We start from the raw sequence: 114,482 nt of genomic DNA, 5'->3' as shown, positions 1-114,482 counted from the left end.
CACGCCAGCGTCCCCAGCGGGGCGTCCCGCCGAGACTGTGTTCCCAGTCCCAGGAGAATCGGCTGAACCCGGCCGGTCGCTGCCAGCGGCGGGCATGGTAGTGAAGCGCGGCGGTGATGCAGCCGAGGGTGTAAAAGTCGGTGGAACTCACGGTGTTCTCGTCCGGTTCGGCACCCGGCACCATCTCGAAATGGACGACGTGCCGTTCGGTGCCCTCGTGCTCGACAGCCACCACGCGGCGTCCGTCCCGGGCCGGGATCACCTTCGGCACGGTGACGTCGCTGTCACGGTGCAGCGCGTCCAGCCACATCAGCTCCGACTCGATCTGGTCGACGCGGTGGTAGTCCTGCCGGTGCACCCGCAGGATGGACCGGTGCCCGCTGCCGGGCTCCTCGACCGCGTAGGTCGCGTTCTCGGACAGGTTGAGCAGCCGCAGCGCCGAGCCCGCAGGCAGGTCGAACGCCTCCAGAGCCTTCTCGGCGACGGCCTGGTCGTCAGTGAAGTCTGAGCTCAATGGTCACGCCCTTCGATCCCTCCCAGCACCTCGGTGATGCGGTCGCGCGCCACGACGACATCCTTGGTGCTGCCACTGATGTAGAGCCTGCCTGCCGCACCGATCATCTGCACGTCGACCAGCGTCAGACCGGGCGCGGCCCGCTCCGCCTCGTTGGCCGCAACCGCCGCGAACAGCGCCGGTGTCATCTCGTACACCAGCAGAGACTGGCCGGGCAGCACCATCGACGCCTGCCGGTTGCGGTTGAGGATCACCGCGTGCTGATCGGTGATGTCCTCGATGACGTCGTGGTAGAGCACCCGCGGACGGAGCTGATCGGTGGCCGAGCTCTGGGTCCCGGTCAGGATGGCCTCACCGGCACGCCGCACGTCGTCGAGGTCGCTCGAATGGATCTCCAGCACGCCGAACTGTCGTTCCACGTACAGGATTCCGGGTTGGATGCCGGGCACCTCCCGCAGCGCGAGGTCGATGACCCGCTCGATCGCCAGCGCCGGCGACACCTCGACGATGAGCGCGTGCTCACCGGCGTACGGCGGGTAGCCGCGCGCTCGGGTCGGGGTGCCGAGGTAGGCGGCGAACTGCTGCTGCAGATCCTCGACGAGGAGGTAGACGCGGATGTCGGTCCGCGTCGGTGCGTCCGTTACGACCATCTTCAGCAGACTACTGCGCGGCGACGGAGAAGTGCGCACCCAGTTCGCTGTGCGGGCGCGGGATCACGTGCACGCTGACGAGTTCGCCAACCTGCGAGGCGGATTCGGCGCCGGCCTCGGTGGCCGCCTTGACGGCGCCGACCTCTCCGGTGACGATGACGGCCACCAGGCCGTCGCCGACCTGCTGGCGGTCGGTGATCGTCACGTTGGCCGCCTTGACCATCGCGTCGGCAGCCGCGAGTGCGGCGACGTAACCCTTGGTCTCGATCATTCCGATCGCGTTGCTGGCCATGGTGTTTCTCCTTTGTGTCGGGTTATCTGACGTTGGGGCCGGTAACCGGGATGGCTAGCCGGTGGGATCGATGGAGCCGATGATCAGTGCGTCGACCGGAGGCGGGGTGCCGGTGAACCAACTCGCCGCCACCGAGCCCTGGGTGACCAGCACGTGCTCGCCGACTCCGCTGCCGAGCACGTCGAACGCGATCAGCCGCGACCCGGAGCCGTCGACCTCGACTTCCAGGAAAGCGCCGGCGGGGATGCCGTCGATGCGGCGGGTCGACCAGACCTGCCCGATGACCGTGCCACTGATCATGTTCGCTCCTTGTGGATCGTCACGCCCAGTGCGCGGGCGCGCTCGCGGGCCAGCGGGGTCAGCACGGCCCGGGGGCCGAGGACCAGGGATGCGCCGGAAGCGGCGATGTCGGAGATCTGGCGTTCGGTGACCGCGCCGCGCTCGATGCGTTTGGTGCTGCCCGGGCCGTGGCGGTCGGTGCCTGCCAGCCGGAAGGACAGCCGGCCGTGCCGCAGGTCGGCGCGGGTCTTCGGATTCTCGAACAGCCGCAGCAGGTTTCGTACGAACACATCGAGGTCGCGGTCGTTGGTGATGCGCACGGTGTCGACGCGCGAGCGTTCGTCGGCGGCCAGCGGTCCGGTGGCCACGGGGCCGTCGGGCGCCGGGGCTGCCGGGGGAGGCGGGGCTGCCGGTGCGGGAGTCCGCACGTTCGCGGGCCGGGCCGCCGTGAGGTCACCGACGGTTTCGCGGATCACCTCGCGGACCAGCTGCCGCAGCACGTCGCGGTCGATGCTCACCGCACACTCCGCGCGAGGGCCTCTTCGGCCGCGGCCGCGGCCTGGCGGACGTCGGATTCGCTGCCCGACAGGTACACCCGGCCGGTCGCGCCGATCATCCGGAAGTCCACGACCTTCACGTCGGCGGCCTTCTCGGCCTCGTTGGTGGCCAGGATCGCGTATGACGCGGGGGACACTTCCAGCACGTAGAGAGTCTCGCCGGCCAGCACCATCGACCCGATCTTGTTGCGGTTGATCAGGAATGCGTGCTGCTGGTCGATGCTGGAGATGATCCGGGAGGCCAGGATCTGTGGCGGCGTCGCGGAGGCGGCATCGCGTCCCAGCTCGGCCAGTGCGGCGTCGGCGGCGGCTTCGACGTTGGCGGTGTCACCGTGGAACTCCAGGTAGCCGAACTGCCGCTCCACCACCAGCACCCCGGCCTGCACCTCGGCGTGCTTGAGGGCGACGTCGGTGACGCCCTCGATGTCCAGGCCCGGCGCCACCTCGATGATCTGCGCGGCGACACCGGCGCGCGGCAGCGCACCCTTGATCCAGGTGCCCAGATACGACATCGTCTGCGGCTGAAGCCGGTCGATGAAGATGAACGAACGCAGTTCAGCCACGGGTCACCTCTTGATCAGTTGTGCGAGTTCTTCGGCCACCAGCGCGCGAAGCTCGGCGCGCAGCGCCTCGATGCCGGGATCGGCGGCGCGGCGGGGGGCGGGCCGGCTGACGGGTGCCACGGGCGCGGCGGCGGCGGACGGGTCGTTGGAGGCACGGGGATACGCCGGCACCGGCCCGGCCGGTGAGCGCCACGGCGACAACCCGGCGAAGTTGGGCATCGACACCCCGGCGTCGGCGTTGTAGGCGATCCGGGCCCAGTTCAGCAGATTCTCGGGCTGCAGGTTCTCCCCGATGGAGCTGCGCCCGACGAAGCCGGTGCCGATCGTCATCGACGGCGCGAGGTTGGTCTCCAGCCCGGAGCTGCCGGTGCTGTTGCCGACGTTGACCGAAACCCGCAGCACCGGTACCTGGGCGGCGAATTCGGTGATGACGGCGGGGTCCTCGCTGTGGATGGCAGCCGAATGACCGGCACCGGCGATGCGGACCACTGCGCGGGCGGCGCGGATGCCGCGCCGCGCGTCGGCGACCGTGGTCATGCCGAGCACCGGGCAGAGCTTCTCGTGGGTGAGCACCTCTTCGCCGATGACGTCGGTGAACGGCGCGATCAGGACCCGGGTCTTGGGGGTGACGCGCAGCCCGATCCGCTCGGCGATCCACGCGGCGTCCCGGCCGACGACCTCGGTGTTCAGTGCGCCGTCGGGGAACATGTACTCGCGCAACCGGATCGCCGCATCCGGATCGAGAATGTGCGCACCGTGCCGCGTCAGCGCGGTGCTGAGCCTGCCGGCCACGGCGTCCTCGACGATCAGCACCGACTCATTGGTGCACAGCACCGAATTGTCGAAGGCCTTGCTGTCGACGATGCGCCGCGCGGCCGCCTCGAGGTCGGCGGTCGCGTCGACGAGCACCGGGACGTTGCCGGGGCCGACTCCGAGCGCCGGGTTGCCCGACGAGTAGGCCGCGCGCACCACACCGGTGCCGCCGGTGGCGACGATGACGTCGGTGCGCTCGTCGGACATCAGCGCCTCGACCAGCGGCAGCGAGGGTTCGTCGATGACCTGCACGATGCCGTCCGGGGCGCCGGCGGCCACGGCCGCCTCGCCGAGCAGCCGCGCCGCGTCCGCCGAGCACTGCTTGGCTCTGGGGTGCGGCGCCACGACCACGGCGTTGCGGGTCATCAACGCCAGGATCACTTTGAAGTACACGGTCGCAACGGGATTGGTCGTCGGGGTCAGAGCCAGGACCACGCCCGCAGGCCGGGGGATCTCGACGATCTTGCGGGCAGTGTCCACCCGCGGCGTCACGTAATCCTGGTCCCGGTAGAACTCGACGAGGCCCCGCGAGCAGGCCCGGTTCTTGACCACCTTGTCGTCGACAACACCCATCTGGGTCTCGGCGACAGCGGCCGCGGCGAAGCGTTCGGCATTGCGGTAGCCGGCTTCGGCGACCGCGTCGACGATCCGCGCCACCGACGCCTGGTCGTAGTCGGCGTAGGCGGCCGCGGCGAAGTGCGCCCGCTCGAGTAGTTGACCTGCGTGGGGTACTGGATGTGCACCGGTCACGGCTTCCTCCGTCCGGTCGCGGCCAGCTTCGCCCGTCCGATGGCGACCTCGGTGCGGTCGAGGACGTCCTCACAGAGGTCACGGTTGAGCAGCAGGCCCGGTTTGAATTGCAGGACACGGGGATCCAGCGTGGAGAAGATCGCCCACACCCCGTTCTGGTACAGCTCGCGCATCACGAACTTGGCGCCCTCGGGGTGGTCGAATTCCAGCCCGATCACCACGCCGTTCTGCCGGATACCGACGAACCAGTCCGGGTGGTCGGCCTGGATGCGGGTCAGGCCCTGGGCGAAGATGTCGGCGATGTAGTGCACCGAGGAGCGCACCTCGGGCCGGCTGGTGATCTCCAGGGTCTTCAGCGCGGCGACGCAACCGAGCTCGGCGCCGCCAAAGGTGGAGATGTGCCCGAAGCCGTCCTGTTCGAGCCATTGCGCGGCGCGGTCACTGAGCAGGGCCGCGGTGATCGGGTACATCCCGCCCGAGAGGCCCTTCCCGCTGACCATGATGTCCGGCTCGATGCCGTGCTTGGTGATGCCCCACATCTCACCGGTGCGCATCAGCCCCGTCTGCACCTCGTCGGCGATGTAGAGCGCGTCGTAGCGTTCGCACAGCTGCTTGACCGCTTCCAGATAGCCGAGGGGCGGCAACGGAAATCCGTAGGTGGCCGGGATGGTTTCCATGATCACCGCGGCGACGTCGCGTCCGCGCAGCGCCTGTTCCATCGCGTCGGTGTCACCGAACGGGACCTGGACGAACTCGTCGGGCCGGTCGGCGAGGAACAGTTTGGCGAATCGGTCATCACCGGTGGCAACCGCGAGACCGGTGTGGCCGTGGTAGGCCTTCACGATCGAGACGATCTTGCGGCGCTGGGTGGCGTGCCGGGCGCTCTTGAGCGCGATGTCGATGGCCTCACCGCCGCCGGACCCGAACGCCACCTTACTCAGGGAAGCCGGCGCGGATTCGATCAGCTTCTGCGCCAACGCCGTTCGCGCCACCGAAGGGAAATGGTGGTTGCCGACGTCGAAGTGCTGCATGCCGTCGGTGATCGCCTGCATCACTTCGGGATTGCGGTGCCCGAGGTTGTAGGTGCCACCGTTGAGGTGCATGTCGATCAGGCGACGGCCGCTCATGTCCCACAGGAAGTAGTCCTGCCGGCGGTCGATCACCAGGTCGACGCCGGTGTCGGTCCAGAATTTGGTTTTGTCCGGGTTCCAGAACTCCTTGGCACGTTCCAGCACCTGGGCTTTGGAATCGAACGAGAACGTGCCGTAGTCGTACACGGGACTCCCTGTCGTGCGGTCGGCCGGGGGTGTGACCAAAAACTAAACGGTCCGACCATTTATGTCAACACGGCGTTCCCAGGGGTTGCACAGCTGAATTGGTAGTGCCAATATGTCTGAGGTTCGGCATTGTGGTCTAGACCACAGTGATGCCAGAACGCGACCTGAACTGCTTTCCGCCCTTCGCCCTGGAAGGTCTCTGCTTATGACAGAAGACGTCGTTCCCCGTGAAACAACCACCACAGACTCGGTCCAACGGCTCAAACGCAACGCCGTCGGCACCTTCGGCGTCATCTTCATGGCGGTCGCGACCGCCGCGCCGATCACCGCGATGGTCGGCAACGTCCCGATCGCCGTCGGCTTCGGAAATGGTTCGCACGCCCCGGCCGGCTATCTGGTGGCCACCATCGTGCTGGGCCTGTTCGCGATCGGGTACGCCACGATGGCCAAGCACATCACCGCGACCGGCGCGTTCTACGGCTTCATCTCCCACGGCCTCGGTCGCGTGATGGGTATGGCCAGCGGTCTGATCATCACGCTGGCCTACATCGTGTTCGAGGCGTCGCTGATCGGCATCTTCGCGTTCTTCTTCCAGAACTTCCTGTCTTCGCAGCTCGGCATCACCATCCACTGGCTGGTGCCGGCGCTGCTGATGCTGGTGCTGAACTGCATCCTGACCTACTTCGACGTGAACCTGACCGCCAAGGTTCTCGGCGTCTTCCTGATCACCGAGATCTTCATGCTGGCCCTCGGTGCCATTGCGGTGGCCGTCAAGGGCGGCGGGCCCGACGGCTTCGCGATCGCCGAGACTCTCAACCCGGTCGGGGCATTCCAGCCCGCGGCGATCGCCGGCGCCAGCGCCGGCCTCGGTCTGTTCTTCGCGTTCTGGTCATGGGTCGGTTTCGAGTCGACGGCGATGTACGGCGAGGAGTCCAAGGACCCCAAGCGAATCATCCCGCGCGCCACCATGATCGCCGTGCTCGGTGTCGGCATCTTCTACGTCTTCGTGTCCTGGATGGCGATCGCCGGCACCGGACCCCAGCAGGCCGTCGAGCTGGCGCAGAGCGCCGACACCTCGTCGGAGATCTTCTTCGCCCCGGTCCGCGACACCTACGGCGAGTGGGCCATCACCCTGTTCAACATCCTGCTGGTGACGGGATCGTTCGCGTGCGGCATGGCGTTCCACAACTGCGCGTCGCGCTACCTGTACGCCCTGGGCCGGGAGGGCCTGTCGAGCGGGCTGCAGAAAACGCTTGGCGCGACGCACAAGACGCACGGGTCGCCCTACATAGCGTCGTTCGTCCAGAGCGGCATCGCGCTGGTGCTGGTGCTGGCGTTCTTCTTCGCCGGCATGGATCCCTACATCCACATGTACACACTGCTGGCGATCCTCGGCACGATGGCGATCCTGATCGTGCAGTCGCTGTGCGCGTTCTCGGTGGTGGCCTACTTCCACTTCCACAAGAACCACCCGTCCAGCGCGCACTGGTTCAAGACGTTCCTGGCCCCGCTGACCGGCGGCATCGGCATGCTCTACGTGGTGTATCTGCTGTGGGAGCACAAGGAATCCGCGGCGGGCGCGGCGTCGGGCACCTTGCTGTTCAAGCTGACACCATGGATCGTGATCGGGGTGTTCGTGTTCGGTGCGGCCATGGCGCTGTACTTCAAGTTCAAGGACAAGCGGCGCTACGAGCTGATCGGCCGGATCGTCTACGACGACAGCGAAGTTCGCGACTAGAAAGGGTTCTTCAGTGGCTGACGAGTTGGGCAGGTTCCGGGTTCTGGACTCGAAACCTGTCAACCTCGACGGGTTCAGCGTCCCGGACGCCGCACTCGGGCTGATTGCGATGAGCAGCCCACATGACCCCTCACCCTCGCTGAAGATTCGTGGGGGTGAGGTAGTCGAACTCGACGCCAAAGACGTCGTCGAGTTCGACGTCATCGACGAGTTCATCGCCCGCTACGGCATCGACCTCACGGTCGCCGAAGAGGCCATGGCTCTCGATGACGAGACGCTGGCGCGCATGGTGGTCGACATCAACGTGCCGAGGGCGGAGGTGGTGCGGCTGATCGGCGGCACCACCCCCGCCAAGCTCGCCCGCGTCGTCGCCCTGCTGTCGCCGGTGGAGATGCAGATGGCGATGGCCAAGATGCGGGCCCGTCGCACGCCGAGCAACCAGGCGCACGTCACCAACCAGCTCGACGACCCGCTGCTGATCGCCGCCGACGCGGCCAGTGCGGTCGCCTACGGCTTCCGTGAGGTGGAGACGACGGTGCCGGTGCTCGGCGATGCGCCGTCCAACGCCGTCGCGCTGCTCATCGGGTCGCAGGTCGGCACGCCCGGGGCGATGGCGCAGTGCTCGATCGAGGAAGCACTCGAATTGCGGCTGGGCCTACGCGGTCTGACGTCCTACGCCGAGACCATTTCGATCTACGGCACCGAGCAGGTGTTCGTCGACGGTGACGACACCCCGTTCAGCAAGGCGATTCTCACCTCGGCCTACGCGTCGCGTGGCCTGAAGATGCGGGTCACCAGCGGGGGCGGCGCCGAGGTGCTGATGGGCGCGGCGCAGATGTGCTCGATCCTGTACCTGGAGTCGCGGTGCGTGTCGCTGGCGCGCGCGCTCGGATCGCAGGGCGTGCAGAACGGCGGCATCGACGGGGTCGGCGTGGTGGCCTCGGTGCCCGAGGGCATGAAAGAACTGCTCGCCGAGAACCTGATGGTGATGATGCGCGATCTGGAGTCGTGCGCAGGCAACGACAACCTGATCTCCGAGTCCGACATCCGCCGCAGCGCGCACACATTGCCGGTGCTCCTTGCCGGAGCGGATTTCATCTTCTCCGGGTTCGGCTCGATCCCGCGCTACGACAACGCGTTCGCGTTGTCGAACTTCAACTCCGACGACATGGACGACTTCCTGGTGCTGCAGCGGGACTGGGGTGCCGACGGTGGGCTGCGCACCGTGTCCCCGGAGCATCTCTTTACGGTGCGCCGACGGGCGGCGCAGGCCGTGCAGGCGGTGTACCGCGACCTGGGACTCGCGGATTACGACGACGACCGTGTCGAGGAAGTGGTGGCCGCCAACGGATCCCGTGACCTGCCCGCCGGGCACCCGAAGATGGTGGCCGAGGCGGCGGCGTCGATCGAGGCGAGGCAGCTGACGGTCTTCGATGTCATCGCCTCGCTGCACCGCACCGGCTTCACCGACGAGGCCGAGGCGATCACGACGTTGACCCGGGAGCGGCTGTGCGGTGACCAGCTGCAGACCTCGGCGATCTTCGACGAGAAGTTCCGGGTGCTGTCCAAGCTGACCGACCCCAACGACTACCGGGGTCCGGCCACGGGGTACGCGCCGAGCGACGAACGCCGGGCCGAGATCGACGCGGTCCGGCAGGCGCGCAGCAGCGCCGAGTTGACCGCCGACCAGGAGCACCATCGCGGACACCTCGTCGTCACCGACGTCGAGCCGGCCCAGCAGGGCAGCGACCCCCGCGAGGTCTGCATCGGACTGTCGCCGGCCTGGGGGCGCAGCGTCTGGCTCACACTGTGCGGACTGCCGATCGGGGAGGTGCTGCGTCAGATCTCGGCGGGCCTGGAGGAGGAGGGCTGCATCGCCCGCACGGTGCGGGTCCGCTCCACCATCGACGCCGGGCTGATCGGGCTGACCGCGGCGCGGCTGTCCGGTTCGGGAATCGGAATCGGCTTGCAGGGCAAGGGCACCGCGTTGATCCACCGCCGTGACCTGGCGCCGCTGGCCAACCTGGAGCTGTTCAGCGTCGCACCGCTGTTGACGGCGAAGATGTACCGCGAACTCGGCAGGAACGCCGCACGCCACGCCAAGGGCATGGCACCCGTGCCGATCTTCACCGGTGGCACCGACGAGTCCATTTCGGCGCGCTACCACGCCAGAGCCGTCGCCCTCGTCGCCCTGGAGCGAGAAGCCTGCGAGCCCGGCCTGCCACCCGTCACCGTGAAGGTTGAAACACCATGAGCGAGATGACCGCGGCGGGCCGCGAAGACATCACCGTCCAGAACGCGGTGGACGGCAAGCTGGGCCTCGGTGATCTGCGGATGGATCCGGCCGTGCTCGCCCACCAGGCCGCCGTCGCCGAAGCTGGCGGTAACCCGCAGCTGGCCGAGAACTTCCGCCGCGCAGCCGAACTCGCGACCGTCGATGATGAGCAGGTGATGGCGCTGTACGAGGCGCTGCGCCCGCACCGGTCGACGGCCGCCGAACTCGACGAGCTGCGCACGTCGCTGATCGCGCGCGGTGCGCCGCGGTGCGCCGCGCTGGTGGAGCAAGCCGCCGCCGTCTATGCCCGCCGCGGCCTCCTGCGTTGACCACACGGGCGGTGCGCACGGTCGCCGGCATCGACGTCGGCAATCACACCACCGAGATCCTGCTCGCGCAGGTGCATGACGGCGCCGTCACGACCGTCGCGCACGGGCAGGCCCCCACGAGGGGCCGCAAGGGCAGTGCCGAGTCGCTGCGCGGGGCCGCGGCGTTGTTGCACCGGGTCGAGGTCGACTCCGGTCACTGCGCGGACGAACTGCTGCTGGCGGCGCTGCGTCCGGTCGACACCGCGACCGCGCCGATACCGCCGGCATATTCACCGTCGGCCCCGGTCCGCAGTCTGCGCCACCCGGACGCGTCGACCCCGGCGGGCTCGGGACACGCTGTCGGGCAGCATGTTCCGTTGTACGCGCTGGATGCCGCGCCGATCCCCGGACCGGTGGTGATCTCCGTCGACGACGCCACCGATTTCGAGGTGGCCGCCCGCGAGATCACCGCGGCGGTGGAACGCGGGTGGCAGGTGGTCGGCGTGGTGGTTGCCCAGGACGACGCGGTGTTGATCCGCAACCGGATCCCGGTGGATGTGCCCGTCGTCGACGAGGCCGATGTCGCCGGTCTGGCGCCGGGTGCGCTGGTGGCGGTGGAGGTGGTCGGGGAAGGCAGCGCCTACCGTGCGTTCGCCGACCCCATCGCGCTGTCGGCCGCACTCCGGCTGCCCACCGCGGGGCTGGTGGAGATCGCCGAATTCTGCCGCGAGCTGGCCGATTCCGCGGCCATCGCCGTCACCGCGCGGACCGAGGAGCCGTCTCCGCCCGCCGCCGACGACGACTACGTCGACATCCTCGTCGACGGAGCGCCGGTGCGGTACACGCCCGGACAGGCGCACGCGGTGCTGCGGCGCTCGGCGCCGGGGCGCGTGCGCGCGGTCCGGTTGCGGTCGGTGCCGACCGCGGCGGACGGGCTGGCCGTACACGACGCGTTCTTCACCGATCTGGCGACGATCGACAACGGTGCGTGGCTTCGCAGGGGTGTCGCCGACGCCCAGGGCACCGTGGTCGCGCTGTTGGCAGCCGAGGAGGCCGGTGACGCCGCCGCCACCCTGAGCGAACTGACCGGACGACCCGCGCGCACCCTGGGCTCCGAGCCGGAGGCCGCGGCATGGGGTGCCCGTACCACGCCGGGACTCCCACCCGGATCGATGGTGTGTGACATCGGCGGTGGCACAGTGGATCTCATCGCCGGTGGCGCGACGGTGGTCGCCGCGGGCGCAGGTGAGTCGATCACCGTCGCGGTGGCGCGGGTGCTGGGTATCCCGCGGGCGCTGGCCGAGACCGTCAAACGCACGCCCGCGGTCCGGGTCGAGGGGCCGCACGTCGCGCATGAGGAGGACGGGCGTCGCGTCTTCCTGGACTCCCCGGCATCCGCGGATGCGATCGGCCGGCTGTGCACGCGCGGCAGTGCGGGTCTGGTGCCGTTCTCGAACCGGTTGGCCGCCGAGGAGTGGCGCAGCCTGCGGTTGGCGATCAAGCAGGAGACCGTGGCGGCGAACATCGCCCGGTGCCTCACCGCGTTCGACGAGCCGCCGGTCGCGCTGGTGCTGGCCGGCGGCGGTGCGCTTGACGACGAGCTGATGCGCACGGTCGGGGAGGCATTGCGCGGCGCCCGGATCGTGGTGGGGCGCGCCGACATCGACGGTGTGCACGGGCCGCGGTTCGCGGTGGCGCGCGGCCTGGTCGCTATGTACGCGCAGCGGTAGGCAGGCTCGCGATCGCGTGGGCGATGTGTCCACGCCACGAGCCGGGATCGATGCGGTGTACCGCTGAATCTCCCTGGAACGCACTGGAGATCACGAAGTCCGGCAGGATGTCGGCCAGTACGCGCAGACTATCGGCGATGGTGCCTGCGTCTTCCGGTTGATGGAAGCCCTCGATGTAGCCCGCGTGCCAGCCGCCGTCGGTGCCGCGGAACAAGGTGTCCCCGGTGAACAGATACCGGCCCTGTGCGCCCGGCACCAGATAGCAGACGCTGCCGGGGGAGTGGCCAGGGGTCGGGATGATCTCGATGCCGTTGTAATCGACGTAGCGGCCCTTCACCGGCACGTCGACGTGAGCGTGCCGGGTGATGTCCGGGAGGTCGGCCGCCGTCGCGTGCAGGGTCGAGTCGAAGCGCTCGGCGATGCGCGCGAGTATCGGGCCCGCCTCGTCGCGGTGCGACAGGTACTGGTCGTTGACGCCGCCGAGGTCGGCGAGGTCGTCAAACTCGGCGTCGGTCGCGGGCGAGTAGAACAGGATGCCGGCCGGCGTCCACAGGTATGCGTGGGTGGTCAGGCCGGGAAACGGTGAGTCGGTTCGGGTTTCCCACAGATCACTGAGTACGTGTTTCATGCCACCCAGACTGCAACCTCAACCATTGTTAAGGTCAAGAGATCTGGCGAGCAGACACAAAATCGCGTGATTCAGGCTCGCTGCGTGCGAGTTTGCGTCTGCTCGCGCAGAGATCTGCCGGAGAACGTCAGCCTAATTCGGCCAGCTGCTTCACCGCGGGCGCAATGCTGTCGATCCACTTCGCCGGGGCACCGTCGTCGGGCATCACGATCGCGGTGTCGATACCGAGGGCGGCATAGCCCGCCATACTCTGTACGAACTCGTCGCGGGTGGCAGGTGCCGGGGAGGGACCGTGGACCGTCACGGTCTTGCGGATGTTGTCGTAATCCCGTCCCACCGCGTCACAGTGCCCCCGCAGCACGTCGAGCTTGCGCGCCACCTCGTCCGTCGTGGTCGCGAACAGGTTGCACGCGTCTCCGTACTGAGCCACCAGCCTCAGCGTCTTGCGTTCTCCGCCTCCACCGATCAGCACTTTGGGCTTGTTGATCGGCTGTGGCGAGCACAGAGTCTCCTGCAGCTGATAGTGCTTGCCCACGAACGGACCGTTGTTGTCCGGATCCCACATCTGGTTGCAGATCTGCAGGGCTTCCTCGAGGCGTTCGAAGCGCTCGGCGATCGGCGGGTACGGCACACCCAGGCCGTGGTGCTCGCGCTCGAACCACGCCGCCCCGATGCCCAGCGCCGCGCGACCGCCCGACAGCACGTCCACGGTCGTCACGATCTTGGCGAGCAGCCCGGGATGCCGGTAGGTCACCCCGGTGACCAGCAGACCGAGGCTCACCGTGGACGTATGGGCGGCCAGGTAACCCAAGGTGGTGTAGCCCTCCAGCATGTTCGCTTCGGCCGGCAGTCCGGTCGGCTCGATCTGGAAGAAGTGGTCCATGAACGACAGCCAGGTCGCACCTGCTGCTTCCGCGGCGGCGCCCACGCGGGCGAGTTCGGGAGCGATCGCGGCGGTGCCACCGTCGGTGTCAAAAATCGGCACGTGTATTCCAAGGTCCATGCCCGCTACAAGGCAGGGCCCGGGTGGGTGATTCCCCGATGGCAGCAATTCAGGTCCGTGGCGCAGGACCGCCAAGACCCGGCACGATGTCGTCGAGGCTGAAGGTCACCGGTCGGTCGAGCTGCTCATAGGTACACGAGCGGGGATCGCGGTCGGGCCGCCACCGGTTGAATTGTGCTGTGTGCCGGAACCTTCGGCCTTCCATGTGGTCGTACCGGACCTCGACCACGCGCTCGGGCCGTAGCGGCACGAACGACAGATCCTTGCCCGCGTTCCACCGTGAGCCGCCGCCGTAGCGGCGCACCACGTCCGGGTCGACGTGCGCAGCCCAGTTCCACGGGTGCTCGTCGAAGGTGGTCACCAGCGGCTGCAGCTCGGTGAACAACTCACGGCGCCGCGCCATCGGGAACGCCCCGATCACGCCTACCGAGGCCAGCGCCCCGTCGTCCTGGTAGAGCCCCAGCAGCAGCGAGCCGACTGCGTCGTCGCCCGACTTGTGCAGACGGTATCCGGCCACCACGCAGTCCGCGGTCCGCTGGTGCTTGATCTTGAACATCGTGCGCTTGTCCGGCAGATACGGCCCGTCGAGCGGCTTGGCGATGACCCCGTCGAGTCCCGCGCCTTCGAACTCGTCGAACCATCGTCGCGCGGTATCGATGTCCAGTGTGGCGGGCGTGACGTGGATGCTCGGCCCGGTTGCGGCGAGCGCCTCCACGAGCGCCGCGCGCCGCTCGCTGAACGGACGCGAGGTGAAGTCGGTGTCGTCCAGGGCCAGCAGATCGAACGCGATAAACGACGCCGGCGTCTTCTCCGCCAGCATCCTGACTCGCGACGCCGCCGGGTGCAGCCGCAGCTGCAGCGCCTCGAAATCGAGGCCGTCCGCGGTGGCGATCACGATCTCGCCGTCGATCACACAACGCTGCGGCAGTTCGGCCAACGCCGCGGCGACCAGCTCGGGAAAGTACCGGGTCATCGGCCGCTCGTTGCGGCTACCGAGTTCGACGTCGTCACGGTCGCGGAACACGATGGATCGGAACCCGTCCCACTTCGGTTCGTAGGAGGCGCCGGCGGGGATCTCCTGCACCGACTTCGACAGCATCGGCGAGACCGGGGGCATCACAGGGAGTCGCATCATCGCCATTGTCCCTGCCGGATGGCGACAGTCGGCGTTGTGGCCGTGGCGGAGGGTTATCCCCAATCTGGTTTTCATCCACAGCTTGGGGTTTCGGTCGGGCGGTATGGCCTCTCGAATAGGAAGATAGAACACATGTTCGATCGACTGTTTGCGGGGGTGGAGGAGCCCGCCCTGCTTGCTGCGATCGAACAGTGCGCCCGTGAGGAGGCCCAGGCCGGGGCGCGGAAAGCCGCGGCGATCGCCGAGTTGGTGTATTCCACGGTGGACAGGGATGACGAGCACGACGACTGGGTGTATGACTGCTGGGCCCAGACCGCCTCTGAGCTGGGCGCGGTGCTCAATCTCGGGCACAGGCGGGCCTCGGGGCAGATGCGGATCGCGATGGCGTTGCGCGATCGGTTGCCTGGGCTGGCCGAGCGGTATCTGCAGGGCCGGGTCAGTGCCCAGGTGGTGTCCAAGATTTGTTGGCGCACCCGCCTGGTCGTGGATGCGCAGGTGTGGGCGCTGCTCGACGAGCAGTTGGCGACCCACGCCCCGCAGTGGGGGTCGTTGTCGGAAGAGGCGTTGGTGCGGGCCATTGATGCGGTGATCGACCGGTATGACCCGGACGCGCTGATCCGGTCCAAGGAGGTCATCGCGGGCCGCGATTTTCATATCGGGGCCCACGAGGATCCCGATGAGTGGGTGTTGGTGTGGGGTCAGATCCTGGGCTGTGATGCCGTGCTGCTGGCGGCCCGGATCGCTGAGTTGCTCAAGAACGTGTGTGCCGATGATCCGCGCGACATGGGGGAGCGGCGGTCGTGTGCGGTGGGGGCGATCATCCGAGGCCAGGACCATCTGCCGTGCCGGTGCGGCAAAGCGGACTGCCCGGGCGCTGCGCCGGTGGCTCCGGGCAGCTCGAATGTGGTGATCTCCGTGCTCGCCGATCCCGCCGCGCTCGACGCCGCCTACCAGCTGATCACCGACCAAGACCAGCAACAACAGAACCAACCCCAACCGCAGCCTGCGGAGGAGCTCGAATTCGAGCGTGAGCCGGCGCCGGAGCCTGAGCTGGAGCCTGTGGACAAGCCCGGGCCTGACCCTGAGCCCGGCTCCGTAGATGAGTCCGACTCAGCGCCCGAGCCGAATCCTGCACGGTGTGTGAAGTATTCGGGGTTGGCGTTATTGCCCGGGGTGAAGGTGCTGCCGATAGTGGCGTTGGCCGAGGCGATCCGCGGGGGAGCGGCGATCAAACAGCTGTTGTTGCCCGGCCCGGATCCCGAACCGCACTACCGTCCGTCGGCCAAGCTGGCGGCGTTCGTGCGCGCTCGGGACCTGTTCTGCCGCTTCCCGGGCTGCACGGTGCCGGCCGAACGCTGCGATCTCGACCATGTTCTGCCCTGGCCCTTCGGGCCGACCCATCCGTCGAACCTGAACTGCAAATGCCGCACCCATCATCTGGCCAAGACCTTTTGGGACGGTTGGCGCGACGAACAACTTCCTGATGGCACGGTGATCTGGGCGACCCCGTCCGGGCTGCGCTACACCACGGTGCCCGCCAGTCGGGTGTTGTTCCCCGGCTGGAACACCACCACCGCGAAACTACCGCCGAGGACCTGGCCGCCCCCAGATCCCGGCCGTAGTGCCAGGATGCCCAAACGACGCCGCACCCGCGCCGCCGAGGACGCCGCGCGGATCACGGCCGAACGCGAACACAACGCTGTTCAACGCGCCCGCGACCGAGAACGTGCTGATGCTGCCGACCGAAACCGGCGGGCCGGTCCGCCACCTCCACCACATCCCGACGGCGACGACCCACCGCCCTTCTGAAAGCGTGGGCTACCAGCCATCGGCGTAGCAGTCGAAAGATGGTCCGGAGTGCGCGGGGTGTCGCACGCACTCAGGCTGCGATGACATTGTCGGGGTACCCCGGTCTACGTGAGTATGGAGACCATGCCCTCAGACCTGCCGGTGAGCCCCCCGCTGGAGCCGATGTTGGCCAAGGCGCAGACCAAGGTGCCCGACGATCCCGGAGTCTGGTCCTATGAGCCGAAATGGGACGGCTTCCGCGCGCTGGTGTTTCGCGACGGCGACAGCGTCGTGCTGCTGTCGCGTAGCGGCAAGGATCTGGCCCGCTACTTCCCCGAAGTGCTCGATGCGGTGCGTGACGAGCTCGAACCCCGCTGCGTTCTCGACGGTGAGATCGTCGTGCCCCGGGAGATCGCCGGACGCATCAGGTTGGACTGGGAGTCCCTGAGCCAGCGCATCCATCCCGCCGCCAGCCGGATCAAGATGCTGTCGGAGCAGACACCGGCGCACTTCATCGGCTTCGATGCGTTGGCCCTCGGGGATACCTCGCTGATGAAGGAGCCGTTCCGCACCCGTCGCGAAGCCCTCCTCGAAGCAGTCAACGAGAAACAGTGGTGTCACGTCACGCGCACCACCGAGGACCCCGCTCTCGGCACGCAATGGTTGGACGAATTCGAGGGCGCCGGCCTGGACGGGGTCATTGCCAAGCGTCTCGACGGGCCATATCTGCCCGGCAAGCGGGAGATGGTGAAGGTCAAACACCACCGCGACGCCGACTGCGTGGCCATCGGCTACCGGATCCACAAGAGCGGCGAAGGCATCGGCTCGATTCTCCTCGGCCTGTACCGCGACGACGGCGAACTGCAGATGGTCGGCGGCGCCGCGTCGTTCACCGCCAAGGCACGGTTGACGCTGCTGGCCGACCTCGAACCCCTGCGCATCGGCGACGACATGCGTGACGGTGAACCGAGTCGGTGGAATTCGGCCGCCGACAAACGCTGGATCCCGGTACGCCCCGAGCGGGTATGCGAAGTCGCCTACGACCAGATGGAAGGCAACACCGACAGCGGCCGGCGCTTCCGGCACGCGGTGAAGTTCCTCCGCTGGCGGCCCGACCGGGACCCCGCCAGTTGCACTTTCGATCAGCTCGACGTTCCCCTGAACTACGACCTCTACGACGTGCTGGAGACCTCCTGATGGCAAGCGCCGCAACCGAAATCGACGTCGACGGGATCAAGGTCCGACTGACCAACCCGGACAAGCCGTACTTCCCGAAGCTCGGCAAGGACGGCACCAAGGGCAAGCTCGTCGACTACTACCTGTCGGTGGCCGACCGGATGGTCGCGCTGCTGCGCGACCGGCCCGTGCATCTGCAGCGGTTCCCCGACGGCATCGACGGCGAGGAGATCTACCAGAAACGCGTGCCACAGAAGCACCCCGACTACCTCGAAACCTGCACCGTCACTTTCCCGTCCGGCCGCACCGCAGACGCGCTGAAGGTCACCCACCCCTCGGCGATCGCCTGGGCGGCGCAGATGGGCACCGTCACCTTGCACCCCTGGCAGGTGCGCTGCCCGGACACCGAACATCCCGACGAGCTGCGCATCGACCTGGACCCCCAACCCGGCACCGGTTTCAAAGAGGCCCGAGCGGTGGCCGTCGACGTTCTCAAGCCGCTTCTCGATGAACTCGGCCTGGTCGGGTACCCCAAGACCTCCGGCGGCCGCGGCGTGCACGTCTTTCTCCGGATCAAAACCGACTGGGATTTCATCGCGGTCCGTCGTGCCGGTATCGCGCTGGCGCGGGAGGTCGAACGTCGCGCCCCCGATGCGGTGACGACGTCCTGGTGGAAGGAGGAGCGGGGCGAGCGGCTCTTCATCGACTACAACCAGAACGCCCGCGACCGCACATTCGCGTCGGCGTACTCGGCTCGCCGGACCCCGATCGCGACAGTGTCCACGCCACTGACGTGGGACGAACTACGCGACGCCGAACCCGACGACTACACGATCCTGACGGTGCCGGACTTCGTCGCCGGCCGGCCCGACCCGTGGGCCGACATCGACAAGAAGGCACAGTCGATCGACACGCTGCTGGACATGGTGAAGGCCGACGAGGACCGCGGTCTCGGAGACCTGCCGTACCCGCCGAGCTACCCGAAGATGCCGGGCGAACCGCCGCGGGTGCAGCCCAGCAAGAAGGTCGCCGCGCACTGGGATGAAGACGGCAACCGCGTCGGTGACTAGTCCGGCCCGATACCCTGCTGTGCATGCCGATCGCCACCCTCCGGAAGTTGCTCGCCGCACTGGCGATCGTCGGGCTACTCGTCAGCGGTATCGGCGTGGCGACGATGATGATCTTCGGCAGCCGCGGTTCCCAGCAGGAAGTCGCCGCCCCGGAGCGCAGGCCCCCGACCCCGCCGCCGCCGTCGGTACCCACCGACAAGGAGTTCCTGATCGGCGTCGTGGTGACCGCGCAGAACTGCGATCCGGCCGGGCCCTGTACGTATACATACACGATCGACCCCAAATACGTTGGGCTGCATCCATTCCCGGAATCCCCGTTCACAGTGGAGTACGAGGTGCTGGGCGGGCACCAACCGCAGCCCGGCCAGTTCACCGTGTCCGGCGACCAGGCCCAGATCCTCAAAGACGTCGTCGTCGAGGGTCCGCCGGGCGCACAGCTGTCGGCGCGGGTGGTGCGGGTCTTCGAGGTGCCGCCGGCCGCCCCCGAACCGCCACCGGCCCCCGCCGCCGGCGAGCCGGTGCCTGCGCCATGACCCCACCGCTTCCGCGCAGCCGCTGGATGCGCAACTTCCATCCGTCGCCGACGGCTCGAATCCGCCTGGTGTGCTTCCCGCACGCCGGCGGTTCGGCGAGCTACTACTTTCCGATGTCGTCGGCGCTGTCGCCTGAATTCGACGTCTACGGCGTGCAGTACCCCGGCCGTCAGGACCGGTACAGCGAGCCCTTCATCGAGACCATCGACGACCTCGCCGACCAGGCCTATGCCGCGCTCAGCGCGGTGCCCGACGCGCCGCTGGCGTTCTTCGGGCACAGCATGGGCGCGGTGCTCGCCTTCGAGGTGGCGCGGCGCTGTGAGGCAGCGGGAAACCGGCAGGTGGTGACGGTGTTCGCGTCCGGGTCGCGGGCGCCGAGCCGTTACGGCGACGAACGCCAGGCCAAGACCGACACCGACCTCGTCGGCGTGATGCGCGAACTCGGCGGCACAGATCCGCGCGTCCTGGCCAACCCCGAGCTGCTGGACACGTTCCTACCCGCGTTCCGCAACGACTACCGCGCGCTGCAGGACTACCACCGCAGCCCCGACGTCGGGATCCACGCACCGGTGGTGGTGATGACCGCGACCGACGACCCGAAGACCAGCGAGGCTGACGCCCGCGCGTGGCACCAGCACACCACCGGCGGCGGCCAGGTGCACACGTTCGCCGGCGGTCATTTCTACCTGGAGAAACAACCGCACAAAGTTGTCGAGATCGTCGTCAGGACCCTGCGCGACATCAGTTGACGCCCGGCCGCTGAGTCAGGCCCCGGCCGGAACCACCCCGCGCGGCATCGGCAGTGGCAGATCGTTATAGGTCGCGATGCCCGGCGCTGCCGCGACGACGGCCGGGATCGCGTGGATCGGCGGCATCGCGGTCATGATGTGGCCGAGCACGAAGAAGTCCTCGATGGTCTTGGCGTTCTCGATCATGTCCGGCGGGGGCAGGAAGCCGACCGCCATGTTGACCGTGGGCCGGCCCTCGATCGTGATCTTCCAGCCGTCGCCGTCGAGCTGCCAGTCCGGTTCGAGGGTCTGGCCTTTCTTCCAGCGGACGTTGATGTCGATGACGGTCCGTCCCTGGTAGATGCCCTGCCAGCTGGCATACACGCCGGCCACATGACCGGCGGGGATCGTCCACGACGCCATCACGAGGTCCTCGGTGGTCTGCGCGTACTCCGGCAGGCACGTGATCTCGTCGAGCTCGATGCCGAGCGCGTCGGCGACCAACTGCACCGCTTCGGCGAACACGGCCGTGCCCTTGGAGGCCATCGGTTGCAGATCCGGGTCGTCGATCGCGGTGCCGAAACCGACGGGCCGCTCGGTGTCGGGGGAGTCGTAGAGCGTGGTGTCGGCCGACTCGGCGATCGTGACCTTGTCGATGCGGTCGCACGCGGTGCCGGCGACGATGGCGAGCAGTTCGGCGAAACCGGGGCTGACCCCGGACCCGAACAGTGTCGACCCGCCGCGCTGGCAGGCGTTGGCCAGCCGGTCCCGGTCGGCGCCGAGGTTGCGCCCGGTGATGAATGACGCGGAGGCCACGACGTTGATTCCGGCTTCGAGGATCTGCACCAGCTCGTCGACGTCGATCCACATCGGGTTGTAGACCACGACGTCCGGTTTCAGCGCCAGCAGCGCGTCGACGTCGTTGGTGGCGGCGATGCCCAGCGGCTCGATGCCCGCCAGCTCGCCCGCGTCACGGCCGACCTTGTCCTCAGACCATGCATAGAGGCCGACCAGTTCGAGATTGGGATTGCCGGCGATCGCGGCCACCGAGGACTTTCCTACGTTTCCCGTCGTCCACTGAACGACCCGATACGACACATTGTTGGGCACTCGCTCAGCATAGGTTCGGCCCAGCCGCCCCCGGCCGGGATTCGGCGAAATCAGACGACGGGTGTCAGGACCGCCTTGCCGGTGCGGGTCTGGCCCGACCGGTCGATCCACGTCAGGTCCAGCACGTCGCCCACGTAGTGGCGATCCAGCACGGACGTCAAGGTGTTGGTCGAGTCGAGCTGGACGCCGTCGAGCACGACGATGACGTCGCCGGGCATCAGTCCGGCCAGCTGGGCCGGACCGCCGTTCATCACTTCCTGGATCAGCACGCCCGGCGTGTCCCGCGGAGCGGTCCGGACCCCGACGCCGAGGAGGACGGGCGGGCCGATGTGCACGGTGTCGGACGGCACCCCGGCCTGGATCTGGCGTGCGACGGTCATGGCGTCGTTGATCGGGATCGCGAAGCCCTTGCCGCCGGGACCCATGCGGAAGTTCACCGACGCCGCAGTCGTGATGCCCACGACACGGCCCGCGCCGTCGACCACCGGGCCTCCGGAATCGCCGGCGCGCACGGGCGCGGCGAACTCGAACAGCCCGGTCAGCTCGTCCTTGGTACCGGTGAGCGTGTCCTCGGCCTGCACGGTGCGGCCGAATGCGGTCAGGGTGCCGACCTCGCGGGTCAGCGGCGCGTCGGTGCCCATCGCGTTGCCGAGCGCGATGACGGGCTGACCAGGGGCCAGCACGTAGGCGTCCCCGATGGGCGCCGCCGGCAGCCCGGCGGCGCCGAGCAGTTGCAGCACCGCGATGTCGCGTCCCCGGTCGTATCCGACGATCTGGGCGGGGTAGGCGCGTCCGCCGACGGTGCCGGTGATGCGGTCGGCGCCCTGCACGACGTGGAAGTTCGTCAGCACCTGCCCGCCCGGGTCGAGCACGACGCCGGTGCCGAGGCCGATGACGCCCTGGTAGTCGACCTCGGTGTCGATGCGTACGACGGAGGGTTCGACTTGGGCCGCCGCGGCGACCGGATCACCGGGCGCGGCGGCGGCGGGGGTCACCGGAGCCGCGAGAGCCAGGATCGCGGCCAGCGCGATCATCAGTGTCCGGTGTCGGCGAATCAGGCCCATACCCATCAATAGTGGCGGCGACGCCGGCTGCTGTCGACGTGGGCCGGTTTTCTCAGTCCTCGACGGCGACGCCGCCGCGGGTACGTTTGCGCCGACCGGGCACCGTTGCCTTGCCGGTCGGTCGGCGATTCCGCAGTTTGCCGTCGGACTCGTCCCCAGCCTCCGAGGCCGATTCGGAAGCAGGTTCGGCCAGGTCTTCGTCCTCGGACTCCTCCTGGGCCTCGACCGTCTCGGCCTCGGATTCGTCGCTGGTCTCGACCGTCTCAGCCGCGGATTCGTCGCCGGTGTCGGCGACAGTGTCCTTGCCGCGGCGGCTCTTGCGCTCCTTGGCCTTGAGCGGCTTCGGCGGCGGAGGGGGAAGCTCGGCGGCGAACGCCAGGTAGAACGCGAGCACACCCAGCAGAGCGAGCGCGGCGGCCGCACCGTAGATACCGAAGAACCACTGGCCGGCCGAGTCGAGCGACACCCAGATCTCGGTGACCGCGACCCCGATGATCAGCGCCGCGGCCAGCACGTGCAGCGCGATCGACGTGGTCCGCAGGTTCAGCGCCAGCTGCGGTGTGCCGAACTCGGGCCGACGGGTGCGCAGCAGCGTGAACACCACGGGCAGCGCCGCCAGCCCGATCAGCGCTCCGACCACGATGCGCAGCACCGTGCCCAGCGTGTGCGAAGTGTCGCCCAGCAGCTCGGGCATGCGGGGCAGGACGAAGAAGAAGTAAAGGACCCCGGCAGCGATGGAGAACGACGTGTGCCAGATCACCGCGACGGTGCGGCCCATACTCCTCCTCGATCGTGTTGCCCGAGGTGCGACCGGCGAGTCGACAGCCGGTCGCACCTCGGGCGAGTGCGGAGGATGCGGGATTTGAACCCGCGAGGGCTATTAACCCAACCCGCGTTCCAGGCGAGCGCCATAGGCCACTAGGCGAATCCTCCGTCGGCAATGGTAACCGACCCGCTCGCCGGTCCCACAAATCCGCCCGCGAGCTCCTCGTAGGCGCGGCACGAACCCGGCGTACTACACTCGCCGTGGACCCCGCGCGGCGTCCATCCTGTGAACTCCCCCAGGGCCGGAAGGCAGCAAGGGTCAACGGGCTCTGGCGGGTGCGCGGGGTCCCCTTACGTTCATCCGCAAGACGGTGAAAGGCGAGCGGTGTCGTTTCATTCGCTGGGCCGCGACGACCTGCGTGCACAGCACGAACTGCAGCAGCGCAACTACGCGGACCTGCAGGCCAAGAATCTCCGCCTCGACCTGACCCGCGGGAAGCCCTCCCCGGACCAACTCGACCTGTCGAACGGGCTGCTGGGGCTGCCGGGGAATGACCGCGGCGCATACCTGGACCGGGAGGGCACCGACAGCCGAAACTACGGAGGCCTGCACGGGCTGCCCGAGCTGCGCGCGATCTTCGGCGAGCTGCTCGGAATCCCGGTGCCCAACCTGATCGCGGGCAACAACGCCAGCCTGGAGTTCATGCACGACGCGGTGGTCTTCTCACTGCTGCACGGCGGCGTCGACTCGCCCCTGCCGTGGATCGACGAGCTGCGTGGCGGTGCCGGCGTGAAGTTCCTGTGCCCGGCCCCTGGCTACGACCGCCACTTCGCGATCACCGAGAGCCTCGGCATCGAGATGATCACGGTGCCGCTGCGCGAGGACGGCCCCGACCTCGACATGGTCGAGGAGCTCGTCGCCGCGGACCCGGCGATCAAGGGCATGTGGTCCGTGCCGGTCTACTCGAACCCCACCGGCACCACCTACTCCGACGACGCGGTCCGCCGGCTCGTCCAGATGAAAACGGCGGCAACGGATTTCCGCTTGATGTGGGACAACGCCTACGCCGTGCACACTCTCACCGACGACTTCGTCGACCCGGTGGACATCCTCGGACTGGCCGCGGCTGCCGGCCACCCCGACCGCCCGCTGGTGTTCGCGTCGACGTCGAAGATCACCTTCGCCGGCGCGGGTGTCAGCTTTTTCGGGGGCTCGTCGGACACCATCGCCTGGTATCTGAAGCACGCCGGCAAGAAGTCGATCGGCCCCGACAAGGTGAACCAGTTGCGGCACGCCCGGTTCTTCGGCGACGCCGATGGGGTCCGGTCGCACATGCGGCGCCACCGTGAGCTGCTCGCACCGAAGTTCGCGCTCGCGCTGGAGATCCTTGCGGACCGGTTCGGCGACTCCAAGATCGCGTCCTGGACCGAGCCGAAGGGCGGCTACTTCATCAGCCTCGACGTGCTGCCCGGCACCGCCAAACGCACGGTCGCGCTGGCCAAGGACGCGGGCATCGCGGTCACCGAGGCGGGTGCGTCTTTCCCGTACCGAAAAGACCCGGACGACAAGAACATCCGCATCGCACCGACGTTCCCCGCGCTGTCGGACCTGCGCGAGGCCATCGACGGGCTGGCCACGTGCGCGCTGCTGTCTGCGACCGAGCAGCTGCTGGCGCTGCCCCCCGAGAAGTAGTCGGACCGGGTCGGTAGCCTGCTTCCGTGGCTCTCTACCGCAAGTACCGACCGGCGACGTTTGCAGAGGTCGTCGGCCAGGAACACGTCACCGAGCCGCTGTCGACGGCGCTCAACTCCGGCCGCATCAACCACGCCTATCTGTTCTCGGGTCCGCGCGGCTGCGGCAAGACCTCGTCGGCGCGCATCCTCGCCCGCTCCCTCAACTGCGCCGAGGGGCCGACAGCCACACCGTGCGGAGTGTGCGACTCGTGCGTGGCGCTGGCCCCCAACGGGCCCGGCAACATGGACGTCACCGAACTCGACGCGGCCAGCCACGGCGGCGTCGACGACACCAGGGAGCTCCGCGACCGCGCGTTCTACGCCCCCGCCCAGTCGCGCTACCGCATCTTCATCGTCGACGAGGCGCACATGGTCACCACGGCCGGCTTCAACGCGCTGCTCAAGATCGTCGAGGAGCCACCCGAGCACCTGATCTTCGTGTTCGCCACCACCGAGCCCGAGAAGGTGCTGCCGACCATCCGGTCGCGCACCCACCACTATCCGTTCCGGCTGCTGGCGCCGCGCACCATGCGCACGCTGATCGAGAAGATCGTCGCCTCCGAGAGCGTGCAGGTCGACGATGCGGTGTACCCGCTGGTCATCCGCGCCGGCGGCGGTTCCCCCCGCGACACCCTGAGCGTGCTGGATCAGCTGCTGGCCGGCGCCGACGGTAATCACGTCGCCTACCAGCGCGCGCTGGCCCTGCTCGGCGCCACCGACGTCGCGCTGATCGACGACGCCATCGACGCGCTGGCGGCCGGTGACGCCGCCGCGCTGTTCGGCGCGGTCGAGGGTGTCGTCGACGCCGGCCACGATCCGCGCCGCTTCGCCAGCGATCTGCTCGAGCGATTCCGCGACCTGATCGTGCTGCAGGGCGTGCCCGACGCAGTGGCCCGCGGCGTGGTCGACGGCCCCGAGGACGAGCTGGAGCGCATGCGCGATCAGGCCGCCCGGCTCGGCACCGCCACACTGACCCGCTACGCCGAAGTCATGCACGCCGGGCTCGGCGAGATGCGCGGCGCCACGGCGCCGCGGCTGCTGCTGGAGGTGGCATGCGCGCGGCTGCTGTTGCCGTCTGCCAGCGACACCGAGGCCGCGCTGCTGCAGCGGGTCGAGCGGATCGAGACCCGGCTGGACATGTCGATTCCGGCCAGCGACGAGATCGACGCCGCGCCGGCTGTGCCGCGCAAACAGTTCGTCCGCAAGAGCGAGACCGCCCCCTCCGCGGCTCCTCCGGCACCCCCTCAGCCGCCCACTCCGCCGGCGGCGCCGGTGCCACCCCGGCCGGAGCCTGAAGCCGTTGCGCCCGAGCCCGTTCCGGTGCCGCCCCCGGTGCGGCCGCCTGCCGCGCCGGCCGTGCAGGCGCCGCCGACCACCCCGGCGGCGGCCGTCGCCGCGGGTGAACCGGGCGCGGCCGCGGTGCGCAGCATGTGGACCACGGTGCGGGAGAAGGTGCGTGAACGCAGCCGGACCACCGAGGTGATGCTCGCCGGTGCGATCGTGCGTGCCGTCGAAGGTGACACCCTGATCCTGAGCCACGAATCGGCGCCGCTGGCCAGACGGCTGTGCGAACAGCGCAACGCCGACGTGATCCGGGAGGCGCTCAAGGATGCGCTCGGGGTGAATTGGAAAGTGGTCTGTGAGACCGGCGCCCCGGCCGCAGCCGCCGCGCCACCCGCGCGGGAGCAGCGGGCCCCGTCCGAGGCCCCGCCGCCGCCCGACATGGACGACGAGGAGAGCATGCTGGCCGAGGCCGGCAACTCCGACCCGGCCGCCCCGCGCCGCGATCCGGAGGAGGCGGCGCTGGAACTGCTGCAGAACGAGCTCGGCGCCCGCCGCATCGACGGTTAGCGGTCAGGCGCGCTACGCGCTCCACCACGGCCGTAACGGCAATCCGCCGTCGCCGCCCCGTTCGTCCAGCTTGACCGCGAGCACCTGGTGCAGCTGAATGGCGTTCTGCTCGAACCCGACCCGCGAGGCAGCGATATACAGCCCCCACACCTTGGCGGTGGGCAGACCGACCTCGGCCACCGCGTCGTCCCAGTGCTCCACCAGGTTGCGGCTCCAGTCCCGCAGCGTCATCGCGTAGTGGTGGCGCAGATTCTCCTCGTGCACCACCTCCAGGCCGACGTCCTGCACCTCGGTGATGATCCGGCCCGAGCCGGTCAGCTCCCCGTCGGGGAACACGTACCGGTCGATGAAGCCGCCCGCCGTGGCGTGGCTGCGGTTGTTGTTGCGGGTGATGCAGTGATTGAGCAGCAGGCCGCCGGGGCGCAGCTTGGACTTCAGGAACCGGAAGTACGACGGGTAATTGGCGACGCCGATGTGCTCGGTGAGCCCGATCGAGGACACCGCGTCGAAATGGGACTCGCGCACGTCGCGATAGTCACCGTGGCGGACCTCGGCCAGGTCACCGAGGCCGTCCCGCTCGATCGCGGCCGCGGCCCACTGGGCCTGCTCCCTCGACAACGTCACCCCGACCGCCCTGACGCCGTGCCGGGCCGCGTAGCGCACCATCCCGCCCCAGCCGCAGCCGACGTCGAGCAACCGGTCGCCCGGCTTGAGCCGCAGCTTCTCGAACACCAACCGGTACTTGTTCTCCTGCGCCTCCTCCAGGGTGGCGTCGGGGTGCGGATAGCACGCACAGGTGTAGGTCATCGACGGCCCGAGCACCCACTCGTAGAAAATGTTCGAGACGTCGTAGTGGTGCTGGATCGCTTCGGCGTCACGGGTCTTGCTGTGCCGCAACCCCTCTGCGATACGCCGCCACCGCGGCAGTGCCTCCTGGGGCGGCGGCGCGATCGGCTTGAGATGCTCGATCCCGATCGACCTGACGATGTTGGCCAGCACCCGTGCGGGGGGCCGCTTGTATTCGAGCCGATCGGTCAGCGCGGTGAGCAGTTCATAAGGGTCGCCCGGATGCACACCGTTGAGCCGCAGATCTCCGGCGACGTAGGCGCGCGCCAGCCCGAGATCGCCGGGAGCGGTGGCGAGGTAGGTGGTTCCCCTCGGGCTCAGCAGATCCAGGCCGAGCGTCGCATCTTCGGGACCCACGCTGCTGCCGTCATAGGCGGTGAACTTCAGGGGTCGCCGGCCCGCGGCGAAGATCGCCAGCACCTCGGCCAGGGTCAGTTTGTGATCCCCGGGCGCCGCCGGTTCATGGGTACGTTCCCGGAAAGTGGTCATTGTCTCCGCACCGCCTTCGCATACAGATCGAGGAAACGGGAGTCTGGGTCGTAGGTTTTCTTCACTGTTTTGTACATCTCCCCTCCGTAGAGGGAATCAAACTCTTCCGGCGCGTAGTACGCGTCTGAATACAGCGATTTGTGACCCTCGAGCTCGCTGACCTTGCGTTCGATTATCCTGTTGGTGTGGCCCTCTTCGGGGCCCACCGGCACCGACGACCAGAACCCCACGTTCACATAGGTGTGGTTCGGCCGGATCGGGTACAGCGGCCAGTCCCGGCTGTCGCGGAGCCGCAACGGGCACAACCAGATCGGCTCGATCGGCACGGTGTCGAGAAACCACTGCAGGAACTCGACGGTCCGCTCGATCGGCACCTCGACGTCCTGCACCACCCGCTCGCGCGGGGGCCTGCCGTTGCGTTTCTCGATGCGATCGGCGATGTCGTAGCGCTGGTCGTAGCCGATGAGCTTCCAGTAGAAGCTGCTGCGCCGGTACCGCCGTGGCCACCAGCGCCGGATCCGGGGGTTCTGCGCGCCGAAAGCCCTTGAGCACCAGAACCAGTCGGTGTCCCAGCGCCACAGGTAGTCATGGATGGTCAGCCGGTCGTGCTTCTCGGCTCCGTCGGCGGCACCGTCATGCTGGATGGAGCGGTAGTAGATGTCCTGGCCGGTGTAGTCGCTGACCGGACCCGGTGTCGCGGAGCGGTGACCGAGGCACAGGTAGCTCTCGTCGGTGCTGAACACCACGCCGTCGAGGTAGTCCACGACTTCGCCGTTCCAGCCGCCGGTCTCGACGATGCGGTCCATCGCCTCGAGCAGGGCCGGCAGTGAATGAAAACGCAGATGGCGCAACGTAACGAACGGCTTCACCGGCTCCAGTTCGATCGTCAATCGCACCGAATAACCCAGTGTCCCATAGGAGTTCGGGAACGCCCGGAACAGCTCGGGGTTCTCGTCGGGCGAGGCGCGCAGGATGTCGCCGGTGCCGGTCAGGACGTCCATCTCGAGCACGGACTCGTGCGGCAGACCGTTGCGGAACGACGCGGATTCGATGCCGAGCCCGGTGACCGCGCCGCCGAGCGTGATGGTCTTGAGCTGAGGCACCACCAGCGGGGAGAGCCCGTAGGGCAGCGTCGCGGCGACCAGGTCCTCATAGGTGCACATTCCGGCGACCTCGGCGGTGCCGGCGTCCGGATCCACCGCGACGACGCCTGTGAGTCCCGAAGTGTCCAGCCCCTTGCCGGTGTTGCGCGCCCGCGCGCGGAACAGGTTCGACGTGGGTTTGGCGAGGCGGACGGTGGCGTTGGCCGGAATGTCCCGGTAACTGGCCAACAACCGCTGCACGCCGTCGGCGTGAGCGGCCCGTGCGTCGGTCGAGGCAACAGGCACAGATATACGCTAGTCCGAGGTCGACACCTGTGCGACCGCACTCGACTTTCGTGACCCGCTCTTGACAAGGAGATTGCTCTGATGGGACAGGTCAGCGCGACCAGCACGGTCCTGATCGACGCCGATCCCGCGACGGTACTGGGAGCCGTCGCCGACTACCAGGCCATGCGGCCGAAGATCCTCTCCGCGCACTACAGCGGTTACCGGGTGCTCGAAGGCGGGCAGGGCGCGGGCACCGTCGCTGAGTGGAAACTGCAGGCCACCAAGTCGCGCTCCCGCGATGTCAAGGCCAGCGTTGACGTCGCGGGGCGCACCGTGATCGAAAAAGACGCGAACTCGTCGATGGTGACCAACTGGACCGTCGCCCCCGCGGGCCCGGGATCATCGGTGACCGTGAAGACGTCGTGGCAGGGCGCCGGTGGAGTCGGCGGTTTCTTCGAGAAGACGTTCGCCCCGATCGGGCTCCGCAAGATCCAGGCCGAGGTGCTCGGCAACCTCAAGCGCGAGGTGGAGGGGACCGTCGGTGTCGAAGGGGTCCAGGGCTAGGACTGGCCCAGGAACGCCACGACGCCGCGCACGACGGCGTCGGCGTAGCGCTGCCGTCCCTCCGGGGATTTCATCAGCCCGGAGTCGACCGGATTCTTCATGTTGCCCAGCTCGACCAGGATGGACGGGTACTGCGCAAGGTTGAGTCCGGCGATGTCGGACCGCGGGTTCAGGCCTTGCTGGCCGATGTAGGTGGCCGGCGGGATCCCGGACCCGGCCAGCTGATCACGCATCGCCCTGGCGAACTGCACCGACGGGCCGGCCTGCGCGGCATTGAGCGGCGGTGACGAATACAGCACGTGGAACCCGCGGCCGGTGGGCGGGCCGCCGTCGGCGTGGATCGACACCACCGCGTCGGGCGTCAGCGAGTTCGCCATCGCGGCGCGCTCGTCGACGCACGGGCCCAGCCCGGTGTCGTCGCCGCGGGACATCGCGGTGCGCACCCCGAGCGCGTGCAGGGCCTGGCGGACGCGCAGCGTGGTGTCCCAGGCGAAGGTGTGCTCGGGGAAGCCGTCCTCGGTGGAGGTGCCGCTGGCCTGGCAGTCCTTGGTGCCGCCGCGACCGGTCGGCACCTGCCTGCTGATCGAGGCGTCGTTGGAGCCGTTGTGGCCTGGGTCGAGGAAGACGATCTTGCCCGCAAGGTTGGTCGGCGCAGCTTGGGCGGGACCGGCGGGCAGGGCGGCGACGAGCATCGCGGCCACCGCGGCGGCCCCGACACGCAGGATTGCTGGCACGGGCACGGCGACACGGTAGCGCCCGTGCCGACTACGCTGGAAGCCCGAAGTGCCGCTTGTGGACGAGCGCAACCAAGTCGAGACCGATACTTGATCAATCTGCTTACCGAACACGTACGAAGAGGACCAGTCATGCAGCCCGGTGGCCAACCCGATATGTCAGCCCTTCTCGCTCAGGCTCAGCAGGTCCAGCAGCAGCTGATGGAGGCGCAGGCGGCGCTGGCCGCCGCCGAGGTGCAGGGACAGGCCGGCGGTGGGCTGGTACAGGTCACCATGCGCGGCAGCGGCGAGGTGGTGGCCGTGCGGATCGACCCCAAGGTCGTCGATCCGTCCGATGTGGAGACGTTGCAGGACCTTGTCCTCGGCGCCATCGCCGATGCCGCCAAGCAGGTGACCATGCTGGCCCATGACCGGCTGGGTCCGCTGGCAGGCGGCATGGGCGGTCTCGGTTTGCCGGGTATGTGACTTGTTCGAAGGACCTGTCCAGGATCTGATCGACGAGCTCGGCAAGCTGCCCGGGATCGGACCGAAGAGCGCCCAGCGGATCGCGTTCCATCTGCTCTCGGTCGAGCCGCCCGACATCGACCGGTTGACTGCTGTCCTGAACCGAGTCCGCGACGGCGTGACGTTCTGCGCGGTGTGCGGCAACGTCAGCGACGACGAGCGCTGCCGCATCTGCTCCGACCCGCGCCGGGACGCGTCGCTGGTGTGTGTCGTCGAAGAGCCCAAAGACGTCCAGGCCGTCGAGCGGACCCGGGAATTCCGTGGCCGCTACCACGTGCTCGGCGGAGCGCTGGACCCGTTGTCCGGTGTCGGACCCGACCAGCTGCGAATCCGCGAACTATTCAACCGGATCGGTGAGCGCGTCGACGGGGTGGAGGTCGCAGAGGTCATCATCGCGACCGACCCCAACACCGAGGGCGAGGCGACGGCGACGTACCTGGTGCGGATGCTGCGGGACATCCCCGGGCTGACGGTCACGCGGATCGCGTCGGGCCTGCCGATGGGCGGGGATCTGGAGTTCGCCGACGAGTTGACGCTGGGGCGCGCGCTGGCAGGCCGCCGGGCGATGGCGTAGTTCGCGGCTCGCCGTCGCTGCCAACCACTTTCGTCACAGGATTCGACGTTGTGCAGCGGAAGTGCGAGTGGGCGGCTGAGAAACGTGGATAGCTGTGGCTCGCGTGACCGGGGGGAGTGTCGGGGTCGGGTGGCCTAGGGCGTGTCTGCTTAATGTGAACGATGTTGTGCCTGATGCTGTTTAAGTGTTACGGACTGATGTGATTTCTGATGACTTGTGGTCGGTGATTGAGCCGGTACTGCCTTCGGGTCGACGGCGCGGGCGGCCGTGGAACGATCATCGGGTGACGCTGGAAGGAATTATCTGGCGTTACCGGACTGGATCTCCGTGGCGCGATCTGCCCGCGCAGTTCGGCGCCTGGCAGTCGGTGGCTGAACGTCACCTGCGGTGGTCCACCGACGGCACCTACGCGCAGATCTTCGCAGCGATCTCCCGTGACATCGATGTCGATGACGCTGACGCTGAGCTGGTCGAACTGCTGCTGGCGGTGGATTCGACCAGCGTGCGTGTACATCAGCATGCCGCTGGTGCCCGCCCTGGTCGCCACACAGGGGGATCTGTCGAATTACAACAAACACCCCGATGAGCCCGATGACCATGCCATCGGCCGTTCACGCGGCGGGCTGACAACGAAGATCCACGCGCTGGCCGATCAACGCTGCAGCGCGGTCACCATGGCACTGTCGCCGGGGCAAGCCGGCGACAACCCGATGCTGTGGCCACTGCTGACTGCCCATCAGGGCCCAAAGTTTCGGCTACTCGCCGATAAGGCGTACTCCCATGACTCGACCCGAGCCCGACTGCGCCAGCTCAAAATCGCCCACACCATTCCCGAGCGCAGCGACCAGATCGCCCGCCGAAAGAGCCGGGGAAGCAAAGGCGGACGGCCACCGGCGTTCTCCGGGCGAATCTATAAGCACCGCAACACCGTCGAGCGATCCTTCAACCGCTTCAAGCACTGGCGAGGTATCGCCACCCGATACGACAAATACGCGCTGAGCTACCTCGGGGGCGTCACCCTAGCTGCGATCATCATCTATCACCGCGTCCGCAATTAACAGACACTACCTAGTCCCATAACCACTTTCGTCACAGGATTCGACGTTGTGCAGCCGAAGTGCGAGTGGACGGCTGAGAAACGTGGATAGCTGTGGCTCGCGTGACCGGGGGGAGTGTCGGGATCGGCGGGACAGCGTGATACGTAAGGTGGTCGCCCGAATCTGTCGGTGGGTATTGGCACCATTCCTGACATGGGTGAAGTCATTCTGGGCGGGGAGGCCGTCCGAGCCGGTGTCGTGACCCGGCACGAGCTCGCACGCTGGTACACGCCGTTGTACCGCGGCGTATTCGTCCCTAAAGGAGTCGACGTCTCGTTGCGCGATCGTGCCATCGGCGCGTGGTTGGCGACTGGACGCAAAGGAGTGATTGCCGGGCTCGCGGCGGCCGCACTGCACGGAGCGCCGTGGATCGATGCCGATATCCCGATCGAAGTGACCGGGGTGAAGCGTCGCACCCAAGACGGACTGATCATCCGGACGGACATGCTCGCCGACGATGAGATCGTCCGGCGCTCCGGTCTTCCGGTCACCTCACGCACCAGGACGGCCTTCGACCTCGGACGTCTGCTCGACCGCAGCGAGGCGTTGGCGCGGCTGGACGCTTTGATGTGGAACCAAGCCTTCTCCATCGACGAGGTCGCCCGGCTCGCCGACCGGCGCCCCCGCGCACACGGCGTAGGCCAGCTGCGTGACCTGTTGCCGCTCGTCGACGGCGGAGCCGCCTCACCCAAGGAGAGCAGAATCCGACTGTGGTTGCTGGACTGCGGTTTTCCGCGCCCGCAGACGCAGATTCCCATCCTGGAGGACAGTCGGCCGGTTGCATTCCTGGACCTGGGTTGGCGACAGTTCAAGGTCGCGGTGGAATACGACGGTGACCACCACCGCAAGAACCGCGAGCAGTACGTCAAGGACATCGCGCGCCTGCGGATGCTCGAGGAGCGAGGCTGGCTCGTCATCCGGGTGATCGCCGAGGACCGGCCGGCGCACTGGCTCGCCAGAACCGAGGCCGCACTGCAGAAGAGGGGATGCCGGTTGGCCGCCACCGAGATGCAGAAGTTCATCAGGACGCTCGCGGCGTAGCCGTGGCCACCTGCCTCACTCGAGCGGGGAGCCGACGGTGGCCCTGCAGGATCACACCCGGCGCGGTGCCGCCAGCCGCTCGCGGCGCAACTGGTGGACCTCCGGCAGATCGAGCGGGGCAAGGGGCCCGACCACCTTGGCGAGAAGATAGTCGGCGAGTTCCGGATTCCGGGCCAGGCAGCACCCGTGCAGGTAGGTCGCGACGATACTGCCCTGTACTGCGCCGTCGATACCGCCCCCGGCCCGGTTGCCCGCCCCCTTCGTCACCTTCGCCAGCGGTCGGGCCTGCGGGCCCAGAACTGTTCCACCCCTGTGGTTCTCGAAACCGGTCAGCGGCTCGGTGAGCCCGTCGATCAGCGGTGTCGCTGCCACCTCGCCGATCGTGCGCTCGGGTTGCGGGGACGTCGTCACGTCCAGCACACCGACCCCGTCGACGCGTTCCCCGGCCGAGGTCTCGTACCAGTGGCCCAGCACCTGGATTGCCGCGCAGATCGCCAGCACGGGAGCGCCCCGTGAAATCGCCTGCTGCAGACCGGGATAACGGGCGAGGTGTTTGGTCGCCAGCCGTTGGGCGTAGTCTTCGGCGCCGCCGAGGGTGTAGAGGTCCAGCTCCGCGGGCACCGGATCGTCGAGCGTGATCTCGATGATCTCGGCGTCGATGCCCCGCAGCCGCAGACGTTGTCGCAGCACCACCGAGTTGCCGCCGTCGCCGTAGGTGCCCATGACGTCAGGCAGCACCAGCCCGATCCGCACCGCAGATTCGGTCATGGCAGACGCCTGTTCAGTTGCAGGAACGCGGTGTAGTTCGCCAGCACTTCCACGTGACCCGGCGGGCACGACGCGATCGCCGCCAGCGTGTCGTGCACCAGGGCGTGTTCGACGCCCGCGTACCCGAGCCGCACCGCGAGGTCGGTGCCGCGCTCGCCGGCGGCCACCACCGGCACCGACTCGAAATGCTCGAAGCGCACGTCCCACAGCCATGACAGGTCCTCGCCGTCGGGGACCTGGCCGTTGACCGCGATCACCACCCCGGCCGCGTCACGGTTCACCATCGCCAGCGCCTCCTGCCAGCCGGCGGGATTCTTGGCGAGCAGGATCCGGGCGGTGTGCGCGCCGACCTGCACGGTGCGGTAGCGACCCGCGACCTCGTCGACCGCGGACACCGCGGACACCGCGGCCACCGGATCCGCACCGAGGGTCACGGCGGCGGCGACGGCCTGGGTTGCGTTGCCGCGGTTCACGGTGCCCGGCAGGGTCAGCGCCATCGGCAGCGACAGCCCGTCGGGCCCGTGGATGTGCGTATCGTCGAACCACCAGTCGGGGTCCGGGCGCGTGAAGTCACATCCGGTCGAATGCCAATGCGCCCCGTCGCGGACGATGACCTCGCCCGAGCGGGGACAGCTGACCGAGTCGCTGGCCCAGCCACCGCCTGCGGCCACCCACACCACGTTCGGGCTGTCGTAGGCAGCCGAGGTCATCAGCACGTCGTCGCAGTTGGCCACGACCACCGTCGACGGATGCCGGGCCAGGCCGGCGCGCAGGGTGCGCTCGATGTGGTTGATCTCACCGACCCGGTCGAGCTGATCACGCGAGAGGTTGAGCAGTATGGTGACCGCGGCCGGCACTGCATCCAAGACGTGCGGGACGTGCATCTCGTCGACCTCGAGGGCGGCCAGCGCTGCGTCGGGCGCAGCGGCCAGTGCGGCGACCAGGCCGGCGTCCATGTTGGCGCCCTCGGCGTTGGTGGCCACCGGCCCGACCGTGCCCAACGCGGCGGCGGTCATCCGCGTGGTCGTCGACTTGCCGTTCGTGCCGGTGACGACGACCGTGCGCCGGCCCCGGCCCAGTTGGCCGAGGATCGACTTGTCCAGCGTCATCGCGACCAGCCCGCCGATCATCGCGCCGGCGCCGCGTCCGGTGACGCGGGACGCCCAGCGCGCGCCTGCTCCGGCGGCCAGCGCGACACGACCGCGTGGGGTGATGACCATTCCCGGCAGTTTAGAAGAGCGGCCGACACGCGGGGTGATGAGCGGGGCTTGTCAGAGCCGCGTGCCATTCTCGAAGGGTGAGTTCAACCGCCGGAAGTCGATGGGGCAGACCCGCCGACGAGGCGGGCGCCGGCTGGGCCGTGGTCGATGTCGAGACCTCGGGTTTCCGGCCGGGCCAGGCGCGGATCGTCAGTGTCGCGGCGCTCGCGCTCAGTGACGACGGCAACGTCGAGAAGAGCCTCTACAGCCTGCTCGATCCGGGGGTGGACCCCGGTCCCACGCATGTGCACGGGCTGACCGCCGAGATGCTGGCCGGGCAACCGACGTTCGGTGACGTCGTCGGTGACCTGTGCGAAGTGCTGCGCGGCCGCACGCTCGTCGCCCACAACGTCGGGTTCGACTACTCGTTTCTGGCCGCCGAAGCCGAGATGGTGCGCGCGGAGCTGCCGGTGGACACGGTCATGTGCACCGTCGAGCTGGCCCGGCGCCTCGACCTCGGCCTGGACAACCTCCGGCTGGAGACGCTGGCCGCGCACTGGGGCGTGACCCAGATGAAGCCGCACGACGCGCTCGACGACGCGATGGTGTTGGCGCAGATCCTCAAACCCGTGCTGGTGCGCGCGCAGGAGCGCCGTAAGTGGCTCCCGGTGCATCCGGTCACGCGCCGCACCTGGCCCAACGGCCGGGTCACCCACGACGAGTTCCGGCCGCTCAAGGCGCTGGCGGCGCGGATGCCGTGCCCGTTCGCCAACCCGGGACGTTTCGTGGCCGGCAGACCCCTGGTGCAGGGCATGCGGGTGGCGCTTGCGGCCGAGGTCGGTCACACCCACGAGGAGCTCGTCGAGCGCATGCTGCACGCCGGGCTCGGGTACACCGAGGCCGTCGACGGGCACACGTCGCTGGTGGTCTGTGACGACCCGGCCCCGGAGCAGGGCAAGGGGTACCAGGCCGGCGAACACGGCGTACCGCTGCTCGGCAGTGCGGAGTTCCTGCACCGCCTCGACTCGGTGATCGGCGGTTCGGCGATCGAGGAGTTCACCGAGCGGTCGCCGGCCGGCGACCAGTTCACCTTGTTCTGACGCAGCGCCTCGGCTTCAGCGATTCGGGGTGAGCCGGCGCAGCTGCGCGGTCGCCACCGACAGGACCGCCAGGTCCGGACTCTCCGTGCTCAGGAACTCGTGCAGGGTGCGGCGTGCGCGCCCGATGCGGGCACGGTTGTGGGACTCGAACTCCTCGATGACGTCCACGTTGTCGGTGTGAGGGCCGACCATACGGTGGACGTCGCGCGCCAGCTCGCGCAGCGCGCGGTACAGGTCCTCGCGTAACGCCAACCGCGCCAAAGCGTTCCACCGGTCGCCGCGCGGCAGCGCCGACACCGCCAGCAGCAGATGGTCGACCCCCAGATGAGCGGACAGCTCGAAGTAGATGTGCGCCAGCCGCGTCGCGTCCTCGTTGTGCATGCAGGCCATCTCGATGATGTCGAGAAGGCTGTAGGCGTAGAGCGACTCGCTGATCCTGCGGGCGATGTCGGTCGGCACCCCCTGCGCGGCGTACCGATCGTGGATCGCGGTGGCGGTCGCGAGCTCACTGCCGCGCAGCATCTCACTCAGCTTGCCGCGCAGCGTCGCCGCGGCCTGGAACCGGGCCACTTCGTCCTCGATCGACAGCGGCTGCGGCCGGTTGAAGAGGAACCATCGGGATGCCCGGTCCAGCAGCCGGCGTCCCTCGACGACGAGTTCGTCGGTCAGCGCCGGCGACAGGCGCGCGGCATGGATGTCGTACCACAGCGCGTCGAGCTCGAACACCTCGGAGGCGATGGCGTGGGCGCGCACGATGTCGGCTGTGGTGGCGCCGGTCTCCTCGGCAAGGCGGAACACGAAGGTCAGCCCCGAGGTCGCCAGCACGTGGTTGCTCACCGACGTCGCGATGATCTCCCGCCGCAGCGGATGCTCGGTGAGCTGCGGGCCCAGCCGCCGCCGCAACATCGCGGGAAAGTACCGGTGCAGCGCGGCGGTGAAGTACGGGTCGTCGAAGCTCTCGGACTCCAGCAGGTCGGCCTTGAGCGCGAGCTTTGTGTGCGCCATCAAGGTCGCCAGCGCAGGCCGGGTCAATCCTTCTCCGGATTTCGCCAGCTCGGCGAACTCGGCTGCGCCGGGCAGATGTTCGCGCTCGCGGTGCAGCCCACGCTCGCGCTCCAGCGCGGTGGTCATGCGCGCGTGCACCGAGACCATCTGGGCCGCGTTGAATCGGGCGTCGCGCAGCAGCCGGTTGTGCGCGCGGTTGTTGGCCAGCACGTGCGCGGCGACCTCGTCGGTCATGTCGGCGAGCAGCGCGTTGCGGGTCGCGTCCGGATACCGGCCGGCCAGCAGGATCTTCAGGTTGACCTCATGGTCGGAGCAGTCCACACCGGCCGCGTTGTCGATGGCGTCGGTGTTGATGGATCCGCCGTGACGGGCGAACTCGATCCGACCGCGCGGGGACACACCGAGATTGCCGCCCTCGACGATGATCCGGGCGCGCACCTCGCGGGCGTCCACGCGAAGGCCGTCGTTGACCTTGTCGCCGACGTCGCCGTGCTGCTCGTCGGAGGCCTTGATGTAGGTGCCGATACCGCCGTTGAACAGCAGGTCGACCGGCGCGCGCAGGATGGCGCCGATCAACTCGTTCGGTGTCAGCCGGGACACGGTGTCCGCGATCCCCAGAGCCAGGCGCATCTGCGCCGAGACCGGGATCGTCTTGGCGGTGCGCGGCCACACGCCCCCGCCGGCACTGATCAACGCACGGTCATAGTCGTCCCAGGACGACCGCGGCAGCGCGAAGAGACGCTGACGCTCGCGATGAGCGGGATCACCGGACGGATCGGGGTCGACGAAGATGTGACGGTGGTCGAATGCGGCGACCAGTCTGGTTCCGCGCCGCAGCAACATGCCGTTGCCGAACACGTCGCCGCTCATGTCTCCGACGCCCACCACACGGAATTCATCTGTGGTGGAATCGATCCCGAGCTCTTCCAGGTGGCTGTCGCCGCTGACCCAGGCGCCCCGGGCGGTGATCGCCATGGCCTTGTGGTCGTACCCTGCCGAGCCTCCCGAGGCGAACGCGTCGCCCAGCCAGTAGCCGCGGGTCAGCGCGACCCCGTTGGCCAGGTCGGAGAAGCTCGCCGTTCCCTTGTCGGCCGCCACGACGAGATACGGGTCCGCACCGTCGTGGCACACGATCCCTTCCGGTGGGGCAGCGCCGTCGGTTGCGGCGTTGTCGACGACGTCGAGCAGGCCCGACACGAATTGCTTGTAGGAGCGCATCCCGTCGGTCGGTGAAGGCGACGGCGACTTCACGACGAAAACGCCTTTGGCGCCGGCCGGCACGATCATCGCGTTCTTGACCGCCTGCGCCTTGACCAGTCCCAGGACCTCGGTGCGGTAGTCGTCGTGCCGGTCAGACCAGCGCAGCCCGCCCCGTGCGACGAGCCCGTAGCGCAGGTGCAGCCCCTCGAACTCCGGTGAGTAGACGAAGATCTCGGACAGCGGCCGCGGATGGGGCAGCTCGAGGATCTGCGGTGCATCGAACTTGTGCACGAGATACGGGGCGGACGGGCCCAGCGTCTCGGGGGCGAACGCGTTGGTCCGCAACGTCGAGTTCACGAGGTTGCGGTACGCGCGCAGGATGCGATCCGCATCGATATGCAGCAGCCGGTCGATCTCGGTGGTGAGCCGCTCATCGGCCGCCGCGATACCGGCAGCCCGTGCGGCGCTGCGGCCGGCGCCCGCGCCGAAGCGGGCCTCGAACAGCGCCACCAGAGCCATGGTGGCGCCGGGATTGTCGAGCAACACCTGCTGAATCCGGCTCTGGCCGTAGGGCAGCGGGAGCTGGCGCAGATAGCGGCTGTAGCTGCGCAGCACTGCGACCTGTTTCCAGTCCAGCCCGGCAGCGGGGATCAGCGCGTTGAACCGGTCGGCCTCGATGCGGCCGGACCAGATGGCGCGGAACGTCTCGCAGATCCGTGCGTCGGCCTGCGCCCAGTTACGCGCAAATCCTTGTGCCCCAGCGGTGTAGGGGTCGAGGAAGAGCTCATAAAGATGGCACGGGGACCCGTCCTCGCGCGACCAGGTGGTGGTGTGTTCGTTGATGACCTCGAGGTCCATGCTCTGCAACGCGGGCAGCATCCGCCGCAGCGGCACCGGCTGAGCCGACGCCAGCACGAACCGCAGTGGACTGTGGGACCCGGGCCGAACGGGATCGTCGCGGTGCACACCCACGACGATCTCGACACCTGCCAACGAGTTCAGCCCTTCGACGCTGAAGAACGAAACTGGGGATGACACCGCTTCCTCCTGACTCAGGCCACACGCCCGGGATCGGGCGGTGTGGCTTATGAGTCTGCAGCGGAAAGCGCTCGGTCAACCTGTGCACACCGTCAACAGACGGTGTGATCACATGACACTGTGTAAACGCGCGTCAGGATCGTGCGGCACGGTTGACCGCGGAGACCACCGCGCGCAGCGACGCGGTGGTGATCGAGGTGGCGATACCGACGCCCCACACGGTCTTGCCGCCGATCGCGGCCTCCACGTAGGCCGCGGCCTGCGCTTCCTCGCCCGCCGACATCGCGTGCTCGGAGTAGTCCAGCACGTTCACGTGAAAACCGATCGCGCCCAACGCATCGACGAATGCGGCGAGTGGGCCGTTGCCTGCGCCGACGATCTCGCGCTCCTCGCCGTCGACCTTGACCACCGCGGTGATGGTGTCGGTGCCGCCGTCGATCTCGGCCGCGTCGACCTTCTGCCGCATCCGCTCCAACGGGCGGATCGGCGCCAGGTACTCCTCGTAGAACGCGTCCCACATCTCCTTGGGCGAGACCTCTCCGCCCTCGCCGCCCGAGCCCTCTGCGATCAATTGGATCACCCTGGAGAACTCGATCTGCAGGCGGCGCGGCAGGACCAGGCCGTGGTCGGCCTTCATGATGTAGGCGACACCGCCCTTGCCGGACTGCGAGTTCACCCGGATGACGGCCTCGTACGTGCGGCCGACGTCCTTCGGGTCGATCGGCAGGTACGGCACCTGCCACAGCAGGTCATCGACGTCGGAGTCCTGTTCGTCGGCCGCGACTTTCATCGCGTCCAGACCCTTGTTGATGGCGTCCTGGTGGCTGCCGGAGAACGCGGTGTAGACCAGGTCGCCGCCGTAGGGGTGCCGCTCGTGGACGGGCAACTGGTTGCAGTACTCGACGGTGCGGCGGATCTCGTCGATGTTGGAGAAGTCGATCTGCGGATCCACGCCGCGGGAGAACAGGTTCATACCCAGCGTCACCAGGCACACGTTGCCGGTGCGCTCACCGTTGCCGAACAGGCAGCCCTCGATGCGGTCGGCGCCGGCCGCATAGCCCAATTCGGCTGCAGCGACCGCGGTTCCGCGGTCATTGTGCGGATGCAGGCTCAGGATGATCGAGTCACGCGGCGTCAGATGCCGGTGCATCCACTCGATCGAGTCGGCGTACACGTTCGGCGTGGCCATCTCGACGGTGGCGGGCAGGTTCACGATCAGCGGCGACTCCGGAGTGGGTGCGATCACCTCGGCGACGGCGTTGCACACCTCGACCGCGTACTCCAGCTCGGTGCCCGTGTAGGACTCGGGGGAGTACTCGAAGCGCCAGAGCGTGTCGGGGTACTTCTTGGCCTCCTCGACGCACATCCGGGCGCCGTCGGTAGCGATCTTGCGCACCGCGTCGCGGTCGGCGCGGAACACCACGCGGCGCTGCAGGATCGACGTCGAGTTGTAGAAGTGCACGATCGCGCGGGGCGCGCCCTGGCAGGCCTGGAAGGTGCGTTCGATCAGTTCGGGCCGGCACTGCGTCAGCACCTGGATGGTCACGTCATCGGGGATGGCGCCCTGCTCGATGATCTCGCGGACGAAGTCGTAGTCGGTCTGGCTCGCCGACGGGAAGCCGACCTCGATCTCCTTGTAACCCATCCGCACCAGCAGGTCGAACATGCGGCGCTTGCGCTGCGGGCTCATCGGGTCGATCAGGGCCTGGTTGCCGTCGCGCAGGTCCACCGCCGCCCACATCGGTGCGGTGTCGATGACCTTGTCGGGCCAGGTGCGGTCGGGCAGCCGGATGGGTTCGACCTCGTCGGCGAAGCTGCGGTAGCGGCTGACGGGCATCTGCGAGCCGCGCTGGGTGTTCCAGGCGGGCTGGCCGGGGTGAGGCGCACCCGACGGGGTGCTGATGGTGCGTACCGAGCTGAAGGCGTCGGCGCTCGGATTGTAGTTCTCAGTCATTTTCGGTGCTCCGGGTTGAGGGGGGACATCAGACCGGCGCATCGCGAAACACCCGCGACGGGAGGCCAGTCTGGATCAGACCCCGTCGCGGCGTCCGAGAAGGAGCACCCGCTGCACGCGAGCCACTGTACTCCGCGACCTCCGCGGGCCAAAACCCGCGCGGCTCACACCTGCGCGTCAGGGAACGCGATCACCGACAGGAAGCGGATCGGCACCTCGACGAGGTCGACGGGGCCGTGCGCACCCTCGCCGTCGATCTGCAGCGAGTCCCCGGGGTGCAGGCGGTACACCGAGCGGCTGTGGCTGTAGTCCATGACACCTTCGAGCATGTAGATGAACTCGGTGCCGGGATGCTGGAACAGCGGGTAGGTCTGGCTCTTCTCCGACAGCGTGACCTCGAGGCACTCCAGCCGTTTGTGCTCGCCGCGCAGCGACCCGAGCAGCTGGTACTCGTGGCCCTCGCGGGTGCCCTCGCGCACGATGCGCGCCCCGGTGCCTGCCTTGACGAACGCGGCCGGCCGCTCCACGTCGGCGCCCCGGAACAGGCTGGTCACCGGCACGTCGAAGCCTTTGGCGAGCAGTGCGAGGGTGGACAGGCTGCAGGAGGTCTGGGCGTTCTCGATCTTGCTCATCATGGCCTTGGAGATGCCCACCCGGGCCGCGGTCTCGGCGACGGTCAGCCCCTGCTGCAGCCGCAGCAGGCGCACGTTGCGCCCGATCGCGGCCTCGATCTCCAGCTCCTCCACCGGCGCGGCGGGATCGCGGTCCCGGGCCGTGCCGGAGGTGTTGCGCAGCAGCGGGCCGGGATCGGCCGGATCTTCGGGGAGGGCCACGATCTCTGTCTAGCGCATCTGCCCGGCGCCGACGTACGGGTAGGGGGTCTTGAGCAGATCGCCCTCGGCGAACCGGGACAGCCGGAAGTCCGACGCGGGGATGCGGGAGTCGCTGCTGTGGCCGTCGACGACGAGATCGGCGACCAGCCGGCCGACCGCAGGCGCGATCTTGAAGCCGTGCCCGCTGAACCCGGCCGCGATGACGAGCCCATCGAGCGGCCCGGTGGAGATGATCGGGTTCCAGTCCGGGGTGACGTCGTAGCAGCCGGCATAGCTACCCGAGATCGCGGCGTCGGGGAAGCCGGGAAAGCGCGTGCCGACCTTGTCGACGGTGATGTCGACGAAGTCGTCGGTAGCCCGGTTGAGGTGGTCGTCGGGGTCTGCCGGCTCGATCGCGTCATAGCCGGGCAGGTCGCTGTTGCCGAACAGGATCTCCCCGCCGACCTCCGGGCGCACGTACTGCAGTGACACCAGATCGGAGAAGACGGGCAGCCGCCTGACCGCCGTTTCCTCGATGCCGGGGTCGATCATCACGATCTGCTCCCGGATCACGCGGATCGGGACGTCGATGCCGTAGGGCGCCAGGAACGGCCGGGTCCACGCGCCGGTGGCGACGACGACGGCGCCCGCCGAGATCTGCCTGCCGTCGGCGGTCCGGACACCGGTGACCCGCTCACCCTGGGTGAGCAGTTCGGTCACCGGGGTGTGCTGTCGCACCCGCACCCCGGCCGCGCGCGCCGACGTCGAAAACGCCTGCGCGGTCTGATAGGCGTCGCCGTAGCCGCCGCGGGCCTCCCAGCCAAACGCGGCAAACGGCGTCAGGTCCGCGAACGGCCACAGTTTCGCCACCTCGTCCTTGTCGATCTCCTCGGTCTCGACCCCAACGGCGCGTTGCGCGGCAAGGCTTTTGCGCATCGACTCCACGTTCTGGTCCGCGACCCCGACCACGTAGCCGGTCTGGCGGAAGCCGATGTCGCTGCCGAACATCTCCTCGGCTTTCTCGAACACCTCGAGCCCGTCGGCGGCCATCGCGGCCAGCGAGCTCACGCCGTAGTGGCACCGGATGATGCCGCTGGACTTGCCCGTCATCCCGGACGCGACGGTGTTGCGTTCGGCGACAACGACATCGGTGACACCGCGGCGGCTCAGCGCCCACGCGGCCGCGGTGCCCTCCAGGCCGCCACCGACGATGACGACGTCGGCTGTCTCGCTCACCAGGCTCCTCCGTTGCGACCGGGAATCCAATCGGTGCCGGCCAGCGGGATCCGGGCCATCGCCGCAGCCTCGATGCTGACCGCGACCAGATCGTCGGGCTCAAGGTGGCACACGTGGGACTTGCCGCAGGCCCGGGCGATGGTCTGGGCCTCCATGGTCAGTACCCGCAGATAGTTGGCCAGCCGGCGCCCGCCCTCGATCGGATCGAAGCGGGCCGCGAGCTCGGGGTCCTGGGTGCTGATGCCCGCCGGGTCCCTGCCGTCCTGGAAGTCGTCGAAGAAACCCGCTGCGCTGCCGAGCTTCTCGTACTCGGCGGCGTAGCGCGGATGGTTGTCGCCCAGCGCGATCAGCGCCGCGGTGCCGATCGCCACGGCGTCGGCGCCCAGCGCCAGCGCCTTGGCGACGTCCGCGCCGTTGCGGATGCCGCCGGAGACGATCAGCTGCACACCGTCGGGTCGGCGGTGCACCCCGAGTTCCTGCAGCGCCTGCACGGCCTGCGGGATCGCCGCCAGCGTCGGGATCCCGACGTGCTCGATGAACACCTCCTGGGTGGCGGCGGTGCCACCCTGCATACCGTCGACCACCACCACGTCGGCACCGGCGTGTACCGCGAGCTTGACGTCGTAGTACGTGCGGGTGGCGCCGACCTTGACATAGATCGGCTTCTCCCAGTCGGTGATCTCCCGTAGCTCGTTGACCTTGATGGTCAGGTCGTCGGGACCGGTCCAGTCCGGATGACGGCACGCCGAACGCTGGTCGATGCTCTGAGGCAGCGTGCGCATACCGGCGACGCGCTCGGAGATCTTCTGCCCGAGGAGCATCCCGCCGCCGCCCGGTTTGGCACCCTGGCCCAGCACGATCTCGATGGCGTCGGCCTTCCGCAGGTCGTCGGGGTTCATCCCGTACCGCGACGGCAGGTACTGGTACACGAGGTACTTGCTCTGGCCACGTTCCTCCGGGGTCATCCCGCCGTCACCGGTGGTGGTGGACGTACCGGCCTCGCTGGCGCCGCGACCGAGGGCCTCCTTGGCCGGACCCGACAGCGCGCCGAAGCTCATGCCCGCGATGGTGACCGGGATATCCAGGTGCAGAGGGTGTTTGGCGAACCGGTCGCCCAGCACCACATCGGTGGAGCAGCGTTCCCGGTAACCCTCCAGCGGGTACCGCGACATCGACGCGCCGAGGAACAGCAGGTCGTCGAAGTGAGGAAGCGGGCGCTTGGCGCCCCAGCCGCGGATGTCGTAGATGCCGGTGTCGGCGGCTCGTTGGATGGCCGCGATGGTGGCTCGGTCGAAGGTGGCCGATTCACGCAGGCCGAGCCGCGCGCGGTCGTCAGGACTGTGGCTCATCAGTAGGCACTCGCATTGTCGATATGGAAGTGGTACAGGGATCGGGCGGACCCGTACCGGGTGTAGGTGTGGGTGTCGTCACCCTCGAATCCTGCTGCTTTGAGCAATATTTCGAGCTCCTGATGATGCTCCTCACGCATCGGCTTGGACACGCAGTCGGCGCCGAGTGACGCGACGTCGCCGCGCACATAGATGCGGGCCTCGTAGATCGAATCGCCCAGCGCCTCGCCCGCGTCGCCGCGGACCACCAGCCGCCCGGCCTGGGCCATGAACGCGCTCATGTGCCCGACGCTGCCGCCGACGACGATGTCGATGCCCTTCATCGAGATGCCGCACCGCGCGGCCGCATTGCCCTCGACGACCAGCAGGCCGCCGTGCGCCGTGGCGCCGGCCGATTGCGACGCGTCGCCCTTGACCCACACCGATCCGCTCATCATGTTCTCGGCGACACCGGTTCCGGCGTTGCCGTTGATGATCACGTCGGCGTGCTGGTTCATGCCCGCGGCGTAGTAGCCGACGTGTCCGTCGATCGTGACGGTCACGGGTGCGTCGAGCCCGACCGCGACATTGTGGGCGCCGGCCGGGTTCTCGATGACGAAGTCACCGGCCAGATCCGGTGCGTGCAGCGCGGTGTTGACCTCGCGCAGCGTGGTGGTGCGCAGATCGAAGCGCGTCGTACCTATCTGCTCCACGCGTACACCACCTCGGGCTCGGGCTCCCAGATGCGAGCCTTGTCGACACCGGGAAGCGCTGCCAGCGCCCGGTATTCACTTGCCATCGCCACCCACTCGTCGGTCTCGGCGATCACCGCCGGCTTGCACGCGATCGCGTCGCGCACCACCGCGAACGAGTCCCGGTTGGACACCAGCAGCGTGTAGAAGCCGTCGAACGTCGCACAGAGTTCCTTCAGCGCGCCTTCGACGTCGCGTCCTTGTGCGAGCAGTTTGGCGATGAAGCGGGCACCGACCTCGGTGTCGTTCTCGCTGTCGAAGCAGACACCGGAGGCACGCAACTCCCGGCGGATCGTCGCGTGGTTGGCGAACGAGCCGTTGTGCACCAAGCACTGCGCCGGGCCGACCGCATACGGGTGGCACCCCGCGGGCGTCACCGCCGATTCGGTGGCCATCCGGGTGTGCCCGACACCCTGCCAGCCCTGCGCCGTCGCGAGATCCCATCCGTCGGTCAGGGCGCGCGGATGTCCGACACCCTTGAGCACCGCGACGTCCGGACCGAATCCGGCGACGAGGGCCTCGGGGTAGGCCGACCGCACCGCGGTCAGCAGGACCTCGGAGTCGACGTCAGCCGACAACACATAGCTGACGTCGACGGCGACCCCTGACACCTCGGCACCGAGGGCCACGGCCACTGCGGCAGCGACCTGGTCGGCGTCTTCCGCACCGCCGGTCCCCAGGTCGGCCACCGAGACGCACCCGCGACCGGGCGGGGACCACGCCGGGTCGCCGTAGACGGCGACCCCGGCCGAATCGCTGCCGCGGTCTCCCATCTCACAGAGCATGCCGGTGAGCAACTCACCGAGCCGGGGGTAGAGCTCGGGTGTTCGCAGATGCAACCCGACGATCCCGCACATAGCGCAATCCCTTTCGTGTCGAGACGGATACGGCTCAGAAGGCCGTCAGATAGTGGTCCAGCTCCCACGCACCGACCGTGCTGTGGTAGGAGAAGAACTCCTCACGCTTGACGTTGGCGAAATAGGCCGCGACGCCTTCGCCGGCCGCGTCGAGTACCCCGGTCACGACCGGGTCGGACTCGAAGTCCTCCACCGCGTGCAGCAGAGTGAGTGGCAGGGTCCGGGTGTTGACGCCCTGACCGACGGCGCCGGGATCGGTGCTGCGTTTGATGCCGTCGAGGCCGGCGCTGAGCGCGGCGGCGATGGCCAGGTACGGGTTGGCCGAACCGTCCCCACCGCGCATCTCGATCCGGTCGGCGTCGGGCACCCGGATGTAGTGGGTGCGGTCGTTGCCGCCGTAGGTGGGCAGTCGCGGCGCCCAGGACGCCCCCGAGGCCGTCGCGACGGCACCGGTTCGCTTGTAGGAGTTGACCGTCGGTGCGACCACGGCCTGCAGCGCGCAGGCGTGCTCGAGGATGCCGCCGATGAATCCGTAGGCGGTGTCGGATAGGCCGAGGCCGCGCTGGTCGTGGTCGGCCGGGAAGACCGGGGTGCCGCCGCTGGTCAGCGACAGGTGCAAATGCAGCCCGTTGCCGGTCTTGTCACCGAACGGCTTGGGCATGAAGGTGGCGATCATGCCGCGCTCCGCGGCGATCATGGACAACAGGTAGCGCAGCGTGATCACCCGGTCGGCGGTGGTCAGCGCGTCGGCGAACTTGAAGTTCTGCTCGAACTGCCCGTTGCCGTCCTCGTGGTCGTTGGCGTAGTTGGACCACCCCAGCTGGTTCATCGCGGTCGACACCGCGGTCAGGTGGTCATACATCCGGGTGACGCCGCGGGCGTCGTAGCACGGCTGCGCGGCGGTGTCGGCGGTGTCGGCCACCGAGATGCTGCCATCGTCGTTGCGGGACAACAGGAAGTACTCGACCTCCGCGCCCACCCACGGCTCGAAACCGGCGTCCGAGCAGCGCTCGATGACGGATTTCAGGATGACGCGGGGCGCGTAGGGCCATGGCTCGCCGTTCACGTGGGGGTCGCAGTGCACGATCGCCAGCCCCTCCTTGATGAACGGGATCGGAGTGAACGACGCCGGATCCGGGAGGGCCATCAGGTCCGGATCCTTGGGTTCCTGGCCCATCGCGCCGACGGCGTAGCCGGCGAAGCCCACCCCTTCGGTCGCGAGAAGGTCGACCGCCTCTACGGGCACCAGCTTGGCGCAGGGCTTTCCGCGCAGGTCCACGAACAGCGCGAGGATGAACTTCGTTCCATGTTGCTCGGCCAGGGTGGCGAGATCTTCTGCCATGTGCGTTCCTTGTCTCGTGTTATGAATCAAAGTATCACCGTGGGAAACCTCCCGCACGGCGAAACGGCCGGCGCGGACCGCGGGGGCCCGCACCGGCCGGTTGCTCGGCTCAGGCCGGCTGGATCTCGTAGGACGCTTCCCGGTGGAACGCCGCGTCGATGCCCGTCTCTTCGTCTTCGGGCGAAATCCGAATGCCGACAGTCTTTTTAAGGACGAACGCGATAGCGAAAGCGACGGCGAACGAATACGCCATCACCGCGCCTGCGGCGATCGCCTGCTTCCACAGCTGATCGATGCCTCCGCCATAGAGCAGCCCGTTGGTGCCGTTGGGCATGCTGTCGCTGGCGAGCAGGCCGATGAGCAGCGTGCCGATGACCCCGCCGACCAGGTGCACGCCGACCACGTCGAGCGAATCGTCGTATCCGAAGCGTTCTTTGAGGCCGACCGCGTACACGCAGACCGCGCCGGCGATGGCGCCCAGGACGATCGCGCCGACCGGGGTGACCGCGCCGCAGGCGGGCGTGATCGCGACCAGTCCGGTGATCGCGCCGGACGCCGCGCCGACACCGGTGACGTGTCCGTCCCTGAACTTCTCGACGGCGATCCACGCCAGCGTCGCCGCGCACGTCGCGACGAACGTCGTCACCATCACGATCGCGGCCGAATTACCCGCGGCCAGGGCCGACCCGCCGTTGAACGCATACCAGCCGGCCCACAGCAGGCCGGCGCCGAGCAGGGTCAGCGGAACGTTGTGCGGTTTACGCAGCTGCCCCCAGTTCCTGGATTTGCCGAGCACGATCGCCACGGCCAGCGCCGCGGCGCCGGCGTTGATGTGCACCGCGGTGCCGCCGGCGAAGTCGATGGCGCCGAGCTTGTTGGCGATCCAGCCGCCGACCGAGTTCTCGGTGACCACCCCGTCGAACGCGAAGACCCAGTGCGCGACCGGAAAGTACACCAGCACGGCCCACAACGTCGCGAAGCCCATCCACGCGCCGAACTTCATCCGGTCGGCGACCGCGCCGGAGATCAGCGCGACGGTGATCGCGGCGAACAGCGCCTGGAACAACGAGAACAAGCTCACCGGCAGGCCGTCGACGGTCGTCATCGGCTCCATCAGGTTCTTCATGCCGGCGAACTCGGTGAAGCTCCCGACGAACCCGCCGTAGCTGGTGCCGAACGTCATCGAGAATCCGAACAGCACCCACAGCACCCCGACGAGCGCCGCGGCGCCGAACGTCATCATCATCATGTTGGTCGAGCTCTTGACGGACACCATGCCGCCGTAGAACAACGCGAGCCCGGGGATCATCAGCGTGAGGCCGATGATGCAACAGAGCATGAACGCGGTCGTCCCTGTATCCATAAGGCCGATCTCCTCGCAACCGCGGCTCCGAGCGGAGCCGTTCAACGTCAGTTACCGACGTTTCTGTTACGTGGACGGTCATGCCGTGTTGCAACGCGGTAAACCTGCGGCCTTAAGGAGTCCAGTTGAGGACGATTTCGCTCAGCGGGAGCCGGTGCCGGGGCAGCCGGTCCCGCTCCGTGATCTCCGGCGCAGCGTCGGCGTAGTCACCGAGCCTGCCCACTGCGATCACCACCAGCGGGCGCAGACCGTCCGGCAGCGCGAAGGCTTCGGCTGCTCCCGCCGCGTCGAACCCGGCCATCGGGTGCGCGATCAGCCCCCGGGAGACGGCCTCGATGGTGATGTTGGCCATAGCGGCGCCCGCGTCCACCGCGGCGTAGCGCTGCGTCTTGTCGTCCTCGCCGTCGTCGGCGCAGAGCAGGATCAGCGCGCTCGCGGCCCGGGCGTAGCTGTTTCCGCGCCTCAGCAGCGCGGCGATCGCGGTGAACGTCGTATCCGCACGCAGCCCGACCACGAACCGCACCGGTTGCCGTCGTCCCCACGTCGGAGCCCATCGCGCGGCCTCCAGCAATGCCGCCAGCTCGTCACGGGTGAGCTGGTCGGTGGGGTCGAAAGCGCGGGGGCTCCAGCGCTCGGCGATAGGGGGATGGATCGGCACCGAGGTGACGGCCGACCGGTCGCTGGGTGCGGCGGGCACGCCCTGCACGCTACCGGCGGGGAAAACCAGGTGCGCGCAGCCCTTATCCTTTATGAGATCTCCCCAGCTTTCGGAAGGTGCAAGCAGTGGCGCTCGTCGTACAGAAATACGGCGGATCCTCGGTGTCCGACGCCGAGCGGATCCGCCGTGTGGCCGAGCGCATCGTCGAGACCAAGAAGGCCGGCAACGACGTCGTGGTGGTCGTCTCGGCGATGGGCGACACCACCGACGAGCTGCTCGACCTGGCCAAGCAGGTGTCCCCGGCCCCGCCCGCGCGCGAGCTGGACATGCTGCTCACCGCGGGTGAGCGCATCTCGAATGCGCTGGTCGCGATGGCGATCGAGTCGCTCGGCGCCGAGGCGCGCTCGTTCACCGGATCGCAGGCGGGCGTCATCACCACCGGCATCCACGGCAACGCCAAGATCATCGACGTCAACCCGGGCCGGCTCCGCGCCGCGCTGGACGAAGGCAAGGTCGTGCTGGTCGCCGGTTTCCAGGGCGTCAGCCAGGACACCAAGGATGTCACCACGCTGGGTCGCGGCGGGTCGGACACCACGGCGGTGGCGGTGGCGGCGGCGCTGAACGCCGACGTGTGCGAGATCTACACCGACGTCGACGGCATCTTCACCGCCGATCCGCGCATCGTGTCGAACGCCAAGCGCCTCGACACCGTGTCGTTCGAGGAAATGCTGGAGATGGCCGCCGCCGGAGCCAAGGTGCTGATGCTGCGCTGCGTCGAGTACGCGCGCCGGTACAACCTGCCCATTCACGTCCGGTCGTCGTACACCGACAGGCCGGGCACGCTCGTCAAAGGATCGATGGAGGACATCCCGATGGAAGACGCCATCCTCACCGGAGTTGCACATGACCGCGGCGAGGCGAAGGTGACGGTCGTCGGGCTGCCCGACGTGCCGGGCTACGCCGCCCGGGTGTTCCGCGCACTGGCCGAAGTCGACGTCAACATCGACATGGTGCTGCAGAACATCTCGAAGGTCGAAGACGGCAAGACCGACATCACGTTCACCTGCTCGCGCGAGAGCGGGCCGGGTGCGGTGGAGAAGCTCACCGCGCTGCAGGACGAGATCGGCTTCACCCGCGTGCTCTACGACGACCTCATCGGCAAGGTGTCGCTGATCGGTGCCGGGATGCGGTCGCACCCCGGTGTGACGGCGACGTTCTGTGAGGCGCTGGCCAACGCGGGCATCAACATCGACCTGATCTCCACCTCCGAGATCCGGATCTCGGTGCTGATCAAGGACACCGAGCTCGACCGGGCCGTCGCCGCGCTGCACGAGGCGTTCGGTCTCGGCGGTGACGAGGAAGCGGTCGTGTACGCGGGGACGGGGCGCTGAGAATGGTCAACATCGGTGTCGTCGGCGCGACCGGCCAGGTAGGCCAGGTGATGCGAAACCTGCTGGCCGAGCGGGACTTCCCGGCGGACGAGGTCCGTTTCTTCGCCTCGTCGCGGTCGGCGGGCAAGAAGCTGGAGTTCCGCGGCCGCGAGATCGAGGTCGAGGACGCCTCCACCGCCGATCCGTCCGGGCTGGACATCGCCCTGTTCTCGGCGGGCGCGACGATGTCGCGGGTGCAGGCACCGCGGTTCGCCGCCGCCGGCGCGGTCGTCGTCGACAACTCGTCGGCCTGGCGCAAGGACCCCGACGTCCCGCTGGTGGTCTCCGAGGTGAACTTCGAGCGCGATGCCGCTGTGCGTCCCAAAGGCATCATCGCGAACCCGAACTGCACCACCATGGCCGCGATGCCGGTGCTCAAGCCGCTGCACGACGAGGCAGGTCTGACCCGCTTGATCGTGTCGAGCTACCAGGCGGTGTCCGGTAGCGGGCTGGCCGGTGTCGAGGAACTCGCCGGACAGGCGCGCGCGGTGATCGACGGTGTCGAGCAGCTGGTGCACGACGGGTCGGCGCTGCAGTTCCCGCCGCCGAACAAGTATGTGGCGCCGATCGCGTTCAACGTCGTCCCGCTGGCCGGATCGCTGGTCGACGACGGCTCCGGTGAGACCGACGAGGATCAGAAGCTGCGCAACGAGAGCCGCAAGATCCTCGGCATCCCGGAGCTGGCCGTCAGCGGAACCTGCGTGCGGGTTCCGGTGTTTACCGGGCACTCGCTGTCGATCAACGCCGAGTTCAGCCAGCCGATTTCGGTGGCGCGTGCCCAGGAACTTCTCGCCGCCGCTGCTGGTGTGACGCTGGTGGATGTCCCGACACCGCTGGCCGCAGCCGGCGCCGACGACTCGCTGGTCGGCCGGATCCGCCAGGACCCGGGCGTGCCGGACGGTCGCGGGCTGGCCCTGTTCGTCTCGGGTGACAACCTACGAAAAGGTGCTGCCCTCAACACCATTCAGATCGCTGAGTTGCTGGCTCGATCCTGAATTGCGCCGAAATCGCATTCCACGCGGCGTTCTTGCCGCAATCTGCGCGTGGAATGCGATTTCGGCGGTGCCGGGGGCGTACGCCATGCCGGCTGAGCTTCCGCCGCTGCTGCCCGGCCAGGTGCTGCGTGTCGGCCCGGCCGCGGGAACGGGAACTCCGACAGCCGATTACGGGATCGGTGCGACAGACCTGTGTGAGTTCATGGAGTTCCCGAGCGGGATCCTGCAGGTGTGCGGCGACAGCTTCGCCGGGCAGGGAGTGGGCTTCGGGGGCTGGTACTCGCCGATCGCGCTGCATGTCGTCGGCGAGTCGCTCGACGATCCGGCCGGGGTGCGCTACGACGGGGTGACCGGCGTGTCGGTGCCCTTGCTGGCCGACCCGACGCCGCCGGGGGCCTCGCAGCTGCCCGCCGGTGTCATCGAGATCAACCGCGAGAACTGGATGATGGTGACCACCACCGAGGAGCTGCGCCCGCGGACCTCGCGTCTGGTCAAAGCCATTGCCGGACAGGGGAACTGGAAGACGATTCCCGGCTCTGAACGCGACGCGGCGTACGCGGGCGGACTGCAGTCACAGATCAGCGGCTACTACGACCCGATCCCGACCGAGGAGTCGCCGCGCGGCTGGGTGTACATCGTGGCCAACAACTTCGACCGCACCGGACCAGTCGTGCTGTACCGGGCCGCGCCGCAGTCGTTCACCGATCGCGCCTCCTGGCAGGGATGGACCGGCACCGCGTGGGGCGGTGAGCCGGCGCCGCTGTGGGGGGACCGGGTCGGCGAGATGAGCGTGCGCCTGATCGACGGCAAGACCGTGCTGTCGTACTTCAACGCCACCACCGGCAACATGGAGATGCGGGTGGCCAACGCTGTGACGCAGCTGGGCGACGCGCCGGTGACGACGGTCGTGGTGGCCGCACCATGGCCGGAACCCGTCGAGGATCTGCCGCCGCCGCAGGACAATCGGCTCGCCCAGCCCTACGGCGGCTACATCTCGCCGAGATCCACCCCGGACGCGGTTCGGGTGTTCGTCAGCCAGTGGAACACCACACCCCGCGGAGGCTCGCCCTACCGCGTCATTCAGTACGCGGTGAACCCGATGAAGCCCGACTGACGGTGCGCCGGGTTTGCCGCGGACCGCGCAGGCACGTGGACACCGACTGGTCGGTCACCCCGTCCTCATAGCGGATTCACAGCCGGAACCTAACCGGCGCTGACGGTGGCGGCGCATGATCACCGTCATGAACGAAGTGACACCACCTCGGGGCGAGTCCGAACCCGTGACCGGGCCGGTCTCGACTCCACCTCGGGCTCAGCCGCCCGTTCCACCTGTGCCAGCCCAGCCGGCCTATGTCCAGCCGCCGCCGGGCCGGCTCAACAAGGCGGCGCTGTGGGTCGGCATCGCTGCCGGCGCGGTGTTCATCGTGGCCGTCATCTTCTTTTCCGGAGTATTCGTCGGCAAGAACCTCGACGGCGGGCCGCGCTATCACCACCGCGGATCCGACATGGTGGGCCGCCCCGGCCCGGCGATGTTCCCGATGGGCCCGCACGGCGGGTTCGACCGGGGGCCCGGGAACGGCGGACCGTTCGGATCGGGCGGCCCGGTGATCGACGTGCCCCGTCAGCCCGGCGGGCCGGCGGCTCCGACGACGGCCGCGCCACCGCGACCCTGATCGTTTCTCTCGGGATGTTTTGAGCGGCATTCGGGTACCCTCGGCCACCGAGGACGGCTCAGCCCGATGCCGCACCTCCCGAGGAGACGACATGACTGACAAGTTCGCCACCACCGACTCCGGTGCCCCGATTCCCAGCCTCGAACATTCGCTGACTGTCGGTCCGGACGGCCCCATCGTGCTTCAGGACCACTACCTGATCGAGCAGATGGCCAATTTCAACCGGGAACGCATCCCGGAACGGCAGCCGCATGCCAAGGGTGGCGGCGCGTTCGGACAGTTCGAGGTCACCCACGACGTGTCCGCGTACACCAAGGCGGCGTTTCTGCAGCCCGGTACGAAAACAGAGATGCTCGCCCGCTTCTCGACCGTGGCGGGGGAGCGCGGCAGCCCGGACACCTGGCGTGACCCGCGCGGGTTCGCGCTGAAGTTCTACACCTCTGACGGCAACTTCGACATGGTCGGCAACAACACCCCGGTGTTCTTCGTGCGTGACCCGATGAAGTTTCAGAACTTCATCCGCAGCCAGAAGCGGCTGGCCGCCAACAACCTGCGCGACCACCACATGCAGTGGGACTTCTGGACGCTCTCGCCGGAGTCCGCGCACCAGGTGACCTGGCTGATGGGCGACCGCGGCATCCCGAAGACGTGGCGGCACATGAACGGCTACTCCAGCCACACCTACAGCTGGCTCAACGACTCCGGGGAGCTGTTCTGGGTGAAGTACCACTTCAAGACCGACCAGGGCATCGACTTCCTCACCCAAGAAGACGCGGACCGGCTGGCCGGAGAGGATGCGGACTACCACCAGCGCGACCTGTACACCGCGATCGAGGACGGCAACTTCCCGAGCTGGACGCTGCACGTGCAGATCATGCCGTTCGAGGATGCCAAGACCTATCGCTTCAACCCCTTCGATCTGACCAAGGTGTGGCCGCACGGTGACTACCCGCTGCACGAGGTCGGAAAGATGACGTTGAACCGCAATGTCGTGGACTACCACACCCAGATGGAGCAGGCGGCGTTCGAGCCGAACAACATCGTGCCGGGCACCGGACTGAGTCCCGACAAGATGCTGCTGGCGCGCGGCTTCTCCTACTCGGATGCCCACCGTGCCCGGCTGGGTGTGAACTACAAGCAGATCCCGGTCAACGAACCGCACACCGAGGTCCGCGCCTACAGCAAGGACGGTGCGATGCGGATCCGCAACGCGACCGACCCGGTGTACGCGCCGAACTCGATGGGCGGCCCCGAGGCCGACCCGCGGAGGGCCTCGGAAGTGCACTGGGCCTCCGACGGGGACATGGTGCGCTCGGCGTATGCCCTGCGCGCCGAGGACTCCGACTGGGGTCAGGCCGGCACCCTGGTTCGCGACGTCCTCGACGATGCAGCGCGGGAACGCCTGGCGCACAACATTATCGGCCACGTGTCCGACGGCGTGAAAGAGCCGGTACTGTCACGCGTGTTCGAATATTGGCGCAACGTCGACCCCGATCTGGGCAAGAAGGTCGAGGAGGGTGTGCGCGGCGGCTGACCACTGCCGCGTGCTAGCGACCTGCGGGATTCTGACCCGGGTACGGCAGGAGCGCCATCTCGCGGGCGTTCTTGACCGCGGTGGTGACCTGGCGCTGCTGCTGCACTGTCAGGCCGGCCACCGCCCGTGACCGTATCTTGCCGCGCTCGGAGACGAACTGCCGCAGTGTCGCCGTGTCCTTGTAGTCGACGTGCTCGATTCCCAGGCTCGTCAACAGGTTTCGCCGCTTCTTCACGGGCGCGGCCGCTCGCCGCTTCGCCGTCACCAGCTCGACTTCCGGACACCGGGTAGTTGGCCGTCGTGCGCGAGCTCTCTCACCCGCACGCGGGACAGCCCGAACTTGCGCAGATGCCCGCGGGGCCGGCCGTCGATCGAGTCGCGGTTACGGACTCGTACCGGGCTGGCGTCGCGGGGTTGACGGTTCAATTCGGACTGCGCGGCGCGCCGGGCCTCCGGTGACGTGCTGGGGCATTTGATGATCGCCTTCAGCTCGGCTCGGCGCCCGGCGTGGCGTGCCACCAGCTGGCGGCGCCGCTCGTTCGCAACGATCTTGGATTTCTTGGCCATCAGCGCTCCTCGCGGAAGTCGACGTGCCGACGCGCCACGGGGTCGTACTTGCGCAAGGTGATCCGGTCGGGGTCGTTGCGGCGGTTCTTGCGGGTGATGTAGGTGTACCCGGTGCCCGCTGTGGAGCGCAATTTGACCAGAGGGCGAATATCGTTGCGTGCCATCAGATTTTCTGCCCTTCGCGGCGCAGGCGCGCCACCACCGATTCGATGCCGTTGCGGTCGATCACCTTGATGCCCTTGGCGCTGACGCGCAGTGTGACCCGACGCCCCTCGGACGGCAGGAAGTAGGTCTTGGTTTGGATGTTGGGGTTCCAGCGACGGCGGGTGCGGCGGTGCGAATGCGACACCGCGTTGCCGAACCCCGGCGCTCGGCCGGTGACCTGGCAATGGGCGGACACGACACTCCCTTCTTAATGGAAATCATTTTCGACAAGCTCGTGCCCAGACTGTACCGTGATCGAGAGCTTATTGAAAATCATTCCCATTAGAGGAGGTCAGATGCGGATGCGCACGCCGGTCGTCGTCGTGACGGGACAGAGCGACACCGACGGGGTCGCCGATGTGCTCCTGGGTGACGCCGGAACGGCGTGGGTGGAGCACCGGTTCGACGGGCACGTGGTGCACCGCAGCACCACCGTCGTCTCCGACGGGGTGACTGTCGTCGAGGACGCGGTGCTCGAGCTCACCAGGTGCTGCGTGCACTGCACCGTGCGTGAAGATCTGATCGCGCACCTCACCCGGTTGCACCGCACACCTGGCGTGGACCGAATCGCCGTGCGTCTGGCGCCGTGGATGGAGCCGGAACCGGTGTGCTTCGTCCTCGGCCACTCCCGGGCGGCGCGGGACGTGACGGTGGCGGCCGTCGTGACCACGGTGGACACCGCGACCTGGCTCCCGCAAGCCCTCGGCGACGCCGAACTCGACGACGGCCGCACCGTCGCCCAGGTGGTCGTCGGACAGGTCGAGTTCTCCGACGTGGTCGTCCTGAACCGGCCCGAACCGGAGACCCTCGCCGTCGTCCGGCGGCTGACCCCGGCAGCCCGCGTCACTGTCGGCACCGAGCGGCTGAACCAGGCGCTGGCGCACCTGGAGCCGCAGGCACGACGCGGCCGTATCGACGATCCTCACGGGTCGCTGCTGTCGGGTCAGCCCCCGCTCGCTCCGGCAGGCGGCGTCGGCCTCATGGAGTTCCAGTCCCGGCGTCCCTTCCATCCTGCCCGGCTCCATACGGCGGTCGATCTCCTCCTTGAAGGGGTGGTCCGCACCAAGGGGCGGCTGTGGCTGGCCACGCGACCCGAGCAGGTGGTGTGGCTGGAGTCGGCCGGCGGCGGACTGCGTGTCACACCGGCGGGAAAGTGGCTGGCGGCCATGACTTCTCGTGAGGTCGCCTATGTAGCCCCGGAGCGACGCGCGATGGCGGACCTGATCTGGGACTACCGGCACGGGGATCGGCATACCTCGATGACCGTGCTGGTGTGCGGAGCACAGCCCGCCGAGATCCGCGACGCGCTCGGCGCAGCGCTGCTCACGGACGACGAGATGCAGCAGCCACAGGACTGGCGCCGCTACGAGGATCCGTTCGGCATATTCCTCGACGGGCATGCCGGCGAGGGCCGGCTGGCATGATCGGGTGAATGAGCATCGGAAGGACTGACGTGTCGGCCGCGGCGGTCGCCGCGGCCGTCATGGCGATGTCGGTGGCGTCGGCAGCCCCCGCACAGGCGCGTCCGTCGGATCCCGGCGTCGTGAACTACGCGGTGATGAGCAAGGGCGCGGTCGGCAACATCGTCGGCGCCCGCCTGCGGTTCGAGTCCGTGTTCACCCGCCCCTTCCAGGCGTTCTGGGTGGACAACCCGGTCTGCAACAACTGGGCTGACATCGGACTGCCCGAGGTGTACAACGACCCCGACCTCGCGGCGTTCAACGGCGCCACCACCCACGAGTCGCCCACCGACATGGCACATTTCGTCAAGCAGGCGGTCGGGGTCTTCGCGACCGCCGAGGCCGCCGACCGCGCGTTCTACCGGCTCGTGGACCGCACGGTCGGCTGCGACGGCCAGACCACGGCGATGCACCTGGACAACGTCACCACCCAGGTGTGGACGTTCACCGGCGGCCCGACCACCGCCACCGACGCGAACTGGGTCAAGCAGGAGGCCGGCACCGACCGCCGGTGCTTCGTCACCACCCGGCTGCGGGAGAACGTGCTGCTGCAAGCAAAGGTGTGCCAATCGGGCAACGGCGGCCCGGCGGTCAACGTGCTGGCCGGCGCGATGCAGAACACGCTGGGGCAATAAGTCGCGCAGATGTCATCCAGGCGTCACCGGTTAAATCGCGGGACTTTGTCGGTCCGCTCTGGAAGATAGGAGAGGGCAGCGACCGTTCCACACCCGGAGGGGGTGGCTGATGGCAAGCACCATGGCGTCCGGCGAGGTCGCCGGACCACGCGTGGATTCACTGACCAGCGCGGAAATGGCGGCACACCGCATCGTCGACCGGTGCCTGACGGACAGTCCGGTGGGGCCGGTGGGCCTGGAGATCGAGGCCCACTGCTACGACCTGGCCGATCTCCGACGCAGGCCCGGCTGGGACGAACTCACGGCGATCATCGCCGCGCTGCCCCCACTGCCGGGCGGCAGCCTGGTCACTGTCGAACCCGGCGGGGCGGTGGAGTTGTCGGGTCCCCCCGCCGGCGGCGTGGCCGCCGCGGTGGCGGCGATGGCCGCGGACCGGGCGGTGCTTCGGGACGCGTTCGGCCGGAACGGGCTCGGGCTGGCGCTGCTGGGCGCGGACCCGCTGCGGCCTGCCGAGCGGGTCAACCCCGGCGCCCGGTACGCGGCGATGGAGACGTTCTTCCGGGCCAGCGGCACCCCGGCCGCCGGAGCGGCGATGATGACCTCGACCGCCTCGGTGCAGGTGAACGTCGAGGCGGGCCCGCAGCCGGGCTGGGCCGACCGGGTGCGGCTGGCGCACGCGCTCGGGCCCACGATGATCGCGGTCACCGCGAACTCGCCGATCCTCGGCCACGACTTCACCGGTTGGCAGTCCACTCGGCAACTGGTCTGGAGCCGCCTGGATTCCGCCCGGTGCGGGCCGATCCTCGGGGCCAGCGGTGCCGACCCTGCCAGCGACTGGGCGCGCTACGCGCTGCGCGCGCCGGTGATGCTGGTGCACAACCCGGATCCGGTGCCGGTCACCGACTGGGTGCCGTTCGCCGACTGGGCCGACGGGCGGGTGCTGCTCGGGAACCGCAGGCCGACCGCCGCCGACCTCGACTATCACCTCACCACGCTGTTTCCGCCGGTGCGGCCCCGTGGCTTTCTGGAGGTGCGCTACCTCGACAGCGTCCCGGATCCGGTGTGGCCCGCCGTGGTGTTCACGCTGACCACGCTGCTGGACGATCCGGCGGCGGCCGACATCGCCGCCGAGGCCACCGAGCCGGTGGCCACCGCATGGGACCGTGCCGCCCAACTCGGACTGCAAGACCGCCGGCTGCGACGCGCCGCCGTGCGGTGCGTGCAGGCCGCGGCCGAACGCGCACCCACCCGACTCGAGGAATCGATGGCGATGCTCGTACGTTCGGTGGAACAGGGTCGCTGCCCGGCCGACGATTTCGCCGACCGTGTGGTGGCGTACGGGATCGCGCCCGCGGTCACCGCACTGGCACAAGGGGAGTTGTGACGACACGCGAGGTACTCGCCGGCGAACTGACCAGGGCCAGGGACCGCACGCTGCGGCTGGTCGACTTCGATGATGCCGAATTGCGGCGCCAGTACGACCCGCTGATGAGCCCGCTGGTCTGGGACCTCGCCCACATCGGCCAGCAAGAGGAGCTGTGGCTGCTGCGCGGCGGTGACCCGAACCGACCCGGGCTGCTTTCCCCGCAGGTCAACGATCTCTACGACGCCTTCGTGCACTCCCGCGCCAGCCGCGTCGACCTGCCGCTGCTGCCGCCGACCGACGCACGCAGCTACTGCGCGACGGTGCGCGGCAAGGTGCTCGACGCGCTGGACGCGTTGCCCGAGGACCACCCCGACGCCTTCACGTTCGCATTGGTGGTCAGCCACGAGAATCAGCACGACGAGACCATGCTGCAGGCCCTGAGCCTGCGGTCCGGTGCGCCGATCCTCGATCGGGGAGCCGAGCTGCCGGCCGGCCGGGCCGGGGTGGCCGGCAGCTCGGTCCTGGTTCCGGCCGGTGAGTTCGTGCTGGGCGTCGACGCACTGACCGAACCGTTCTCGCTGGACAACGAGCGGCCCGCACACATCGTCGACGTGCCCGCCTTCCGCATCGGCCGCGTGCCGGTCACCAACGCCGAGTGGCAGCAGTTCGTCGACGACGGCGGCTATCAGCAGCCGCGGTGGTGGTCGGACGCGGGCTGGGCGCACTGCCGGCAGGCCGGCCTGACCGCCCCGCTGTTCTGGAACGCCGGAACCCTGGCGGGTACCCGCACCCGCTTCGGGCACGTCGAGGACATCCCCGGGGACGAGCCCGTCCAGCACGTCACCTACTACGAGGCCGAGGCGTACGCGGCGTGGGCCGGCGCCCGACTGCCCACCGAGATCGAGTGGGAGAAGGCCTGCGCCTGGGACCCGGTGAGCGGGACCAGGCGGCGATATCCCTGGGGGACAACCGAACCCACCACCGACATCGCCAACCTCGGCGGTGCAGCGCTGCGCCCGGCGCCCGTCGGCGCCTACCCGCACGGCGCGTCGGCCTACGGAGCCGAGCAGATGCTCGGCGACGTGTGGGAGTGGACGACGTCGTCGCTGCGGCCGTGGCCCGGCTTCACGCCGATGATCTACGAGCAGTATTCGCAGCCGTTCTTCGACGGCACCGCGTCCGGCGAGTACCGGGTGCTGCGCGGTGGGTCGTGGGCGGTGGCGCCGAACATCCTGCGCCCCAGTTTCCGTAACTGGGATCACCCGATCCGCAGGCAGATCTTCTCCGGCGTGCGGCTGGTGTGGGATGTGTAGGCACCTGGGCTGGCTCGGTGATCCCGTCTCGATCGCGTCGCTGGTGCTCGAGCCACCCTCGGGACTACTGGTGCAATCGTATTCGCCGCGCCGACAGAAGCACGGGTTGATGAACGCCGACGGCTGGGGTGTGGGCTTTTTCGACGGCCCGGTGGCACGACGCTGGCGCAGCGCCGCACCGCTGTGGGGCGACACGTCGTTCGCGTCCGTGGCCCCGGCGCTGCGCAGCGGCTGCGTAGTCGCCGCCGTGCGGTCCGCCAGCGTGGGCATGCCCATCGAGGCCTCGGCGTCGGCGCCGTTCACCGACGGCGCCTGGCTGCTGTCCCACAACGGGCTCGTCGACCGGTCGGTGCTGCCGGCCTCGCCGCACGCCGAGTCGGTCAACGACAGCGCGCTGCTCGCGGCACTGATCTTCGACCGCGGCATGGACGCACTCGGCGACACCGTGGCAGAGGTGGCCGCCCACGACCCGAACGCACGCCTGAACATCCTGGCCGGCAATGGTTCCCGGCTGCTGGCCACCACCTGGGGTGACACGTTGTCGGTCCTGCGCCGCGACGACGGCGTGGTGCTCGCCAGCGAACCCTACGACGACAACCCGGCCTGGCAGGAGGTTCCGGATCGTCACCTCGTCGAAGTCGAAGGCACACACGTGCACCTGACCCCGCTGAAAGGATCGTGATGTCGCCTCCGTCTTTGTCCCTGACCAACCATCTCGCCGCCGACGCCGCCGAGGAGGCGTTGCGCCGCGACGTGCGGCACGGCCTGACCCGGTACCCGAAAACGCTTCCGCCGAAATGGTTTTACGACGCCGTGGGCAGCGACCTGTTCGATCAGATCACCCGGCTGCCGGAGTACTACCCGACCCGCGCGGAGGCACAGATCCTGCGGGCCCGCGCCGCCGAGATCGCCGAGGTCTCCGGGGCGGACACCCTGGTGGAGCTCGGCAGCGGAACGTCGGAGAAGACGCGCACCCTGCTCGACGCGCTGCGCGACCGCGGGGCGCTGCACCGCTTCATCCCGTTCGACGTGGACGCCTCCGTGCTTCAGGAGGCGGGCGCGGCGATCCAGCGCGAATATCCCGGCGTCGAGGTCGACGCCGTGTGCGGCGACTTCGAGGAGCACCTGGGTGAGATCCCGGCGGTGGGCCGGCGCCTGGTGGCGTTCCTGGGTTCGACGATCGGCAACCTCACCCCGGAACCGCGCGCGGCGTTCCTGACCGCGGTGGCCGCGTTCATGCGGCCCGGCGACACGCTGCTGCTGGGCACCGACCTGGTCAAGGACACCGGCCGGTTGGTGCGTGCCTACGACGACAGTGCCGGCGTGACAGCACGTTTCAACCGCAATGTGCTCGCTGTGGTGAACCGCGAGCTGGGCGCCGACTTCGACCTCGACGCGTTCGAACACGTCGCGCTCTGGAATGGACAGGAGGAACGCATCGAGATGTGGCTGCGGTCGACGCGCCCACAGAGCGTGCGCATTCCGATGCTGGATCTGGACGTCGAGTTCGCGGCCGGTGAGCAGATGCTGACCGAGGTGTCGTGCAAGTTCCGGCCGTCCGGCGTCGAGCGGGAACTCGCCGCCGCCGGCCTGCGCCGGACCCGGTGGTGGACCGACGAGGCCGGGGACTTCGGCCTGTCGCTGGCGGTCAAGTGAGTCTCGCCGACACCTGGCGCGCGGCACGGCCGCCGATGGCGGGTGTCCACGTCGACAGCGCGGCCTGTTCCCGCCAGAGCACGGCCGCCATCGACGCTGCGGCCCAGCATGCCCGCCACGAGGCCGAGGTCGGCGGGTACGTCGCCGCCGAGGCGGCCGCGCCGGTACTGGACGCCAGCCGCACGGCGGTGCGGGCACTGACCGGGATGGCCGACGCCGCAGTCCATTTCACCACCGGGTCCCACCACGCGCTCGATGTCCTGCTCAGGGACTGGCCGGGGGAACGCACGCTGGCCTGCCTGCCCGGTGAGTTCGGTCCGAACCTGGCGATCATGGCGCGCAACGGGTTCCGTGTCGAGGTGCTTCCGGTCGACGAGTTCGGCCGGCTCGATGTCAACGCGGTCGGAGCCGCGTTGTCGTCGCACCTGCCGGCACTGGTGCACTTCACCGTGCTGGGCAGTCACCGCGGCATCGTGCAACCGGTGCACGACATGGCGCTGGCATGCCGGGGGCACGGCATCCCGCTGATTGTCGATGCGGCTCAGGGTTTCGCGCACCTCGACCTCACCGGGATCGGTGCCGACGCGGTGTATTCGTCGTCGCGGAAGTGGACGGCCGGTCCCCGCGGGGTCGGCGTGCTGGCCACCCGTCCGGGCCTGCTGTCGGAGGACACGGTGACCAGGCTGGAGCGTGCCGAGACGAACGTCGGCCTGCACGTGAGCTTTTCGGTTGCGGTGGGCGAGCACGTCGCGGCCGGTCCCGCTGCGGTGCAGGCCCGGCTGCGGGAGGTCGGCGCGCTCACCCGCGCGGCATTGGCCGACGTGCCGGGCTGGCGGGTCGTCGAGCATGTCGATGAGCCCAGTGCGATCACCACCTTGGAGGCGACCGACGGCGCCGACCCGATGACGGTGCGTGCCCAGCTGATCGCCGAGCACCAGATCGTGACGACTTATCTGGGCACCGAACGTGCGCCTCGCGAGATGCGCCACCCGGCGCTGCGGATCTCGCCGCACGTCGACGTCACCGACGCCGACCTGGACGCCGTGGCCAAGGCGCTCACCGCGGTCACACGCTGACGGTGTCCGGCTCGGCCGCGGAAGTACGCAACCGCACCGGCATCTGTCGCACTCCCGGCACCATGGTGGCCTGCATCCGCAGTACCGCGCCGTCCAGTTCGATGTGGTCGAACCGGTCCAGCAGTTCGTCGAACAGCACGCGGGCCTCCAGGCGCGCCAGCTGCGCGCCCAGGCAGGAGTGTTCGCCGCAGCCGAAAGCCAGGTGCGGGTTCGGGTTTCGGGTGATGTCGAGCTGCTCTGCGGTGGGCCCGAACACGTCTTCGTCACGATTCGCCGACCCGTACAGCATGGTCACGTACTGACCCTCGCGGATCAGGCGCCCCCGGATCTCGACGTCACGGGTGGCGCACCGCGTCATGTTCGCCACCGGCGAGGTGTAACGCAGCAGCTCTTCGACCGCCGTCGGCACCAGCTCGCGCCGATCCCGCAGCAGCTGGAACTGGTCGGGGTGCTCGATGAGCGCCAGCGTGCCGAGCGCGATCAGGTTGCGGGTGGTCTCGTTGCCCGCCACCAAAAGCAGCAGGCAGAACTGCAGGAGGTCCTGATCGGTGAGCCGCACCCCGTCGACCTCGGCGGCCACCAGCACCGACAGCAGGTCGTCGGAGTCGCGCAGGGAGCCGTCGCGGCGGCGCGCGATCTGCACTTCGAAATACTGGTACAGCTCGCCCAGCGCGGCGAAGGTGTCCAGCTCGACGTCCGGGTCGTCCATGCCGACCGTCGCGTCCGACCAGGTGCGGAACTGCTCCCAGTCCTCGTCGGGAGCGCCGAGCAGTTCGGCGATCATCCGGGTCGGCAGCGGTGCGGCCACCTGTTCGGCGAACTCGGTGCCCGACGGGTCGATCGCGTCGAGCGCGTGCCGGGCGAACCTGCGCAGCTTGGGTTCCAGGATCGCCACCTGGCGGCGGGTGAAGCCCGAGTTGATCAGCTTGCGCAGCTGGCGGTGCCGCGGCGGATCGGTGAAGATCAGGCTGCCGTCCAGCACCGGATTCTCGATCGCCGGGTCAGGGACGGTGATGCCTCGGGCCGACGAGAACAGCGCCGGATTCGTCGAGACGTAACGGATGTCCTCGTATTTGAGCAGGGCCCAGAATCGGTGTTCGTCGTTCCAGCACACCGGGTCGGTGGCGCGCAGCTCGCGGTAGGCGGGGAACGGGTCACCCGCGTAGAACGCCGGTGAATGCAGCGGGTGGGACGTCTGCGGCATCAGCTCTCCTCGGTCATGGTGCGGCGCGGGATGTCTCGGTGTGACGGCTGCGCAGCCCGGCGAGGATGACCTGCAGCCCGTGCTGGAACACCGACTCCGCACCGTCGGCGGGGGTGACCCCCAACCCGCGGTGGCGCAGGTGATGCTCCAGCTGCACCGATCCGAGCAGGTGGATGTAGAGCACCACGTGGGCGGCTGCGACCTCGTCTGCGGGCCAACCGGATTCGGCCATGATCTGGCGCACGGTGCGGTCCATCGCGTCGGCGGCCCCGGTCAGCGGACGCTGCTGCAGCATGGCGGCCACCCCCGGGATGTCGATCATGACCTTCCACGCGTTGGTGTAGAGCATCCGGGTGCGCTGCTCCCAGTCGCCGTCGACGGGAACTGCGATGCTCTCGATCACCGATTCGGCGAGCAGATCGAGCAGCGCGGCCTTGTCCTTGACGTGGTAGTACAACGACGACGCAGAGGTGCCCGCCTCGGCGGCCAGCGCGCGCATCGTGACGTTCTCGACCCCGACCCGGCGCGCCAGCTCGAGCAGGTGCTTGACCAGGTGGTCGCGGTCGAGTGCCCCGTAGGGCAGCGCCGCGCCGGCTCTGCGGGTTCGTGCCACCATGCGCCTTTCGAACACTGTTCGGTTTCGAACGTTGTTCGGATTCAAGCACCGGCGCACCCGGTGGTCAAGGGCGTGTGTGATCCGCCGCGCATCAGGTTATCCCAGCCTCACCACGCGCGGAGGGGATCACGACCATGACTGCCACCAGGGCCGACGAACCGGGATCCGGGAAAACGCCGAAGAAGGCCAAGCGCGACCGCACCCACTGGCTCTACATCCTGGTGATCGTCGCGGTCGTCGCCGGCATCGTCGTCGGGCTGCTCGCCCCCGAGACGGCGGCCTCGCTGGGCGTGCTCGGCGAACTGTTCGTCAAGCTGATCAAGATGATGATCGTCCCGGTCATCTTCTGCACTGTCGTGATCGGTATCGGCAAGGTCCGGGCCGCCGCCTCGGTGGGCAAGGTCGGCGGCCTGGCGATCAGCTACTTCCTGATCATGTCGACGGTCGCGCTGGCCATCGGGTTGGTGGTCGGCAACCTGATCAGCCCCGGCACCGGACTCAACGTGCCCCACGATCCCGGTAAGGGCGCAGAACTCGCCGGTGAGGCCGAATCATCCGGCGGCACAATGGACTTCATTTCCGACATCATCCCGTCCACGCTGTTCTCCGCCGTCACCGAGGGCAACGTGCTGCAGGCGCTGTTCGTCGCGCTGCTCGTCGGGTTCGCCATCCAGGGCATGGGCGCGGCCGGGGAGGGCCTGCTGCGCGGGGTCGAGGCACTGCAGAAGCTGGTGTTCCGGATTCTCATCGGGGTGCTGTGGCTGGCGCCGATCGGCGCGTTCGGCGCGATCGCCGAAGTCGTGGGCGACACCGGCTTCGACGCCGTGATCCAACTCGGCGTGCTCATGGCGGCGTTCTACCTCACCTGTGTGATTTTCATCTTCGGGGTGCTCGGCGCGCTGCTGTGGACGGTGGCCCGGGTCTCGATCTTCAAGCTGGTCCGCTACCTGGCCCGGGAATACCTGCTGATCGTCGCGACGTCGTCGTCGGAATCGGCGCTGCCGCGGCTGATCGCCAAGATGGAGCACGCCGGGGTGAAGCCCGCTACCGTCGGCATCGTGGTGCCGACGGGCTACTCGTTCAACCTCGACGGCACCGCGATCTACTTGACGATGGCCTCGCTGTTCATCGCCGACGCGCTCGGCGACCCGCTGTCGATTCCCGAACAGGTGGGCCTGCTGGCGTTCATGATCATCGCGTCCAAGGGCGCGGCGGGCGTCAGCGGCGCCGGCCTGGCCACCCTGGCCGCCGGGCTGCAGAGCCACCGGCCCGAACTGCTCGACGGCGTCGGCATCATCGTCGGCATCGACCGCTTCATGTCCGAGGCGCGCGCGCTCACCAACTTCTCCGGCAACGCCGTGGCCACCCTGCTCGTCGGATCGTGGACCGCAACGGTGGACAGCGAGCGACTCAACCAGGTGCTCGACGGTGACCGTCCGTTCGACGAGGCGACGATGCTCGACGACGACGAGTCCGACGAGGACCCGGGCGACGCACGCGACACCGTCCGGAAACCGAAGCGCGCCGGAACCTCTCCGACCGGGTAGGCCGGGCACTGCCCGGTCGTTCGCACTTGGGCTGTCCGAGGATTCGGTCTTGCTCTCAAGCTGTTCCGTGGCTCACAGTTGCGTGCCTACCTTGGTGGCCGACACGTGCTGCATCGCCAGAGAGGACCAGCCATGAAGGTCGAAGACCTCCTCAAGCCCTTCCCCATCAAGGAGTTTCACCCGTTCCCCCGCGCCATGATGGGCCCGGGAGCCCACGAGATGGTCGGACCGGAAGCGCTCAAGATGGGCTTCAAGCGCGTCCTGCTGATGTCGTCGGGTCTGCGCGGCACCGACATCGTTCACAACATGGCGGAGTCGCTGAAGTGGCACGGCCTCGAGGTCGTCGTGTACGACCAGGTCGAGTCCAATCCCAAGGACTACAACGTCATGGACGCGGTGAAGCTCTACCAGGACAACGAATGCGACAGCTTCGTCTCCATCGGCGGCGGGTCCACCCACGACGCGTGTAAAGGCGCCCGGATCTCGATCGCGCACGACGGCCGCAACGTCAACGACTTCGAGGGCTTCAACAAGAGCGAGAACCCGAAGAACCCCCCGCACATCGCGATCTCGACCACCGCGGGCACCGGATCGGAGACGTCCTGGGCCTACGTCATCACCGACACCACCACCGACCCGGACAATCCGCACAAGTACGTCGCGTTCGACGACGCGTCGGTGGCCACCCTGGCCGTCGACGACCCGGTGCTGTACTACGAGTGCCCGATGGACTACACCGCTCAGTGCGGATTCGATGTGCTCGCGCACGCCTCGGAGCCCTACGTCTCACGGCTGAACTTCGAACCGTCGCTGGGCAACGCGATCCGCGCGATCAAGCTGACCGCCGAGAACCTGCGCGAAGCCACCTGGAACGGAACCGATCTCAAGGGTCGCGAAGGAATGATGTACGCGCAGTACATCGCCGCGCAGGCGTTCAACTCCGGCGGGCTGGGGATCATCCACTCGATCTCGCACGCGGTCAGCGCGTTCTACGACACCCACCACGGGCTCAACAATGCGATCGCCCTGCCCCGGGTGTGGGCGTTCAACATGCCGGTGGCCTACAAGCGGTTCGCCGACATCGCGGCGGCGATGGGTGTGGACACCTACGGCATGACCGATGTGCAGGCCGCCGACGCGGCGCTGGCCGCGGCGATCCGGTTGCTGCGCGACGTGAACATCATCGAGAAGTTCACCGACGTCAAGCAGGACAGCTACTCGAAGAACCGGCTGGGCCTGGGCCCGACCAAGTACTACGAGAACTCCCCGGTGATCAAGGGCGACAAGGCCGACGTGGACCGCATCACCAACCACGTCCTCGGCGACGCATGCACCCCGGGGAACGCCAAGGAGTGCACGTTCGACACCGTGCGCCCGGTGGTCGAGCACTGCATGAACGGCGATCTCGACGAACTGCTGCCCTGACATGTTTCACTCGGTGGAGAGCGTGCGCGAGGCGCTCGCCGGCGAAGGCTACATCGCCGACGAGCGCCTGGCCACCACGGTGTTCCTGCAGACCCGGCTCGACAAGCCCCTGCTGATCGAGGGCCCGGCCGGGGTCGGCAAGACCGAGCTGGCCAAGGTGCTGGCGGCGGCGACCGGGCGCCGGCTGCTGCGGTTGCAGTGCTACGAGGGCCAGGACGAGACCAAGGCGCTCTATGAGTGGGACTACGGCAAACAGTTGCTCTACACCCAGATTCTGCGCGAGAAGATCGGCCAGATCGTCTCGGATGCAGCCGATCTGGGTGAGGCCGTCGACCGTATCGGCGCTCAGGAGAGCGTGTTCTTCTCCGACCGGTTCCTGGCGCCGCGTCCGCTGCTGGAGGCGGTGCGCTCACCCGAGCCGGTGGTGCTGTTGGTCGACGAGATCGACCGAGCGGACGAGGCGCTGGAAGCGGTACTGCTGGAACTGCTTGGTGAATACCAGGTTTCGGTACCAGAGATCGGCACCTTCCGTGCCGTGCACGCCCCGTACGTGATCCTGACGTCGAACAACACCCGTGATCTGGCGGCGGCGTTGAAGCGCCGGTGCCTGCACCTGTTCCTGGACTACCCGGCCGCCGAACGCGAGCTGGAGATCGTGCGGTCCAAGAACACCGGGCTCACCGATGCGCTGGCCGCGCAGCTCGTCGACATCGTCCGCGGGCTCCGCGAGCTGGAACTGCGGAAGGCGCCCAGTATCTCGGAGACCATCGACTGGGCCCGCACGCTGGCCGTGCTCGGCGTCGACGAACTCGACGCCCGGGTGCTGTCGGACACGGTGTCGGTGGTGGTCAAGTACGACAAGGACGTCCGCAAGGCACTGGACGCGCTGCCCCGGCTGGTGGATCCGAACGCCAAAGTGCCTGCTTCTCTGGGGCATTCACACGATGGCGGCCACTCGCATGGCCACAGCAGCCACGATCACGACCATGGGCATGAGCATCACCATGGCGATGATGGACGTGCGGTGCGCGCCGCGAAGGACAAGCCCGGCCGGTTCACCGACGGTTATTACGGCACGCCGAAGAAGGAGTCGACGACGGCGGCGCTGGGCCGGCGGCGGGCGCTGTAGCCGATGGAGGCGACCCTGCACCGGTTCGTCAGGCTGCTGCGCCTGGGCGGGGTGCGCGTCTCGATACCCGAGGCGCTGGACGCGATGCGGTGCGCGGGGCAGCCCGGGGTGTTGTCGTCCCGGGCCGTGTTGCGCACCGCACTGCGCGTCGCCCTGGTCAAGGACCAGCGCGACGAACCGATCTTCGACGAGATCTTCGACGCGTTCTTCTCCCTCGTCCGCGTCGGCGGCGAGCAGAACGGCCACGGGCACTCCCACGCCCACGACGACCTCGTCGACACCGGTGAGCTGGAGTCCTTCACGCTGTCCGAGGAGCCCAGCCAGACACCCGAACCCGGCCACGAGCACGGCAAGCCGGCCAGCATCCGCGACTACTTCAAACAGGAGGACCTGGCGCAGCGCTACAACCTGCACCAGGAAGCCAACAAGATCGATCTGGCCGCGCTGACCGACGAGATCGCCTTCTCCAAGGACAGCCGCAACGGCACCGACGACTCCTACCGGATCCAGCTCGCCACCGACCGCCTCGGTGGGGCGGGTGCGGCCGGGGATCTGGCGACCGCCGCGGGCACACCCGTCGACGCCGAGCTGACCATCGCCGAACAGGAGGCGCTGCTGGGCTGGCTGGACGACGAAAGCGGTTACGGCGGTGACGACGACCTGGCGGCCGCGGCCGAGCTGCGCAGGCGGCTGGCGGGGGTGCTGGAAAACCTGCCGCAGGCCCTCAAACGGCATCTGGAGGCGCTGCTGGCGCTGGAGACCAAGATCGTCGAAAGCCGGGAACGACGGGAGACACACGTCGACCGGATCGGGGAGCGGGAGCGGGCCGAGCTCGAAGACTCGCTGCGCCGGCTCGCCCGCACGCTGCACGGGGCGCTGACCCACCGGCGCCGCGCGTCCGCCGCCGGCCGCGTCGATCCCGGGCAGACGATGCGGCGCAACATGCGCTTCGACGGCGTCCCGTTCGTGCCGGTCACCGTGCGGCGGGCCGAGGACCGGCCGCGGCTGGTGGTGCTCGCCGATGTGAGCCTGTCGGTGCGGGCCACCTCGCGGTTCACGCTGAACCTGGTGCATGGGCTGCAGGACCTGTTCACCCAGGTGCGCTCGTTCGTGTTCGTCGCCGACGTCGCCGAGACCACCGAGCTGTTCCGCGACCACCCCGGTGAGAAGGCGTTGGGTCTGATCTTCGGCGGGGACGTCATCGACCTGGCAGCAAACTCCGACTACGGCGCCGTGTTCGGAGAATTCCTCGCCGAACACTCGTCGGCGGTCACCCGGCGCACCACGGTACTGGTGCTCGGCGACGGCCGCACCAACGCCAAGGACCCCAACCTGGCCGCGTTCGAGGAGATCACCCGCCGCGCCCGCGAGACCGTGTGGCTGACCCCCGAGCCGCGGTACTCGTGGGGGTTGGGCAGCTGCGATCTTCCCGCGTACGCGGAGTTCTGCGACCGTGTCCGGGTCGTGCGCGACCTGACGGGGCTGGAAAGCGCGGCGCACGACTTCGCCGCCGAAGCGGTCGGGCGGTAACGCCGTGAACCGCCGGGGTCGTACGCTGGACCGCATGGGAGCGCGGTATCCCACCCTGACCCCGGAACTCGACCGCCGCTGTGCGGCGACGACGCCCCGGCTGCTGAAGTTCCACGCCCCCGAGATCGTGTTCGGGGTCGGCTCGATGGTCGAGGCGGCGCACGCCGCGGTGCGCCTCGGCGCTCAGCGGCCCATGCTCGTCACCGACCCCGGCCTCATCGAGGCCGGCTGGTCCGGAGAGATGGTCACCCACCTCGCCGACATGGGCGTCCACGGTGCGCTCTGGAGCGACCTGACGCCCAACCCGAAAGACCACGAGGTCGCTGCGGGCTACCAGAAGTACGCCGAGCACGGCTGCGACGTCATCGTGGCGGTGGGCGGCGGATCGGTGATCGACGCGGCCAAAGGGGTGGCGATCCTGGCCGCCAACGGCGGCGACATCCTCGACTACGAGGGCGTCGACAAGGCGCAGATGCCGATCCCGCCGATGGTGGTGGTGCCGTCGACGTCGGGTACCGGCGCCGACGTGTCCCAGTTCTGCATCGTCACCGACACCACCCGCAACACCAAGATCACGATTCTGGGCCGCGCGCTGGTACCCGACATCACCGTCATCGACCCGCGGCTGCTGACCACGATGCCCGAATGGCTCAACGCCGCGACCGGTCTGGACGCGCTGACCAACGGCATCGAGGCGTTCGTGTCGCTGGGGCACAACCAGCTCACCGACCACCATGCGCTGCGGGCGGTCCAGATGGTGACCGACAACCTGGTGCACACCATCGAACGGCCCAAGGAGATGCCGGCGCGCGTGCTGATGGCCCAGGCCGCGCTGGAGGCCGGGCTGGCGTTCACCAACGCGATCCTCGGCGCCGCGCACGCGATGAGCCACCAGGTCGGCGGGCTGCTCGACCTGCCGCACGGCGTCATCAACGGTGTGCTGCTGCCGCACGTCATCCGCTTCAACGCCGAAGCCGACCCCGAGCCTTACAAGGTGATCGCCACCTGCCTGGGAGTGTCCGATCCTGGCGCCCCGGCCGCTGAGGCGGCTCTGGAGCTGGCCGACCGGATCGACCGGCTGGCCCGCGACGTCGGGGTGCCGCGCGGCCTGGCCGAACTCGGGGTGGGCGAGCAGGATCTGCCTCGGCTGGCCAAGACCGCGCTGCAGGACGCGTGCATGAGCACGAATCCGCGCCCCGCCGACGAGACGCAGATGCACGCCCTGTTCCGGGCGGCACTGTGAAGCGGACATCGTGACCGCCGCCGACCCCAGACCACCGGACCTGGCCCGGCTCACCGGCCTGCGTTCGGGAAAGGGGCGCTTCTATCCCGAATTCCGGGTCACCGCACAGCGATTGGACCGTGTGCTGGCCGCGCTCGACACGATCTCGCGTGCGCTGGTGCAGACCATCGAAGGGCCGGAGAACCTGGTGCGCGCGGTGGCCGAGGCCGCGCGGGCTCATTTGGACGCGGACTGGGTGCTGCTGGCGTTGGCTGACGGCGCCCTGCCCGAAGCCAGTGTGCGCCACCTGATCCTGGATTCCGGCGCAGCGGCCTACGCGTTCGAGGGACTGTCCGGAGCCAGGGATCCCGGCCCGTCGCTGCCCGACGCGGTGCTCAACCGGCTCAACGACATTCTGCGGGGACAGCTCGCGCAGTTCCGGCTGCCGGTGATCGAGAGCCGGCACGCCCACGTCCCGATCGAACTCGACGGCGAGGTGATCGGTGCGTTCGCCGCGTGGACGCCGCCGCGCCGCACCCTCGACGCCACCGACGGCATGGTGATGCGCATCCTGGCCGGGCAGACCGCGGTGGCGTTGCAGAATTCGGCGCTGTTCTCCAAGTCGGTGACGCTGCTGGCGCAGTCGGAGGCCCGCAACGCCGAGCTGCTGGCCACTCAACGCGAACTCGGTGCGGCCCAACGGCATCAGGTTCTCAACTCCGAGCGGCACCGGATCGCCCGCGAACTGCACGACAGCGTCGCGCAGACGGTGCTGTCGGCCGGAATGCAGATCGAGGTGTGCCGCAGCGAGATCGACGCCTCGGGCCGGGGCCGTGAGCTGGTCGACCGGCTCGATCTGGCCAAGGATCTGACCCGCTCGGCCACCGAGCAGCTGCGGTCGGCGATCTACGCGCTCAACCAGCCCGGGGACGCCTACCGGTCCAGCCTCACCGAGATGCTCGGACAGCTGGCGACCGTGCACATGCCCGAGGATCTGCGGGTGACCTTGCGGGTGGAGGGGGGCGTGGCCGAACTGCCGGGCGACATCGAACACGCGCTGCTGCGCATCGCCGGTGAGGCACTGTTCAACACCGCCATGCACGGCAACGCGACCCGCGCGATCGTGCGATTGTCCTATCGTGACGACGCGGTCAGCCTGTCCATCGCCGACGACGGGACCGGGGACCCGGCGAAACTGCGGTTGATGCTGCGGATGGCCGAAGCCACCGACGTCGACGGCCGGCACCGCGGACTGGCCAACATGCGGGCCCGGGCCCGCGAACACGGCGGCACCTTCGACGTGTACCGCTCCCGCATCGGCGGGGTCCGGGTGGTGGCCCGTATCCCGCGTGTGTCAGAAAGCGTGACCTCATGAAACCCATCCGGCTCGTTCTCGTCGACGACCACGCGATCCTGCGGCAGGGCCTGCGCTCGGTTCTCGAGCGCGCCGACGACCTCATCGTGGTCGGCGAGGCGGCCTCGGAGAGCGAGGCCGAGGCCGTCGTCGGTGCCACCGCGCCGGATGTGGTGCTGCTGGATCTGAAGCTCTCGGCCGGCTCGGAGTTCGAGGGACTCACCTTGTGCGCCAAGCTCTCCGCGGCCTACCCGACGCTGGGGCTGCTGGTCCTGACGACGTTCCTGGACGAGGACCTGGTGGTGCGCGCGGTGCACGCCGGAGCCCGCGGCTACGTGGTCAAGGACGTCGACACCACCGAGCTGGTCCGGGCGATCAGGGCGATCTCGGCCGGCGACAGCGCGTTCGACTCACGCAGCGCGGCTGCGGTGGTGCGGTCGTTGTCGGGCCGCGCGGAGCCGCGCGCACAGCTCACCGATCGCGAGGTCGAGGTGCTGCGGCTGCTTGCAGCGGGCTTGTCGAACAACAAGATCGGCGAGAAGCTGTACATCTCGGCGACCACGGCCAAATTTCACGTCAGCAACATCATGCGCAAGCTGGAGGTGAGCCGGCGGGCCGAGGCCGTCTACGCCGCCAGCAAGCGGGGGCTGATCTAGCGCCTCCGGCGGGCGATCACAGGTCGAGAACCAGCCAGCCGCCATGGAATTCGTGGGCCTCGGCGCGCAGCCCGGGGTGACGCCGCGCCAGCTCGACGGCCATCTTCCGCAGGCGCTCGATGTCGAAGCGCTGCACGTGTCCATAGCATTCGCGTGGCCGGTCCTCGAAGGGCACCGCGATGATCACCCGGCGCCGCGCCAGTCGCACCGCTTCGTCGACGATGGAGGCCACCATGTGGTCCGGCAGGTGTTCGATCAGATGCAGCGCTGTCACGGTGTCGGCGCTGCCGTCGGGCAGCCCTACGTCGGCGGCATCGCAGGCCATCGTCGTGAGCGGGCGGTGCAACCGCGAGCTGACCTGCTTCAGTAACCGCATCGCATTCTCGTTGAGATCGGTTGCCAGCACGTCCATTCCGTGCTGCGCCATCCGCAGCGGGAAGAATCCGAAGCACGCCCCGAGGTCGATGAGGCAACCGCCCCGGACGAGGTCCGCGGCGTGGGAGTGGATCGGCGCGAACGCCGTCGAACCGGTCTCCAGTTTGGCCAGCGAGTTGCGGTAGAAGCGCAGCCACGCCGGCAAGCCGCCGTCGACAGTGGAGCGCACCACCCCGGTGAACACCAACTCGAACTCCGACTGTCCCCGCAGCGCACCGCTGTCGACGAGTTGATCGGCCAGCAGCACGGCGAGCTCGTCGGACAGTTCGGCGGGGCGCAGGTCATGATCAACCGTGAGGAGCCTGCCGTGGCGCGCGGCGCAGAACCGCGGCGTGCAGACTGTGCCGGGGTCGAGGTGCCGACGATGCGGCCCACACCGCCGACGGACACGGACGCCGTGGCCGCTCCACATCCCGCGTGGCGACGGGGCAAGCGGGTTCATCGTGGTGGAGTCCATGTCCGCCAACGCTATTGACCGACAGGGCGCCGGCGCGCGCCCCGAAAGGGCGCAATGCGGCACCCGTCCGGATGGGTAGGTGCCTACCCATCCGGTGAGTTCCCGTGCGCAGCGAGATGCCATAGCGTCGACGGCGGAAAAGCAGAGGAGACGCCCATGGCCGCCACCGGTTGGTTCGAGACCGTCGCCGAGGCGCAGCGACGCGCGCAGAAGCGGTTGCCGGCCAGTGTCTACAGTGCGCTGGTCGCCGGCTCGGAAAAGGGCGTCACCGTCGGAGATAATCTGTCGGCGTTCAGCGAACTCGGCTTCGCTCCGCATGTCGCCGGGCTGTCGGGCAAGCGGGATCAAGCCACCACCGTGATGGGACAGGACATTTCGCTCCCGGTGCTCATCTCACCGACCGGGGTGCAGGCCGTCCATCCCGACGGTGAGGTCGCGGTGGCGCGCGCCGCCGCGGCCCGCGGCACCGCGATCGGTCTGTCCTCGTTCGCCAGCAAGCCGATCGAAGAGGTCGCCGCGGCCAATCCGCAGACATTCTTCCAGATGTACTGGACCGGTAGCCGGGACAAGCTGGTCGGCCGGATGGAGCGGGCGCGCCGAGCCGGCGCCGTCGGCCTGATCATCACCACCGACTGGTCCTTCTCCAACGGCCGGGACTGGGGCAGTCCGGCCATACCGGAGAAGATGGACCTCAAGGCGATGCTGCGCTTCGCGCCCGAGGCGGTGCGGCGGCCGCGGTGGCTCCTCGACTTCGCCAGGTCCGGACGCGTGCCGGACCTCACCGCCCCGAACCTGGCCGACGGCGGCACCGCCCCGACGTTCTTCGGCGCATACGGCGAATGGATGCAGACGCCGCTGCCCACCTGGGAGGACATCGCCTGGCTGCGGGAGCAGTGGGGCGGCCCGTTCATGCTGAAGGGGGTCATGCGCGTCGACGACGCCCGGCGCGCCGTCGATGCCGGCGTCACCGCGATCTCGGTGTCCAATCACGGCGGCAACAACCTCGACGGCACCCCGGCTCCGGTCCGTGCCCTACCGGCCATCGCCACCGCTGTCGGTGACCAGATCGAGATTGTGCTCGACGGTGGGATCCGGCGCGGCAGTGACGTCGTCAAGGCCGTCGCGCTCGGCGCCCGCGCCGTGATGATCGGCCGCGCATACCTGTGGGGCCTGGCAACGGGAGGGCAGGCCGGCGTCGAGAATGTCCTCGACATCCTGCGTGGCGGAATCGACTCGGCGCTGCTGGGTCTCGGGCTGTCCTCGATCCATGAGCTGACCCCGGCCGACCTTGTGATCCCGGACGGCTTCCGCCGGGACCTGGGTGTCTAGCCGTCTTTGTGGGCCGACAGCACGAACGCCTGCATCCGCAGCCGACCGTGCTCGTCGAGCATATCCAGCGGCGGGGGCGGCATGCCGGGAAGTTTCGGCACGTTCGTGTGGATCAGCGATGGCCGGATGTCGTCGATGACCCAGTACCGGGAAACCGCCTCGCGCAGTTCGAGTTCGGTGACCTCGTTGGGGCCACCTTCCATCTCCGCCGGGAACGCGCCCTTGGCGAAGACCAGCACGAAGAAGCCCGCCCCGGGTGCGGCGGCCCGGTGCACCGACTGCAGGTAGGCGTCGCGGGACTCGACCGGCAGAGAGTGAAACAGTGTGCTGTCCACCACCGTGGCGAACCGGCCGTCGAATCCGCTCAGCGCGGTGATGTCGGCGGCGACGAACGACGCCCGTTCCGACAACCCACGCTCGGCGGCCGCCGCGGTGGCCGCGGCGACCGCCGTCGGGCTGATGTCGATCCCGGTCACCGTGTAGCCGTCGGCGGCCAGTGCCAGGGACAGTTCCGCGTGGCCGCAACCGGCGTCGAGCACCTCGCTGCGAAACTTGCCGTCGCGCCACAGCGCGGCCAGCTCGGGCTGCGGTTCGCCGATGTTCCACGGCGGCTCACCGTCGAAGTCGGCTTCGCCCCGGTATACGCCGTCCCAGTCCATGACGTCGGCCATGTCCGCCAACCTACCCTCGCCGCGTCAGGCCGGCAGATCCCAGGTGTGCACCGGTTCGTTGGTGTGCATGCGCTCGCAGTACAACCGCAGCATCTCGGCCAGCGCGTCCGGGCGGCTCATGCCCCGGTCCTGCAGCGCGGTGACGGTACTGGATTGCCATGCCGCCCCGTTGCGTCCGGTCTTGGCGCGGCCCTCGATCACACCGAGGTAGCGGTCGCGCACGTCGGCGGCGACCTCCCACCGGCGCAGTCCTTCGTCGGCCATCGGCAGCAGCTGCCGCAGGATCAACTCGTCCGGGGTCACCTCTCCGACCCCGGGCCAGTACAGCCGAGCGTCCATCCCCTGGTGGGCGGCGGCGACGAAATTCGCCTCTGCGGCAGCGAAACTCACCTTCGTCCACAGCGGACGGTCCTCCTCGGACAACGTCCGCAGCGCCCCGTAGTAGAAGGCCGCGTTGGCCATCATGTCGAGCACCGTCGGTCCCGCGGGCAGCACCCTGTTCTCCACCCGCAGGTGCGGGCGCCCGTTCACGATGTCGTAGACGGGCCGGTTCCACCGGTAGATCGTGCCGTTGTGCAGGCGCAGCTCCGACAGCTTCGGCGTGCGGCCGGCGGCCAGTTCGGCGACCGGGTCCTCGTCGGAGAGTTCGGGCAGCAGCGACGGGAAGTAGCGCACGTTCTCCTCGAACAGGTCGAAGATCGACGTGATCCAGCGTTCCCCGAACCAGACGCGAGGTCGCACCCCCTGGGTCTTGAGTTCGTCGGGGCGGGTGTCGGTGGCCTGGGTGAACAGCTCGATGCGGGTCTCTGCCCACAGGTGGTGGCCGAAGAAGAACGGCGAGTTCGCGCCCAGCGCGAGCTGGGGGCCGGCCAGCACCTGCGCGGCGTTCCAGTTGGCGGCGAAGTCGGCGGGCGACACCTGCAGGTGCAATTGCATGCTGGTGCAGGCGGATTCCGGGGCGATGGTGGCGGTCTGCAGGCTCAGCCGCTCCGGGCCGGCGATGTCGATCATGATGTCTTCGCCGCGCGCGGTGAAGATCGAGTCGTTGAGCGCCTGGTAGCGGGTGGACTCGCTCATCCAGCTTCCCGACAGATGCTCCGGCATCAGCGTCGGCAGGATGCCGATCATCACGATGTGCGAACCGTCGGTGTTGGCCTTGGATTCCGCGGCGTTCAGGCTGGCGCGCACGTCGGCTTCGAGGTCGAGGGCCGCGCGGCCCGGAAGCCGGCGCGGGGGCACGTTGAACTCGATGTTGTAGGCGCCCAGTTCAGTCTGATACGCGGGATCGGCGATCGCCTCGAGCACTTCGGAGTTGTTCATCGCGGGTTGATATGCGGAGTCGACCAGGTTGCATTCGATCTCCATACCCGTCAGCGGCTTCTCGAAGTCGAAGCTGGACTGAGCCAGCATCGTCTCGAAAACGTCGAGGCACAGCTGCACCTTGCGGCGGTACTCGCGGCGGTGCGCGCGACTGAACTCCGTCTGCTTCAGTTCCTCGCCCACGGACCCAAGACTATCGGCGCCACGCCACCGCGACCTGAGGACTGAGCAACCCGCCACGCAACTCCAGGTGCACCGGCGGGTCGGCGCAGGCGGCCAGCGCGCGCAGCGCCGACGGACTGTAGGCGCGCAACGAGCTGATCACCCCGTCGTGCACGAACGGCACCAGCGGCGCCCACGGCAGCATCGTCGCCAACCGCAGCAGATGCAGCGGCGCCGGCGGGCGAGGCAGATCGATGATGAGCAGCTTGTGCGCCGCGCGGGTGCCCTCGGCGATCACCCGGGCCGCGGCCTTCGGCGGCAGATGGTGGAACGACAACGCGAACACCGCCAGGTCGAACTTGCCGTCGGCCGCGTCCAGCGCCGTCGCGTCCATCTGCCGGACCGTCGCCCGCGGATGGGCCCCGAGGTCCCCGGCCGCGATCGCCGCGACGGACGCCGGCTCGACGTCGGTCACGGTGAGCCGGGCCGTGGGGTGCCACTCCAGCAGCTTGCGGGACAGCCCGCCGTGCCCTGCGCCGAGCTCCAGAATTGCGGGGTCGGCCACGTCGGCGACCTCGTCGAGCGCCAGCTTCGCGAACTTGTCGTGGTTGCCGAACAGCTCCCCGGTCCAGTCCAGGGCCCGGATCACGCTGCGCTTGGTCCGCTCGAGCCCAGCATCTCCGGCTGAGTCCCGGTCCAGGTATTCGCGACGGTCGGTTTCCAGCAGGCGGTCCAGGCAGGACGCATCCGGCCCACCGCGCGGCATGGAGCCGATGTCTGCCGCCGATTGCACGGCCCGTGTGTTCACGTAGTCCATCATGGACGAATGGCCGACTTCGTCGCTGCAATCGACCAGGGCACCACCAGCACCCGCTGCATGATCTTCGACCATGACGGCGCCGAGGTGGGCCGTCACCAGCTCGAACACGAACAGATCCTGCCCAGGGCGGGCTGGGTCGAGCACAATCCCGTCGAGATCTGGGAGCGCACCGGCTCAGTGCTGGCGACGGCGCTGAACAAGACCAAGCTCGCCACCACCGACCTGGTGGCGCTGGGCATCACCAACCAGCGCGAGACGTCGCTGGTGTGGAACCGGCACACCGGCCGGCCGTACTACAACGCGATCGTCTGGCAGGACACCCGCACCGACCGGATCGCGTCCGCACTCGACCGTGACGGTCGCGGTGACGTGATCCGGCAGAAGGCCGGGTTGCCACCGGCCACCTATTTCTCCGGCGGCAAGCTGCAGTGGCTGCTGGAGAACGTCGACGGTCTGCGCGCCGACGCCGAGAAGGGTGACGCGCTCTTCGGCACCACCGACACCTGGGTGCTGTGGAATCTGACCGGCGGGCATCGCGGCGGGGTGCACGTCACCGACGTCACGAACGCCAGCCGCACCATGCTGATGAATCTGGAGACCCTGGACTGGGACGACGAACTGCTCGGGTTCTTCGGGATCCCGCGCCAGATGCTGCCCGAGATCCGGCCGTCGTCGTCTCCGCAGCCATACGGGGTCACCGTCGAGACCGGGCCCGCCGACGGCGAAATCCCGGTCACCGGGATCCTCGGCGATCAGCAGGCCGCCATGGTGGGGCAGGTCTGCCTGTCCGTCGGAGAGGCGAAAAACACTTACGGCACAGGCAATTTCCTGCTGCTGAACACCGGCGAGGACATCGTGCGGTCGAAGAACGGACTGCTGACCACGGTGTGTTACCAGTTCGGTGACGCGAAACCCGTTTACGCCCTTGAGGGTTCGATTGCGGTGACGGGCTCGGCGGTGCAGTGGCTGCGCGACCAGCTGGGCATCATCAGCGGCGCGTCACAGAGCGAGGCGCTGGCCCGTCAGGTCGAGGACAACGGCGGGGTGTACTTCGTGCCGGCGTTCTCCGGCCTGTTCGCCCCGTACTGGCGCTCGGATGCGCGCGGGGCGATCGTCGGACTGTCCCGGTTCAACACCAACGCCCACGTGGCGCGGGCGACGTTGGAGGCGATCTGTTACCAGAGCCGCGACGTCGTCGATGCGATGGCCGCCGATTCCGGTGTGCGCCTTGAGGTGCTGAAGGTCGACGGCGGCATCACCGCCAACGACCTGTGTATGCAGATCCAGGCCGACGTGCTCGGCGTCGACGTCGTCAAGCCCGTCGTCGCCGAGACCACTGCGCTCGGCGCCGCGTACGCTGCGGGACTGGCCGCCGGATTCTGGGACGGCCCGGACGATCTGCGCGCCAACTGGCAGGAGGGCAAACGCTGGTCACCCGACTGGTCGGGCGAACAGCGCGAAGACGGCTACGCGGGTTGGCGCAAAGCCGTGCAGCGCACCCTGGACTGGGTCGACGTCGACTGATCACCGGTGACGTCGGTCAACGTCGGCGTGGCCGCGAATGTGGGTGTTATGTACGAATTTCAGCGATCTGGCGTGCATAAGGCCCACATACGTGGCGGCTTTGGCTGCGACCGTGCCAACCTTGGCGAGCTTGTTCCTACTGGCCCGCCGCGACCAGTTCCCGCAACTGCATGGTGGGGTTCTCCCGCTGCACCGTCTCCAACCGCCACCTCGTGGAGAACACCACGAGCATGACGCCGTCGGTGCGGGTGAAGACCTCCACCGCGGCCATCTTGCCCAGCGCTTCGGCGTCCTCGGGTTCGCAGATGCGGGCCACCGTATAGGGCAGGGCTTCGAGTGCGATCGGGGCGCTGAACTCCGACGCCATCCGGTGGGCGGCCACCTCGAACTGCATCGGCCCGACGGCCGCCAGAACGGGTGCCTGGTCGCCGCGCCGGTCCGAGCGCAGCACCTGGACGACGCCTTCCTGGTCGAGCTGCTCGATGCCTTTGCGGAACTGCTTGTGCTTGCTCGGGTCGGTGCCCCGCGCGACGGAGAAGTGTTCAGGCGAAAAGCTCGGGATCGGAGGGTATTGCACCGCGACGTCCTGGTAGAGCGTGTCACCCGGCCGCAGCGCGGCGGCGTTGGCCAGCCCGATCACGTCACCCGGCCACGCGGTGTCGAGAGTCGACCGCTCCCGGCCGAAGACCGACTGGGCGTACTTGGTCACGAACGGCTTGCCGGTGGACGCGTGGGTCAGGACGTCGCCGCGTTCGAACGTGCCCGAGCACACCCGGGCATAGGCGATGCGGTCGCGGTGCGCGGAATCCATGCCCGCCTGCACCTTGAACACGAACGCGCTGAACGGCGCCGCCGCGTCGCGCCGGTTGCCGTCGACGTCGAGCTGCCCGCTCGGCGGCGGCGCCAGCTGGGCGAGCACGTCGAGAAGCTGGTTCACTCCGAAATTCAGTGCCGCGGAAGTGAACAGCACCGGCGTCGAGGTGCAGTCGAGGAACGTCTCCGGATCGAAGTCGGCGCCGTCGGCGCTCAACAGCTCCGACTCCTCGACCGCGGTGTCCCAGTCCACCCCGGCCGCGTCATGCGCCTTCGACGGGTCGATGTGCTCCTCGGGGGCGGCGGTCGCGCCACCGGCGGTGCGGGTGAAGCGGATGAACTTCCCAGTGCGGCGGTCGAGTACGCCCTTGAAATCGCCGGCGATGCCGACCGGCCACGTCAGTGGTGTCGGCCGCAACCCGATCTCCGACTGGATCTCGTCCATCAGCTCCAGCGCATGGCGGCCCGGACGGTCCCACTTGTTGACCACGGTGATGATCGGGATCCGGCGGTGCCGGCACACCTGGAAGAGCTTGAGCGTCTGCGGTTCCAGGCCCTTGGCCGCGTCGATCAGCATTACCGCCGAGTCGACAGCGGTCAGCACCCGGTAGGTGTCCTCGGAGAAATCCGCGTGGCCGGGGGTGTCGAGCAGGTTGATGACGCAGGTGTCGCCGGCGTGCGTGATGTAGGGGAACTGCAGCGCCGTCGAAGTGATCGAGATGCCGCGCGCCTTCTCCATCTCCATCCAGTCGGACACGGTGGCGCGGCGGCCGGCCTTGCCGTGAATGGCGCCGGCCTCGGTGATGGCCTTGGCGTGCAGCACCAGGGCTTCGGTCAACGTGGACTTGCCGGCGTCCGGGTGGCTGATGACTGCGAAGGTTCGGCGGCGTCGGGCCTCGGTTGAGACGCGGTCGGATCGAGGGCCGGCCGCCGTCGCCGCCTCGGTGGAGTTCGTCATTATGCCGCCGATTTTATGGACCGCGGCCGAGAAACCGTAATCGCGCCCGATCCGCCCGGATCAGTCCTCGCCGAGAATGTGGTAGATCTCGCGGCGCGCGTTGTTCACGATGTCGACGATGCGCTGCTGCTGCTCGGGGGTGGCCGCGTGCGCGGACTGGGCGACCGCGCCCATCAGCTGCCCAACGGCGTTGCGGAGGCTCACCGCTCCGGGGTCGGCCTCACCTGCGATCTCGTCCCACGGCGCGGTCTCGATCTTCTCGGCCGCGGCGCGACCGTCGTCGGTCAGCTCGAAGAGCTTCTTGCTGCCCTCGGTCTCGGTGGCAGTGAGCAGACCTTCGTCGACGAGCAGCTGCAGGGTCGGGTAGATCGAGCCGGGACTGGGCTTCCACAGTTGCTGGCTGCGCTCGTGGATCTCCTGGATCATCTCGTAGCCGTGCATCGGGCGGTCGATCAATAGTTTGAGGATCGCCGCGCGCACGTCACCGCGCCGCCCTCGGCCGCCGCGGGGTCCGCCGCGCCGTGCACCGGGGCCGCCCGGCCCGAAACCGAAGCCGGGGCCGAAACCGGGACCGAAACCGCCGGGGCCGAAACCGCCGGGGCCGAAGCCCGCGTCGCCGCGATGCTCACGGACGTGCTCGCGGAATTCGCGCCGGGAAGCGCGACGACGTCCGTGCAGGACGCGGGGATCGACCGGGCCGAATCCGAATCCGCGGCCCTCGAACGGGCTGCCAGGCGGGGTGAAAGGGGTGTTCATGGGGTGCTCATTTCTGTCGAACGAAGCACTGACTGCGCTTCCGATACGTTGACGATATATCGGAAACTATCGCGATGCAACGACGATGTGATCAGTCTGGCAGCCGGTCCTCCACCGACTTGGCCCATGCGGCCTGCATCGCATGCAGCCGCAGGCCGTAGTCCAGCGCCGCCAACCCGAAGAACGCCCCGTCGGTCTGTCCTGCCGTCAGCGAGTCGCGCAGCGCCGTCAGCCGCCGGATCTCGGCCTCGGCGTGCTCGGCCATGGCGTGCAGATGGGCGCGCGCCTGCTCCGGCGGAATCAGGCCGAGCAGGAAGACCCGCAACAGAGCCGCGCTGCGGAACGGCGGATCGTCCTGGGGGCTGGTGACCCAGCGCTGCAGCTCGGCGCGTCCGGCATCGGTGATCTGGTACTCCTTGCGGCCGCGCGGGCCCACGGCGCACACCTCGATCAACCCTGCGGCCGCAAGCTTGTTGAGCTCGGAGTACAGCTGGCTCTGGGTGGCGGGCCACACGTTGGCCATCGAGTTCTCGAACTGCTTGAGCAGGTCGTAACCGCTGGCCGGGCCCTCGGCCAACAGGCCGAGGGCGGCTATCCGAAGGCTCATGGCGGCATAGTACGGCCCCGATATTCCAGAAGTGGACTATCGGGGCCGTGCCGGGCGGGCAGTCAGGCCACGGCTTCGGCCGCGGTGTCGGCGACAGCATCCCGCAGCGGCGACATCCGCCACGGCCCACGGGTGGCCAGCAGGTAGTACAGGGCGAACCCGACGCCACACCCGATGAACCAGCTGTACTGCGCCGCCGCGGACATGCCGGTGACCGATCCCCCGAGCAGCACCGGAATCACCGCGAGCGTCGCACCGACGAGCGTCGCCGCGACCGCGACCGGGTTGTAGCCCTTGGCGTACCAGTAGTTGGCCTTCGGGCTCATCGTGAACATGTCATCGACCACGATCTTCTGCTTGCGCACCAGGTAGTAGTCGGCGATCAGCACACCGAACAGCGGCCCGATGAACGCGCCGAGGGTCTCCAGCGTGTAGTGGATGACCTCCGGGTTGCTGTACAGGTTCCACGGCGTGATCAGCACCGAGCCGACCGCGGCGATCATGCCGCCCATCCGCCAGCTGATCCGCTGCGGGCTGACGTTGGAGAAGTCGAACGCCGGCGAGATGAAGTTCGCGACGATGTTGATGCCGATGGTGGCGATGCTGAATGTCAACGCGCCCAGGATGATCGCCATCGTGTTGTCGATGCGGGCCACCGTTTCGACGGGATCGGTAAGCAGCTCGCCGAACACCGGGACCGTCGCGGCGGCGGTCATCACCACCAGCAGCGAGAAGACCAGGAAGTTGACCGGCAGGCCGAGGAAGTTCCCCTTCTTGACCGCCTCGAACGACTTGCCGTACCGGGAGAAGTCGCCGAAGTTCAGCATCGGGCCCGAGAAGTACGAGACGACCAATGCGATCGCACCCAGCATGACCGCCAGCGTGCTGCCGTTCTTCTCGCCGCCGAGGGTGAGGCTGACATGCCAGCCGGAGCGGTACAGCAGGTAACCGCAGAGGATGAACATCACGACGTAGACGGCCGGTCCGCAGAAGTCGATGAACTTGCGGATCGACTCCATGCCGCGCCAGAACACGCATGCCTGCAGGACCCACAGCAGCAGGAAGCTGCCCCAGCCGAGCAGGGAAAGCCCGGCAAAGCCGTAGTTCTCAACCTCGGCGTAGGGCATCAGTCCGGGAAACAGCTTGAGCAGCACCACATCCAGCGCCGCTGAGGCCAGGTAGGTCTGAATGCCATACCAGGCCACCGCGATCAGGCCGCGGATGATCGCCGGGATGTTGGCGCCCAGCACGCCGAACGAGCTGCGGCACACCACCGGGTAGGGCACGCCGGCCCGCTGGCTGGGTTTGGCCACCAGATTGCAGAAAATGTTGACGATCACGATGCCCACGAGCAGCGCGATCAGCACCTGCCAGCTGGCCAGGCCGAGCGCGAACAGGCTGCCCGCGGTGACGTACCCGCCGACGCTGTGCACGTCCGACATCCAGAACGCGAAGATGTTGTAGGACGTCCAGCGCTGCTTGGCCAGCGGCGCCAGATCCTCGTTGGTCAGCCGCGGGTCGTAGCCGGCCTTGATGAGGCCTGCGCCGACGGGATGCCCGGAGGCTTCGACCATGTCGTCGGCGTCGACTCGGGCGCCCGGAGGCAGGTCTCGGATGTCTGTCATGGGATCAGCTCCCTGCTCGAAGGCGAAGAACGTCGATGCACGGAAGCTAGTTTCGGTGTGTTTCTCCACCGTTGCGCCGAGAATATATTTCGCCGGCTCGCCGCTCAGGCGCCGTCGATCACCAGTCCGGTGTCGGCGGGCAGCGAGGCCACCACCCCGTTGAGGCGCTTGTTGTGCGTCGCCGCGGCGGCCAGCAGCGCGTCGGGATCCCGGTCCAGGAACGCGTCGAGCATCACGCGGTGGTCCTCGTGCAGCATCGTGCGCTGGTCGCGGCCGACGTGCACCATCAGCTGCACGGGTTCGGTGATGTTCCAGGCGTTTTCGAGCATGCGCACCAGCCGCAGCATGCAGGACGGACGACTGAGCGCCATGTGGAACTGCCTGCTGTAGCGGTGGTAGGCCTGGGCGTCGTCGAACTTCAGTGCCTGTGCCATGTTTTCGTGTGTCTCGGTCAGGTGGGCGCGGTCGGCGGCGGTGGCCCTGTGCACGGCGGCGGCCATCGCGGCCGACTCGAGGGTCTCGCGCACGAGGTACATCTCGGCGAGTTCGCTGACCGTCAGCTGCGCGACGGCGTAGCCGGCGTTCGGCCGGTGCTGCACCAGTCCTTCCCCGGTCAGGGTTTTGAGGCTTTCCCGGACCGGGATGTGGCTGACTCCGAACAGGTCGGCGACCTCGCCCACCGGGATCGGGGTGCCGGGCGGCACCGCGCCGTCGAGGATCACCCGGCGCAGTTCGTCGACGATGTTCGGCGCCGGCGTGCCGGCGCGGCCCACGACCGCCTTGAACAGCGCCGCGGAGTGTCGGCGATCGGGCATCCTGTGATCCTCCTCCGCATACGGCGGGTTCGCGACACAAACACATTCCACTATTGACAGGTCATTAGTGGGGTGTCAGTGTGGAGTGACCGTGACAGGAGGTTGCGCCCCATGACCGAGACCACCTCGAAGCCCACTCCGGTCGACGCCGACGAGATCTTCAAGGTCGGCAACTACGCGCCGATTCCCGACGAGCTGACCGCGTTCGACCTGCCGGTGGAGGGCGCGATTCCCGCCGAGCTGGAAGGCTGGTACCTGCGCAACGGCCCCAACCCACGGCAGGCGACCGGGCACTGGTTCACCGGCGACGGCATGATCCACGGCGTCCGCATCGAGAACGGCCGCGCCGCCTGGTACCGCAACCGCTGGGTGCGCACGGACAGCTTCATCGACCCGTTCCCGCTGTACAACTCCGACGGCACCCGCAACCTGCGCGCCAGCGTCGCCAACACCCACGTGGTCAATCACGCCGGCAGGACCCTGGCACTGGTCGAATCATCTCTGCCGTATGAGATCACCGACGACCTGGAGACTGTAGGGGCCTTTGACTTCGGCGGCAGGCTGGCGGACTCGATGACCGCGCATCCGAAGATCTGCCCGACCACCGGTGAACTTCACTTCTTCGGCTACGGCAACATCTTCACCCCCCACGTCACCTACCACCGCGCAGATGCCAACGGCGAGTTGGTGATCGACCGTCCGCTCGACGTGCCCGCGTTGACGATGATGCACGACTTCGCGCTGACGGCGAACTACGTGGTGTTCATGGACCTGCCGATCGTGTTCAACATCGACATCGCGGTCGGTGGCGGCCGGGACATGCCCTACCGCTGGGACGACACCTACGGCGCCCGGTTCGGGGTGCTGCGCCGCGACGACCCGTTCGGCGAGGTGCGCTGGTTCGACATCGACCCCTGCTACGTCTTCCACGTCGCCAACGCACACGATGACGGCCGGACGCTTGTGGTGCAGGGCGTTCGCTATCCCGAATTATGGCGTGGCAACGGTGGATTCGACGCCGACGGGGTGATGTGGACCTGGACGATCGACCTGACGACCGGGGCGGTGCACGAAAGCCAGCTCGACGACCGGGTGGTCGAGTTCCCGCGGATCGACGACCGGCTGGCCACGCTGCCGGCCCGGTATGCGGTCTCGGTCGGCGAGGCCAGCCTGATCCGCCACGATCTGGTCACCGGCTCGGCCGTCGAGCACCGGTTCGGCACCGAGACTTCGCCGGGTGGACCGGGAGAAGCGGTCTTCGTGCCGTCGACGTCCGGGCCTGCAGACGAGAGCAGCGGCTGGTATCTGGGTTACGTGTACGACCCTGCACGCGACGGCAGCGATCTGGTGATCATCGACGCCTCGGACTTCTCCGGCGCACCGGTGGCGAGGATCAAACTCCCGCAGCGAGTTCCGTATGGCTTCCACGGGAACTGGATCGCCGGGTAGCCCTCACGACGGCTTCTGCTCGATTGCCGTCTACGACGGCTTCTGCTCGATTGCCGTCTACGACGGCTTCTGCTCGATTGCCGTCTACGACGGCGGTGCGAACCCGTTGCCCGCAGGGGGCTGCGGTGCCGGTGCACTCGGCGGGGGCGGGGCGGTCCAGGGGGGCGTCGGTGCCGGCGCCTGCTGCATGCGACCCAGTTCGCGGCGGTGCCGCTCGGCAAGGACGGCGGCCAGTACCATCGCCGGCGGGGTGCCCGGTGGTGGCGGCGGCGAGATCTGTGCGGCGACATCAGTGGCGATCCGGTAGGCCATCTGGTCGCGCACCTGTGGATCCAACTGTGCTGCGCGAGAAAGGAACTGGCGTGCCATCTCGGTCTGTGCCGGGTTCAGGCCCGACAGCTGCAGCGTGGTGGCCCACCAGGCCAGCTGCGGCGGCATCGCCGGTGGCGGGGCCTGGCGGGGCGCACGCTCGCTGATGACCACGGTGCCGGCGAAGATGTCGCCGATGCGCTTGCCTTTGGGCGACAGCATGCTGCACAGCACGGCGGGGCCGCCGGTGAGCATCCACAGTTCGATCGACCCGGCCAGCGCACGGAACAGCGCCTGACGGAAGCGCTCCGGACTGCCGTCCTCGGACACCACGCGCAGCCCCAGCGCCATCTTGCCCAGCGTCTTGCCGCGGGTGGCGGTCTCGAAGATCGTCGGATAACCGACCAGCGCCAGCACGGTGAAGATGATCAGCACCGCACCCGAGAACGCCGAATCGAACTGCGACAGCGTCACCGCCCACAGGATCACACCGAGCACGTACACGACGAAGACGACGACGACGTCGATCAGCGCCGACAGCGCGCGGACCGGCAGCTGGGCGATCTGCACGTCGAGGACGACGGCGTCACCGGTCACCACGGGCTGTTGCTGGCCAACCATAATCAGCCACGCTACTAAAATCCCTGGAGTGGATGTCGATGCGTTTGTCCTGGCGAACCGGCCGACGTGGGAGCGCCTCGAACATCTGGTGAAAAAGCGCCGCACACTCACCGGTGCAGAGGTCGACGAGCTGGTCGACCTGTACCAGCGGGTGTCGACCCACCTGTCGATCGTGCGCTCGGCGTCCTCGGATGCGGTGCTGATCGGCAAACTCTCCGGCCTAGTCGCCCGGGCGCGGGCGGTGGTCACCGGCGCTCACGCGCCGCTGTGGCGCGAGTTCGTCCGGTTCTGGACGGTGTCCTTCCCCGTCGTCGTCTACCGGTCGTGGCGGTGGTGGGTGGCCTCGGGGGTGGTGTTCTACGCGGTCGCGGCCGTGATCGCGGTGTGGGTGGCGCACTCGCCGGAGGTGCAGGCCTCGATCGGCACGCCCGGCGAGATCGAGCAGCTGGTCAACCACGAGTTCGCGAACTATTACAGCGAGCACCCGGCCGGGTCGTTCGCGCTGCAGGTGTGGGTGAACAACGCGTGGGTGACCGCCCAGTGCATCGGCATGTCGGTGCTGCTGGGAATCCCGATTCCGTACATCCTGTTCCAGAACTCGGCGAACCTCGGGGTCAACGCCGGACTGATGTTTCAGGCAGGCAAGGGTGACGTCTTCCTCGGCCTGATCACCCCGCACGGACTCATCGAGCTGACCGCGGTGTTCGTCGCGGCCGGGGTCGGTATGCGGCTGGGCTGGTCGGTGATCTCGCCGGGGGACCGTCCCCGCGGGCAGGTGCTGGCCGAACAAGGCCGCGCCGTGGTCGCCGTCGCGATCGGCCTGGCGGTGGTGCTGATGCTCGCCGGCGCGATCGAGGGATTCGTGACGCCGTCGTCGCTGCCGACGTTCGAGCGGGTCGCGATCGGGGTGGCCGCGGTGGTGGGCTTCTTCGGCTATGTGTTCCACTTCGGCCGCAAGGCCGCGCTGGCCGGCGAGACCGGCGATATCGAGGATGTGCCGGACGTGGTGCCGACCAGCTGAGCGTTCCGGGTTTCGGCGAGCAGACAGAAACTCGCACGAATCTGGGGTCAACCGTGCGAGTTTGCGCCTGCTCGCGGTCCACAGTCGCGGTCTCAGCTGGCCGCGGCAGCTCGCCATAGGTGCTCCCGAATCCGTTCAGCCATCCGCTCCGGATGGAAGCGAACGTCGGTGACGGTGATGGGAATGACCGTCCAACGCGCGTGCTGGATGCCCGCGAATCGCGCCTTGTCCCTCAGCATCGCGTCACGGCCGGCGTGCCAGTCGACGCTCTCGTACTCGGCCGCAACCTGGTAATCGGGCCAGGCGAAGTCCACGCGCCAGCTTTCCCACCGGCCGTGAATCAGATACTGAAGTTCGGGGCGGGGCACGTCGTGCTCGTGCATTGCCAGTCTTGCCTCGCTCTCCATCGGAGATTCGGCGCGGTCGTCGGCGAGGGGGAGAAGTTCACGTACGGCCACGATGCCCCGCCGACCGCGCTGCTCCGCGATCGCCTCACCGAGATCGGTCGGCGTGCACGACCCGGCGTGCAGGGCCGCGTCGAGCGTCGCGAGCGCGCGAGGCCGCCGCAAGGTGCGCGCGATCTCGACTGCGGTCCATGCGGGTGATGTCGCCAACCGGCCATTCACACGCTGCAGTGGCGCACCGAGGCGCTGGTGCACCACTAGACCCGGGGCGGGACGAATCCGGCGGCCGGGGTCGAGGATGTGCACCGCGGCAGTGCCCTCGGTGTCGAATCCGTACAGTGCGGCTGCAGTGCCCATACAGGCGACCGCGGGCAGGCCGAGGTATTTGTCCAGGGACACCAGCCTGCCGAAGCGATCAGGCTCGGCAGGTGCGTAGACCCCGTGCCATACGCGGATCAAGGTGCCGCGCCGCACCTGTACGTCGAGCTGCTGCCGGGTGAGCACCTGCAGCAGCGCCGCCGTCGTCGCATACCCGCCACCGGTCAGGAAGAGTTGTCGAACGGCATCCTGCACCCCCGAATCCTCATACCGTGCAGCCACCGGGCAGGCGACTCACCTGCGTCGCTGTGGATGAAACTCGGATTGTGGACGGGGATATTCCGTCGAGCAGACACAAACTCGCACTGAAAGGGTCGAATCCGTGCGAGTTTGTGTCTGCTCGCGGTGAGAACCGGGCAGGGGGCTACAGGCGGCCGGCGGCCTTCATCGCCAGGTAGTGGTCGGCCAGCTCCGGCGCGAGGTCCTCCGGCGGCGCGTCGACCACCTCCACGCCCATCCCGCGCAGCCGGGAGGCCACCGCGCGGCGGTCGTTGCGGGACCGTTCGGCAGCGGCGGCGTCGTACACCTCGACCGCGTCGGCCCGGCCCGCGGCGAGCCTGTCCACCCGCGGGTCGGCCACCGCGGCGACGATCACGCGGTGCCTGGCGGTCAGTTGCGGGAGCACGCTCAGCAGGCCCTCGTCGATCGCTGACGCGTTGAGGTCGGTCAGCAGCACCACCAGCGCCTGGCGCCGCACCCGGCGCTGCACCGCAGAGACCATCGCGCGCGCGTCGGATTCCACGAGCGCGGGTTCCAGCGGCGCCATCGCGGCCACCAGCTGGGCCAGCAGGTCGGTGCGGGACGCATTGACCACGGCCGCGCGGGTCTCGCGGTCATGCGCCAGGAAGTCGACGTGATCGCCCGCACGCGCGGCCAGCGCGGCCAGCAACAGCGCGGCGTCCATGGACCAATCCAGGCGGGGCCAGCCCGTGGCGGGGTCTGATCCGGTGGGGTCCACCCCCACCCGGCCCGCCGACGTGCGTCCGGTGTCGAGCACGATCAGCACCCGCCGGTCGCGTTCGGGCCGCCAGGTGCGCACCACGACGTCGGCGCGCCGGGCGGTGGCCCGCCAGTCGATCGAGCGCACGTCGTCGCCGACCACGTACTCCCGCAGCGAGTCGAATTCGGTGCCCTGGCCGCGGATCAGCGCCGGCGTCATGCCCTCCAGCTCCCGCAGCCGGGCCAGCCGCGAGGGCAGATGCTTGCGGGACAGGAACGGAGGCAGGATGCGGATCCGCCACGGCACCCGATGCGAACCTTGGCGGCCGGCCAGCCCGAGCGGGCCGATCGACCGGGCGGTCACCAGCGCCGACACCTGGTCCCCGCGACGGACCGGCCGTAACTCCGATCGCAGCGTGACCCGTTGCCCGGCAGCGATGTTCACCGGCTGCACTCGCGGTTCGGCCCGCGCGCTGGGAGCCCACGCGTCGCGGATCACGCCGCGGAACCGCGCGCGGCCGGTGTTGCGCACCGTCAACTCCGCGGTCACCGGCTGACCGAGCCGCGCCGACGTCGGACCCCCGCGGCTCAGTTCGAGTGCGCGGGGACTGCCCGCGAGCACCGCGTCGAGCACCACCGCGGCCGCGAGCAGCGCCGCCAGAACCGCGAAAGTCGCTGCGGGGTAGGGCGACAGCACAACCGGGAGCGCGCACAACAGCGCGATCAGCCCGACGCGACCGGTGAGAACCACGAAACGCCGGCTATCTCGGCACAGGCACCGCGGACAGGATGCCCTCGATCACCCCGTCGGCGGTGGCGCCTTCGAGCTCGGCTTCGGGCCGCAGCGCCACCCGGTGCCGCAGGGTGGGCCGGGCCATCGCCTTGACATCGTCGGGGGTGACATAGCCGCGGCCCGACAGCCACGCCCACGACCTCGCGGTGGACAGCAGCGCCGTCGCGCCACGCGGAGACACGCCCAACTGCAGCGACGGGGAATTCCTTGTGGCGCCGACGATGTCGACGATGTATCCGAGCACCTCGTCGGCGACGAGCACCTGACGGACCGCGTCGCGGCCCGCGGCCAGTTCGGCGGGTCCGGCGACCGGCCTCACGAACGACAGATCGCGGGGGTCGAATCCGTGGGCGTGCCGGTTCAGGATCGCGATCTCCTGATCCCGCGGCGGCAGTGGCACATTCAGCTTCAGCAGGAAACGGTCCAGCTGCGCCTCCGGCAGCTGGTAGGTGCCCTCGTACTCGATCGGGTTCTGGGTGGCGGCGACGATGAACGGGTCGGGCAGGGCCCGTGGCTTCCCGTCCACGCTGACCTGACGTTCCTCCATCGCCTCCAGCAGCGCGGCCTGCGTCTTGGGCGGGGTGCGGTTGATCTCGTCGGCCAGCATCAGATTCGTGAACACGGGCCCGGCCCGGAACTCGAACTCGGCGGTGCGTGCGTCGTACACCAGCGATCCCGTCACGTCGCCCGGCATCAGGTCGGGGGTGAACTGCACCCGCTTGAAGTCCAGCTGCAGCGCCGCGGCCAGCGTGCGCACCAGCAGTGTCTTGGCGACACCGGGAACACCCTCGAGCAGCACGTGCCCCCGGCACAGCAGCGCGATCACCAGGCCACTGACGACGGCGTCCTGCCCGACCACCACCTTGCCGATCTCGCTGCGCAGAGCCATCAGCGCATTGCGGGCACCCTCGTGCTGGGTGGGCTGTGTCACGACTGTGCGACCTGCCTTTCGATGTCGTCGAGTGCGCGAACGAGGTTGACCAGTTCGGCGTCGGTGGCCGGCGCCGGCCCGTACAGAATATGGGCGACCGATGCCGAATCCAGCCCGCACCGGGCGGCGACGGCCAGGCTGAGGTCGTGCGGTGCCGCCGCCGCGGTGAGGCCGAGTCGGGGCAGCATGCGCTGGCGCGCCGCCGTGCGCAGCGACTCGGCGGCGACGTCGCGGGTGCGGCGGGACCGGTACAGCCGGCCGCGGCCCTCGACGGTCTCGGAGGCCCGCACCACCACCGGCAACTGCTCGGCGACCAGCGGTCCGACACGGCGCCCCTTCCACCAGGCCAGCAGCGCGACCGCCACGATCAGCTGAAGCACCAGCCAATCGACCTGTGGCGGAATGAGATCGGTGAGCGAGGCAGCGCCGTCGGAGTCGTCGCCCTCACTGCTTTGCGGCGCGTACCAGATCATCCGCGGGTGGGATCCGGTCAAGTTCATGGCCAGCGCCGCGTTGCCCTCTTCGGCCAGTCCGCCGTTCATCACGAACTGGTCGCTGCCGACCGCCGTGACGGTGCGGCCCTCCTTGCTGTAGCGGGCCAACACGCCGTCGTAGCAGCGGGTCACCGGCAGCGAGCCCTCGGCCTCGAACGTCTCGGCGATGCCGAATTGCACGGCGCCGGCGCGGGTGGCCTCGCGCAGGTCGCAATCCGGAGAGCGACCGCCGAACTCCGTGCTTTCGGCCTTGCCCAACTCGGGAGCCAGTGCCTCGCGGGTCTTGCCGAGAGGCGCGATGAGCAGCCGGTCGCCCGGCACCTCGGAGAGACGGCGCAGCTGTTCGTCGTCGAACAGGTGGTAGGTCTGCGCGGCGACCACCAGGGTGTCGGCGCGTGCCTCGCGTTCGACGTCGGCGACCGAGGCGGCCTCCACGACGGTGATGCCGCGCTCACGCAGCAGGGTGATCAGCGCGTGCACACCGTCGGCGGAGGTGGACGCCGGGTCGAGGTGCCCACCGGGGCGCGGCGCGGTCAGCCAGGTCGTCAGCGCGGCGACGCCGACGATCGCGGCCAGCCCCAGCAGCACCCAGCGCAGCACCGACCACCGCTGGGTGAAGGTGGACCCGACTGCGGTGCTCATCGCACCTCGGCCCACGGCTGGTGGGTCAATTCGCTCTGGGCGGCAACCGCACTCGGCATCCGGCTGCCCAGCCGGTCGTCGAGCGCCGCGATGGTCCGGTATTGCGGCTCGCTGCTGGGTCGCTCACCGTAGGTGACGTCGTTGAAAATCTCTGCGGCGGTGAAGAGTTCACCGGCCAACGCGGGCAGCGCGCGGCCGGCGGCGCCGGCGAGTTCGGTGGCGGTGCGGCCCGGCACCGGATCCAGGACGCCGTCCTCCTCCAGCCGGCGGGCCAGCGCGCGGACCCGATGCCTGATGGCGGGCCCCCAATCACCCTCGGCCGCATACCGTTCGGCGGTGGCGCGGTGCTCGGCAGCGCTGAGCACCCGATCCCCGAACAGCGGCGGCGCGGCGCTGCGGTCGCTGCGCATGGCCCGGCGAGCGATGCGAACCGCGACCACCACCGCGACGATGAGCAGCGCCGCCAGCACGGTCACGGTGTACCAGCCGCCGGGGAACTGCGACGCCGACGCGGTCAACCGGTACAACAACTCCTCGATCCAGTCGAGCAGCATGTCCGTCGCCGAGGGTTTGGGATAGATGTTCTTGGCGAGCTCGTTCTGTGCCGCCTCACGCGCCGCGTCGCGGTCGATGTCTATGGTCGACACGTCAGCGTGGGCCGCCGGTCAGCCAGAGATGGTCGGTGGAGTCGGCCGCGGCCTGCGGCCCCGCCGCGGCGCCGGTCTGCAGCACCAGGTCGAACGCCTCGGCGCGGATTCTGCGGTCGGTGTACTGCAGCACCGTCACACCGGCGCTGAACGGCCCGGTGATGATCTGCCCGACGGCGCCGCCGACCGAGAACAGCACCATCGCGATCATCGCCGCGGTGGTGGTGGCGGACGCGGTCAACACCACCTGTCCGCCGATGCTGAACGGGATCGACACCGCTGCGGCGATGAACTGAGCCACGATCGCGGCGAGCAGCCAGATGCCGAACACGCGCCAGAAGTCACCCTTGATCAACGCGAAGGACCGTTTGACGGCGGTCAGTATGTCGCGGCGTTCCAGCACGATGGCCGCCGGCGCGAATGTGAGCATCACCGACGCCCAGACCGCGGCGAGAACGGCTGCGAGCACCAGCGGAGCGGCGATCAGGAACGCGGCCGGTCCGTCCACCACGGCCACCGCCAGCACGACCACCAGCAACACCACACCGAACCACACGATCAGCGCGAGGGTCTTGAGCACGGTGAACCCGATCAGCGTCCACAGCCTGGGCCGCAGTCGACGCCACGCCTCGCCGATCGTGATACCGGAGCCGAACACCGAACGGCCGATCACCACCGTGAGCAGCCCGCTGAGCAGCGTCGTCGACAGGGCGGTGGTGATCGCGGCGGCCAGGCTGGAGGCCATCCAGCTGACCAGCACCTCGGTGGAGGCCTCGTCACCGTCGAGGGACTCAGCGAACTGCCCGGTCAGCGCGAACGGCCACAGCGACAGCAGCAGCGCGATCACCTGGGAGGCGACCACCACGATCGTCGTCAGACCCAACGTGGCTTTGGGGTTGGCCCGGATATAGGCCACCGCGCCGTTGAAGATGTCCGACAGCGTCAACGGGCGCAGCGGGACCACGCCGGGTTTGAGAACCGGCGGCCCGTACGGCGGGGGATACCCGGGGGCGCCGTAGTGCGGGCCGGGGTAACCCGGTGCGTAGCCGGACGGGTAGCCAGGGGATTGCCAGTGGGGTGGCGGCGGATACCCCTGGTATCCAGGTGGGGGATAACCGGGGCCTGCCGCGCCGGGGGCCGGTGGTCCGGGGGGACCGTATCCGCCGGCGTTGTAGGTCATGCCCACCATCCTGTCGATCACCGGCGAAATTGACAATGTGGGCTGTCCGGGCGCGCCGTCAGGCAGGTACCGTTTTGCATACGCACGTCGGGGTACTCCGGGGCGCATGACTCGTTTCGGCTACACCCTGATGACCGAGCAGAGTGGACCCAAAGACCTTGTGAGCTATGCGGTGTCGGCAGAGCAGGTCGGTTTCGACTTCGAGGTGTCCAGCGACCACTACTTTCCCTGGCTGTCCTCCCAGGGCCACGCGCCATACGCCTGGTCGGTGCTGGGCGCCGTCGCCCACGCCACCGAACGCGTCGAGCTGATGACGTACGTGACCTGCCCGACCTTGCGCTACCACCCCGCGATCGTCGCGCAGAAAGCCGCGACCCTGCAGTTGCTCGCCGACGGCCGGTTCACACTGGGCCTGGGTAGCGGGGAGAACCTCAACGAGCACGTCGTAGGCAAGGGCTGGCCCACGGTGGCGCGCCGCCAGGACATGCTCTCCGAAGCCATCCAGATCATCCGTGTGCTGTTCACCGGAGACATGGTCGACTGGAAGGGGGAGTACTTCGAGGTCGACTCGGCGCGACTCTGGGACGTCCCCGAGGTGCCGGTGCCGATCGCGACGGCGGTTTCCGGAGACCGGTCGGTGCGGCAGTTCGCGCCGCTGGCCGACCACCTCGTCGCGGTCCAGCCCGACAAGCATCTCGTCGACTCGTGGCATGAGGCACGACGGGCTACCGGGCTGCCCGGCGACGTGCGGGTGATCGGCCAGATCCCGATCTGCTGGGACCCCGACCGCGACGCGGCGATCGACCGCGCCCATGACCAGTTCCGCTGGTTCGCCGGTGGGTGGGCGGTGAACTCCGATCTGCCGACGACCGCCGGCTTCGAAGGCGCCACACAGTTCGTGCGCAAGGAAGACGTCGCCGGGTCCATTCCCTGCGGGCCCGACCTCGACGCCATCGTCGAATCGGTGCGTGAATACTGGGAAGCGGGCTTCACCGACATCGCGCTGATCCAGATCGGCGGCGACAGTCAGGAAGCGTTCTTGAAGGAGGCAGCGGCGCCGCTGCTGGACAAGCTCCGTTCCGCATCCCAGTGAGAGGCTCTCGATGACCCGCGGTAAAGGGATCTACGACGACGAAGACGACTCGGCGGCGTCGAAGTCCGTCGACTCCGAGAAGGACCCGGACAGGGACACCCCGGACGTGGACAAGGACACCGAGGAGCCGACGGCTTAGGCGGGGCTGGATTCATTCAGCGCACCGCGCTGGTGTCCCCGCGGCGCTTGGTCTCCAATCGGTGCCACGACCACCAGAACAGCAGCGCGGCGGCGATCGACCCGGCCGCCGCAAGCCATTGGGCGCTGAGGAAGAGCCGCCACTCGGCGGCGGTGTCAATGTCCTGATGCAGTGCGGCCAGCAGCGCCACCGCGCCCAGCGCCGCGCTCACCGCGCCGACCACGGTGACGATCGCGACGAACACCGTCCTCAGCGTGTACCGCGCCGCCCCCGGGGTGACGACGGCGCGGATCCGTCCGGTGCTGGCCAGGAAATGCGAAGCCGCGCAGGCCACCGCGAGCGTCACCGCGTCGGCGGCCAGCGTGTCCGAAAGCCGGTGCCACTGCGCGATCACCGTGTAGGCGCCGATGCCCACGGCCCAGGTCAGCGCGAAGAACATGGCCACCCCGCGGAACCGGTACGGCATCACGATCAGGGTGGCGAACAACACCGACATCGCCGCGGTGGTGTGGCCGCTGGGCAGCGTGTTGGACAGGTAGTCCTCGTTGCCGGTCAGGTTGGGCCGTTGCAGCACAAAGAACTTCAGGACCTGTGTGACGGCCTGGCTGCCCAGGATCACCGCCATCGCGGCGACGGCGAGGTTGACCTGACGCCGCAGCAGCCCGATGGCGCCGACCAGCAGTGTCGCCGACGCCAGCGACGTCACCGTGATGGTGTCGAGCAGTCTGCTGGCCGCCAGGAACGCCCGCGGATCGACCTGGTCGGCGCCGTACAGTGCGGCGTTCTCGACCTCCTGGCCGGTGGTGGTGCGCACCGCCAGCCAATAGACGGCTGCGAGGAACAGCAAGGCGCACAGCAGGATCACGGTCCACCGACGGTGCGCACGCGTGAGTCGGCGACGCGTTTCGTCCTGGGCGAGAAGATCGGTCTGCACGGGGCCACGATCCTCTCATGCCGGTCAGCCGCGTGCTCGACTGCGCCGCAGCCGCGCCTCCTCGTGCTGGGTGATGTTCGAGTTCTCCAGCACGATCGTCAGCATCACCGCGAAGAACCGGGCCGGGCTGAGCTCGTCGGGCACCAGGTCGGTGCGCAGGGTCACCTCGGGCAGCACGGCGATCTGCGCGGCCACGTCGATCGGCGCCGGCTCCGCGGCGTCGTCGTCGAGCTCGAAGAGGTACGGCTCGATCACGGCGTCGTCGGCGCCGGGCGGCTCGTCGACCGGCCCGGCCCCTTCCCACTCGGGCACCACGAGAGCACACGCGTCGTAGGCGTCGGCCTCCCTGCCGAGTTTGATCAGCAGATCGACGATCCAGTCGAACTGCCTGCGCTCCTCGGTGTGGGCGGTCGACCGCAGCGAGTACATGAACCCCAGCGCCGCCAGCGGATGACGCAGCGCCAGGTTCTTGGCGTCGCCGTAGGACTCCTCGACGCGGTTGGCGGCATTCTTGCCGAACGACGAATCCATCCGCTTGGTCGAGATCAGCAGCTCCGGCCCCGTCTGCCAGGACGACATGATCACGTCGACCTGTTTGAAGTAGTTCTTGCCGGCGATGTTGGCCGAGGCCGCACCGCCGGTGGCGGCGCCGGTGCGCAGCCGCGCCAGCAACTCGTCGCGGCCCGCCGCCTTCGGGATCGACTTCAGAAAGCTCAGCACGTCCCGGTCCACCACCCGCGGGGCCTCGGCCCGCGGCCACACTGCGTCCGGGTCCAGGCCGGCGCGGCGCAGCTCGTAGGCCACCCACACATCGAGGGCCAGCGCGGGCACCCCGGATCGGCTCTCGGCGCCCAGCATGATCGGCACCGCGAGCAACTTGCGCAGCGTGCCGTAGTCGGGGGCGAAGGTGCCGTCGGCCTTCCACGGGTTGACGGTCTTGAACTCGGAATTCTCGACCAGGGCGTCGAACAACGGCCACGCCAGCGATTTGGCGCTGGGTTTACTTGCCACCGTTGCCTTTTCCGCGGGCGACCCGACGCGCGGTGAGGGCCGCGTGGTCACGGCGGACTGCGCGCAGGTCGCGCTCGGACAGTGTCGAGGAACCGAGCAGCAGCACGTCGTCGACCAGGGCCACCGCGTCGAGCAACCGTCCGTCGCGCAGGCAGGCGGCCACCGCCGGACGGATACGGCGAAGGTCGTCGGCGTTGCGGCGCACCAGCTCCGGTGACGGCACCGGCAGCACGTCGGCCTCCCGCGGTTCGATCTTCAGCATCCCCCCACCGTAAGCGCGGCCCACCGTCTCGGCGCCGAGCAGGGTCACCGAGTTCAGCGACGCCAGCGGCAGCAGGCTCGTGCCCAGCCGGCGCAGCTCGTCGCGCAGATACACCCCGTGCACCGAGTTGAGGTGGTGCGCGCGGGCCCGGTTGCCGCACAGGCGCGGGGTGTCGGCGTTCATGTAGGTCAGGAACAGGTCCGCCGGGCGCAGGTAGGGCACCCGCCACCACGGCGTGCGCACCCGGCACTTGTAGGCCCGGTGCACGTCGAGGTCCTCGCCGGAGGCGATGTAGTGCCGGGCCGCGGGGGAGGGTTGTCCGGCGGGTCGGAACAGGTAGGTCGAGCGACCTTCCGCGCCGAGGGTGCGCAGCGCGCCCGGGGTGAGCGCCAAACCGCGCAGGTGGCGCGATCCCGGCGGGGATAGCGCAAGCAGGTCTGATGGGGTCAAGCCGAGCGCGTCGGCCTTGGCCGGTGACAGCGTGAAGAACCGGTTGCTGCCGGTCACCATGCCCAGGGTGGTGTCACCCCAGGTCTCCAGGAATGTGAAGGCGTCGCTGCGCACCGCCGTGTCGAACGCCGAAAGGCCCGCCGCCGACATCAGCCCGGCCGACCACTTGGCGCCGTTGCCTGGCGGACTCCACCGCCGGGGCACCGGCACCCGGGCCAGACCGTCGGCGTCGCGGACCTGGAACAGCTGCATGTGGTCGGCGCCCGTGCCGCCGTCGGGGTGGTAGCCGTCGGCCAGCAGTAGCACGACCTCTTCGAGCACGCCGGGGAACACGCGTTCGTCGAACAGCACCAGGCCGACCGAGGTGAAGTGGTCCATCAGGTACTGACGCACGCCCGCGGCGTAGTTCACGCTCAGCAGCTCGGCGGGCAGCACGAGCGCCAGCCGGCCGCCGGGTCGCAGGTGCAGCGCCGAGTGCACCGTGAAGGCCGCCCAGGATGACGCAAGGTTGGACAGTGTGACGCCCGCGCGCAGCGCGGCCTGACGTGCTCGGGCCCGGGGCTCCCCGGCGAAGTCCTGGTAGCGGACATACGGCGGGTTGCCGACCACCACGTCGTAGTGGCCGAACTGGTTGTGGGAGAAGAAGTCCTGCGTGTGAATGACTGCGTCGATGCCGTGCGCGCGCAGCCCGCGCTGCGATTCGGCGGCCGAATCGGCGTGAATCTCGACGCCCACCAGCGGGCCGGTGTGGCCACCGCGCCGCCCGATCTCGTGCAGGAAAACGGCCTCGCCGCAGGAGGGTTCGAGTACAGCGTGCGCGGGATCGCGGACCGCCCACTCCACCAGGAAACGCGCCACCGGTACAGGGGTGAAGAACGCCCCACGCGCCTTGCGCAGCGAGGCGTGGTCTCCTCTGTCACCGATGAGCATGCCGATATCGTGCCGCAGGGCACCGACAGAACCCCGCTGACCCGCCGACCTCGGCGGACGGGCTCAGGGATGGGTCGGTGCCGACCACGAGAGGACTTTCGGCCGTACCCGGCGGCCCGCCGCCGGAAATACCATGCCCACATCGGCACGGCAGGAGGACAGCGATGGCACGCAGCATCGGCGATCGGTATGAGTGCACGGAGTGCGGGGCGGCCCTCGTCTACGAGAAACCGTGCCCGTGTCCACCCGAGATGGAACACCGGGAGGTCTGCTGTGGGCAGCCGATGACCCAGGTCGCCGGCGCGTCCTGAGCCGGCCAGCTGGACCGCCCAGCATCTCGCCCCGCTCCCGGCCCTTATCACGTGCCCGACTCGCCGGAATGCGGTGCACGAGGCACGATCCGATGCGCAACGGAGAGCATGGCAGCCCACTGGTGTGGGCGGGCGCCATCACCTCCACCGACGGCACCCCGCCGGAGGGTAAGGTCGAGCTGTGGCACGCCGATGCCGACGGCTTCTACTCGCAGTTCGCGCCCAACCTGCCCGAGTGGAACCTGCGCGGCAGTTTCAGCACCGGTCCCGACGGCGCGTTCGAGACCAGCACGATCCTCCCCCGCCGTACCAGGTCCCCACCCACGGCTCCTGCGGCAAGCTGATCGCCGCGGCGGGCTGGCACGCCTGGCGTCCGGCCCACATGCACGTCAAGGTGTCCGCACCCGGCCACGAGCTGCTGACCGCCCAGCTGTACTTCCTCGGTGACCCGCTCAATAAGGACGACATCGCCGGCGCGGTGAAGCCCGAGCTGATCCGCCGATGATGTTCCACGTCCGCATGGACGACGCGATCCCGCCGGACATGGACCCGCAGCAGCGGGCCGATTTGGTGCACCACGAAAAGCTGTACTCGCAGCAGTTGCAGCGGGACGGCAAGTGGCCGCACATCTGGCGGATCGTCGGCGAGTACGCCAACTACTCGATCTTCGACGTCGACTCCAATGACGAACTGCACCACATTCTTTCGGGCCTGCCGCTGTTTCCGTACATGAAGATCCACGTCACGCCGCTGGCCGTGCACCCGTCGGACGTCAACGCGGAGTACGGTTTTCTGTCCCGGGTCCCATTCGTCCCGGTGGCCTCACGTATCCGCTTTTCTCAGTGAAAGTGCGAGAAGACCTCTGCAAAGAGTGGGTTCGTGTGACTCGTGATGACGCGCGGGCAGCAGAATGGAGCCATGGCGGGCGGTCTCTCGGAGAAGGTGTGGTCGGAACTGGTGGGCACGGTCGCGGTGGTCGATCTGGAGTCGGCCTGCGAACTGTACGGCCGTGACCTGCTGCCGTACCCGTTGGGACGGACCCGGCCGGTGGGGTCGGTGTGGCTGGCCTGCCGCGAGGTGGGACCGGCGGAGGAGCGGCTGAGCGACGGGGATCTGCGCGGTATCCGGCCCTGGGTGGAAACCCTTGTGCGGGCGGAGGTGTGCGTCGAATGCCGGGTTCATCACGTCGACGAGGACACCCCCGACCTCCGGCTGCACGGGTTGCGGGCCGGCGGGGACGGGTTCGTCGCGATGCAGCGTCGAGATCGCGACGGAGTGGACGTCGTCGACATCTACGCGGTGTCCCCGGAGAGCCTGGCTGTGGTGGTCACCGGCGCGGCCGGGCTGGTCGGTCCCGGGACCCATCCACGGATCGCGGTGGCCGGCATGGAGGATCGGTTGCCGGAGCCGCCGGAAACGTTGGACCGGTACGACGACCTCGGCCTCACGATGACCCCCGCCGCCGAAGAACCCGAGGTGTGCGTCGTCGAAGGTCGTGATGTCGTGGCGACCGGGACCGTGCAGGTGCGGCATGACGTGGCGCGGCAGTGGGGCGTCGATCCCGACAGTCCGCTCCTGCAGTGGGTGCAGGTCCGTGACGACGGCGACTACCTGTACGAACCGGACGACACCGGCTGCGCCGAACCGCTGGACGCCGAGTTGCTCAATGCCTGCGTGGATCAGCTGATCATTCGGGGATGAACCTTTCGTCGTGCAGACGTTGCAGGGCGCGGCGGTCGACAAGCTCGTCTCGGTATTCGGGGTGCTGCCAGTAGAAGCGGACCCACTCGCGGAGCGCGTCACTGTTGTTTGTCATGGTGTCGGTCACCAGCATTGCGCTGCGGCGGGGCAGCTTCACAACGATCATCTCGCGCCCGATGCTTCGGCCACGGGGCTGACGGTCCAGGATCTGTTCGATCTCGTCCCATTCTCCGCGCTTGAAGACGTTCCAGTGGCCGTTCCAGATCTCAAAGCCGCCGGGGTGGAGGCGCAGGTGGCTGTCGCCGTGCTGGAACATCCGGTAGAGGACCGCGACCCCGAACGTCAGGACGAAGATGCACAGCGAGAAAATCCCCACTCGGAGAGTGCCTCTCGGAACGTAATCGACCATGCCCTGAGGGGCGAACACCAGGTACAAGCCCGCCGCGAGGACACCGCACGTGAATCCGACGATGCTCACCGGGTCGAGCCACTTCGCCGGCCGGATCACCGTGCCGGCGGAACCATATTCCGTCCGTGGTCGGGCCGCTCCCGACAGCGCGTACCCCGCCTGGAAAGTCGCAGTGGAGCACATGATGCCGGCACCGAGCATGATGACCGCGGTGAGGTAACTGCCGCGTAGAAGCCAAGTGACAGACCATCCCACGAGGAAGACGGACAAGACCGCCACGCATACGATGCCCACGATCAGCCGGCCGGGGGATCTCATCGCGGACAGAACGTGTTGCCGATCCAGTTGCCCAACGCCTGACCGGCACCGGACGCGCCGAACACTGCGACAGCGGTGATCGGTGGGCTGAACGTAGCAGTGGCGATGCCCCCGAGGGTGCCCGCAGCCACCGAGGTGGCGCCTTCGGCCGCTGCGACGCACTTCTCGAAACCTGTGTCCGCCACTGCGATATCCCACAACGCAGTGCCGATACCCAGTGCCGGTCCGCCGTACTTCGCCCCGAACCGCACCTTCTCCGCAGCGTCATCGGTGAGCATCGGGATACCTCGTCCGGCTTGGTTTTCCAGTCCACTCAGAGCAGCGCCGGCGGCGGTCAGAATCGGATGGTTGTAGAGGTCGAGCGGCACATCGGCCTGGCGGCCGTCCGGCGTCGTGATGGTGCCGACCTTCTGGCCGTTGGGGCGCTCCAGGAAAAGGATGACCGTGCCGTCGGCGAGTTGTGTCGTGGTCGATTTCGAGCCGGCCAGGCTGTGGTGCGCCCAGTCCTCGAAGACGACCGAGGTCGTCTCCGAGATCGTGTTGCCGTCCTTGTCGAAATGCACTTCGGTGGTCAGCGGCCCACGGTCGGAGAACTGCGGTTCGGCATCGGCAGTCCTGACGTGTTTACTACCGTCCTGCATGAACATCGTCGTGACGGTGGCGATCTCTTCTCCGGCCTCAGAGTGGAACTGCTTGTCCACCTTGGTATCCCGGATCGTCTGCGCCATGTCCGCGTCCCGGATGGTGGCCTGCTGAAGGAGACCCAGGGCGGTCGACGGATCGGGCACGTCGTCACCGGGCCGCTCTGTTCCCGGGAGCAGCAGGCCGCCGAGATCGGCCTGGTTGGGCGCCTCGCGGCTGTGCGGCGTCGGTGACGGCGGCGGCGGTCTCGTCATCGGCGGCTCCGACCGCCAGCAGCAGCCGGTTGACCGCGGCCTGCTCGGACTGGGCCCGCCGTTCCAGCGCCGCGGTCTGTTCGGCGGAAAGCTGAGCGCCGGTGATCAGCACCACCCACTGGTCACTGACGTGCAGCTCGCCGCTCATATCGAGGTGATCGGCTTTGTCCAACAGCGAGGTTCGGGCCGCGCCGATGGTGCCGGCGCCGTGTGTCAGGGCTTGACCGACGGCGGTGGTGTACGCCGAGAACGCACTCGTCTGCTTCGCCGCCCGCTCGAACATCGACGCGGCTGCCGTGTGCGCGTCGCCCGACCAGGCCCTGGTGTCCGGCATCGTGGCGATGTTGGTGCCGACCGCCGTCACCGCGTCTTCGATCGCCGTGCCGGTGTCGGTGATGGACCGGCCGGCGAACGTCAGCGTGTCAGGGTTCCAGCGTTCCAGCCGGGAACGTGAGGGCAACACGGATCAGAAGATCCCGACGAAGCGTTCCGCCAGACCCTGGTCCGTCACCTCATAGGTGTTGCCTGCTCCGCGCACCGCCGTACCCATCTCGGCGACGTTGGCCGCGATTTGGCCGGCGAGCTGGTCGACGTGGGCGCCGACGAGTCCGGCCGCCCACTGCGTGGTCGATCTGTCCAGGCCGTCGGCGGCCGAGGAGACTTTGCCCCCGACGTCGGCTTCATGAATCCGGCCCGACGCGATGTCCGCCTGCCCGGCGAAGGCACGCAGCACGTCCGGGTCAACTTCCACAGCAGTCTCCCTCCGACCGATCGACACGCAGGGTCAGCTAGGAGATTAGTTGCGGCTCAGAGGGGGTCAGGTCACCAATTTCCGGGCCCGGGGACGGCCTGGTGCGACAGCAAGAAGGCCCTGAACTGGATAACCAGTCAGGGCCTCTCACCTGCGAACACACGAGTCGGGGTGGCGGGATTCGAACCCACGACCTCTTCGTCCCGAACCACGCCACCTGGGGTTTTGATGACGTTGGGTACGTTGGCCCGCGTAAGTTTTCCCAGCTCAGCTGCATTGGGTGGGTTGGCGCGCGCAGGAGTCGCGAAAATCTACTGCGGACTGCCTGCGGACTGAGACACCTTGGTGGTCAAGGCCGCCTTTGATTTACCGAGAGCGGGAACCTTGAAATCAGGATGTCAGTTTGGACGCTTACTCGACGGGCTTGCAACACCAGATCACGACGGATCCGCAACCAAAGATCACGTCTGCGAATGGACCTCGCGTTCCTCGCATTCCTCGCTTCCACTAGTAGTGCGTTGCTCCTTATTTCTGCGTGGCGGTGTCAGCTACTGGGGTCCGCGTTGCTTTGGAAGGCCACCAGCTGGCTTCGCGTAGAAGTGTGGCGATGGCGGGCACGGTGAGGGTGCGCACGAGGAAGGTATCGAGCAGCAATCCGAAGCCGATGATGAGGCCGGCTTGGATCATGATTGCGACTGAGCCGACCATGAGGCCGAACATGCTGGCGGCGAATATCAGACCAGCTGAGGTGATGACGGCTCCGGTGTTTGCCACGGTGCGCAGGACGCCGACGCGGATGTTGGTCCCGGATTCTTCGCGGAGCCGTGAGACGAGCAGCATGTTGTAGTCGGCGCCGACGGCGACGAGGATGATGAATGCCAGTAATGGTACGGGCCAAGCGATTTCGTAGCCCAGTCCCCATTGGAATACCACAACGCCGATGCCGAGCGAGGCGAGGTAGTTGAGCACGACGGTGCCTAAGAGGTAGAGCGGTGCCAGGAGTGCGCGCAGCAGTAGGACCAGGATGACGCCGACGATGATTATGGTGGCGACGGCCAGTTGTGCGAAGTCGGCCCATAGGAATCGTTGGATATCGGAGTTGACGGCGGGGAAGCCGGCGACGGATACGGTGGCGTCGGCGAGCGACGTGTTGGGTCGTGCGGTGTTGGCGGTGTCGGTGATGCGGCTGGCGAGCTCCATGGCTTCGACGCTGTAAGGGTCGTGGCTGCTTTCGATCATGAACCGCGCGGTCTTGCCGTCCGGTGAGAGGAATTGCTTGGCAACATCGGTGAATTGCCGGTTCTCGAATGCATTAGCGGGCAAGTAGAAACCGCTCGAGGAGTCGGAGTCCGCCGCTGCGCGTGAGGAATTCTGTAGTTGGGTGGCGATCTGGCTCATACCGGACAGCATTTCGATGTTGCTGTCGGCGAGGGTGCGGACACCGGTCGCGAGTGCTTGAGCGCCGGAGGCGAGCTGTCCGATTCCCTCCTGCAATCGGCGGAGATTGGTGGCTAGGTCGGCGGGGTCACCGAGGGCTCCGAATGCCTTGTCCAGCGAGGCGACTGCGTTCTGGACGTTGGAGAGGGTGCCACCAACGGTGGCATTGGTCGCGGGATCGTAGCGGTCCCCGAGGTCGGCGATCTGGTCGAAGAATCCGCTGTCGCGCAGGCTGACCAAAATCTTCACCTGGTCACGAATTTGGGCGCACTGCGGGGTGGCGGCACACCACGGTGAGGTGTTGAGCGCGCCCACGAGTGGATCGAGCTGGGTGATCGCGTTCTGCGCCTGGTTGGCCAGCGGTCGCAGTCCTGGGCCGGATTGGATGGCTTGGTCGACGGCGGGGGCGGTGGCGGAAAGTTGTTGCAGCAGTGGGCGGAACTGGTTGACCTGAGTTCCCGCGGATTGAGCTTGGGTGAGGATTCCGGCCAGTGGCGCGAGGGCGGTGCGCACCGTGCCATCGAGTTGGGCGAGGCCGTCGGCGAGCTGGTCGGCGCCGCCGGTGAGTTTGGCGAGGTCGTCCTTGCGTGAGTTGCCCTCGGCGACCGCGCCGGCCATTTTCTCGCCGATCTGGCCGTTCTGCCAGGCCAGTTCTGCTTGGTCGAGGCGCTCCCCGGTGGGGCGGGTGACTCCGGACACCCTGGTGACGCCGGGGATCTGGGAGACGCGAGAGGCCATCTCGTCGAGATCGGCCAGCCCCCTCCCGGTCCGCATGTCGGTCGGGTTCTCTACGACGAGGAACTCGCTGATGACGACGTCCTTGCGGAAGTGGCGGTCCAGAAGTTGGTAGCCCTGGTTGCTGGCCGTGGTGTCTGGTTGTCCCTTGCGGTCGTCGTAGCTGATTTTGATGGTCGCAGCGGCTGCCGACAGGGCGAGCAGGATGGCCAGGCTGACGATCAGCAGTGGCACCGGACGGCGGACCACGGCGACGGCGACGCTGTTCCAGTAGCGGCGGGTGCGATCGGATTTGGGTTCACCGATGCCGCGTTTGGCGGCTAGCGACAGCACGGGTGGCAGCAGGGTGACGGTCGCCAGAAATCCGAACAGCACGGCGATGGCACACGCGGGGCCCAGGGCGGCGAAGACGCTGAGCCGCGCGAAGACCATGGCCAAGAACGCGAGTGCCACGGTGGCGGCGGACGCCAGGATGACGCGCCCGATGCTGGCGGTGGCGTGGATGATCGCCTGATCGGCGGGTACTTGGGCGCGGCGCTGCTCGTGGTACCGGCTGATCAGAAAAACTGTGTAATCAGTTCCGGCGCCGAGCAGGATCGCCGTCATGAATGCGACGGTGAACTGGGAGACCGGCATGCCCATCTCGCCGAGGGCGGATAGCACGCCGCGCCCAACCGCCAGGCTCAACCCGATTACCAGCAGTGGCAACAGCGCGGTGAACACTGACCGGTAGACGATCAGCAAGATCAGGGCGATCACGCCGGCGGTAGCGATCGAGATCAACAGCAGGTCGTGCTCGGCGGAGGCGATCATGTCGCTGAAGGTCGCCGGTGGTCCCGTCACTTGGACGGTCGTGGTCGATCCGGTGAACACCTCCGCGGCGATGTCGCGCACCGCGTTCAAGGATTCGGCTGCCGTGGGGTCTCCGAGGGTGCCGGTGACACCGACGGGCAGATACCAGGCTTTGCGGTCGGCGCTGACTGCCTGAGCTTCGGTAATCGGATCGGCCAGCAGGTCCTGCACCAGCAGGACGTGGTCGCCCTCGGCCTGCAACCGGCGCACGAGTTCGCCGTAGCGCTGCCGTGCAGTTGGAGTCAAGCCAGTGGGGTCTTCCATGGCGACGAACACCATGGTTTTCGAGCCTTCTTCGCCGAACGCGGCGCTCATGCGGTCAACCGTCTGCAAGGACGGGGCGTCGCGAGGAATGAGGTCCACCGACTGTTGGCGCACCACGGTTTCCAGCTGTGGGAACAGCAGCGCGAGAACCACCGCGGCGCCTAGCCATACCCCGATGACGAGCGCTTTGTGTCGGAGGGTGAACCGGGCCAGGGTCGCCAACCGTTCGCTGTACTCGCGAGTGTCGGCCGGGTCGGTGGATCCGTTGGCGCGCCGACCAGGCCGCTTGGCCTGGCTTGGGGCATCTGCACTGCCGTCGGTCACTTGGCCTCCACTGGTAGCGATACTGCCGGTATCGGTACGCTACCGCACGTAGTGCAAGTGGTGACGGCGACCGGTGGGGGCCTCGCTCAAGAGCGTCATGAGTCGACTCCCTACGGGATTGCGGCGGGCCAGTCGGCCGCGAATACCTGCACGGCGTGCAGGGCGCCTCCTACCGCCACCGTCGCCAGTGCCGCACGATCACTGCTGGGGGCGGGAATGACGACAGCCGCTGCCACGTCTCTGAGAACTCGAAGTTTGAGCGTTCTGATCGTCAATCGCTGCCCTCCGCGGAGTCCTATGGTGGCACGCGCCCCCATTGGGGGCGGATGCTACCAAAGTGTTGCGACCTACTGTGGCTTGCCAAGATGGACATGTGCGGACGCGGTCGAAGAGATGGGGCGGGCGTACCGGTGCTGAACGCCGGGCGGAGCGCCGTCAGCGCCTCATTGATGCCGCGACGGAAATCTGGAGTGAAAGCGGTTGGGCAGCAGTCACGATGAGAGGAGTGTGCGCCAAAACCGGCCTGAACGACCGTTACTTCTACGAAGACTTCAAGACCCGCGACGAGTTACTTGTCGCTGCATGGGACGGCGTGCGCAACGAGATGCTCGGTGAGGTTTCTGCGACGCTCGCAGAACGCATCGGGCAGCCGCCGATGGAGACCATCCGCGTGACCATCGCCGCGGTGGTCGACCGGATTGCAGAGGATCCGGGCAGGGCGAAGATTCTACTGGCTCAACACGTGGGCAGTTCCCCGCTTCAGGATCGGCGCGCTGTCGCACTGCAGGAGGCGACACACCTGGTGATCGCAGCCAGTGAGCCACACCTGAGGCCGGAAGCCGATGAAACCGCCCTTCGGATGGACACACTGGTGGCCGTTGGTGGCTTCGTCGAATTGATCACCGCATGGCATGCAGGTTTGCTTGACGTCATCCAGGGGGAGATCGTGGAGCACACGAGTCGGCTTGCCGAGACGCTCGCCGAACGTTATTTGGTCGACGACGCTGGCCTCTAATGTTGTACAGCGGCGTTCATGTGTTCAGTCCGGAATGAAGCAAGCGGAGGCACCTCGACATTCGCGAAGCGCGGCCGGGAGGCGCCAGAAGCTAACTCTGAGGTTTGGCTTTGGTCGTGGCCGACTCGACTGCGTTCTGCAGCAGCACATAGCTGCCGAGGCTGCCCAGGAAACCTGCGCAGTGCTGAACGAGTTCATCGGTGGTGAACTCGAGTTCTCCGTCGAGCCAGCGGCGCAAGACTTCGAATAACCCACCCACACCCAATGTCGAGGCCAAATGGGCAACGCCCACTGCGGAGTCGGCGATGTCAAGGTGAAGTCTGGCCTCACGCAATACGAGGTCGGTGAAACCGGTCATCATGTCGCTGCGTAACTCCCGAAGCAGCGGCTCCGTTGCAGATTCCACGAACAAGATCCGACCCAGTCGAGGATCATTGTTGATCATGCTGACCAGCCCGCGGATCGGCGCGTACGCGAGCACCTCGGGTGGGGCGCCGGCATCGGGGATCGCGTCAACTATCACCTCCTGGAAGGTTGCGTAGAGCTGCTGGTAGACAGCTCGCAAGAGGGCGTCTCTGTCAGGGAAATGCTGATAGAAGTAGCGTGACGTCACGCCGGACTCAGCGCATACGGCAGTCACCGTGGCGGCGGCAACGCCGTGCGTGCCGATCAACTCCATCGCGGCCTCGATGAGACGCGTGCGCCTGTTCCGGTGACGCTCCTCGGCGGACATCCCGCTGTACACCCGCACCGATCGCACAACGCATAGCTTGCCATCTAATTCTGACTAGGCGTAAAGTCAGATCATCAGTGCCCATGACAACAGGAGAACAACATGAGCGACGATTCGTCCACACGGCCCACCACGCGGGTCGTCCCGAAGCCCCGCCGTGTCCGATTCGACATGCCTGCTGAGACCAGTCGGCAGCACTTCGTCGATGGCGACTTGGTGATGAGCCACTTTGTGTCCACCTTGTCGGCCACGTTCCCCGAAGGCGAAGACTTCTTCATCCGGTCAGTCCGCGAGTACCGGGACCACATCAGCGACGCTGACCTGAAGGAGGCGGTCAAGGGATTCATCGCTCAAGAGGCCACCCACCGGCACCAGCATCGGCTGCTCAACGATCGCCTTCAAGCGATGGGCTATCCCACCGAGGGGATCGATCGGCATATCAAGAAGTTGGTTGGCCGACTCGAGAAGCGTTTTTCTCCCAAGATGCGCCTGGCTGTGACGGCAGCCCTCGAGCACTACACGGCGACATTCGCCGAGATCATTCTCACCAGCGACGAAGCTCAAGAACTGATCGGCTACACCGAGGTGCGGCCGATTCTGCTTTGGCACGCACTGGAGGAATGCGAGCACAAGGCCGTCGCTTTCGATGTCTACGAGACGGTCGGTGGAAGCGAACGCACCAGGGTCTGGGGAATGCGGATCGCCAGTCTCCTATTGTTCACCGAGTTGGTCATCCAGACCACCCGCTCTCTGGCCGGCGATCGTGCCGCCTACAACCCGGTGCGGTTGCTGCGCAGCCTTCGAGCCTTCCGTCATAACCCGCTGTTCAGCCGAGCAGCGATTGAGCGCTTCCGTTCCTACACCCACGCCGGGTTCCATCCCGACGACTGGGATAGCGCAGAAATCCTCGAACGTTGGACCAAGGAACTCTTCGACGCCGATGGCGGCCAACAGCTACGGAGTAACGTGTAGGTCGACAAGTACTTTTGTGGTGAAAGCCGCCATATGGAACGACCTCTTCACGAAGAAGTGCGTTGCGCCGTGGCCGCATCGCGCGTTCAGGCATTCCGCTGATGCGGGCGGAAGGGCCATTACCGCCGTCCCGTCAGCGTCCGAAGACGTCCCGGCAAATCTGCACACAAGTTGGCGCCGTGTCAGCGAGCGCGCATGTCTTCTACGAATTGCTGTCCGGAGTTGCGATGCCGTTCGCGTCGGTGATTGGTCCGGTGCCGGCAGCGACGGGTTGGGGCATGAGCACCGCAGTAGTACTTCGCATGGCGGAACGTGCCGATAAGCGTCACGAGGCTGTCCTCGGTGTTGTGAACGGCCTGTTCCTGACGACCGTGTTGGCTCACTTCATACACTGGCCGAAGCGCTGGAGATTTGGTGTGCCAAGCCTGTCCGAGTGCGAAGGACTATGCGGCCCAATCCTGGTGCCTTACAACGGTATTCTTTACATTTCGGGGCTCAGTGCTGTAGCCGGATTGCTGGAGAATGGTCGCCGAGGTGCGGTCCGTGGTGCGATCGTCCCGCTGCTGGGTGTTCCAGTTCTCCTTCGACTGCAGCGGATGGAATTCCGTCGGCTCAGTCTTCAGGCCCGGCGCAATCCTCGGTGGTGGAATCGCCGTCTGCAGATGCAACCGCCCGACCGTTCGACATCGTCAGATCCCGACCAACAGGTGCTAGGGGCAGAGTCATAGCACGGAGTCGACATGGCGAGCCGATCACCCTTCAGTCAACGGAGGGTCGAACTCCGTCAGGGGGCCATCCTTCGAGGCCGTCTTCTAGCGGCACGTGCAAGGACCGCAGCAGCGCTGAGAACAATCTCCAATTCCCGATCGCGGCGACGAGTTCGACGAGGACGGCCGGGTCCCCGTGCAACGCGCGCTGACACTCAGCCCAGGTTTCATCCGAGATGGTGCCGTCACGCAACGTCTCGTCTGTCGCCGCCAGTACCGCCCGCTCGGCTTCGCCGAAGTGGCCGGCGTTCTGCCAGTCGCGCACCCCGAGCAGGTCGCGTTCGGGCACATCGAGCAAGCGGGCAACCCTCCAGTGTTGCGTCCACTCATAGACCGAATCAGTGACCCAGCCGATTCGCATGATGATCAGCTCCCGTAGCCGCGCATCCAGCGCGCCTTTCCACAGCAACGCCTCCAGCATTCCATGCAATGCGACGGCTACAGGGGGCTGATGAAGCGCGATCCTGAAAACAGACAGTTCAGCCATGGCGTCCGGAATCCCGCATTGAGCGGCGCGCTCGCGGGCATCTGTCAGGGCAAGCATGTCAACCCGGCTTTGGCTGCTCACGGTGGATCCTTCCGGTTGGGCGCTAGTTGGCGCTGTCAGGCGATCGGCACAAAGACGTTGTGCAGAGCGGGGACCCGGTCCGGCTCGTTGCCGGCCAGAAGGTCGAGCAGCCCGGGCAGGCCGGCGAAACCGGTGATCTCGCGGTGCAATTCTTCGAAGGGCCAACGCCTAGAGACCAGCAGCTCGATGGCGCTCTGGTAGGCGGGGTAGTCGACCCCCAACGAACCGAAGATGCGTAGTTCCTTGAATACGAGCAGGTCTGGCTCGAAGCCCGGCGCTCCGCCGCCGCCGCGTGTGCCCGCGACCACCACGCGTCCGCCGGGCTGCGCGAGTCCGACGGCGTCCGCGAATGCGGCTGGCGCCTTCGCGGTGACGTCGACGACGACATCTGCGAGCCGGCCGGTCGCCATTTGCAGGGCCTGCGCCGGGTCGTCTTCGGTGACGTCGATGGTCAGGTCCACGCCGAACTGGTGGGCTGCGGCTAGCCGAGTTCGGTCGCGAGGGCCGACCCCGGTCATCGCGACGAATGCCGCTCCGGCCTCCTTGGCGGCTACGGCAGCACAAATCCCGCGGATCCCTGGTCCGAGGACCGCGACGACGTCGCCCGGGCTTGTCTCGGGCAACATGGCAGCCCATTTGATCCCTGCCCCAAGCGGATTGAACAACGTCGCGACGATCGGGTCGAGTCCGTCCGGGACCGGCAACGGCATGGAATCGAACGGCAGATGCAGGTGGGTTGCATAGCCTCCCCACAGG

108 protein-coding genes, 1 tRNA gene, 1 other RNA gene and 2 pseudogenes (2 of these 112 cut by a window edge) are annotated in these 114,482 nt (G+C 68.2%); 49 read left to right on the top strand and 63 right to left on the bottom strand.

Annotated features, from left to right (window positions below; genetic code table 11):
• The 8 genes in view from KXD97_RS05350 to KXD97_RS05315 are tightly spaced (at most 54 nt apart) and all read right to left on the bottom strand, a layout consistent with a single transcriptional unit that may run on beyond the window.
• Window positions 1-514, bottom strand: partial view of a phosphotransferase enzyme family protein gene (locus KXD97_RS05350; RefSeq protein ID WP_260755742.1) — the 5' portion only. 479 nt of this gene lie to the left of the window's left edge; the window shows 514 of its 993 coding nt (coding positions 1-514); the start codon lies at window positions 512-514; its stop codon lies off the left edge, out of view.
• On the bottom strand, window positions 511-1,164 hold the full coding sequence (locus KXD97_RS05345) for a microcompartment protein (RefSeq protein WP_260755741.1): 654 nt from the start codon (window positions 1,162-1,164) through the stop codon (window positions 511-513). Before KXD97_RS05345 ends, KXD97_RS05350 begins: the two co-directional genes overlap by 4 nt.
• A 10-nt stretch (window positions 1,165-1,174) precedes the next feature.
• Window positions 1,175-1,456, bottom strand: coding sequence for a BMC domain-containing protein (locus tag KXD97_RS05340; RefSeq protein WP_011782687.1), 282 nt, complete (start codon window positions 1,454-1,456; stop codon window positions 1,175-1,177).
• 54 nt (window positions 1,457-1,510) lie between these two features.
• Window positions 1,511-1,756, bottom strand: coding sequence for a EutN/CcmL family microcompartment protein (locus tag KXD97_RS05335; RefSeq protein ID WP_260755739.1), 246 nt, complete (start codon window positions 1,754-1,756; stop codon window positions 1,511-1,513).
• Window positions 1,753-2,253 (bottom strand): hypothetical protein, encoded by a 501-nt coding sequence (locus tag KXD97_RS05330; protein ID WP_260755738.1) that lies wholly within the window; start codon window positions 2,251-2,253, stop codon window positions 1,753-1,755. The genes KXD97_RS05335 and KXD97_RS05330 overlap by 4 nt, the downstream gene beginning before the upstream one ends.
• Window positions 2,250-2,855, bottom strand: a complete 606-nt coding sequence (locus tag KXD97_RS05325; protein ID WP_260755737.1) for a BMC domain-containing protein — start codon at window positions 2,853-2,855, stop codon at window positions 2,250-2,252. Before KXD97_RS05325 ends, KXD97_RS05330 begins: the two co-directional genes overlap by 4 nt.
• Window positions 2,856-2,858: 3 nt before the next feature.
• Window positions 2,859-4,418, bottom strand: a complete 1,560-nt coding sequence (locus tag KXD97_RS05320) for an aldehyde dehydrogenase family protein (protein WP_260755736.1) — start codon at window positions 4,416-4,418, stop codon at window positions 2,859-2,861.
• Entirely contained in the window at window positions 4,415-5,695 is a 1,281-nt protein-coding gene (locus tag KXD97_RS05315; protein ID WP_260755735.1) for an aspartate aminotransferase family protein, read from the bottom strand. The genes KXD97_RS05320 and KXD97_RS05315 overlap by 4 nt, the downstream gene beginning before the upstream one ends.
• 205 nt (window positions 5,696-5,900) lie before the next feature.
• Between KXD97_RS05315 and KXD97_RS05310 the strand changes: the two genes are divergently transcribed.
• From KXD97_RS05310 to KXD97_RS05295, 4 genes are read left to right on the top strand one after another with little or no spacing between them, the layout of a single operon-like run.
• Window positions 5,901-7,433, top strand: a complete 1,533-nt coding sequence (locus KXD97_RS05310) for an APC family permease (RefSeq protein ID WP_260755734.1) — start codon at window positions 5,901-5,903, stop codon at window positions 7,431-7,433.
• Between the two features lie 13 nt (window positions 7,434-7,446).
• Complete coding sequence (locus KXD97_RS05305; RefSeq protein ID WP_260755733.1) at window positions 7,447-9,687, top strand: propanediol/glycerol family dehydratase large subunit; 2,241 nt, start codon at window positions 7,447-7,449, stop codon at window positions 9,685-9,687.
• Window positions 9,684-10,037: a diol dehydratase small subunit gene (locus tag KXD97_RS05300; RefSeq protein ID WP_260755732.1), complete on the top strand. Its 354-nt coding sequence runs from the start codon at window positions 9,684-9,686 to the stop codon at window positions 10,035-10,037. Before KXD97_RS05305 ends, KXD97_RS05300 begins: the two co-directional genes overlap by 4 nt.
• Window positions 10,034-11,746 carry a diol dehydratase reactivase ATPase-like domain-containing protein gene (locus KXD97_RS05295; RefSeq protein WP_260755731.1) on the top strand — a complete coding sequence of 571 codons (1,713 nt, stop codon included), beginning with the start codon at window positions 10,034-10,036 and terminating at the stop codon, window positions 11,744-11,746. The genes KXD97_RS05300 and KXD97_RS05295 overlap by 4 nt, the downstream gene beginning before the upstream one ends.
• On the opposite strand, the gene KXD97_RS05290 is transcribed toward KXD97_RS05295, so the two are convergent.
• The 3 genes from KXD97_RS05290 to KXD97_RS05280 all read right to left on the bottom strand — a co-directional run bounded on the left by KXD97_RS05290 (window position 11,727) and on the right by KXD97_RS05280 (window position 14,509).
• Window positions 11,727-12,374 carry an MBL fold metallo-hydrolase gene (locus tag KXD97_RS05290; RefSeq protein ID WP_260755730.1) on the bottom strand — a complete coding sequence of 216 codons (648 nt, stop codon included), beginning with the start codon at window positions 12,372-12,374 and terminating at the stop codon, window positions 11,727-11,729. The two genes, KXD97_RS05295 and KXD97_RS05290, sit on opposite strands and share 20 nt — an antisense overlap.
• A 127-nt stretch (window positions 12,375-12,501) precedes the next feature.
• Window positions 12,502-13,377 carry an LLM class F420-dependent oxidoreductase gene (locus KXD97_RS05285; protein WP_260755729.1) on the bottom strand — a complete coding sequence of 292 codons (876 nt, stop codon included), beginning with the start codon at window positions 13,375-13,377 and terminating at the stop codon, window positions 12,502-12,504.
• A gap of 49 nt (window positions 13,378-13,426) precedes the next feature.
• Complete coding sequence (locus KXD97_RS05280) at window positions 13,427-14,509, bottom strand: ATP-dependent DNA ligase (RefSeq protein ID WP_260755728.1); 1,083 nt, start codon at window positions 14,507-14,509, stop codon at window positions 13,427-13,429.
• A 135-nt stretch (window positions 14,510-14,644) separates the two neighbouring features.
• Here KXD97_RS05280 and KXD97_RS05275 point away from each other — a divergent pair, with 135 nt between their 5' ends.
• The 5 genes from KXD97_RS05275 (at window position 14,645) to KXD97_RS05255 (ending at window position 19,828) form a co-directional block, all read left to right on the top strand.
• The gene (locus KXD97_RS05275) at window positions 14,645-16,321 is read left to right on the top strand and encodes an HNH endonuclease signature motif containing protein (protein ID WP_260755727.1); all 1,677 of its coding nucleotides are present in this window, start codon (window positions 14,645-14,647) and stop codon (window positions 16,319-16,321) included.
• Between the two features lie 114 nt (window positions 16,322-16,435).
• On the top strand, window positions 16,436-17,497 hold the full coding sequence (locus KXD97_RS05270; protein WP_260757845.1) for an ATP-dependent DNA ligase: 1,062 nt from the start codon (window positions 16,436-16,438) through the stop codon (window positions 17,495-17,497).
• On the top strand, window positions 17,497-18,546 hold the full coding sequence (gene ligD, locus KXD97_RS05265; RefSeq protein ID WP_260755726.1) for a non-homologous end-joining DNA ligase: 1,050 nt from the start codon (window positions 17,497-17,499) through the stop codon (window positions 18,544-18,546). Before KXD97_RS05270 ends, ligD begins: the two co-directional genes overlap by 1 nt.
• Window positions 18,547-18,569: 23 nt before the next feature.
• Complete coding sequence (locus tag KXD97_RS05260) at window positions 18,570-19,079, top strand: hypothetical protein (protein ID WP_260755725.1); 510 nt, start codon at window positions 18,570-18,572, stop codon at window positions 19,077-19,079.
• Window positions 19,076-19,828, top strand: a complete 753-nt coding sequence (locus KXD97_RS05255; protein ID WP_260755724.1) for a thioesterase II family protein — start codon at window positions 19,076-19,078, stop codon at window positions 19,826-19,828. The genes KXD97_RS05260 and KXD97_RS05255 overlap by 4 nt, the downstream gene beginning before the upstream one ends.
• Before the next feature lie 15 nt (window positions 19,829-19,843).
• Here the strand turns inward: KXD97_RS05255 and KXD97_RS05250 are convergent, their stop codons facing one another.
• The 4 genes from KXD97_RS05250 to KXD97_RS05235 all read right to left on the bottom strand — a co-directional run bounded on the left by KXD97_RS05250 (window position 19,844) and on the right by KXD97_RS05235 (window position 22,914).
• Window positions 19,844-20,917, bottom strand: a complete 1,074-nt coding sequence (locus KXD97_RS05250; protein WP_260755723.1) for a dihydrodipicolinate reductase — start codon at window positions 20,915-20,917, stop codon at window positions 19,844-19,846.
• A gap of 50 nt (window positions 20,918-20,967) precedes the next feature.
• Window positions 20,968-21,987, bottom strand: coding sequence for a S1C family serine protease (locus tag KXD97_RS05245; RefSeq protein ID WP_260755722.1), 1,020 nt, complete (start codon window positions 21,985-21,987; stop codon window positions 20,968-20,970).
• Between the two features lie 46 nt (window positions 21,988-22,033).
• Window positions 22,034-22,759 (bottom strand): hypothetical protein, encoded by a 726-nt coding sequence (locus KXD97_RS05240; protein WP_260755720.1) that lies wholly within the window; start codon window positions 22,757-22,759, stop codon window positions 22,034-22,036.
• A gap of 69 nt (window positions 22,760-22,828) precedes the next feature.
• Window positions 22,829-22,914: transfer RNA gene (locus tag KXD97_RS05235), tRNA-Ser, on the bottom strand.
• Window positions 22,915-23,006: 92 nt separating this feature from the next.
• Here KXD97_RS05235 and ffs point away from each other — a divergent pair.
• From ffs to KXD97_RS05220, 3 genes are all read left to right on the top strand, one after another.
• An RNA gene (ffs, locus tag KXD97_RS05230) (signal recognition particle sRNA small type) lies at window positions 23,007-23,101 on the top strand.
• Between the two features lie 30 nt (window positions 23,102-23,131).
• Window positions 23,132-24,439 (top strand): aminotransferase class I/II-fold pyridoxal phosphate-dependent enzyme, encoded by a 1,308-nt coding sequence (locus KXD97_RS05225; protein WP_260755719.1) that lies wholly within the window; start codon window positions 23,132-23,134, stop codon window positions 24,437-24,439.
• Window positions 24,440-24,465: 26 nt separating this feature from the next.
• Window positions 24,466-26,331 (top strand): DNA polymerase III subunits gamma/tau, encoded by a 1,866-nt coding sequence (locus KXD97_RS05220; RefSeq protein WP_260755718.1) that lies wholly within the window; start codon window positions 24,466-24,468, stop codon window positions 26,329-26,331.
• Window positions 26,332-26,343: 12 nt separating this feature from the next.
• Here KXD97_RS05220 and KXD97_RS05215 read toward each other — a convergent pair whose 3' ends face one another.
• On the bottom strand, window positions 26,344-27,666 hold the full coding sequence (locus tag KXD97_RS05215; RefSeq protein WP_260755717.1) for a class I SAM-dependent methyltransferase: 1,323 nt from the start codon (window positions 27,664-27,666) through the stop codon (window positions 26,344-26,346).
• Window positions 27,663-29,054, bottom strand: coding sequence for an FAD-binding oxidoreductase (locus tag KXD97_RS05210; RefSeq protein WP_260755716.1), 1,392 nt, complete (start codon window positions 29,052-29,054; stop codon window positions 27,663-27,665). The genes KXD97_RS05215 and KXD97_RS05210 overlap by 4 nt, the downstream gene beginning before the upstream one ends.
• 81 nt (window positions 29,055-29,135) lie before the next feature.
• Between KXD97_RS05210 and KXD97_RS05205 the strand changes: the two genes are divergently transcribed.
• A complete protein-coding gene (locus KXD97_RS05205) occupies window positions 29,136-29,600 on the top strand; it encodes an SRPBCC family protein (protein ID WP_260755715.1) in 465 nt (154 codons plus the stop codon).
• Here KXD97_RS05205 and KXD97_RS05200 read toward each other — a convergent pair.
• Window positions 29,597-30,334 carry an Rv3717 family N-acetylmuramoyl-L-alanine amidase gene (locus tag KXD97_RS05200; RefSeq protein ID WP_260757844.1) on the bottom strand — a complete coding sequence of 246 codons (738 nt, stop codon included), beginning with the start codon at window positions 30,332-30,334 and terminating at the stop codon, window positions 29,597-29,599. The two genes, KXD97_RS05205 and KXD97_RS05200, sit on opposite strands and share 4 nt — an antisense overlap.
• A gap of 132 nt (window positions 30,335-30,466) precedes the next feature.
• Here KXD97_RS05200 and KXD97_RS05195 point away from each other — a divergent pair, with 132 nt between their 5' ends.
• The 4 genes and pseudogenes from KXD97_RS05195 to KXD97_RS05180 all read left to right on the top strand — a co-directional run bounded on the left by KXD97_RS05195 (window position 30,467) and on the right by KXD97_RS05180 (window position 33,550).
• Window positions 30,467-30,799 carry a YbaB/EbfC family nucleoid-associated protein gene (locus KXD97_RS05195; protein ID WP_260755714.1) on the top strand — a complete coding sequence of 111 codons (333 nt, stop codon included), beginning with the start codon at window positions 30,467-30,469 and terminating at the stop codon, window positions 30,797-30,799.
• Window position 30,800: 1 nt separating this feature from the next.
• Window positions 30,801-31,412 (top strand): recombination mediator RecR, encoded by a 612-nt coding sequence (gene recR / locus KXD97_RS05190; protein ID WP_260757843.1) that lies wholly within the window; start codon window positions 30,801-30,803, stop codon window positions 31,410-31,412.
• Between the two features lie 184 nt (window positions 31,413-31,596).
• Window positions 31,597-32,470 (top strand): annotated as a pseudogene (locus KXD97_RS05185) (IS5 family transposase).
• 192 nt (window positions 32,471-32,662) lie between these two features.
• On the top strand, window positions 32,663-33,550 hold the full coding sequence (locus tag KXD97_RS05180; protein ID WP_260755713.1) for a DUF559 domain-containing protein: 888 nt from the start codon (window positions 32,663-32,665) through the stop codon (window positions 33,548-33,550).
• 51 nt (window positions 33,551-33,601) lie between these two features.
• Here the strand turns inward: KXD97_RS05180 and KXD97_RS05175 are convergent, their stop codons facing one another.
• Window positions 33,602-34,318 (bottom strand): type 1 glutamine amidotransferase, encoded by a 717-nt coding sequence (locus tag KXD97_RS05175; protein ID WP_260755712.1) that lies wholly within the window; start codon window positions 34,316-34,318, stop codon window positions 33,602-33,604.
• Window positions 34,315-35,538, bottom strand: a complete 1,224-nt coding sequence (locus KXD97_RS05170; RefSeq protein ID WP_260755711.1) for a MurT ligase domain-containing protein — start codon at window positions 35,536-35,538, stop codon at window positions 34,315-34,317. The genes KXD97_RS05175 and KXD97_RS05170 overlap by 4 nt, the downstream gene beginning before the upstream one ends.
• A gap of 77 nt (window positions 35,539-35,615) precedes the next feature.
• Between KXD97_RS05170 and KXD97_RS05165 the strand changes: the two genes are divergently transcribed.
• Window positions 35,616-36,617: a DEDDh family exonuclease gene (locus KXD97_RS05165; protein ID WP_260755710.1), complete on the top strand. Its 1,002-nt coding sequence runs from the start codon at window positions 35,616-35,618 to the stop codon at window positions 36,615-36,617.
• A 15-nt stretch (window positions 36,618-36,632) separates the two neighbouring features.
• On the opposite strand, the gene KXD97_RS05160 is transcribed toward KXD97_RS05165, so the two are convergent.
• From KXD97_RS05160 to KXD97_RS05115, 10 genes are all read right to left on the bottom strand, one after another.
• Window positions 36,633-39,860, bottom strand: a complete 3,228-nt coding sequence (locus KXD97_RS05160) for an NAD-glutamate dehydrogenase (protein WP_260755709.1) — start codon at window positions 39,858-39,860, stop codon at window positions 36,633-36,635.
• A gap of 133 nt (window positions 39,861-39,993) precedes the next feature.
• Window positions 39,994-41,814, bottom strand: a complete 1,821-nt coding sequence (gene leuA / locus KXD97_RS05155) for a 2-isopropylmalate synthase (protein ID WP_260755708.1) — start codon at window positions 41,812-41,814, stop codon at window positions 39,994-39,996.
• A 164-nt stretch (window positions 41,815-41,978) separates the two neighbouring features.
• Window positions 41,979-42,647: an XRE family transcriptional regulator gene (locus KXD97_RS05150; RefSeq protein ID WP_260755707.1), complete on the bottom strand. Its 669-nt coding sequence runs from the start codon at window positions 42,645-42,647 to the stop codon at window positions 41,979-41,981.
• A gap of 9 nt (window positions 42,648-42,656) precedes the next feature.
• On the bottom strand, window positions 42,657-43,862 hold the full coding sequence (locus tag KXD97_RS05145) for an FAD-binding oxidoreductase (RefSeq protein WP_260755706.1): 1,206 nt from the start codon (window positions 43,860-43,862) through the stop codon (window positions 42,657-42,659).
• Window positions 43,859-45,211, bottom strand: a complete 1,353-nt coding sequence (locus KXD97_RS05140; RefSeq protein ID WP_260755705.1) for an FMN-binding glutamate synthase family protein — start codon at window positions 45,209-45,211, stop codon at window positions 43,859-43,861. The genes KXD97_RS05145 and KXD97_RS05140 overlap by 4 nt, the downstream gene beginning before the upstream one ends.
• Window positions 45,211-45,903 (bottom strand): protein glxC, encoded by a 693-nt coding sequence (locus KXD97_RS05135; RefSeq protein ID WP_260755704.1) that lies wholly within the window; start codon window positions 45,901-45,903, stop codon window positions 45,211-45,213. Before KXD97_RS05135 ends, KXD97_RS05140 begins: the two co-directional genes overlap by 1 nt.
• Window positions 45,891-46,799, bottom strand: coding sequence for a glutamine amidotransferase (locus KXD97_RS05130; protein WP_260755703.1), 909 nt, complete (start codon window positions 46,797-46,799; stop codon window positions 45,891-45,893). Before KXD97_RS05130 ends, KXD97_RS05135 begins: the two co-directional genes overlap by 13 nt.
• 34 nt (window positions 46,800-46,833) lie before the next feature.
• Window positions 46,834-48,141, bottom strand: coding sequence for a type III glutamate--ammonia ligase (gene glnT, locus KXD97_RS05125; RefSeq protein WP_260755702.1), 1,308 nt, complete (start codon window positions 48,139-48,141; stop codon window positions 46,834-46,836).
• A gap of 109 nt (window positions 48,142-48,250) precedes the next feature.
• Complete coding sequence (locus tag KXD97_RS05120) at window positions 48,251-49,504, bottom strand: ammonium transporter (RefSeq protein WP_260755701.1); 1,254 nt, start codon at window positions 49,502-49,504, stop codon at window positions 48,251-48,253.
• Between the two features lie 112 nt (window positions 49,505-49,616).
• The gene (locus KXD97_RS05115; RefSeq protein ID WP_260755700.1) at window positions 49,617-50,201 is read right to left on the bottom strand and encodes a nitroreductase family protein; all 585 of its coding nucleotides are present in this window, start codon (window positions 50,199-50,201) and stop codon (window positions 49,617-49,619) included.
• A gap of 86 nt (window positions 50,202-50,287) precedes the next feature.
• On the opposite strand from KXD97_RS05115, the gene KXD97_RS05110 reads away from it, so the two are divergent.
• The 5 genes from KXD97_RS05110 (at window position 50,288) to KXD97_RS05090 (ending at window position 55,794) form a co-directional block, all read left to right on the top strand.
• Window positions 50,288-51,553 (top strand): aspartate kinase, encoded by a 1,266-nt coding sequence (locus tag KXD97_RS05110; RefSeq protein ID WP_260755699.1) that lies wholly within the window; start codon window positions 50,288-50,290, stop codon window positions 51,551-51,553.
• Between the two features lie 2 nt (window positions 51,554-51,555).
• Window positions 51,556-52,587: an aspartate-semialdehyde dehydrogenase gene (locus KXD97_RS05105; protein WP_260755698.1), complete on the top strand. Its 1,032-nt coding sequence runs from the start codon at window positions 51,556-51,558 to the stop codon at window positions 52,585-52,587.
• Window positions 52,588-52,672: 85 nt separating this feature from the next.
• Window positions 52,673-53,701 carry a DUF4185 domain-containing protein gene (locus KXD97_RS05100; RefSeq protein ID WP_260755697.1) on the top strand — a complete coding sequence of 343 codons (1,029 nt, stop codon included), beginning with the start codon at window positions 52,673-52,675 and terminating at the stop codon, window positions 53,699-53,701.
• Window positions 53,702-53,918: 217 nt separating this feature from the next.
• Entirely contained in the window at window positions 53,919-54,260 is a 342-nt protein-coding gene (locus KXD97_RS05095; protein WP_313901350.1) for a hypothetical protein, read from the top strand.
• Window positions 54,261-54,351: 91 nt separating this feature from the next.
• Complete coding sequence (locus tag KXD97_RS05090; protein WP_260755695.1) at window positions 54,352-55,794, top strand: catalase; 1,443 nt, start codon at window positions 54,352-54,354, stop codon at window positions 55,792-55,794.
• Window positions 55,795-55,807: 13 nt separating this feature from the next.
• Here the strand turns inward: KXD97_RS05090 and rpsR are convergent, their stop codons facing one another.
• Genes rpsR through rpmB form a run of 4 tightly spaced genes read right to left on the bottom strand, consistent with a single transcriptional unit; the run spans window position 55,808 to window position 56,761 of the window.
• On the bottom strand, window positions 55,808-56,059 hold the full coding sequence (rpsR, locus tag KXD97_RS05085) for a 30S ribosomal protein S18 (RefSeq protein ID WP_260755694.1): 252 nt from the start codon (window positions 56,057-56,059) through the stop codon (window positions 55,808-55,810).
• Entirely contained in the window at window positions 56,056-56,361 is a 306-nt protein-coding gene (rpsN, locus tag KXD97_RS05080) for a 30S ribosomal protein S14 (RefSeq protein ID WP_260755693.1), read from the bottom strand. Before rpsN ends, rpsR begins: the two co-directional genes overlap by 4 nt.
• The gene (gene rpmG / locus KXD97_RS05075; protein ID WP_260755692.1) at window positions 56,361-56,525 is read right to left on the bottom strand and encodes a 50S ribosomal protein L33; all 165 of its coding nucleotides are present in this window, start codon (window positions 56,523-56,525) and stop codon (window positions 56,361-56,363) included. The genes rpsN and rpmG overlap by 1 nt, the downstream gene beginning before the upstream one ends.
• On the bottom strand, window positions 56,525-56,761 hold the full coding sequence (gene rpmB, locus KXD97_RS05070) for a 50S ribosomal protein L28 (protein ID WP_260755691.1): 237 nt from the start codon (window positions 56,759-56,761) through the stop codon (window positions 56,525-56,527). Before rpmB ends, rpmG begins: the two co-directional genes overlap by 1 nt.
• 106 nt (window positions 56,762-56,867) lie before the next feature.
• Here rpmB and mrf point away from each other — a divergent pair, with 106 nt between their 5' ends.
• From mrf to egtE, 7 genes are all read left to right on the top strand, one after another.
• Complete coding sequence (mrf, locus tag KXD97_RS05065; RefSeq protein WP_260757842.1) at window positions 56,868-57,989, top strand: ribosome hibernation factor-recruiting GTPase MRF; 1,122 nt, start codon at window positions 56,868-56,870, stop codon at window positions 57,987-57,989.
• A gap of 59 nt (window positions 57,990-58,048) precedes the next feature.
• A complete protein-coding gene (locus KXD97_RS05060) occupies window positions 58,049-58,660 on the top strand; it encodes a sensor domain-containing protein (RefSeq protein ID WP_396885342.1) in 612 nt (203 codons plus the stop codon).
• 109 nt (window positions 58,661-58,769) lie between these two features.
• Window positions 58,770-60,044: an ergothioneine biosynthesis glutamate--cysteine ligase EgtA gene (gene egtA / locus KXD97_RS05055; RefSeq protein WP_260755689.1), complete on the top strand. Its 1,275-nt coding sequence runs from the start codon at window positions 58,770-58,772 to the stop codon at window positions 60,042-60,044.
• On the top strand, window positions 60,041-61,339 hold the full coding sequence (gene egtB / locus KXD97_RS05050; RefSeq protein WP_260755688.1) for an ergothioneine biosynthesis protein EgtB: 1,299 nt from the start codon (window positions 60,041-60,043) through the stop codon (window positions 61,337-61,339). Before egtA ends, egtB begins: the two co-directional genes overlap by 4 nt.
• Window positions 61,332-62,021 (top strand): ergothioneine biosynthesis protein EgtC, encoded by a 690-nt coding sequence (gene egtC, locus KXD97_RS05045; protein ID WP_260755687.1) that lies wholly within the window; start codon window positions 61,332-61,334, stop codon window positions 62,019-62,021. The genes egtB and egtC overlap by 8 nt, the downstream gene beginning before the upstream one ends.
• Entirely contained in the window at window positions 62,021-62,995 is a 975-nt protein-coding gene (gene egtD, locus KXD97_RS05040) for an L-histidine N(alpha)-methyltransferase (protein WP_260755686.1), read from the top strand. The genes egtC and egtD overlap by 1 nt, the downstream gene beginning before the upstream one ends.
• Before the next feature lie 35 nt (window positions 62,996-63,030).
• Window positions 63,031-64,071 carry an ergothioneine biosynthesis PLP-dependent enzyme EgtE gene (gene egtE / locus KXD97_RS05035; RefSeq protein WP_260757841.1) on the top strand — a complete coding sequence of 347 codons (1,041 nt, stop codon included), beginning with the start codon at window positions 63,031-63,033 and terminating at the stop codon, window positions 64,069-64,071.
• Here egtE and KXD97_RS05030 read toward each other — a convergent pair.
• Window positions 64,061-65,275: a cytochrome P450 gene (locus KXD97_RS05030; RefSeq protein ID WP_260755685.1), complete on the bottom strand. Its 1,215-nt coding sequence runs from the start codon at window positions 65,273-65,275 to the stop codon at window positions 64,061-64,063. The genes egtE and KXD97_RS05030 overlap by 11 nt on opposite strands.
• Window positions 65,276-65,288: 13 nt before the next feature.
• Window positions 65,289-65,891 (bottom strand): TetR family transcriptional regulator, encoded by a 603-nt coding sequence (locus tag KXD97_RS05025; RefSeq protein WP_260755684.1) that lies wholly within the window; start codon window positions 65,889-65,891, stop codon window positions 65,289-65,291.
• A gap of 134 nt (window positions 65,892-66,025) precedes the next feature.
• Between KXD97_RS05025 and KXD97_RS05020 the strand changes: the two genes are divergently transcribed.
• The 7 genes from KXD97_RS05020 (at window position 66,026) to KXD97_RS04990 (ending at window position 74,754) form a co-directional block, all read left to right on the top strand.
• Window positions 66,026-67,438, top strand: coding sequence for a cation:dicarboxylate symporter family transporter (locus KXD97_RS05020; RefSeq protein WP_260755683.1), 1,413 nt, complete (start codon window positions 66,026-66,028; stop codon window positions 67,436-67,438).
• 132 nt (window positions 67,439-67,570) lie between these two features.
• Window positions 67,571-68,863 (top strand): NDMA-dependent methanol dehydrogenase, encoded by a 1,293-nt coding sequence (gene mdo / locus KXD97_RS05015; protein ID WP_260755682.1) that lies wholly within the window; start codon window positions 67,571-67,573, stop codon window positions 68,861-68,863.
• 1 nt (window position 68,864) lies between these two features.
• Entirely contained in the window at window positions 68,865-69,992 is a 1,128-nt protein-coding gene (locus KXD97_RS05010) for a MoxR family ATPase (RefSeq protein ID WP_260755680.1), read from the top strand.
• A gap of 3 nt (window positions 69,993-69,995) precedes the next feature.
• Entirely contained in the window at window positions 69,996-71,522 is a 1,527-nt protein-coding gene (locus tag KXD97_RS05005) for a VWA domain-containing protein (protein WP_260755679.1), read from the top strand.
• Between the two features lie 34 nt (window positions 71,523-71,556).
• Window positions 71,557-72,765 carry an iron-containing alcohol dehydrogenase gene (locus tag KXD97_RS05000; RefSeq protein ID WP_260755678.1) on the top strand — a complete coding sequence of 403 codons (1,209 nt, stop codon included), beginning with the start codon at window positions 71,557-71,559 and terminating at the stop codon, window positions 72,763-72,765.
• 10 nt (window positions 72,766-72,775) lie between these two features.
• A complete protein-coding gene (locus KXD97_RS04995) occupies window positions 72,776-74,119 on the top strand; it encodes a MadS family sensor histidine kinase (protein ID WP_313901349.1) in 1,344 nt (447 codons plus the stop codon).
• On the top strand, window positions 74,116-74,754 hold the full coding sequence (locus tag KXD97_RS04990; protein ID WP_260755677.1) for a MadR family response regulator transcription factor: 639 nt from the start codon (window positions 74,116-74,118) through the stop codon (window positions 74,752-74,754). The genes KXD97_RS04995 and KXD97_RS04990 overlap by 4 nt, the downstream gene beginning before the upstream one ends.
• A gap of 16 nt (window positions 74,755-74,770) precedes the next feature.
• Here KXD97_RS04990 and mftM read toward each other — a convergent pair whose 3' ends face one another.
• Entirely contained in the window at window positions 74,771-75,646 is an 876-nt protein-coding gene (gene mftM / locus KXD97_RS04985) for a mycofactocin oligosaccharide methyltransferase MftM (RefSeq protein WP_260755676.1), read from the bottom strand.
• 156 nt (window positions 75,647-75,802) lie between these two features.
• Between mftM and mftD the strand changes: the two genes are divergently transcribed.
• Complete coding sequence (gene mftD / locus KXD97_RS04980) at window positions 75,803-76,975, top strand: pre-mycofactocin synthase MftD (protein ID WP_260755675.1); 1,173 nt, start codon at window positions 75,803-75,805, stop codon at window positions 76,973-76,975.
• Here mftD and KXD97_RS04975 read toward each other — a convergent pair.
• Genes KXD97_RS04975 through KXD97_RS04965 form a run of 3 tightly spaced genes read right to left on the bottom strand, consistent with a single transcriptional unit; the run spans window position 76,972 to window position 79,894 of the window.
• Entirely contained in the window at window positions 76,972-77,646 is a 675-nt protein-coding gene (locus tag KXD97_RS04975; protein ID WP_313901348.1) for a class I SAM-dependent methyltransferase, read from the bottom strand. The two genes, mftD and KXD97_RS04975, sit on opposite strands and share 4 nt — an antisense overlap.
• 24 nt (window positions 77,647-77,670) lie before the next feature.
• A complete protein-coding gene (locus tag KXD97_RS04970; protein WP_260755673.1) occupies window positions 77,671-79,149 on the bottom strand; it encodes a glutamate--cysteine ligase in 1,479 nt (492 codons plus the stop codon).
• 10 nt (window positions 79,150-79,159) lie between these two features.
• Entirely contained in the window at window positions 79,160-79,894 is a 735-nt protein-coding gene (locus KXD97_RS04965; RefSeq protein ID WP_396885340.1) for a class I SAM-dependent methyltransferase, read from the bottom strand.
• Window positions 79,895-79,954: 60 nt separating this feature from the next.
• Between KXD97_RS04965 and glpK the strand changes: the two genes are divergently transcribed.
• Window positions 79,955-81,472 (top strand): glycerol kinase GlpK, encoded by a 1,518-nt coding sequence (gene glpK, locus KXD97_RS04960; RefSeq protein ID WP_260755672.1) that lies wholly within the window; start codon window positions 79,955-79,957, stop codon window positions 81,470-81,472.
• 136 nt (window positions 81,473-81,608) lie between these two features.
• On the opposite strand, the gene KXD97_RS04955 is transcribed toward glpK, so the two are convergent.
• From KXD97_RS04955 to KXD97_RS04935, 5 genes are all read right to left on the bottom strand, one after another.
• The gene (locus tag KXD97_RS04955) at window positions 81,609-83,243 is read right to left on the bottom strand and encodes a peptide chain release factor 3 (RefSeq protein ID WP_260755671.1); all 1,635 of its coding nucleotides are present in this window, start codon (window positions 83,241-83,243) and stop codon (window positions 81,609-81,611) included.
• A 60-nt stretch (window positions 83,244-83,303) separates the two neighbouring features.
• Complete coding sequence (locus tag KXD97_RS04950) at window positions 83,304-83,999, bottom strand: PadR family transcriptional regulator (RefSeq protein WP_260755670.1); 696 nt, start codon at window positions 83,997-83,999, stop codon at window positions 83,304-83,306.
• Window positions 84,000-84,090: 91 nt separating this feature from the next.
• Window positions 84,091-84,606, bottom strand: a complete 516-nt coding sequence (locus tag KXD97_RS04945) for a PadR family transcriptional regulator (RefSeq protein ID WP_260755669.1) — start codon at window positions 84,604-84,606, stop codon at window positions 84,091-84,093.
• Between the two features lie 62 nt (window positions 84,607-84,668).
• The gene (locus KXD97_RS04940; RefSeq protein WP_260755668.1) at window positions 84,669-86,231 is read right to left on the bottom strand and encodes an NCS1 family nucleobase:cation symporter-1; all 1,563 of its coding nucleotides are present in this window, start codon (window positions 86,229-86,231) and stop codon (window positions 84,669-84,671) included.
• 104 nt (window positions 86,232-86,335) lie between these two features.
• The gene (locus KXD97_RS04935) at window positions 86,336-87,046 is read right to left on the bottom strand and encodes a GntR family transcriptional regulator (RefSeq protein WP_260755667.1); all 711 of its coding nucleotides are present in this window, start codon (window positions 87,044-87,046) and stop codon (window positions 86,336-86,338) included.
• 111 nt (window positions 87,047-87,157) lie between these two features.
• Between KXD97_RS04935 and KXD97_RS04930 the strand changes: the two genes are divergently transcribed.
• On the top strand, window positions 87,158-88,495 hold the full coding sequence (locus KXD97_RS04930; RefSeq protein ID WP_260755666.1) for a carotenoid oxygenase family protein: 1,338 nt from the start codon (window positions 87,158-87,160) through the stop codon (window positions 88,493-88,495).
• Between the two features lie 84 nt (window positions 88,496-88,579).
• Here KXD97_RS04930 and KXD97_RS04925 read toward each other — a convergent pair whose 3' ends face one another.
• Entirely contained in the window at window positions 88,580-89,425 is an 846-nt protein-coding gene (locus KXD97_RS04925) for an RDD family protein (RefSeq protein ID WP_260755665.1), read from the bottom strand.
• A gap of 28 nt (window positions 89,426-89,453) precedes the next feature.
• Between KXD97_RS04925 and KXD97_RS04920 the strand changes: the two genes are divergently transcribed.
• Window positions 89,454-90,446: a stage II sporulation protein M gene (locus KXD97_RS04920; protein WP_260755664.1), complete on the top strand. Its 993-nt coding sequence runs from the start codon at window positions 89,454-89,456 to the stop codon at window positions 90,444-90,446.
• A gap of 92 nt (window positions 90,447-90,538) precedes the next feature.
• Here KXD97_RS04920 and KXD97_RS04915 read toward each other — a convergent pair whose 3' ends face one another.
• The 6 genes from KXD97_RS04915 to KXD97_RS04890 all read right to left on the bottom strand — a co-directional run bounded on the left by KXD97_RS04915 (window position 90,539) and on the right by KXD97_RS04890 (window position 96,854).
• A complete protein-coding gene (locus tag KXD97_RS04915) occupies window positions 90,539-91,423 on the bottom strand; it encodes a hypothetical protein (protein ID WP_260755663.1) in 885 nt (294 codons plus the stop codon).
• Between the two features lie 169 nt (window positions 91,424-91,592).
• On the bottom strand, window positions 91,593-92,918 hold the full coding sequence (locus KXD97_RS04910; RefSeq protein ID WP_260755662.1) for a DUF58 domain-containing protein: 1,326 nt from the start codon (window positions 92,916-92,918) through the stop codon (window positions 91,593-91,595).
• 10 nt (window positions 92,919-92,928) lie between these two features.
• A complete protein-coding gene (locus KXD97_RS04905) occupies window positions 92,929-93,849 on the bottom strand; it encodes a MoxR family ATPase (protein ID WP_260757838.1) in 921 nt (306 codons plus the stop codon).
• Between the two features lie 38 nt (window positions 93,850-93,887).
• Window positions 93,888-95,027, bottom strand: coding sequence for a DUF4350 domain-containing protein (locus KXD97_RS04900; protein ID WP_260755661.1), 1,140 nt, complete (start codon window positions 95,025-95,027; stop codon window positions 93,888-93,890).
• Window positions 95,024-95,674, bottom strand: a complete 651-nt coding sequence (locus tag KXD97_RS04895) for a DUF4129 domain-containing protein (RefSeq protein WP_260755660.1) — start codon at window positions 95,672-95,674, stop codon at window positions 95,024-95,026. Before KXD97_RS04895 ends, KXD97_RS04900 begins: the two co-directional genes overlap by 4 nt.
• A 1-nt stretch (window position 95,675) precedes the next feature.
• Entirely contained in the window at window positions 95,676-96,854 is a 1,179-nt protein-coding gene (locus KXD97_RS04890) for a hypothetical protein (RefSeq protein WP_260755659.1), read from the bottom strand.
• Window positions 96,855-96,960: 106 nt separating this feature from the next.
• Between KXD97_RS04890 and KXD97_RS04885 the strand changes: the two genes are divergently transcribed.
• The gene (locus tag KXD97_RS04885; RefSeq protein ID WP_260755658.1) at window positions 96,961-97,947 is read left to right on the top strand and encodes an LLM class F420-dependent oxidoreductase; all 987 of its coding nucleotides are present in this window, start codon (window positions 96,961-96,963) and stop codon (window positions 97,945-97,947) included.
• Window positions 97,948-97,957: 10 nt separating this feature from the next.
• Window positions 97,958-98,086, top strand: coding sequence for a hypothetical protein (locus KXD97_RS04880; RefSeq protein ID WP_260755657.1), 129 nt, complete (start codon window positions 97,958-97,960; stop codon window positions 98,084-98,086).
• A gap of 16 nt (window positions 98,087-98,102) precedes the next feature.
• Here KXD97_RS04880 and KXD97_RS04875 read toward each other — a convergent pair whose 3' ends face one another.
• The 3 genes from KXD97_RS04875 to KXD97_RS04865 are packed head-to-tail and all read right to left on the bottom strand — an operon-like array spanning window position 98,103 to window position 101,673.
• Entirely contained in the window at window positions 98,103-99,020 is a 918-nt protein-coding gene (locus tag KXD97_RS04875) for a phosphatase PAP2 family protein (RefSeq protein WP_260755656.1), read from the bottom strand.
• A 24-nt stretch (window positions 99,021-99,044) separates the two neighbouring features.
• Window positions 99,045-100,031 (bottom strand): hypothetical protein, encoded by a 987-nt coding sequence (locus tag KXD97_RS04870; RefSeq protein ID WP_260755655.1) that lies wholly within the window; start codon window positions 100,029-100,031, stop codon window positions 99,045-99,047.
• Window positions 100,021-101,673 carry a class I SAM-dependent DNA methyltransferase gene (locus KXD97_RS04865; protein WP_260755654.1) on the bottom strand — a complete coding sequence of 551 codons (1,653 nt, stop codon included), beginning with the start codon at window positions 101,671-101,673 and terminating at the stop codon, window positions 100,021-100,023. The genes KXD97_RS04870 and KXD97_RS04865 overlap by 11 nt, the downstream gene beginning before the upstream one ends.
• A gap of 350 nt (window positions 101,674-102,023) precedes the next feature.
• Here KXD97_RS04865 and KXD97_RS04860 point away from each other — a divergent pair.
• From KXD97_RS04860 to KXD97_RS04850, 3 genes and pseudogenes are all read left to right on the top strand, one after another.
• A pseudogene (locus tag KXD97_RS04860) lies at window positions 102,024-102,480 on the top strand (catechol 1,2-dioxygenase); the annotation flags it as partial.
• Between the two features lie 5 nt (window positions 102,481-102,485).
• On the top strand, window positions 102,486-102,830 hold the full coding sequence (gene catC, locus KXD97_RS04855) for a muconolactone Delta-isomerase (protein WP_260755653.1): 345 nt from the start codon (window positions 102,486-102,488) through the stop codon (window positions 102,828-102,830).
• Window positions 102,831-102,902: 72 nt separating this feature from the next.
• On the top strand, window positions 102,903-103,685 hold the full coding sequence (locus tag KXD97_RS04850) for an ESX secretion-associated protein EspG (protein ID WP_260755652.1): 783 nt from the start codon (window positions 102,903-102,905) through the stop codon (window positions 103,683-103,685).
• Here KXD97_RS04850 and KXD97_RS04845 read toward each other — a convergent pair.
• From KXD97_RS04845 to KXD97_RS04825, 5 genes are all read right to left on the bottom strand, one after another.
• A complete protein-coding gene (locus tag KXD97_RS04845) occupies window positions 103,672-104,412 on the bottom strand; it encodes a hypothetical protein (protein WP_260755651.1) in 741 nt (246 codons plus the stop codon). The genes KXD97_RS04850 and KXD97_RS04845 overlap by 14 nt on opposite strands.
• A complete protein-coding gene (locus KXD97_RS04840) occupies window positions 104,409-105,308 on the bottom strand; it encodes a hypothetical protein (protein ID WP_260755650.1) in 900 nt (299 codons plus the stop codon). The genes KXD97_RS04845 and KXD97_RS04840 overlap by 4 nt, the downstream gene beginning before the upstream one ends.
• Window positions 105,205-105,771 carry a hypothetical protein gene (locus KXD97_RS04835; protein WP_260755649.1) on the bottom strand — a complete coding sequence of 189 codons (567 nt, stop codon included), beginning with the start codon at window positions 105,769-105,771 and terminating at the stop codon, window positions 105,205-105,207. The genes KXD97_RS04840 and KXD97_RS04835 overlap by 104 nt, the downstream gene beginning before the upstream one ends.
• A 3-nt stretch (window positions 105,772-105,774) precedes the next feature.
• A complete protein-coding gene (locus tag KXD97_RS04830; protein ID WP_260755648.1) occupies window positions 105,775-106,059 on the bottom strand; it encodes a type VII secretion target in 285 nt (94 codons plus the stop codon).
• A 525-nt stretch (window positions 106,060-106,584) separates the two neighbouring features.
• Entirely contained in the window at window positions 106,585-109,671 is a 3,087-nt protein-coding gene (locus KXD97_RS04825) for an RND family transporter (RefSeq protein ID WP_067992162.1), read from the bottom strand.
• 373 nt (window positions 109,672-110,044) lie between these two features.
• Between KXD97_RS04825 and KXD97_RS04820 the strand changes: the two genes are divergently transcribed.
• The gene (locus KXD97_RS04820) at window positions 110,045-110,686 is read left to right on the top strand and encodes a TetR/AcrR family transcriptional regulator (protein ID WP_085981140.1); all 642 of its coding nucleotides are present in this window, start codon (window positions 110,045-110,047) and stop codon (window positions 110,684-110,686) included.
• Between the two features lie 91 nt (window positions 110,687-110,777).
• Here KXD97_RS04820 and KXD97_RS04815 read toward each other — a convergent pair whose 3' ends face one another.
• Complete coding sequence (locus KXD97_RS04815) at window positions 110,778-111,419, bottom strand: TetR/AcrR family transcriptional regulator (protein WP_011895470.1); 642 nt, start codon at window positions 111,417-111,419, stop codon at window positions 110,778-110,780.
• Window positions 111,420-111,521: 102 nt separating this feature from the next.
• On the opposite strand from KXD97_RS04815, the gene KXD97_RS04810 reads away from it, so the two are divergent.
• Both KXD97_RS04810 and KXD97_RS04805 read left to right on the top strand, forming a co-directional pair.
• The gene (locus KXD97_RS04810) at window positions 111,522-112,391 is read left to right on the top strand and encodes a metal-dependent hydrolase (RefSeq protein ID WP_011895469.1); all 870 of its coding nucleotides are present in this window, start codon (window positions 111,522-111,524) and stop codon (window positions 112,389-112,391) included.
• Between the two features lie 179 nt (window positions 112,392-112,570).
• Complete coding sequence (locus tag KXD97_RS04805) at window positions 112,571-113,119, top strand: hypothetical protein (protein WP_052537336.1); 549 nt, start codon at window positions 112,571-112,573, stop codon at window positions 113,117-113,119.
• A gap of 31 nt (window positions 113,120-113,150) precedes the next feature.
• Here the strand turns inward: KXD97_RS04805 and KXD97_RS04800 are convergent, their stop codons facing one another.
• Entirely contained in the window at window positions 113,151-113,726 is a 576-nt protein-coding gene (locus KXD97_RS04800) for a carboxymuconolactone decarboxylase family protein (RefSeq protein ID WP_041800308.1), read from the bottom strand.
• A 35-nt stretch (window positions 113,727-113,761) separates the two neighbouring features.
• On the bottom strand, window positions 113,762-114,482 hold the 3' portion of the coding sequence (locus KXD97_RS04795; protein ID WP_067992164.1) for a zinc-binding dehydrogenase. The gene runs 377 nt beyond the window's last position; only the last 721 of its 1,098 coding nucleotides appear in the window; its start codon lies off the right edge, out of view; the stop codon is at window positions 113,762-113,764.

The organism is Mycobacterium sp. SMC-8, from assembly GCF_025263565.1.
Lineage (GTDB): Bacteria > Actinomycetota > Actinomycetes > Mycobacteriales > Mycobacteriaceae > Mycobacterium.
The sequence above is the reverse complement of the archived record's forward strand: the minus strand, read 5'-3'. Positions and strand labels throughout refer to the sequence as shown.

Coding starts and splice junctions, on each gene's coding strand:
- KXD97_RS04810 (WP_011895469.1), top strand. CDS start 111,522: ATGAGCGACGATTCGTCCACACGGCCCACCACGCGGGTCGTCCCGAAG.
- rpmG (WP_260755692.1), bottom strand. CDS start 56,525: ATGGCACGCAACGATATTCGCCCTCTGGTCAAATTGCGCTCCACAGCG.
- KXD97_RS05060 (WP_396885342.1), top strand. CDS start 58,049: ATGGCGATGTCGGTGGCGTCGGCAGCCCCCGCACAGGCGCGTCCGTCG.
- KXD97_RS05180 (WP_260755713.1), top strand. CDS start 32,663: ATGGGTGAAGTCATTCTGGGCGGGGAGGCCGTCCGAGCCGGTGTCGTG.
- KXD97_RS04955 (WP_260755671.1), bottom strand. CDS start 83,243: ATGACGAACTCCACCGAGGCGGCGACGGCGGCCGGCCCTCGATCCGAC.
- KXD97_RS04925 (WP_260755665.1), bottom strand. CDS start 89,425: ATGGTTGGCCAGCAACAGCCCGTGGTGACCGGTGACGCCGTCGTCCTC.
- KXD97_RS05140 (WP_260755705.1), bottom strand. CDS start 45,211: ATGAGCCACAGTCCTGACGACCGCGCGCGGCTCGGCCTGCGTGAATCG.
- KXD97_RS05335 (WP_260755739.1), bottom strand. CDS start 1,756: ATGATCAGTGGCACGGTCATCGGGCAGGTCTGGTCGACCCGCCGCATC.
- KXD97_RS05020 (WP_260755683.1), top strand. CDS start 66,026: ATGACTGCCACCAGGGCCGACGAACCGGGATCCGGGAAAACGCCGAAG.
- mftM (WP_260755676.1), bottom strand. CDS start 75,646: ATGGACTCCACCACGATGAACCCGCTTGCCCCGTCGCCACGCGGGATG.
- KXD97_RS04815 (WP_011895470.1), bottom strand. CDS start 111,419: ATGTCCGCCGAGGAGCGTCACCGGAACAGGCGCACGCGTCTCATCGAG.
- KXD97_RS05255 (WP_260755724.1), top strand. CDS start 19,076: ATGACCCCACCGCTTCCGCGCAGCCGCTGGATGCGCAACTTCCATCCG.
- KXD97_RS05195 (WP_260755714.1), top strand. CDS start 30,467: ATGCAGCCCGGTGGCCAACCCGATATGTCAGCCCTTCTCGCTCAGGCT.
- KXD97_RS04940 (WP_260755668.1), bottom strand. CDS start 86,231: ATGACAGACATCCGAGACCTGCCTCCGGGCGCCCGAGTCGACGCCGAC.
- KXD97_RS04880 (WP_260755657.1), top strand. CDS start 97,958: ATGACCCGCGGTAAAGGGATCTACGACGACGAAGACGACTCGGCGGCG.
- rpsN (WP_260755693.1), bottom strand. CDS start 56,361: ATGGCCAAGAAATCCAAGATCGTTGCGAACGAGCGGCGCCGCCAGCTG.
- KXD97_RS04845 (WP_260755651.1), bottom strand. CDS start 104,412: ATGAGATCCCCCGGCCGGCTGATCGTGGGCATCGTATGCGTGGCGGTC.
- KXD97_RS05130 (WP_260755703.1), bottom strand. CDS start 46,799: ATGTGCGGGATCGTCGGGTTGCATCTGCGAACACCCGAGCTCTACCCC.
- egtA (WP_260755689.1), top strand. CDS start 58,770: ATGGCAAGCACCATGGCGTCCGGCGAGGTCGCCGGACCACGCGTGGAT.
- KXD97_RS04990 (WP_260755677.1), top strand. CDS start 74,116: ATGAAACCCATCCGGCTCGTTCTCGTCGACGACCACGCGATCCTGCGG.
- KXD97_RS05205 (WP_260755715.1), top strand. CDS start 29,136: ATGGGACAGGTCAGCGCGACCAGCACGGTCCTGATCGACGCCGATCCC.
- KXD97_RS05260 (WP_260755725.1), top strand. CDS start 18,570: ATGCCGATCGCCACCCTCCGGAAGTTGCTCGCCGCACTGGCGATCGTC.
- mrf (WP_260757842.1), top strand. CDS start 56,868: ATGCGCACGCCGGTCGTCGTCGTGACGGGACAGAGCGACACCGACGGG.
- catC (WP_260755653.1), top strand. CDS start 102,486: ATGATGTTCCACGTCCGCATGGACGACGCGATCCCGCCGGACATGGAC.
- KXD97_RS04905 (WP_260757838.1), bottom strand. CDS start 93,849: ATGGCTCTGCGCAGCGAGATCGGCAAGGTGGTGGTCGGGCAGGACGCC.
- KXD97_RS05300 (WP_260755732.1), top strand. CDS start 9,684: ATGAGCGAGATGACCGCGGCGGGCCGCGAAGACATCACCGTCCAGAAC.
- mftD (WP_260755675.1), top strand. CDS start 75,803: ATGGCCGCCACCGGTTGGTTCGAGACCGTCGCCGAGGCGCAGCGACGC.
- KXD97_RS05175 (WP_260755712.1), bottom strand. CDS start 34,318: ATGACCGAATCTGCGGTGCGGATCGGGCTGGTGCTGCCTGACGTCATG.
- KXD97_RS04865 (WP_260755654.1), bottom strand. CDS start 101,673: ATGCTCATCGGTGACAGAGGAGACCACGCCTCGCTGCGCAAGGCGCGT.
- KXD97_RS05000 (WP_260755678.1), top strand. CDS start 71,557: ATGGGAGCGCGGTATCCCACCCTGACCCCGGAACTCGACCGCCGCTGT.
- KXD97_RS05105 (WP_260755698.1), top strand. CDS start 51,556: ATGGTCAACATCGGTGTCGTCGGCGCGACCGGCCAGGTAGGCCAGGTG.
- KXD97_RS05275 (WP_260755727.1), top strand. CDS start 14,645: ATGTTCGATCGACTGTTTGCGGGGGTGGAGGAGCCCGCCCTGCTTGCT.
- KXD97_RS05170 (WP_260755711.1), bottom strand. CDS start 35,538: ATGGTCATCACCCCACGCGGTCGTGTCGCGCTGGCCGCCGGAGCAGGC.
- KXD97_RS04945 (WP_260755669.1), bottom strand. CDS start 84,606: ATGAGCCTTCGGATAGCCGCCCTCGGCCTGTTGGCCGAGGGCCCGGCC.
- ligD (WP_260755726.1), top strand. CDS start 17,497: ATGGCAAGCGCCGCAACCGAAATCGACGTCGACGGGATCAAGGTCCGA.
- KXD97_RS04975 (WP_313901348.1), bottom strand. CDS start 77,646: ATGGCCGACGTCATGGACTGGGACGGCGTATACCGGGGCGAAGCCGAC.
- KXD97_RS05290 (WP_260755730.1), bottom strand. CDS start 12,374: ATGAAACACGTACTCAGTGATCTGTGGGAAACCCGAACCGACTCACCG.
- KXD97_RS04900 (WP_260755661.1), bottom strand. CDS start 95,027: ATGAGCACCGCAGTCGGGTCCACCTTCACCCAGCGGTGGTCGGTGCTG.
- KXD97_RS05030 (WP_260755685.1), bottom strand. CDS start 65,275: ATGCCGCAGACGTCCCACCCGCTGCATTCACCGGCGTTCTACGCGGGT.
- KXD97_RS05005 (WP_260755679.1), top strand. CDS start 69,996: ATGGAGGCGACCCTGCACCGGTTCGTCAGGCTGCTGCGCCTGGGCGGG.
- KXD97_RS04850 (WP_260755652.1), top strand. CDS start 102,903: ATGGCGGGCGGTCTCTCGGAGAAGGTGTGGTCGGAACTGGTGGGCACG.
- KXD97_RS04935 (WP_260755667.1), bottom strand. CDS start 87,046: ATGCCCGATCGCCGACACTCCGCGGCGCTGTTCAAGGCGGTCGTGGGC.
- KXD97_RS05215 (WP_260755717.1), bottom strand. CDS start 27,666: ATGACCACTTTCCGGGAACGTACCCATGAACCGGCGGCGCCCGGGGAT.
- KXD97_RS04930 (WP_260755666.1), top strand. CDS start 87,158: ATGACCGAGACCACCTCGAAGCCCACTCCGGTCGACGCCGACGAGATC.
- glpK (WP_260755672.1), top strand. CDS start 79,955: ATGGCCGACTTCGTCGCTGCAATCGACCAGGGCACCACCAGCACCCGC.
- KXD97_RS05345 (WP_260755741.1), bottom strand. CDS start 1,164: ATGGTCGTAACGGACGCACCGACGCGGACCGACATCCGCGTCTACCTC.
- KXD97_RS04885 (WP_260755658.1), top strand. CDS start 96,961: ATGACTCGTTTCGGCTACACCCTGATGACCGAGCAGAGTGGACCCAAA.
- KXD97_RS05010 (WP_260755680.1), top strand. CDS start 68,865: ATGTTTCACTCGGTGGAGAGCGTGCGCGAGGCGCTCGCCGGCGAAGGC.
- KXD97_RS05270 (WP_260757845.1), top strand. CDS start 16,436: ATGGAGACCATGCCCTCAGACCTGCCGGTGAGCCCCCCGCTGGAGCCG.
- KXD97_RS05310 (WP_260755734.1), top strand. CDS start 5,901: ATGACAGAAGACGTCGTTCCCCGTGAAACAACCACCACAGACTCGGTC.
- KXD97_RS05100 (WP_260755697.1), top strand. CDS start 52,673: ATGCCGGCTGAGCTTCCGCCGCTGCTGCCCGGCCAGGTGCTGCGTGTC.
- KXD97_RS05090 (WP_260755695.1), top strand. CDS start 54,352: ATGACTGACAAGTTCGCCACCACCGACTCCGGTGCCCCGATTCCCAGC.
- egtC (WP_260755687.1), top strand. CDS start 61,332: ATGTGTAGGCACCTGGGCTGGCTCGGTGATCCCGTCTCGATCGCGTCG.
- KXD97_RS05280 (WP_260755728.1), bottom strand. CDS start 14,509: ATGCGACTCCCTGTGATGCCCCCGGTCTCGCCGATGCTGTCGAAGTCG.
- KXD97_RS04950 (WP_260755670.1), bottom strand. CDS start 83,999: ATGAACACCCCTTTCACCCCGCCTGGCAGCCCGTTCGAGGGCCGCGGA.
- KXD97_RS05340 (WP_011782687.1), bottom strand. CDS start 1,456: ATGGCCAGCAACGCGATCGGAATGATCGAGACCAAGGGTTACGTCGCC.
- leuA (WP_260755708.1), bottom strand. CDS start 41,814: ATGACTGAGAACTACAATCCGAGCGCCGACGCCTTCAGCTCGGTACGC.
- KXD97_RS04890 (WP_260755659.1), bottom strand. CDS start 96,854: ATGACCTACAACGCCGGCGGATACGGTCCCCCCGGACCACCGGCCCCC.
- KXD97_RS05120 (WP_260755701.1), bottom strand. CDS start 49,504: ATGGATACAGGGACGACCGCGTTCATGCTCTGTTGCATCATCGGCCTC.
- KXD97_RS05240 (WP_260755720.1), bottom strand. CDS start 22,759: ATGGGCCGCACCGTCGCGGTGATCTGGCACACGTCGTTCTCCATCGCT.
- egtE (WP_260757841.1), top strand. CDS start 63,031: ATGGCGGGTGTCCACGTCGACAGCGCGGCCTGTTCCCGCCAGAGCACG.
- glnT (WP_260755702.1), bottom strand. CDS start 48,141: ATGGCAGAAGATCTCGCCACCCTGGCCGAGCAACATGGAACGAAGTTC.
- egtD (WP_260755686.1), top strand. CDS start 62,021: ATGTCGCCTCCGTCTTTGTCCCTGACCAACCATCTCGCCGCCGACGCC.
- KXD97_RS04840 (WP_260755650.1), bottom strand. CDS start 105,308: ATGACGAGACCGCCGCCGCCGTCACCGACGCCGCACAGCCGCGAGGCG.
- KXD97_RS05025 (WP_260755684.1), bottom strand. CDS start 65,891: ATGGTGGCACGAACCCGCAGAGCCGGCGCGGCGCTGCCCTACGGGGCA.
- mdo (WP_260755682.1), top strand. CDS start 67,571: ATGAAGGTCGAAGACCTCCTCAAGCCCTTCCCCATCAAGGAGTTTCAC.
- KXD97_RS05245 (WP_260755722.1), bottom strand. CDS start 21,987: ATGGGTATGGGCCTGATTCGCCGACACCGGACACTGATGATCGCGCTG.
- KXD97_RS04965 (WP_396885340.1), bottom strand. CDS start 79,894: ATGCCGCGCGGTGGGCCGGATGCGTCCTGCCTGGACCGCCTGCTGGAA.
- KXD97_RS05285 (WP_260755729.1), bottom strand. CDS start 13,377: ATGGACCTTGGAATACACGTGCCGATTTTTGACACCGACGGTGGCACC.